Origin of the sequence: Streptomyces sp. NPDC093064 (assembly GCF_044754605.1) — a bacterium.
GTDB lineage: Bacteria > Actinomycetota > Actinomycetes > Streptomycetales > Streptomycetaceae > Streptomyces.
This window is the reverse complement of record NZ_JBIVPK010000004.1, coordinates 244,039-341,745: the sequence shown is the minus strand read 5'-3', so window position 1 is coordinate 341,745 and position 97,707 is coordinate 244,039. Positions and strand designations below refer to the sequence as shown.

Annotated in this window: 88 protein-coding genes and 7 tRNA genes; 18 read left to right on the top strand and 77 right to left on the bottom strand. The window is 71.6% G+C overall.

The window, feature by feature from the left end; all coding sequences use genetic code 11:
- Positions 1-324: 324 nt before the first annotated feature.
- From ACIQFZ_RS08055 to fmt, 8 genes are all read right to left on the bottom strand, one after another.
- Positions 325-777, bottom strand: a complete 453-nt coding sequence (locus ACIQFZ_RS08055; RefSeq protein WP_141362818.1) for an Lrp/AsnC family transcriptional regulator — start codon at positions 775-777, stop codon at positions 325-327.
- A gap of 32 nt (positions 778-809) precedes the next feature.
- Complete coding sequence (locus ACIQFZ_RS08050; protein WP_365775554.1) at positions 810-2,252, bottom strand: GuaB1 family IMP dehydrogenase-related protein; 1,443 nt, start codon at positions 2,250-2,252, stop codon at positions 810-812.
- Positions 2,253-2,384: 132 nt separating this feature from the next.
- Entirely contained in the window at positions 2,385-2,714 is a 330-nt protein-coding gene (locus tag ACIQFZ_RS08045; RefSeq protein WP_365435173.1) for a barstar family protein, read from the bottom strand.
- Positions 2,711-3,112: a ribonuclease domain-containing protein gene (locus tag ACIQFZ_RS08040; protein WP_361417068.1), complete on the bottom strand. Its 402-nt coding sequence runs from the start codon at positions 3,110-3,112 to the stop codon at positions 2,711-2,713. Before ACIQFZ_RS08040 ends, ACIQFZ_RS08045 begins: the two co-directional genes overlap by 4 nt.
- 37 nt (positions 3,113-3,149) lie before the next feature.
- The gene (locus ACIQFZ_RS08035) at positions 3,150-4,193 is read right to left on the bottom strand and encodes a sugar-binding domain-containing protein (RefSeq protein WP_365435169.1); all 1,044 of its coding nucleotides are present in this window, start codon (positions 4,191-4,193) and stop codon (positions 3,150-3,152) included.
- A 79-nt stretch (positions 4,194-4,272) separates the two neighbouring features.
- Positions 4,273-4,959 carry a ribulose-phosphate 3-epimerase gene (rpe, locus tag ACIQFZ_RS08030; protein ID WP_365775555.1) on the bottom strand — a complete coding sequence of 229 codons (687 nt, stop codon included), beginning with the start codon at positions 4,957-4,959 and terminating at the stop codon, positions 4,273-4,275.
- A 181-nt stretch (positions 4,960-5,140) separates the two neighbouring features.
- The gene (locus ACIQFZ_RS08025) at positions 5,141-6,556 is read right to left on the bottom strand and encodes a transcription antitermination factor NusB (protein ID WP_365428298.1); all 1,416 of its coding nucleotides are present in this window, start codon (positions 6,554-6,556) and stop codon (positions 5,141-5,143) included.
- A gap of 82 nt (positions 6,557-6,638) precedes the next feature.
- The gene (fmt, locus tag ACIQFZ_RS08020) at positions 6,639-7,571 is read right to left on the bottom strand and encodes a methionyl-tRNA formyltransferase (protein ID WP_383059332.1); all 933 of its coding nucleotides are present in this window, start codon (positions 7,569-7,571) and stop codon (positions 6,639-6,641) included.
- Between the two features lie 494 nt (positions 7,572-8,065).
- Between fmt and ACIQFZ_RS08015 the strand changes: the two genes are divergently transcribed.
- A complete protein-coding gene (locus tag ACIQFZ_RS08015) occupies positions 8,066-8,599 on the top strand; it encodes a hypothetical protein (protein ID WP_365428292.1) in 534 nt (177 codons plus the stop codon).
- 428 nt (positions 8,600-9,027) lie between these two features.
- Here ACIQFZ_RS08015 and ACIQFZ_RS08010 read toward each other — a convergent pair whose 3' ends face one another.
- The 14 genes from ACIQFZ_RS08010 to pyrR all read right to left on the bottom strand — a co-directional run bounded on the left by ACIQFZ_RS08010 (position 9,028) and on the right by pyrR (position 25,751).
- On the bottom strand, positions 9,028-11,175 hold the full coding sequence (locus tag ACIQFZ_RS08010) for a primosomal protein N' (RefSeq protein ID WP_402690835.1): 2,148 nt from the start codon (positions 11,173-11,175) through the stop codon (positions 9,028-9,030).
- A gap of 113 nt (positions 11,176-11,288) precedes the next feature.
- Positions 11,289-12,512 carry a methionine adenosyltransferase gene (gene metK, locus ACIQFZ_RS08005; protein WP_376398834.1) on the bottom strand — a complete coding sequence of 408 codons (1,224 nt, stop codon included), beginning with the start codon at positions 12,510-12,512 and terminating at the stop codon, positions 11,289-11,291.
- Between the two features lie 239 nt (positions 12,513-12,751).
- Positions 12,752-13,954, bottom strand: coding sequence for a bifunctional phosphopantothenoylcysteine decarboxylase/phosphopantothenate--cysteine ligase CoaBC (coaBC, locus tag ACIQFZ_RS08000; protein WP_402690834.1), 1,203 nt, complete (start codon positions 13,952-13,954; stop codon positions 12,752-12,754).
- A 175-nt stretch (positions 13,955-14,129) separates the two neighbouring features.
- Positions 14,130-14,402: a DNA-directed RNA polymerase subunit omega gene (gene rpoZ, locus ACIQFZ_RS07995; RefSeq protein ID WP_009187588.1), complete on the bottom strand. Its 273-nt coding sequence runs from the start codon at positions 14,400-14,402 to the stop codon at positions 14,130-14,132.
- 50 nt (positions 14,403-14,452) lie between these two features.
- Complete coding sequence (gene gmk / locus ACIQFZ_RS07990) at positions 14,453-15,046, bottom strand: guanylate kinase (protein ID WP_376652319.1); 594 nt, start codon at positions 15,044-15,046, stop codon at positions 14,453-14,455.
- A gap of 58 nt (positions 15,047-15,104) precedes the next feature.
- Positions 15,105-15,428, bottom strand: coding sequence for an integration host factor (locus ACIQFZ_RS07985; RefSeq protein ID WP_003977346.1), 324 nt, complete (start codon positions 15,426-15,428; stop codon positions 15,105-15,107).
- Positions 15,429-15,716: 288 nt separating this feature from the next.
- Positions 15,717-16,562: an orotidine-5'-phosphate decarboxylase gene (gene pyrF, locus ACIQFZ_RS07980; protein WP_402690833.1), complete on the bottom strand. Its 846-nt coding sequence runs from the start codon at positions 16,560-16,562 to the stop codon at positions 15,717-15,719.
- Positions 16,559-17,674, bottom strand: a complete 1,116-nt coding sequence (locus ACIQFZ_RS07975) for a quinone-dependent dihydroorotate dehydrogenase (RefSeq protein ID WP_402690832.1) — start codon at positions 17,672-17,674, stop codon at positions 16,559-16,561. Before ACIQFZ_RS07975 ends, pyrF begins: the two co-directional genes overlap by 4 nt.
- A gap of 92 nt (positions 17,675-17,766) precedes the next feature.
- On the bottom strand, positions 17,767-21,075 hold the full coding sequence (gene carB / locus ACIQFZ_RS07970; protein WP_402690831.1) for a carbamoyl-phosphate synthase large subunit: 3,309 nt from the start codon (positions 21,073-21,075) through the stop codon (positions 17,767-17,769).
- Positions 21,068-22,210 carry a glutamine-hydrolyzing carbamoyl-phosphate synthase small subunit gene (carA, locus tag ACIQFZ_RS07965; RefSeq protein ID WP_376652322.1) on the bottom strand — a complete coding sequence of 381 codons (1,143 nt, stop codon included), beginning with the start codon at positions 22,208-22,210 and terminating at the stop codon, positions 21,068-21,070. Before carA ends, carB begins: the two co-directional genes overlap by 8 nt.
- Positions 22,207-22,800: a hypothetical protein gene (locus ACIQFZ_RS07960; RefSeq protein WP_402690830.1), complete on the bottom strand. Its 594-nt coding sequence runs from the start codon at positions 22,798-22,800 to the stop codon at positions 22,207-22,209. The genes carA and ACIQFZ_RS07960 overlap by 4 nt, the downstream gene beginning before the upstream one ends.
- The gene (locus ACIQFZ_RS07955) at positions 22,797-24,083 is read right to left on the bottom strand and encodes a dihydroorotase (RefSeq protein WP_402690829.1); all 1,287 of its coding nucleotides are present in this window, start codon (positions 24,081-24,083) and stop codon (positions 22,797-22,799) included. The genes ACIQFZ_RS07960 and ACIQFZ_RS07955 overlap by 4 nt, the downstream gene beginning before the upstream one ends.
- Positions 24,084-24,088: 5 nt before the next feature.
- Positions 24,089-25,066: an aspartate carbamoyltransferase catalytic subunit gene (locus ACIQFZ_RS07950; RefSeq protein ID WP_365428897.1), complete on the bottom strand. Its 978-nt coding sequence runs from the start codon at positions 25,064-25,066 to the stop codon at positions 24,089-24,091.
- Between the two features lie 100 nt (positions 25,067-25,166).
- Positions 25,167-25,751, bottom strand: a complete 585-nt coding sequence (pyrR, locus tag ACIQFZ_RS07945) for a bifunctional pyr operon transcriptional regulator/uracil phosphoribosyltransferase PyrR (protein WP_383059321.1) — start codon at positions 25,749-25,751, stop codon at positions 25,167-25,169.
- Positions 25,752-26,005: 254 nt separating this feature from the next.
- On the opposite strand from pyrR, the gene bldD reads away from it, so the two are divergent.
- Positions 26,006-26,509, top strand: coding sequence for a transcriptional regulator BldD (gene bldD, locus ACIQFZ_RS07940; RefSeq protein WP_004990661.1), 504 nt, complete (start codon positions 26,006-26,008; stop codon positions 26,507-26,509).
- Between the two features lie 231 nt (positions 26,510-26,740).
- Here bldD and nusB read toward each other — a convergent pair whose 3' ends face one another.
- The 16 genes from nusB to ACIQFZ_RS07860 form a co-directional block, all read right to left on the bottom strand.
- Complete coding sequence (nusB, locus tag ACIQFZ_RS07935) at positions 26,741-27,175, bottom strand: transcription antitermination factor NusB (protein ID WP_383059319.1); 435 nt, start codon at positions 27,173-27,175, stop codon at positions 26,741-26,743.
- 2 nt (positions 27,176-27,177) lie between these two features.
- Positions 27,178-27,744 carry an elongation factor P gene (efp, locus tag ACIQFZ_RS07930; protein ID WP_365428905.1) on the bottom strand — a complete coding sequence of 189 codons (567 nt, stop codon included), beginning with the start codon at positions 27,742-27,744 and terminating at the stop codon, positions 27,178-27,180.
- 55 nt (positions 27,745-27,799) lie between these two features.
- Positions 27,800-28,909 carry an aminopeptidase P family protein gene (locus tag ACIQFZ_RS07925; RefSeq protein WP_383059318.1) on the bottom strand — a complete coding sequence of 370 codons (1,110 nt, stop codon included), beginning with the start codon at positions 28,907-28,909 and terminating at the stop codon, positions 27,800-27,802.
- Positions 28,910-29,047: 138 nt separating this feature from the next.
- Positions 29,048-29,938 carry an AAA family ATPase gene (locus ACIQFZ_RS07920; RefSeq protein WP_402690842.1) on the bottom strand — a complete coding sequence of 297 codons (891 nt, stop codon included), beginning with the start codon at positions 29,936-29,938 and terminating at the stop codon, positions 29,048-29,050.
- A gap of 444 nt (positions 29,939-30,382) precedes the next feature.
- Positions 30,383-31,474, bottom strand: a complete 1,092-nt coding sequence (gene aroB, locus ACIQFZ_RS07915) for a 3-dehydroquinate synthase (protein ID WP_365426436.1) — start codon at positions 31,472-31,474, stop codon at positions 30,383-30,385.
- Positions 31,471-31,989, bottom strand: a complete 519-nt coding sequence (locus ACIQFZ_RS07910) for a shikimate kinase (protein ID WP_141362772.1) — start codon at positions 31,987-31,989, stop codon at positions 31,471-31,473. Before ACIQFZ_RS07910 ends, aroB begins: the two co-directional genes overlap by 4 nt.
- Positions 31,986-33,170, bottom strand: a complete 1,185-nt coding sequence (aroC, locus tag ACIQFZ_RS07905; protein ID WP_365775558.1) for a chorismate synthase — start codon at positions 33,168-33,170, stop codon at positions 31,986-31,988. The genes ACIQFZ_RS07910 and aroC overlap by 4 nt, the downstream gene beginning before the upstream one ends.
- A 253-nt stretch (positions 33,171-33,423) precedes the next feature.
- Complete coding sequence (locus tag ACIQFZ_RS07900) at positions 33,424-34,263, bottom strand: shikimate dehydrogenase (RefSeq protein ID WP_402690828.1); 840 nt, start codon at positions 34,261-34,263, stop codon at positions 33,424-33,426.
- A complete protein-coding gene (mltG, locus tag ACIQFZ_RS07895; protein ID WP_402690827.1) occupies positions 34,244-35,989 on the bottom strand; it encodes an endolytic transglycosylase MltG in 1,746 nt (581 codons plus the stop codon). The genes ACIQFZ_RS07900 and mltG overlap by 20 nt, the downstream gene beginning before the upstream one ends.
- 122 nt (positions 35,990-36,111) lie before the next feature.
- Positions 36,112-36,576, bottom strand: a complete 465-nt coding sequence (gene ruvX, locus ACIQFZ_RS07890) for a Holliday junction resolvase RuvX (protein ID WP_365426449.1) — start codon at positions 36,574-36,576, stop codon at positions 36,112-36,114.
- A gap of 13 nt (positions 36,577-36,589) precedes the next feature.
- Positions 36,590-39,262, bottom strand: a complete 2,673-nt coding sequence (gene alaS, locus ACIQFZ_RS07885; protein ID WP_402690826.1) for an alanine--tRNA ligase — start codon at positions 39,260-39,262, stop codon at positions 36,590-36,592.
- Positions 39,262-39,636, bottom strand: a complete 375-nt coding sequence (locus tag ACIQFZ_RS07880; protein ID WP_376398886.1) for a hypothetical protein — start codon at positions 39,634-39,636, stop codon at positions 39,262-39,264. The genes alaS and ACIQFZ_RS07880 overlap by 1 nt, the downstream gene beginning before the upstream one ends.
- A gap of 9 nt (positions 39,637-39,645) precedes the next feature.
- The gene (locus tag ACIQFZ_RS07875; protein WP_376547976.1) at positions 39,646-40,095 is read right to left on the bottom strand and encodes a DUF948 domain-containing protein; all 450 of its coding nucleotides are present in this window, start codon (positions 40,093-40,095) and stop codon (positions 39,646-39,648) included.
- 186 nt (positions 40,096-40,281) lie between these two features.
- Positions 40,282-40,896 carry a 30S ribosomal protein S4 gene (rpsD, locus tag ACIQFZ_RS07870; RefSeq protein ID WP_365426458.1) on the bottom strand — a complete coding sequence of 205 codons (615 nt, stop codon included), beginning with the start codon at positions 40,894-40,896 and terminating at the stop codon, positions 40,282-40,284.
- Positions 40,897-41,241: 345 nt separating this feature from the next.
- Positions 41,242-42,597, bottom strand: coding sequence for a replication-associated recombination protein A (locus ACIQFZ_RS07865; protein WP_365426461.1), 1,356 nt, complete (start codon positions 42,595-42,597; stop codon positions 41,242-41,244).
- Positions 42,598-42,657: 60 nt separating this feature from the next.
- Positions 42,658-43,314: a vitamin K epoxide reductase family protein gene (locus ACIQFZ_RS07860; protein ID WP_402690825.1), complete on the bottom strand. Its 657-nt coding sequence runs from the start codon at positions 43,312-43,314 to the stop codon at positions 42,658-42,660.
- A gap of 143 nt (positions 43,315-43,457) precedes the next feature.
- Here ACIQFZ_RS07860 and ACIQFZ_RS07855 point away from each other — a divergent pair, with 143 nt between their 5' ends.
- Together ACIQFZ_RS07855 and ACIQFZ_RS07850 are read left to right on the top strand one after the other, a co-directional pair.
- Positions 43,458-44,315: an ABC transporter ATP-binding protein gene (locus ACIQFZ_RS07855; protein ID WP_402690824.1), complete on the top strand. Its 858-nt coding sequence runs from the start codon at positions 43,458-43,460 to the stop codon at positions 44,313-44,315.
- The gene (locus tag ACIQFZ_RS07850; protein ID WP_365424980.1) at positions 44,315-45,160 is read left to right on the top strand and encodes an ABC transporter permease; all 846 of its coding nucleotides are present in this window, start codon (positions 44,315-44,317) and stop codon (positions 45,158-45,160) included. The genes ACIQFZ_RS07855 and ACIQFZ_RS07850 overlap by 1 nt, the downstream gene beginning before the upstream one ends.
- A gap of 73 nt (positions 45,161-45,233) precedes the next feature.
- Here ACIQFZ_RS07850 and hisS read toward each other — a convergent pair whose 3' ends face one another.
- Both hisS and ACIQFZ_RS07840 read right to left on the bottom strand, forming a co-directional pair.
- Positions 45,234-46,496, bottom strand: a complete 1,263-nt coding sequence (gene hisS, locus ACIQFZ_RS07845; RefSeq protein WP_383059312.1) for a histidine--tRNA ligase — start codon at positions 46,494-46,496, stop codon at positions 45,234-45,236.
- Positions 46,497-46,509: 13 nt separating this feature from the next.
- Positions 46,510-47,223: an MBL fold metallo-hydrolase gene (locus ACIQFZ_RS07840; RefSeq protein WP_383059311.1), complete on the bottom strand. Its 714-nt coding sequence runs from the start codon at positions 47,221-47,223 to the stop codon at positions 46,510-46,512.
- A 166-nt stretch (positions 47,224-47,389) separates the two neighbouring features.
- Here ACIQFZ_RS07840 and ACIQFZ_RS07835 point away from each other — a divergent pair, with 166 nt between their 5' ends.
- Together ACIQFZ_RS07835 and ACIQFZ_RS07830 are read left to right on the top strand one after the other, a co-directional pair.
- Positions 47,390-48,223 carry a peptidylprolyl isomerase gene (locus ACIQFZ_RS07835; RefSeq protein WP_365424976.1) on the top strand — a complete coding sequence of 278 codons (834 nt, stop codon included), beginning with the start codon at positions 47,390-47,392 and terminating at the stop codon, positions 48,221-48,223.
- Between the two features lie 146 nt (positions 48,224-48,369).
- Positions 48,370-49,599: a DUF349 domain-containing protein gene (locus tag ACIQFZ_RS07830; RefSeq protein ID WP_365424974.1), complete on the top strand. Its 1,230-nt coding sequence runs from the start codon at positions 48,370-48,372 to the stop codon at positions 49,597-49,599.
- A 133-nt stretch (positions 49,600-49,732) separates the two neighbouring features.
- Here the strand turns inward: ACIQFZ_RS07830 and relA are convergent, their stop codons facing one another.
- The 15 genes from relA to pgsA form a co-directional block, all read right to left on the bottom strand.
- Positions 49,733-52,270, bottom strand: coding sequence for a GTP pyrophosphokinase (relA, locus tag ACIQFZ_RS07825; RefSeq protein WP_383059309.1), 2,538 nt, complete (start codon positions 52,268-52,270; stop codon positions 49,733-49,735).
- A gap of 610 nt (positions 52,271-52,880) precedes the next feature.
- Complete coding sequence (locus ACIQFZ_RS07820; RefSeq protein ID WP_141362739.1) at positions 52,881-53,420, bottom strand: adenine phosphoribosyltransferase; 540 nt, start codon at positions 53,418-53,420, stop codon at positions 52,881-52,883.
- Complete coding sequence (gene secF / locus ACIQFZ_RS07815) at positions 53,417-54,547, bottom strand: protein translocase subunit SecF (protein WP_365421868.1); 1,131 nt, start codon at positions 54,545-54,547, stop codon at positions 53,417-53,419. The genes ACIQFZ_RS07820 and secF overlap by 4 nt, the downstream gene beginning before the upstream one ends.
- Position 54,548: 1 nt before the next feature.
- The gene (secD, locus tag ACIQFZ_RS07810) at positions 54,549-56,318 is read right to left on the bottom strand and encodes a protein translocase subunit SecD (RefSeq protein WP_402690823.1); all 1,770 of its coding nucleotides are present in this window, start codon (positions 56,316-56,318) and stop codon (positions 54,549-54,551) included.
- Positions 56,319-56,452: 134 nt separating this feature from the next.
- Entirely contained in the window at positions 56,453-56,944 is a 492-nt protein-coding gene (gene yajC / locus ACIQFZ_RS07805; protein WP_365421872.1) for a preprotein translocase subunit YajC, read from the bottom strand.
- A gap of 164 nt (positions 56,945-57,108) precedes the next feature.
- A complete protein-coding gene (gene ruvB, locus ACIQFZ_RS07800) occupies positions 57,109-58,203 on the bottom strand; it encodes a Holliday junction branch migration DNA helicase RuvB (protein ID WP_365421875.1) in 1,095 nt (364 codons plus the stop codon).
- Between the two features lie 15 nt (positions 58,204-58,218).
- Positions 58,219-58,824, bottom strand: a complete 606-nt coding sequence (gene ruvA / locus ACIQFZ_RS07795; protein ID WP_361412749.1) for a Holliday junction branch migration protein RuvA — start codon at positions 58,822-58,824, stop codon at positions 58,219-58,221.
- On the bottom strand, positions 58,821-59,369 hold the full coding sequence (gene ruvC, locus ACIQFZ_RS07790) for a crossover junction endodeoxyribonuclease RuvC (protein WP_365421878.1): 549 nt from the start codon (positions 59,367-59,369) through the stop codon (positions 58,821-58,823). The genes ruvA and ruvC overlap by 4 nt, the downstream gene beginning before the upstream one ends.
- Positions 59,370-59,515: 146 nt before the next feature.
- Positions 59,516-60,268: a YebC/PmpR family DNA-binding transcriptional regulator gene (locus ACIQFZ_RS07785; RefSeq protein WP_365421881.1), complete on the bottom strand. Its 753-nt coding sequence runs from the start codon at positions 60,266-60,268 to the stop codon at positions 59,516-59,518.
- A gap of 47 nt (positions 60,269-60,315) precedes the next feature.
- A complete protein-coding gene (gene pdxT, locus ACIQFZ_RS07780; protein ID WP_361412752.1) occupies positions 60,316-60,924 on the bottom strand; it encodes a pyridoxal 5'-phosphate synthase glutaminase subunit PdxT in 609 nt (202 codons plus the stop codon).
- A gap of 41 nt (positions 60,925-60,965) precedes the next feature.
- A complete protein-coding gene (gene pdxS / locus ACIQFZ_RS07775) occupies positions 60,966-61,880 on the bottom strand; it encodes a pyridoxal 5'-phosphate synthase lyase subunit PdxS (RefSeq protein WP_402690822.1) in 915 nt (304 codons plus the stop codon).
- Between the two features lie 138 nt (positions 61,881-62,018).
- Positions 62,019-62,570: a hypothetical protein gene (locus ACIQFZ_RS07770; RefSeq protein ID WP_402690821.1), complete on the bottom strand. Its 552-nt coding sequence runs from the start codon at positions 62,568-62,570 to the stop codon at positions 62,019-62,021.
- A 60-nt stretch (positions 62,571-62,630) separates the two neighbouring features.
- A complete protein-coding gene (locus ACIQFZ_RS07765; protein ID WP_365421891.1) occupies positions 62,631-63,794 on the bottom strand; it encodes a glycosyltransferase family 4 protein in 1,164 nt (387 codons plus the stop codon).
- Entirely contained in the window at positions 63,791-64,720 is a 930-nt protein-coding gene (locus tag ACIQFZ_RS07760) for a phosphatidylinositol mannoside acyltransferase (protein WP_365421893.1), read from the bottom strand. The genes ACIQFZ_RS07765 and ACIQFZ_RS07760 overlap by 4 nt, the downstream gene beginning before the upstream one ends.
- Complete coding sequence (gene pgsA, locus ACIQFZ_RS07755; protein ID WP_361412882.1) at positions 64,717-65,445, bottom strand: phosphatidylinositol phosphate synthase; 729 nt, start codon at positions 65,443-65,445, stop codon at positions 64,717-64,719. Before pgsA ends, ACIQFZ_RS07760 begins: the two co-directional genes overlap by 4 nt.
- Positions 65,446-65,672: 227 nt before the next feature.
- On the opposite strand from pgsA, the gene ACIQFZ_RS07750 reads away from it, so the two are divergent.
- Both ACIQFZ_RS07750 and ACIQFZ_RS07745 read left to right on the top strand, forming a co-directional pair.
- Positions 65,673-67,871 carry an elongation factor G-like protein EF-G2 gene (locus tag ACIQFZ_RS07750; protein ID WP_376652325.1) on the top strand — a complete coding sequence of 733 codons (2,199 nt, stop codon included), beginning with the start codon at positions 65,673-65,675 and terminating at the stop codon, positions 67,869-67,871.
- Positions 67,872-68,038: 167 nt separating this feature from the next.
- Positions 68,039-69,706 carry a hypothetical protein gene (locus ACIQFZ_RS07745; RefSeq protein WP_365421904.1) on the top strand — a complete coding sequence of 556 codons (1,668 nt, stop codon included), beginning with the start codon at positions 68,039-68,041 and terminating at the stop codon, positions 69,704-69,706.
- 21 nt (positions 69,707-69,727) lie between these two features.
- On the opposite strand, the gene ACIQFZ_RS07740 is transcribed toward ACIQFZ_RS07745, so the two are convergent.
- The 4 genes from ACIQFZ_RS07740 to ACIQFZ_RS07725 all read right to left on the bottom strand — a co-directional run bounded on the left by ACIQFZ_RS07740 (position 69,728) and on the right by ACIQFZ_RS07725 (position 74,270).
- Positions 69,728-70,273 (bottom strand): HIT domain-containing protein, encoded by a 546-nt coding sequence (locus ACIQFZ_RS07740; RefSeq protein ID WP_365421907.1) that lies wholly within the window; start codon positions 70,271-70,273, stop codon positions 69,728-69,730.
- Positions 70,274-70,363: 90 nt separating this feature from the next.
- Positions 70,364-72,340 carry a threonine--tRNA ligase gene (gene thrS, locus ACIQFZ_RS07735; protein WP_365421909.1) on the bottom strand — a complete coding sequence of 659 codons (1,977 nt, stop codon included), beginning with the start codon at positions 72,338-72,340 and terminating at the stop codon, positions 70,364-70,366.
- 131 nt (positions 72,341-72,471) lie between these two features.
- Positions 72,472-73,707 (bottom strand): hypothetical protein, encoded by a 1,236-nt coding sequence (locus ACIQFZ_RS07730; protein WP_402690820.1) that lies wholly within the window; start codon positions 73,705-73,707, stop codon positions 72,472-72,474.
- Complete coding sequence (locus ACIQFZ_RS07725) at positions 73,704-74,270, bottom strand: DUF4365 domain-containing protein (protein WP_365421915.1); 567 nt, start codon at positions 74,268-74,270, stop codon at positions 73,704-73,706. The genes ACIQFZ_RS07730 and ACIQFZ_RS07725 overlap by 4 nt, the downstream gene beginning before the upstream one ends.
- Before the next feature lie 181 nt (positions 74,271-74,451).
- On the opposite strand from ACIQFZ_RS07725, the gene ACIQFZ_RS07720 reads away from it, so the two are divergent.
- The gene (locus ACIQFZ_RS07720) at positions 74,452-75,180 is read left to right on the top strand and encodes a 3'-5' exonuclease (protein ID WP_365421918.1); all 729 of its coding nucleotides are present in this window, start codon (positions 74,452-74,454) and stop codon (positions 75,178-75,180) included.
- A gap of 45 nt (positions 75,181-75,225) precedes the next feature.
- Here ACIQFZ_RS07720 and ACIQFZ_RS07715 read toward each other — a convergent pair.
- The 4 genes from ACIQFZ_RS07715 to ACIQFZ_RS07700 all read right to left on the bottom strand — a co-directional run bounded on the left by ACIQFZ_RS07715 (position 75,226) and on the right by ACIQFZ_RS07700 (position 76,727).
- Positions 75,226-75,297 (bottom strand) — tRNA-Val (locus ACIQFZ_RS07715).
- 39 nt (positions 75,298-75,336) lie between these two features.
- Positions 75,337-75,783 carry an SRPBCC family protein gene (locus tag ACIQFZ_RS07710; protein ID WP_365421919.1) on the bottom strand — a complete coding sequence of 149 codons (447 nt, stop codon included), beginning with the start codon at positions 75,781-75,783 and terminating at the stop codon, positions 75,337-75,339.
- 326 nt (positions 75,784-76,109) lie between these two features.
- A tRNA-Val gene (locus tag ACIQFZ_RS07705) sits at positions 76,110-76,181 on the bottom strand.
- Positions 76,182-76,262: 81 nt separating this feature from the next.
- Complete coding sequence (locus tag ACIQFZ_RS07700) at positions 76,263-76,727, bottom strand: TIGR02611 family protein (protein ID WP_402690819.1); 465 nt, start codon at positions 76,725-76,727, stop codon at positions 76,263-76,265.
- A 192-nt stretch (positions 76,728-76,919) separates the two neighbouring features.
- On the opposite strand from ACIQFZ_RS07700, the gene ACIQFZ_RS07695 reads away from it, so the two are divergent.
- Together ACIQFZ_RS07695 and ACIQFZ_RS07690 are read left to right on the top strand one after the other, a co-directional pair.
- The gene (locus tag ACIQFZ_RS07695; protein ID WP_004002642.1) at positions 76,920-77,333 is read left to right on the top strand and encodes an SsgA family sporulation/cell division regulator; all 414 of its coding nucleotides are present in this window, start codon (positions 76,920-76,922) and stop codon (positions 77,331-77,333) included.
- Positions 77,334-77,568: 235 nt separating this feature from the next.
- Positions 77,569-78,129 carry a CGNR zinc finger domain-containing protein gene (locus ACIQFZ_RS07690; protein ID WP_365425752.1) on the top strand — a complete coding sequence of 187 codons (561 nt, stop codon included), beginning with the start codon at positions 77,569-77,571 and terminating at the stop codon, positions 78,127-78,129.
- 103 nt (positions 78,130-78,232) lie between these two features.
- Here the strand turns inward: ACIQFZ_RS07690 and ACIQFZ_RS07685 are convergent, their stop codons facing one another.
- Positions 78,233-78,385 carry a hypothetical protein gene (locus tag ACIQFZ_RS07685; RefSeq protein ID WP_361412767.1) on the bottom strand — a complete coding sequence of 51 codons (153 nt, stop codon included), beginning with the start codon at positions 78,383-78,385 and terminating at the stop codon, positions 78,233-78,235.
- A gap of 138 nt (positions 78,386-78,523) precedes the next feature.
- Complete coding sequence (locus tag ACIQFZ_RS07680) at positions 78,524-78,970, bottom strand: hypothetical protein (RefSeq protein ID WP_365774324.1); 447 nt, start codon at positions 78,968-78,970, stop codon at positions 78,524-78,526.
- Between the two features lie 191 nt (positions 78,971-79,161).
- Here ACIQFZ_RS07680 and ACIQFZ_RS07675 point away from each other — a divergent pair, with 191 nt between their 5' ends.
- Positions 79,162-79,692, top strand: coding sequence for a DsbA family protein (locus ACIQFZ_RS07675; protein ID WP_365425748.1), 531 nt, complete (start codon positions 79,162-79,164; stop codon positions 79,690-79,692).
- Between the two features lie 52 nt (positions 79,693-79,744).
- On the opposite strand, the gene ACIQFZ_RS07670 is transcribed toward ACIQFZ_RS07675, so the two are convergent.
- From ACIQFZ_RS07670 to ACIQFZ_RS07660, 3 genes are all read right to left on the bottom strand, one after another.
- Positions 79,745-80,569 carry a GNAT family N-acetyltransferase gene (locus ACIQFZ_RS07670; protein ID WP_365425746.1) on the bottom strand — a complete coding sequence of 275 codons (825 nt, stop codon included), beginning with the start codon at positions 80,567-80,569 and terminating at the stop codon, positions 79,745-79,747.
- 75 nt (positions 80,570-80,644) lie between these two features.
- A complete protein-coding gene (locus ACIQFZ_RS07665; protein ID WP_402690818.1) occupies positions 80,645-81,466 on the bottom strand; it encodes an aminotransferase class IV in 822 nt (273 codons plus the stop codon).
- Positions 81,463-82,515, bottom strand: a complete 1,053-nt coding sequence (locus ACIQFZ_RS07660; RefSeq protein ID WP_402690841.1) for a chorismate-binding protein — start codon at positions 82,513-82,515, stop codon at positions 81,463-81,465. Before ACIQFZ_RS07660 ends, ACIQFZ_RS07665 begins: the two co-directional genes overlap by 4 nt.
- Before the next feature lie 178 nt (positions 82,516-82,693).
- Here ACIQFZ_RS07660 and ACIQFZ_RS07655 point away from each other — a divergent pair.
- From ACIQFZ_RS07655 to ACIQFZ_RS07635, 5 genes are all read left to right on the top strand, one after another.
- Positions 82,694-82,766, top strand: a tRNA-Gly gene (locus tag ACIQFZ_RS07655).
- Positions 82,767-82,804: 38 nt separating this feature from the next.
- Positions 82,805-82,878 (top strand) — tRNA-Cys (locus ACIQFZ_RS07650).
- 1 nt (position 82,879) lies between these two features.
- Positions 82,880-82,951: transfer RNA gene (locus tag ACIQFZ_RS07645), tRNA-Val, on the top strand.
- Between the two features lie 25 nt (positions 82,952-82,976).
- Positions 82,977-83,048 (top strand) — tRNA-Val (locus tag ACIQFZ_RS07640).
- Positions 83,049-83,085: 37 nt separating this feature from the next.
- Positions 83,086-83,157, top strand: a tRNA-Val gene (locus tag ACIQFZ_RS07635).
- Positions 83,158-83,362: 205 nt separating this feature from the next.
- Here ACIQFZ_RS07635 and ACIQFZ_RS07630 read toward each other — a convergent pair.
- A complete protein-coding gene (locus tag ACIQFZ_RS07630) occupies positions 83,363-83,557 on the bottom strand; it encodes a hypothetical protein (protein ID WP_365425742.1) in 195 nt (64 codons plus the stop codon).
- A gap of 570 nt (positions 83,558-84,127) precedes the next feature.
- Between ACIQFZ_RS07630 and ACIQFZ_RS07625 the strand changes: the two genes are divergently transcribed.
- Positions 84,128-85,480, top strand: coding sequence for a serine/threonine-protein kinase (locus ACIQFZ_RS07625; RefSeq protein WP_365425740.1), 1,353 nt, complete (start codon positions 84,128-84,130; stop codon positions 85,478-85,480).
- A gap of 514 nt (positions 85,481-85,994) precedes the next feature.
- On the opposite strand, the gene ACIQFZ_RS07620 is transcribed toward ACIQFZ_RS07625, so the two are convergent.
- The 8 genes from ACIQFZ_RS07620 to ACIQFZ_RS07585 form a co-directional block, all read right to left on the bottom strand.
- Positions 85,995-86,813, bottom strand: coding sequence for an RNA methyltransferase (locus tag ACIQFZ_RS07620; RefSeq protein WP_365425738.1), 819 nt, complete (start codon positions 86,811-86,813; stop codon positions 85,995-85,997).
- A gap of 53 nt (positions 86,814-86,866) precedes the next feature.
- Entirely contained in the window at positions 86,867-88,099 is a 1,233-nt protein-coding gene (cobA, locus tag ACIQFZ_RS07615; RefSeq protein ID WP_402690817.1) for a uroporphyrinogen-III C-methyltransferase, read from the bottom strand.
- Positions 88,100-88,307: 208 nt separating this feature from the next.
- Positions 88,308-92,225, bottom strand: a complete 3,918-nt coding sequence (gene cobT, locus ACIQFZ_RS07610) for a nicotinate-nucleotide--dimethylbenzimidazole phosphoribosyltransferase (RefSeq protein ID WP_402690816.1) — start codon at positions 92,223-92,225, stop codon at positions 88,308-88,310.
- A gap of 346 nt (positions 92,226-92,571) precedes the next feature.
- Complete coding sequence (gene cbiE, locus ACIQFZ_RS07605; protein ID WP_402690815.1) at positions 92,572-93,780, bottom strand: precorrin-6y C5,15-methyltransferase (decarboxylating) subunit CbiE; 1,209 nt, start codon at positions 93,778-93,780, stop codon at positions 92,572-92,574.
- Between the two features lie 130 nt (positions 93,781-93,910).
- Positions 93,911-94,549: a GNAT family N-acetyltransferase gene (locus tag ACIQFZ_RS07600; RefSeq protein ID WP_365425172.1), complete on the bottom strand. Its 639-nt coding sequence runs from the start codon at positions 94,547-94,549 to the stop codon at positions 93,911-93,913.
- A gap of 175 nt (positions 94,550-94,724) precedes the next feature.
- A complete protein-coding gene (locus tag ACIQFZ_RS07595) occupies positions 94,725-95,561 on the bottom strand; it encodes a MetQ/NlpA family ABC transporter substrate-binding protein (protein ID WP_225076199.1) in 837 nt (278 codons plus the stop codon).
- 60 nt (positions 95,562-95,621) lie between these two features.
- A complete protein-coding gene (locus ACIQFZ_RS07590; protein WP_365425175.1) occupies positions 95,622-96,368 on the bottom strand; it encodes a methionine ABC transporter permease in 747 nt (248 codons plus the stop codon).
- On the bottom strand, positions 96,365-97,411 hold the full coding sequence (locus tag ACIQFZ_RS07585; RefSeq protein WP_402690814.1) for a methionine ABC transporter ATP-binding protein: 1,047 nt from the start codon (positions 97,409-97,411) through the stop codon (positions 96,365-96,367). Before ACIQFZ_RS07585 ends, ACIQFZ_RS07590 begins: the two co-directional genes overlap by 4 nt.
- Between the last annotated feature and the right edge of the window lie 296 nt (positions 97,412-97,707).

Below are 97,707 nucleotides of genomic sequence, written 5' to 3'. Positions count from 1 at the left end.
ACCGAACTCTCAGCCTGGCAGAACGCCACCAACACCGACCAACGTCAGGTGGACTGGCAGTTCACCACCCACGATGCACGCATCAAACTGCGCCACCTCTACCCCAAACATTAGCCGCGACAGTCTACTAGTGCTGTGACCGGAAAGGTTTGCCGGAAAGCTCGCGGCGTCCGGTGCTGGGGGTACCTCCCACGCCCTTCAGGCAGTGGGGGAGCATCGCAAGGCGGAGCATCACCCGCGTACTGGATGTACTCGGGTGATGCGACAACGCGGCGAGGTGGCATGCCGGGCGTCGCGAGCTGGTGAACCTTTCCGGTCGCAGCACTAGCCCGGCGCGCCGGAGGAGAAGCGGCGCAGCAGGGGCGAGAGCACCAGCACGGACTTCGTCCGTTCCACGAACGGCTCACCGGCGATCCGCTCCAGGACCCGCTCGAAGTGCCGCATGTCGGCGGCGAAGACCTGGACGATCGCGTCCGCCTCACCGGTGACGGTGGAGGCGGACACGACCTCCTGGTAGCGCTCCAGGCCCCGCTGGATGGTCTCCGGCGAGGTGTGGCGCCGGCAGTAGATCTCGACGAACCCCTCGGTCTCCCAGCCGAGCGCGGCCGGATCCACCCGCACGGTGAAACCGGTGATGGCCCCGGTGGCGCGCAGCCGGTCCACGCGCCGCTTCACTGCGGGCGCGGACAGGCCGACCAGTTGCCCGATGTCCGCGTAGGAGCGGCGGGCGTCCTCGGCGAGGGCGTGCACGATGCGTTCGTCGAGATCGTTCAGCACTGTGGGTGGATCATTTCTCGGGACTCGGCGGCTCAGTTCCAGCTGGCGTGCAGCGGCTTGCCCTCGGCGTAGCCTGCCGCGCTCTGGATGCCGACGATGGCCTTGTCCGCGAACTCCTCCAGGGAGCCGGCCCCGGCGTAGGTGCACGAGGAGCGGACGCCCGCGATGATCGAGTCGATCAGGTCCTCGACACCCGGCATGGCCGGGTCGAGGAACATCCGGGAGGTGGAGATGCCCTCCTCGAACAGCGCCTTGCGGGCACGGTCGTACGCCGACTCCTCGGAGGTGCGGTTGCGCACCGCGCGCGCGGAGGCCATGCCGAACGACTCCTTGTAGGGGCGGCCGTTGGCGTCGTGCTGGAGGTCGCCGGGCGACTCGTAGGTGCCGGCGAACCAGGAGCCGACCATCACGTTGGACGCACCGGCCGCGAGCGCCATCGCCACGTCGCGCGGGTGGCGGACACCGCCGTCGGCCCACACGTGCTTGCCGTACTTCCTCGCCTCGGCCGCGCACTCCAGGACCGCGGAGAACTGCGGGCGGCCCACGCCGGTCATCATGCGGGTGGTGCACATGGCGCCCGGACCCACACCGACCTTGACGATGTCGGCACCCGCCTCGATCAGGTCCCTGACGCCCTCGGCGGAGACGATGTTGCCGGCGACGACCGGCACCCGCGGGTCGAGGTCGCGCACCAGCTTGACGGCGCTGATCATCGACTCCTGGTGGCCGTGCGCGGTGTCGATGACGAGGGTGTCGACGCCCGCGTCGAGCAGCTGCTCGGCCTTGCCGGCCACGTCGCCGTTGATGCCCACGGCGGCGGCGATGCGCAGCTTGCCCCTGGCGTCGGTGGCCGGGGTGTACAGCGTGGCGCGCAGGGCGCCCTTGCGGGTGAGGATGCCGGCGAGCCTGCCGTCCTCGTCCACGGCGGGCGCGTAGCGGCGGTTGGCCCCGTCCAGGGTGTTGAAGGCCTCGCGCGGGTCGATGTCCGCGTCCAGCAGGAGCAGGTCCTTGCTCATGACCACTTCGAGCTGGGTGAAGCGGTCGACGCCGGTCAGGTCCCGGTCGGTGACCACGCCGACCGGCCGGTGCTGCTCGTCGACGACCACGCCGGCGTTGTGCGCGCGCTTGGGCAGCAGGGCCAGGGCGTCGGCGACGGTCTGGTGCGGGGCCAGCACGATCGGGGTGTCCAGGACCAGGTGGCGGCTCTTGACCCAGGAGATCACGTCGGTGACGACGTCGATCGGGATGTCCTGCGGGATGACCACCAGTCCGCCGCGGCGGGCCACGGTCTCGGCCATGCGGCGCCCGGCGATCGCGGTCATGTTGGCGACGACGAGCGGGATGGTGGTGCCCGTGCCGTCCGGGGAGCTGAGGTCCACACCCTGACGTGAACCGACCGCGCTGCGGCTCGGCACCATGAAGACGTCGTCGTACGTCAGGTCGTACGCGGGCTGGATGTCATTGAGGAAACGCACGTGCCGCACATCCCAGTCGATCAGAGGTGACCCCCGGACAGGTCCGTCAGGGGGAAAGAGCACGTACTTCATTCTCCCATGGCCCGGGCCGTGCCATGCCCGGACGGAACGTCCAGCCCGGCCGCCCGCCCCCTAGGAGGAACCTCCAAGCGCGAGGGCGACGTCCAGGGCCGGCCGCCCGCCCGCCGAGGCGGCGAAGACCTCCTCGGCGATCTCCCACTCCTCCGGCCTGGCCTGCGCGTACGCCTGCCAGCCCCGTACCACGATCAGCATCCCGCGCTCCACGGCCTCCGCGGGCCAGAGGGTCTCGTCGCCGAGGCTGTCGGCCAGCGCGTCCCAGTTCCGTCCGAACCAGCCGGGCAGTGCGAGGGCACGGGCGGCGCGGTCCATCAGTCCCGCCTTGTCGGTGACACCGTCGAGGTCCAGTGTGACCACGACCCGGCCCGCCAGGTCTTCGCTCATCTCAGCACCGCCCGGAACGTGTTGTAGTGATCATCGGTGTAGTAGAACTCCCCGCCCTGGCCGGTGACGATGCGCCTGGCCCCGCGGTCGCGCGACCCCGGGGTCCGCACCGTGTACTCGTGGTAGTAGCCGCGCGGCTCCTTGGGCAGCCGCCCCTCGAAGTTGCCGAACACGGTGTTGTCCTGCCGGTACGGGTAGGGGCCGCCCTTGTCGACGAGGTCCAGGGTCTGCCGGGCCTCGGCCGGCAGCCGGGACTGGCTGATCGTGGCCATTCCGCGGGCCCACGACGGGGCGGAGGGGTCGGAGCCGGTCTGCCCGGAGGGCGAGCAGCCCGTCAGAAGGACGGCGAGCGTGACGAGGAGCCCCGCGAGTACACGGGGGACGAACCGCAGCAGCATGCCGTCGATGCTCCCACGGCCGTCCCGCGCTCACTCGTCAGGGGCCGTCCGGGTCAGCCCTGTTGAGAGCGGGCCTGGGGGTGGGCCCCGCCGTCATCAGGTAGTCCGCGGCCGAGGTGTCCGTGACCAGGCTGGTGACCAGGCCGGACCGCAGCACCGCGTCGATCGCCGCCGCCTTGCGCTGCCCGCCCGCGATCGCGACGACCTCGGGGATACGGCGCAACTGGTCGGCCTTGACCGTGATGCACCGCTCCCCCAGGTCCCGTCCGATCCGGCGGCCCTCGGCGTCGAAGAGGTGCGCGGCCATCTCGGCGGAGACACCGAGCGAGGCGTAGTGGGCCCGCTCCTCGTCGCTGAGCATGTCGTGCACCGTCGAGATGCCCGGCTCCCAGGAACCGATGGACACACAGGCGACCGTGACCTTGTCGAAGTACTCGAAGGCGCGCGCGATCCCGGTCTGGTGCCGCAGCGCCGCCGCGGTGGCCGCGTCCGGCAGCAGCATCGGCGCGTAGATGGGGTGGGCGTCGCCGCCCGAGACCTGGGCTGCGCGGCGCACGGCCTCCACCGAGCCGCGCTCGGAGGTCCCGGCGTCGTACACCCCCGTCAGCTGCACCACCGTGCAAGGCGCCAGCCGGTTCAGCGCCGCCGCCATGTGGATGGTGGAACGGCCCCAGGCCAGACCCAGCACGTCTCCCTCGTCGACGAGCTCGCCGAGCAGATCGGCGGCTACTTCGCCGAGGTTCTCGGGGTCGGGCGTCTCCTCTGCCTCGGCCGGGGACTCGACCACGACGGCGTGCCTGAGGCCGTAGCGGGCGCGGAGCGCGTCGGAGCGCTCGGCGTCCAGCTCGGCCGGCACGCGGATCTCGATGCGCACGAGATCCCGTTCGAGAGCGGTTTCCAGGACCCGGGCCACCTTGAAGCGGCTGACGCCGAACTCCTCGGCGATCTGGATCTTCGATTTGCCCTCGAGGTAGAAACGGCGGGCCATGGCCGCCGCCTGCACCAGCTCAGCGGGTCCCATCCGCATGGCTGACCGGCCCGCCGACATACCCGACACGGCGATCTCCTCACTGCTGTTCACATTCTGGATTCACCGTTCATCCTTGCAGATCCGGCGCGCTTGATCAGCCCTGATAAGGAGCCGTTCACACAGCCGTTGTTCAGTGGCCGCACGCCCAGGACGCCTTGGTGGTGGCCGATTCCGCCTGACCGCGCAGGGCGCGCACCGCTTCGGCGGGGTCTTCCGCACCGTAGACCGCCGAGCCGGCGACGAACACGTCCGCGCCCGCCTCCGCGCACCGCTCGATCGTCGAGGCCGACACCCCGCCGTCGACCTGGAGCCACAGCTGGAGGCCGTGCTTGCCGATCAGCTCCCGGGTGCGGCGGATCTTGGGCAGCATGATGTCCAGGAAGGCCTGGCCGCCGAAGCCCGGCTCCACCGTCATGATCAGGAGCATGTCGAGCTCGGGAAGCAGGTCCTCGTACGGCTCGATGGGGGTGGCGGGCTTGAGGGCCATCGAGGCCCGGGCCCCCTTGGCACGGATCTCGCGGGCCAGCCGGACGGGGGCGGCGGCGGCCTCGACGTGGAAGGTCACGGAGGAGGCACCCGCCTCGACGTACTGCGGCGCCCAGCGGTCGGGCTGCTCGATCATCAGGTGGCAGTCCAGCGGGGTCTCCGTCGCCCGGGCCAGGGACTCCACGACGGGCACGCCGAGCGTGAGGTTCGGGACGAAGTGGTTGTCCATGACGTCGACGTGGAGCCAGTCGGCCCCTTCGACCGCCTTCGCCTCCTCGGCGAGGCGCGCGAAGTCGGCGGACAGGATGCTGGGGTTGATCTGCACGGCCATGACCCAAGCGTGCCATGCCCGGGCCCGCCGGCTCCCCCCGGTACCCGGCCGGCGGCCGGGAGGCGGCGGTCATGAGGCGCGGGCGGGGCCGCCGTAGGCGGGTGCGGCCGGGGGCGCACCCGCCGGCCCACTCCACGGACGCTTCGCGAAGTGGCGCGGGCCTGACCCGCGAAGGGGCCGGTCAGCCGGTGCGGCGGATCAGGGCCAGGTACATCGCGTCGGTCCCGTGCAGATGCGGCCACAGCTGTACGTCGGGACCGTCGCCGAGGGCCCCGACGCCCGGCAGCAGCGGGCGGGCGTCGATCAGCTCGGCCTCGGGGAACTGCTTGAGCACGTCGGTGACCACGGCGCGGGTCTCGGCGAGGTGCGGGGAGCAGGTCGCGTAGCCGACCACGCCGCCGACGCGCACCGACTCCAGGGCCGTGCGCAGCAGGCCGCGCTGGAGCGGGGCGAAGCCGTCCAGGTCCTCCGGGCGGCGCCGCCACCGCGCCTCGGGGCGCCTGCGCAGGGCGCCGAGTCCGGTGCAGGGGACGTCGACGAGGACACGGTCGAAGCTGGCCGGACGCCAGGCGGGGCGCGTGCCGTCGGCGGCGATCACCTGGTACGGGCCGGGATTGCCGGCCAGCGCCTTGGCCACCAGACCGGCCCGGTGGGGCTGCTTCTCGGAGGCGAGCAGGACGGCTCCGCGCTCGGCGGCGAGCGCGGCCAGCAGGGCCGCCTTGCCGCCGGGGCCCGCGCATCCGTCGAGCCACTTCCCGTCGGGGCCGTCGAGGGGCGCGTTCGCCAGGGCGAGCGCGACGAGCTGGCTGCCCTCGTCCTGCACGCCGGCCCGGCCCTCCCGTACGGCGTCCACGGCGCCCGGTTCGCCGCCCTCGGTCAGCCGCACGGCGTACGGCGACCAGCGGCCCGGCACCGCGGCCTCCTCGCGCAGCAGCTCCTCGGTGCCGGCCCGTCCGGGCCGGGCGACCAGGGTCACCTCCGGCCGCTCGTTGTCGGCCTCCAGCAGGTCCTCGATCCCGGCGCGTGGGCCGCCGAGGGAGTCCCACAGGGCGGAGACGACCCAGCGGGGGTGGGAGTGGACGACGGCGAGGTGGTCCTCGGGGTCCTCGTCGTAGGGCGGGGCGACCTTCTCCAGCCATCCGTCGAGGTCGTGCTGCGCGACCTTGCGCAGCACGGCGTTGACGAACTTCGCCCGCCCGTCGCCGAGGACGACCCGGGCGAGCTCGACGGTGGCGGACACGGCGGCGTGACTCGGGATACGCGTCCCGAGAAGCTGGTGGGCGCCGAGGGTCAGCACGTCCAGGACGGGCGGGTCGACCTCCCGGAGCGGGCGGTCGACGCAGTCCGCGATGATCGCGTCGTACGTTCCCTGGCGGCGCAGCGTGCCGTACACCAGCTCCGTGGCCAGCGCGGCGTCCCGGCCGTCGAAGTCGCCCTTCTCGCGTGCCTTGCGCAGCAGCGGGGGCAGGACCAGGTTGGCGTAGGCGTCCCGCTCGTCCACGGCGCGCAGCGCCTCGAAGGCGAGGATGCGGACGGGGTCCTTCTGGGGTCGGCGGTAGGGCTTGGCGGGCCTGCGGGGCCGACGGGTGTCGCTCACGGAAAAGGTGCTCCGGTTGTCTGGGTGCGCCGCGCTCGGACACGCGGTGCACCCAGCCTACGTCCCGGTTCACGCCGCCCGGTCAGCCGCCGAGCGTCTCGCCCTCGGCGATGCGCACCCCGCGCGCCCAGTCCGCCGCCCGCATCGGCTTCTTGCCCTGCGCCTGCACCCACAGCAGCGCGACGGCGTACGAACCGGTGCCGACGTGGACGTCGTTCTTGCCGACGGCGAGCGCGCCCGGGGCGAGGTCGGTGCGCTGCGGCGCCGGGGCGGCCTGGATCAGCTTGAGCCGCTCGCCGCGAAACGTGGTCCAGGCGCCGGGCGCCGGTGTGCAGCCGCGTACCACGCGGTCCACGCGCAGGGCGGGCGCCGTCCAGTCGACCCGGGCGTCCTCGACGGTGATCTTGGGGGCGAGGGTGACACCCTCGGCCGGCTGCGGCACGGCCTCGAGGGTGCCGTCCTCGATGCCGTCCATCGTCGCGGCGAGCAGTCCGGCCCCGGCGAGGGCGAGCCGGGTGAGCAGGTCGCCGCTGGTGTCGGTGGGCCGGATCCGCTCGGTGACGGTGCCGTAGACCGGGCCGGAGTCGAGTCCTTCCTCGATGAGGAACGTGGACGCGCCGGTGATCTCGTCCCCGGCCATGAGGGCGTGCTGCGCGGGGGCGGCGCCGCGCCAGGCGGGCAGCAGGGAGAAGTGCAGGTTGACCCAGCCGTGGGCGGGGATGTCGAGGGCCGCCCTGGGCAACAGGGCACCGTAGGCGACGACCGGGCAGCAGTCCGGGGCGATCTCCTTCAGCCGCTCCAGGAACTCCGGGTCCCGCGGCTTGAGGGGCTTGAGCACCTCGATCCCGGCCTCCTCCGCCCGCTCGGCGACCGGGCTCGCGACCAGCCTGCGCCCGCGCCCGGCCGGCGCGTCGGGCCGGGTGACGACGGCGGCCACCTCGTGCCGCCCGGAGGCGAGCAGGGCGTCCAGAGCGGGAACGGCGACCTCGGGGGTACCGGCGAAGACGAGCTTCATGGGGTGGCTTGGGCCTCTCGGGCGGGTTGGACGGCGGGCAGCGCACCAGTCTATGACCACGGACGGAAGGCCGCGGCTGACGGGCGGGGCGGGGCGGGGTGGCGGGTGGCGGGTGGGGCGGCAGATGACGGGGCCGAGCGGCGGGCGGCGGGCGGCGGAGCGGGCAGCAGACGACCGGGCCGGACAGCGGACGACAGACCAGGCTCCGGACCACAGAGCCGAGCCGCAGACGACCGGGCCAGGCAGCGCACGACAGGTCGAACGGGCGACCACGGAGCCGGGCAGCAGGTGACGGGGCCGGGCGGCAGATGACGGGGGGAGGCCGTCGGCCGGCAGTGCGGCGCGCGTCCGGCGCACCGGGGGCGTACGCATGTTTCCCTACGCCCCCATACCGTGACCCGCGGAGGGCAAGCGCGTTGGTCAAGGAAGAGTTGACCACAGCGGGCCGCCTGCTCGGCCCGATTCCTTTCAACGCCGGTTCGAGAGGCTTGTTCATGGCCGACCACGCAACCCACGACGCCCAGGCCCGGGCGAGCCTGCACTTGCTGGTGCGGGACATCGAGCGGGTCCGCCGGCAGGTGGACGCGCTGCGCACGCTCACCGCCCAGCTGGGCAACGTCTACCGCCCACGCCACTCCGGCCCCTCCACGGGCTTCGTCGTCTACGGACGCGCCCCCGCCCCGACCGTCCGTCTCGCGCAGGAGCTGCGGGACAGCGTCGAGACCCTGGTCACGGCCGCCGTGGACTTCGACCGCTCCCTCGGCTTCTCGTGGGACGCCGTCGGCTCGGCCCTCGGCGTCACCAAACAGGCGGTCCACCGGCGTTACGGCGCCCGCCGCGCGGCGGCCCAGGCGGCCCCCGAGACCGAGCGCACCCCGGAGCCGACGGGCAGCCGTACGGTCAATGTCGGCACCGGCATCGCCACGGTCCCCGCGGCCCGCTCCATGCCGACCCAGCCGATGTCCGGCAGCCCGGTCCTGCGCGACGAGCCCCGCCCCACCGCCTTCCCCAGCCCCCGCAACGGCTGACGACCCCATCCCGTGTCCCCTCCCGGCGGGCATCCGGGAGGGTTCTGACACTCCCGCCGACCGGGCATCGACGACGCCCGTCGGCCCCCCTCTCACACGGTCCCGGGCGCAGCAGGACACCATGCGGCCCGCTCACCGCCCCGGCCCGACGGCCGCCGGGCACCCCGGCGAGACCCGTGCCCGTACGACGCGGAACGGCCTCGGCCGCCGCGCCGAGCCCTCGGGGCACACCTCCAGGAACACCGGCCCCACAGCCCCAACCACCCGACCTGACCGGCGATCCGCCCACCGCGGGGCACCAACCAGCCCGCGCCGCACGGAGACTCGGACCTCTGCGCGCCCGCGGCCCGGCCGGGACACACGCCTTCGGCGAACGGCAGTACAGGCAGCCGGAGTTCGCACCCCCTCACCACGCCGGCGTCGCCGAGTCAGCCGATGTCCGGTGGGTCGACGCGTACCCACACCGGGTCGTGGTTTCCGCGGGCCATACGGGCCGCCTGGGCGGACTTCAGGGCGGAGGCCAACGCGGCCCCGCTGCCGGGCGGGACGCGGATCAGGGCCCGGGTCCAGTGCTCGCCGGGCGGGGGCGCACCAGAGCGGCGGGGGCGGCCCGGAGGCGTGACCGGCAGCGGAACAGGGCCCAACACCTCTGCCTCCCGCGGCAGTTCGACGGCGGGCAGGAAGTCCGACACCGCCTCCTCCGGACCCGACACGGCCGCCATGCGGGACACCGGCGGAAACCCGAGTTCAGCGCGTTCGGACAGCTCCCGCAGAGCGTGACCGACGGGGTCCCAGCGCACCAGCGCCTGCACCGGCCGCAGGGTCGGCTCGGCGACGACGACCACGGTGCCGCCCGCCGGCTGCGGCCGGACGAGCGCCGCCGCGGCGATCCAGCGCCGCAGCGCGTCCTCACCGGCGCGCAGATCGGGACGCCCGAGCATGGCCCAGCCATCCAGGAGCAGGGCCGCCGCGTACCCGCCCTCGGCGACCGGCTCCGCGCCCGGGGTGCTCACCACCAGCGCGGGTGTCCCCGGCACCGTGTCCAGCACGTGCTCGCGTCCCGAGGTCCGCACGGGTACGGACGGGAACGCCCGGCCCAGTTCCTCGGCGGTCCGCCGGGCCCCGACGACCTGGGCCCGCAGCCGGAACGAGCCGCACTCCGGGCAGTGCCAGGCGGACTCCTCCCGACCGCACCAGCCGCAGGCGAGCGCCCCCGCGTCCTGTCCCTGGAGGGGTCCCGAGCAGTGCCGGCACCGCGCGGGCGCCCGGCACTGTGCGCAGGCCATCCGCGGTACGTAGCCCCGGCGGGGCACCTGCACCAGCACGGGCCCGTGCCGCAGTCCCTCCCTGGCCGCCTGCCAGGCCAGCGAGGGCAGCCGGGCCGCCCGCGCGGCCTCGTCCCGGGCGAGCTCGGCGTCGCCCACCGTGCGCACGAGCGGAGCCGCCCGCCGCACCTGCTCCCTCGCGGCGACGAGCGGCCGGGCCCAGCCGCTCTCGACGAGCTGTGCCGCCTCCACCGTGCAGCTCCAACCACCCAGCAGGAAACCGCACTTGTCCTGCGCGGCGCGCAGCAGCAGCACCTCGCGGGCGTGCGGCTGCGGCGCGTGCTGCTCGCTGTGGCTGTCGTCCCCGTCGTCCCACAGCGCGACCAGCCCGAGATCCCGCACCGGCGCGAACATGGCGGCCCGGGTGCCGACGACGGCCCGTACGGATCCCCGGCGCACGGCGAGCCACTGCCGGTACCGCTTCTCGGGCCCCGCGTCGGCGGTGAGCAGCGCGTGTCGTCCCTCGCCGAGGAGGGCCGTCAGCGCGGCGTCCACCCGGGCGGCGGCCCGCCCGTCCGATACGACGACGAGTGCACCGCGTCCCGAGGCGAGGGCGGCTGCGACGGCGAGGGCCAGTTCCTCGCTCCACTCGGGCCCGGGCAGCGCGTTCCACACGGCACGCGGCGAGCCGCCAGCGGCCAGGGCCTGCACGAACGCGGCCCCCCGCTCGTAGCGGGCCCAGGAGCCCGCGTCGGGTGCGGGCGGCGGCGGCAGGGGTGCGGGCGAGGGCCGTTCCTCGGCGCGTGCCCTGCGCGGCGGCACGGCGAGTTGGAGTACGTCGGCGAGGCTGCCCGCGTACCGGTCGGCGACGGCCCGTGCCAGGCCGAGCAGTTCCTCGCTGAGCACGGGCTCGGGCGACACGACCTGGGCGAGCGCGGCGAGCGGTCCCGCGTAGTCGGACTCGGCCCGGCGCTCTATCAGGTACCCGTCGATGAGCCCGCCGCCCTCGCGCCGTCCCTCGCGCACCCGGTGCCGTCCGGCTCCGAAACGCACGCGCACCCGCACCCCGGGCCGCGCGTCGGCGTCCAGTTCGGCGGGCACGGCGTAGTCGAAGTAACGGTCGAGGTGCAGTGCGCCCTTGTCGACCAGTACGCGCGCCACGGGCAGTTCCCCGGCGAGCGCGGCACCGCGCCAGGTGCGTGGCTTGGCCCGCGGCTCCTTCGCCTTGCGCACGCTCTCCCGGATGAGCGCAAGCTGTTCCGGCGGCGCCCCCTCGGCCCCGCCGTCCCCCGTCCCGTTCTCGCTGCTCACGCTTGCATTCTTACCAAACGGGACCGACAACCGACGGCGGGCGAGGCCCGGACCCTCCTGGGGTCCGGGCCTCGCTCGGGTCTCGCGGCGGACGGGGTCGTGCGGCCCCGGTCCTACAGCCCCGCCGCCTCGCGCAGCGCGTCGACGCGGTCGGTGCGCTCCCAGGTGAAGTCGGGCAGCTCGCGGCCGAAGTGGCCGTAGGCGGCGGTCTGGGCGTAGATCGGGCGGAGCAGGTCGAGGTCGCGGATGATGGCGGCCGGACGCAGGTCGAAGACCTGGTCGATCGCCTTCTCGATCTTCTCGGGCTCCACCTTGTGGGTGCCGAAGGTCTCCACGAACAGGCCCACCGGCTCGGCCTTGCCGATCGCGTAGGCGACCTGGACCTCGCAGCGGGAGGCCAGGCCCGCCGCCACCACGTTCTTGGCGACCCAGCGCATCGCGTACGCGGCCGAGCGGTCCACCTTGGACGGGTCCTTGCCGGAGAAGGCGCCGCCGCCGTGGCGGGCCATGCCGCCGTAGGTGTCGATGATGATCTTGCGACCGGTCAGTCCGGCGTCGCCCATCGGGCCGCCGATCTCGAACCGGCCGGTGGGGTTGACCAGCAGCCGGTAGCCCTCGGTGTCCAGCTTGATGCCGTCGTCCAGCAGCGCCTTCAGCTCCGGCTCGACGACGAACTCGCGGATGTCGGGCGCCAGCAGCGAGTCCAGGTCGATGTCGGAGGCGTGCTGCGAGGAGACGACCACGGTGTCCAGGCGGACCGCCTTGTCGCCGTCGTACTCGATGGTGACCTGGGTCTTGCCGTCCGGGCGCAGGTAGGGGATCGTGCCGTTCTTGCGCACGTCCGACAGGCGCTTGGACAGCCGGTGCGCCAGGAAGATCGGCAGCGGCATCAGCGTCGGGGTCTCGTCGGAGGCGTAGCCGAACATCAGGCCCTGGTCGCCCGCGCCCTGTCGGTCCAGCTCGTCGAAGTCGTCGCCCTCGGCGCCGCCCTCGACCCGCGACTCGTACGCCGTGTCCACGCCCTGTGCGATGTCCGGGGACTGCGCGCCGATCGAGACGGACACGCCGCAGGAGGCGCCGTCGAAGCCCTTCTTGGAGGAGTCGTAGCCGATCTCGAGGATCTTGTCTCGGACCAGGGTCGCGATGTCCGCGTAGGTCTTGGTCGTGACCTCGCCGGCCACGTGCACCAGGCCTGTGGTGATCAGTGTCTCCACGGCGACCCGGGACGTCGGGTCCTCGCGCAGAAGCGCGTCGAGAATGGTGTCGCTGATCTGGTCAGCGATCTTGTCGGGGTGACCCTCGGTCACGGACTCCGAGGTGAAGAGGCGACGGGACACAACGCTCCCTGGGGTTGCAGCGGCTGCTGGCTGATCATTGGCGGACGGGCACGGGGCTGCGCCCGGCGTCGTCCGAGAACAGTTTATCGGTCGCGCTCGGCCACCGGCCCACCTGTCTCGCCTCTCGGGAGCGCTGTGACCTGCGGCACGGGCATTCTGCCCAAGCCCGGCGACCTTGACCAGAGTCGCCACGCGCCGGGCTTCGACGTTCGAGGGGGCCGGGCGAGGGCAGGGGGCGCTCAGCCCAGCCGGGCGGCCACCAGGTCCCACACGGTGTCGGCCAGCGCCTCCTTCGGACCGTGCGGCACGGGGGTCTCGCCGCCGTCGGCGGCCAGCACCACGGCCTCGTTCTCCTCCGCGCCGAAGGTCCTGCGCTCCCCCACCTCGTTGACCACGAGCAGGTCGCAGCCCTTGCGCGCGAGCTTCTTGCGCCCGTTGGCGAGGACGTCGTCGGTCTCAGCCGCGAAGCCCACGATCACCTGTCCGGGCCGCGCCCGTTCGGCTGATATCTCCGCGAGGATGTCCGGATTGCGTACCAGCGCGATGGGCGCGGGGTCCTCGCCGTCCTTCTTCTTGATCTTGCCGGCCGCGTAGGTCGCGGGGCGGAAGTCGGCGACGGCGGCGGCCATGACCACCGCATCGGCGTCCGCGGCGGCCTTCAGCACCGCCTCCCGCAACTGCACGGCCGTGCCGACCCGGACCAGGTCCACGCCCGCCGGTTCCGGCAGGACGGTGTTGGCGGCGACGAGCGTGACCCGGGCCCCGCGGGCCGCCGCCGTCCGCGCGAGGGCGTAGCCCTGCTTGCCGGAGGAGCGGTTGCCGAGGAAGCGGACGGGGTCGAGGGGCTCGCGGGTGCCGCCGGCGCTGACGACGACGTGCCGCCCGGCGAGGTCGGGCTCGGTCGCGCCCCGGGCGAGCACTCGGCGGCAGACCTCGAAGATCTCCGCCGGGTCGGGCAGCCGGCCCTTTCCGGTGTCGACGCCGGTCAGCCGGCCGACCGCCGGTTCGATGACGACGGCGCCGCGGCGGCGCAGCGTCGCCACGTTGTCCTGGGTGGCCGGGTGCTCCCACATCTCGGTGTGCATCGCGGGGGCGAAGACCACCGGGCAGCGGGCGGTGAGCAGGGTGTTGGTCAGCAGGTCGTCGGCGAGGCCGTGGGCGGCCCTGGCGAGCATGTCGGCGGTGGCGGGGGCGACGACCACCAGGTCGGCCTGCTGCCCGATGCGGACGTGCGGGACCTCGTGGACGTCGTCCCAGACCTCGGTGGAGACGGGGTGGCCGGACAGGGCGGACCAGGTCGCGGCGCCGACGAAGTGCAGCGCGGAGGCGGTCGGCACCACACGCACGTCGTGACCCGACTCGGTCAGCCTGCGCAGCAGCTCGCACGCCTTGTAGGCGGCGATGCCGCCACCGACCCCCAGAACGACCTTGGGCTTGCTCACCGGGCCTCCCCGCACTCGACAACAGGCACGCCGCGGCTCGTCGGCGTACGCGTCCATGCTGCATCATCGCGGGATCGACTCCCGCACCCCCCGAGCACACCACAGGCCCGGCAGTCGCGCTGCCGGGCCTGTGGAAAAACCTACTGCGATCTGCAGATATGAAGAACCGCAGAAATTACTGAACCGGGCCCTCGATGGCCTCGGACGTCAGCAGACCCGCGTTGATCTCGCGCAGGGCGATGGAGAGCGGCTTCTCGTGGACGTGGGTGTCGACGAGCGGACCGACGTACTCGAGGAGGCCCTCGCCGAGCTGCGAGTAGTACGCGTTGATCTGGCGGGCCCGCTTGGCCGCGTAGATCACGAGGCTGTACTTCGAGTCGGTGGCCTCGAGGAGCTCGTCGATCGGCGGGTTGATGATGCCCTCGGGCGCGGAGATGGAAGAGGACACGCTCTACCTTCCGATGGATGGGAAAGAATCAGTCGGTGCGACCGTCACGATCACACAACGTCCATCAAGGCTAGCAGCTCGCGAGCCACGTCCTCGACGGAGGTGTTGACCAGGGTCTCGTGGAACTCCGGCTCGGCCGCGAGTTCGACCTTCGCCGCCTCCAGCCGCCGTTCGATGACCTCGGGCGGCTCGGTCCCCCGCCCGGTGAGCCTGCGCACGAGCTCCTCCCAGGAGGGAGGAGCCAGGAACACCAGCCGGCCCTCGGGCATGGACTCGCGGACCTGCCGGGCGCCCTGGAGGTCGATCTCCAGCAGCACCGGCACACCCGACTCCAGGTGCTCCAGCACGGCGGCGCGCGGCGTGCCGTAGCGGTTGCCCGCGAACTCGGCCCACTCCAGCAGCTCGCCGTTGGCGATCATCTTGTCCATCTCCTCGTCGGTGACGAAGAAGTAGTGGACGCCGTGCTGCTCACCGGGGCGGGGCTTGCGGGTCGTCGCGGACACCGACAGCCAGACCTCGGGGTGTTCCTTGCGCATATGGGCGACGACCGTGCTCTTGCCGACCCCTGAGGGGCCGGAGAGCACGGTCAGCCGCGGACGTGCGTCCGGGGGTACGGGGGTCGCGCCCCGGGGTGTTACAGCCATGCGCCGATTATTCCAGCAATCGCACGGTGCCCGGGACTCCAACCCCAAGCCCCCGGATTCAGGAGCCGGTGCTGCCGAACTCGCGCTCCAGGGAGGCGATCTGGTTGGACCCGAGGCCGCGCACGCGACGGCTCTCGGAGATGCCGAGCCGCTCCATGATCTGCTTGGCGCGGACCTTGCCCACGCCCGGCAGGGACTCAAGAAGGGCGGAGACCTTCATCTTGCCGATGACGTCGTTCTCCTGGCCCTGCTTGATGACCTCGTGCAGGGAGGCGCCGGAGTGCTTGAGTCGATTCTTGACCTCGGCCCGCTCCCGGCGAGCCGCGGCGGCCTTTTCGAGCGCGGCTGCGCGCTGTTCAGGGGTTAGGGGCGGAAGAGCCACGCCTACGTCACCTCGGATGTCGAACTGTCGGATACGGACCGGTGAGGAACCTAGTCGCCCCACACCTGGGGAGCTACGAGCAACACGCTTGCCCGTTCTCCCCCACTGCCTGGAGGGCGTGGGAGGCGCCCCCACTCGACGGAGACTAGCGGTCCCGTCCGCCAGAGTCAGCGAGAACAGCGGAAAAGTCCTGGTCAGCCTCCGTCAGGCCGGGCATTTAGGACATAATGCCCTGGATTTGAGGATGTATCCAGACTCAGGCGGGCCCCGGGCCGCCCGCCCGATGACTCAGCCGCCGGTCACCGCGGTCCTGATCTCCTCCGCGAAGCGTTCCGCGGCGCCGCGCAGCGCCCCCACCTCGGGACCGTGACGCAGAACACCCCGGCTGACGCTCGGGACCACGTTGCGCACCGCGGAGCCGAACACCCGCGGAAGATCGGCCGGCGTCGCTCCCTGCGCGCCGATCCCCGGCGCGAGCAGCGGCCCGCCCATGTCCAGGTCGTACGACGACAGGTCGCCCAGCGTGGCCCCCACCACCGCGCCGAAGGAGCCCAGCGGGGCCTGCGCCGCGTTCTCCTCGGCGAGGTGCGCGAGCACGGTCGCGGCGACGGAGCGGCCGTCGGGCCGCACGGCGTGCTGGACCTCGGCGCCCTCCGGGTTGGAGGTCAGGGCCAGCACGAACAGACCCGCGCCGCTCTCCCGCGCCAGGTCGACCGCGGGCCTCAGCGATCCGTAGCCGAGGTACGGCGAGACGGTGAGCGCGTCCGAGAACAGCGGCGCGTCCTTGCGCAGGAACGACTCGGCGTAGGCGGCCATGGTCGAGCCGATGTCGCCGCGCTTGGCGTCCATGACGACCAGCGCCCCGGCCGCCCGGGCCTCCTCGACCGACTTCTCCAGGACGGCGAGGCCGCGCGAGCCGAAACGCTCGTAGAAGGCGCTCTGCGGCTTCAGGGCGGCCACCCGGCCGGCCAGCGCCTCCACCACGGTGCGGCTGAACCGCTCCAGACCGGCCACGTCGTCGTTCAGGCCCCACTCGGCGAGCAGCGAGGCGTGCGGATCGATGCCGACGCACAGCGGGCCGCGCTCGTCCATGGCACGGCGCAGACGCGCGCCAAAGGGTTCAATCGGGCTCATGCCGTCTCCCCTGCCTTCCTTACGTCGGCGCCGACCGCGTCGGCGAGGGTGGCGTACGGGCTGGTCCGCAGGCGTGCGGCGAGCCCCTTGTGGATCGCGCGGCTCCAGAAGGGCCCCTGGTACACGAAGGCGCTGTAGCCCTGGACCAGGGTGGCGCCGGCCAGGATGCGCCGCCAGGCGTCCTCGGCGTTCTCGATGCCGCCGACGCCGACCAGGGTGATGCGGTCGCCCACGCGCGCGTAGAGGCGGCGCAGCACCTCCAGGGAGCGCGCCTTCAGCGGCGCGCCCGAGAGCCCGCCGGTCTCCTTCACCAGCGAGGACGCGGACGTCAGCCCGAGTCCCTCGCGCGCGATGGTGGTGTTGGTGGCGATGATCCCGTCCAGGCCCAGTTCCACGGCGAGGTCGGCGACGGCGTCGACGTCCTCGTCGGCGAGGTCCGGCGCGATCTTCACCAGCAGCGGCACCCGGCGCCCCGGCACGACCCGGCCGGCGGCCTCGCGCACGGCGACGAGGAGCGGGCGCAGCGCCTCGGTGGCCTGGAGGTCGCGCAGTCCGGGTGTGTTCGGCGACGAGACGTTGACGACCAGGTAGTCGGCGTACGGGGCCAGCCGCTCGGCGGACTTCACGTAGTCGCCGACGGCCTCCTCCTCCGGGACGACCTTGGTCTTGCCGATGTTGACGCCCACGACGGTCCTGAACACGGGCGTGCGCGAGGCCAGGCGCGCGGCGACGGCGAGCGAGCCCTCGTTGTTGAAGCCCATGCGGTTGATCAGCGCGCGGTCCACGACCAGCCGGAAGAGCCGCTTCCTGGGGTTGCCGGGCTGCGGCTCCCCCGTGACCGTGCCGATCTCGACGTGGTCGAAGCCGAGCATCGACATCCCGTCGATCGCCACGGCGTTCTTGTCGAAGCCGGCGGCGAGCCCGAAGGGGCCGTGCATCCGCAGCCCGAGGGCCTCGGTGCGCAGTTCCTTGTGGCGGGGGGCGAGCACGGCGGCCGCGAAGGTGCGCAGCACCGGGACGCGGGCGGCGAGCCGGATCCAGCGGAAGGCCAGGTGGTGTGCCTGTTCCGGGTCCATCCGCTGGAAGAACAGACGGAAGAAGAGCTTGTACATCACTGAGTCCTCGGGTGTCCTCGGGGCCTCATGGGTCCCCATGGGTCCTCGTGCGAAGGGGGACACCGTTTCCGGTGTCCCCCTCGGGGCCGCTAGTCGCGGATCGCGGTCAGGAATCCCGCGTGTTCCTGGAGGGAGCGGACACCCACCTCGCCGCGGTGGAGGGCGTCGATGCCCTGGACCGCCGCGGCAAGTGCCTGGACCGTCGTCAGGCACGGCACGGAGCGCGCCACGGCCGCGGTACGGATCTCGTAGCCGTCCAGGCGGCCGCCGGTGCCGTACGGGGTGTTGACGATGAGGTCGACCTCGCCGTCGTGGATGAGCTGGACGATGGTCCGCTCGCCGTTCGGCCCGGCGCCCTGGGACTGCTTGCGCACGACCGTGGCGTTGATGCCGTTGCGCTTGAGCACCTCGGCCGTGCCGGAGGTGGCGAGCAGTTCGAAGCCGTGGGCGACCAGCTCACGGGCCGGGAAGATCATCGACCGCTTGTCCCGGTTGGCGACCGAGATGAAGGCGCGGCCCTTGGTCGGCAGCGGGCCGTAGGCCGCCGACTGCGACTTGGCGTACGCGGTGCCGAAGACGGAGTCGATGCCCATGACCTCGCCGGTGGAGCGCATCTCGGGGCCGAGGACCGTGTCCACGCCGCGTCCGGAGGTGTCCCGGAAGCGGCTCCAGGGCAGCACGGCCTCCTTGACGGAGATCGGCGCGTCCAGCGGCAGCGTGCCGCCGTCGCCGTTCTTCGGCAGCAGCCCCTCCTCGCGCAGTTCGGCGATGGTCGCGCCCAGCGAGATCCGGGCGGCGGCCTTGGCGAGCGGCACGGCGGTCGCCTTGGAGGTGAAGGGGACCGTACGGGAGGCGCGCGGGTTGGCCTCGAGGACGTAGAGGATGTCGCCGGACAGCGCGAACTGGATGTTGATCAGGCCGCGCACCCCGACACCGCGCGCGATGGCCTCGGTGGAGGCCCGCAGCCGCTTGATGTCGTACCCGCCGAGCGTGATCGGCGGCAGCGCGCACGCCGAGTCGCCGGAGTGGATGCCGGCCTCCTCGATGTGCTCCATGACACCGCCGAGGTACAGCTCCCCGCCGTCGTAGAGGGCGTCGACGTCGATCTCTATGGCGTCGTCGAGGAACCGGTCGACGAGCACCGGGCGGGAGGGGCTGATCTCGGTCGACTCGGCGATGTACGCCTCCAGGCGCGCCTCGTCGTACACGATCTCCATGCCGCGGCCGCCCAGGACGTAGGACGGGCGGACCAGGACCGGGTAGCCGATCTCGTCGGCGATGGTCTTGGCCTGGGCGAAGGTGGTCGCGGTGCCGTGCTTGGGGGCCGGCAGGCCCGCCTCGGCCAGCACCTGCCCGAAGGCGCCCCGGTCCTCGGCCGCGTGGATCGCCTCGGGCGGGGTGCCGACGATCGGCACGCCGTTGTCCTTCAGGGCCTGTGCCAGGCCCAGCGGGGTCTGGCCGCCGAGCTGGACGACGACACCGGCGATGGGGCCGGCCTGCCGCTCCGCGTGGACGATCTCGAGGACGTCCTCCAGGGTCAGCGGCTCGAAGTACAGCCGGTCGGAGGTGTCGTAGTCGGTGGAGACGGTCTCCGGGTTGCAGTTGACCATCACGGTCTCGTACCCGGCGTCGTGCAGCGCGAAGGAGGCGTGCACGCAGGAGTAGTCGAACTCGATGCCCTGGCCGATGCGGTTGGGGCCGGAGCCCAGGATGATCACCGCGGGCCTCTCGCGCGGGGCGACCTCGTTCTCCTCGTCGTAGGAGGAGTAGAAGTACGGCGTCCTCGCGGCGAACTCGGCGGCGCAGGTGTCGACCGTCTTGTAGACCGGGCGGATGCCGAGCGCGTGCCGCACCTCGCGGACCACGTCCTCGCGCAGGCCCCGGATCTCGCCGATCTGCTGGTCGGAGAAGCCGTGTCGCTTGGCCTCGGCGAGGAGTTCGGCAGTGAGCTCGGGCGCGTCGGCCAGCTCGTCGGCGATCTCCTTGATCAGGAACAGCTGGTCGACGAACCACGGGTCGATCTTCGTGGCGTCGAAGACCTCCTCGGCCGTGGCGCCCGCGCGGATGGCCTGCATCACCGCGTTGATCCGGCCGTCGGTCGGGCGGACGGCCTCGCGCAGCCGTTCGTGCCGGTCGCCGGGGTCGCCGACGAACGTGAACCGGCTGCCCTTCTTCTCCAGCGAGCGCAGGGCCTTCTGGAGGGCCTCGGTGAAGTTGCGGCCGATGGCCATGGCCTCGCCGACCGACTTCATGGTGGTGGTCAGCGTGGAGTCGGCCTGCGGGAACTTCTCGAAGGCGAACCGGGGCGCCTTGACGACCACGTAGTCGAGGGTCGGCTCGAAGGAGGCCGGGGTCTCCCGCGTGATGTCGTTGGGGATCTCGTCGAGGGTGTAGCCGACGGCAAGCTTGGCGGCGATCTTGGCGATGGGGAAGCCGGTCGCCTTGGAGGCGAGCGCGGAGGAGCGCGACACGCGCGGGTTCATCTCGATGACGATGACCCGGCCGTCCTCGGGGTTCACCGCGAACTGGATGTTGCAGCCGCCGGTGTCGACGCCGACCTCGCGGATGACGGCGATGCCGATGTCCCGCAGGATCTGGTACTCGCGGTCGGTGAGCGTCATCGCCGGGGCGACGGTGATGGAGTCGCCGGTGTGCACGCCCATCGGGTCGAAGTTCTCGATGGAGCAGACGACCACGACGTTGTCGTGCTTGTCGCGCATCAGCTCCAGCTCGTACTCCTTCCAGCCGAGGATGGACTCCTCCAGGAGCACCTCGGTGGTCGGCGAGAGAGTCAGGCCCTGTCCGGCAATGCGGCGCAGTTCCTCCTCGTCGTGCGCGAAGCCGGAGCCGGCGCCGCCCATGGTGAAGGAGGGGCGGACCACGACCGGGTAGCCGCCGAGCTCGTCGACGCCGGCCAGGACCTCGTCCATGGTGTGGCAGATCACGGAGCGGGCGGACTCGCCGTGCCCGGTCTCGCGCCGGACGGCCTCCACGACCGCCTTGAACTGGTCGCGGTCCTCGCCCTTGTGGATGGCCTCGACGTTGGCGCCGATCAGCTCGACGCCGAACTTCTCCAGGACGCCGTTCTGGTGCAGCGAGATGGCGGTGTTGAGCGCGGTCTGGCCACCCAGGGTGGGCAGGAGGGCGTCGGGGCGCTCCTTGGCGATGATCTTCTCGACGAATTCCGGGGTGATCGGCTCGACGTAGGTGGCGTCGGCGATCTCCGGATCGGTCATGATCGTCGCGGGGTTGGAGTTGACGAGGACGACCCTGAGGCCCTCGGCCTTCAGGACGCGGCACGCCTGGGTGCCGGAGTAGTCGAACTCGGCGGCCTGGCCGATGACGATCGGGCCGGAGCCGATGACCAGGACGGACTGGATATCGGTGCGCTTAGGCACGCTGGCCCTCCATCAGGGAGACGAAGCGGTCGAACAGGTAGGCGGCGTCGTGGGGTCCCGCGGCCGCTTCGGGGTGGTACTGGACGCTGAAGGCCGGCTTGTCGAGCAGCTGGAGGCCTTCCACCACGTTGTCATTGAGGCAGACGTGGGAGACCTCGACACGGCCGAAGGGGGTGTCGGAGACCGCGTCGGTGGGGGCGTCGACGGCGAAGCCGTGGTTGTGCGCGGTGACCTCGACCTTGCCGGTCGTACGGTCCTGCACCGGCTGGTTGATGCCGCGGTGGCCGTACTTCAGCTTGTAGGTGCCGAAGCCCAGAGCGCGGCCGAGGATCTGGTTGCCGAAGCAGATGCCGAACAGCGGCGTGCCGCGCTCCAGGACGCCTTGCATGACGGACACGGCGTGGTCGGCGGTGGCCGGGTCGCCGGGGCCGTTGGAGAAGAACACGCCGTCGGGCTCGACCGCGTACACGTCCTCGACGGTGGCGGTGGCGGGCAGCACGTGCACCTCGATGCCGCGTTCGGCCATGCGGTGCGGGGTCATGCCCTTGATGCCGAGGTCGACCGCGGCGACGGTGAACTTCTTGTCGCCGATCGCGGGGACCACGTACGCCTCCTCGGTGGCCACCTCGGCGGACAGGTCCGCGCCCTCCATCCGGGGCGACTCGAGGACCCGGGCCAGCAGCGCGGCGTCGTCCTGGACGGCCGGGCCGCTGAAGACGCCGACGCGCATGGCTCCGCGCTCGCGCAGGTGGCGGGTGAGCGCGCGGGTGTCGATGCCGCTGATGCCGACGACGCCCTGCGCGGCGAGCTCCTCGTCCAGGGTGCGCTGGGCACGCCAGTTGGAGGGCCGGCGCGCGGGGTCGCGCACGACGTAGCCGGAGACCCAGATCCGCTTCGACTCGGGGTCCTCGTCGTTGACGCCGGTGTTGCCGACGTGCGGGGCGGTCATGACGACGACCTGGCGGTGGTACGACGGGTCGGTGAGCGTCTCCTGGTAGCCGGTCATCCCGGTGGAGAACACGGCCTCGCCGAACGTCTCCCCCACGGCCCCGTAGGCACGGCCGCGGAAGATCCGGCCGTCCTCCAGGACGAGTACGGCGGGAACCCTCGAGGTTCCCCTGGTGGAGGTGGTCATCGTTCGGCGCCTTCCGTGCTGTTCTTCTCGATCATGGAGTTGAGGGCCTCGACCCATTCGGTGTGCTCGGCCGCCCGGTCGGAGCGGAACCCGGAGTCGATCAGGCGATCGCCGTGCTCCCAGGTCACGACGAGCAGCCCGCCCTCGGTGAGCACCTTGCCGGCGATGCCCTTGTCGAGCCGGGCCCCGCGCAGCCGCTCGGCCGGGACGAAGAAGTCGCTCGCTCCGGAGCGCACCACGTCCAGGCCCGCGCCGGTCAGGGTCAGCTCGGCCCGGCTGCGGGTGCCCAGGCCGCGCGCCACGATGCGGTCCAGCCACTGTCCGGCGGTGGTGGAGCCGTGGTAGCGGCCGGTCATCGTCAGCTTCGCCGGACCGGGCTCCTCGGGCGTGCTCGGCAGCTCGGGCAGATCGCCCTGGAGGGTGGCGCGCCACTTCCAGCCCTCGCGCATCAGCCAGTAGACGAGGGCGATGAACAGGACGAGGCCGATCAGCCAGCCGATACGGGCGGCCCAGTCGGTGACCTCGGCCGATTTCCCTTCCGTGGCGATTTCGGTCGCGAGCCCGGCTGCGAGCAGAGGTGCAGGTGTCACGTGAGCTTCCCGTCGACGAGCGTGGCCTTGCCCCGGAGCCACGTGTGGGTGACACGGCCCGGCAGCTCACGTCCCTCGTACGGGGTGTTCCTGCTGCGCGAGGCGAAGCCCGCGGGGTCCACCTGCCCACGGTATGCCGTGTCGACCAGCGTGAGGTTGGCGGGCTCACCTGCCGAGACGGGGCGGCCGTGGCCGGCGGCCCGCCCGATCCCGGCCGGCGCGAAGGACATGCGGTCCGCGATGCCCGCCCAGTCCAGCAGGCCGGTGTCGACCATGGTCTCCTGGAGCACCGACAGCGCGGTCTCCAGGCCGACCATGCCCATGGCGGCCGCGGCCCACTCGCAGTCCTTGTCCTCGTGCGGGTGCGGGGCGTGGTCGGTGGCGACGATGTCGATCGTGCCGTCGGCGAGCGCCTCGCGCAGGGCGTGCACGTCCCGCTCGGTGCGCAGCGGCGGGTTGACCTTGTAGACCGGGTTGTAGGTGCGCACCAACTCGTCGGTGAGGAGCAGGTGGTGCGGGGTGACCTCGGCGGTGACCTGGATGCCGCGGGACTTGGCCCAGCGGACGATCTCGACGCTGCCCGCGGTCGACAGGTGGCAGATGTGGACGCGGGAGCCGACGTGCTCGGCGAGCAGCACGTCGCGGGCGATGACCGACTCCTCGGCGACGGCCGGCCAGCCGCCCAGGCCCAGTTCGGCGGAGACGACGCCCTCGTTCATCTGGGCGCCCTCGGTCAGCCGCGGTTCCTGGGCGTGCTGGGCGACGACACCGCCGAAGGCCTTCACGTACTCCAGCGCCCGGCGCATGATCACCGCGTCGTCTACGCACTTGCCGTCGTCGGAGAAGACGGTGACCCCGGCGGCCGACTCGTGCATGGCGCCGAGTTCGGCGAGCTTCCTGCCCTCCAGGCCGACCGTGACGGCGCCGATGGGCTGCACGTCGCAGTAGCCGTGCTCCCGGCCCAGACGCCAGACCTGCTCGACGACGCCGGCGGTGTCGGCCACGGGGAACGTGTTGGCCATGGCGAACACGGCGGTGTAGCCGCCGGAGGCGGCCGCGCGGGTGCCGGTCAGGACGGTCTCGGAGTCCTCCCGGCCCGGCTCGCGCAGATGGGTGTGCAGGTCGACCAGGCCCGGCAGCAGCACCTTGCCGTCGGCCTCGACGATCTCCGCGCCCTCGGCGGACAGCCCGGTGCCGACCGCCTCGACGGCCTCGCCGTCGATCAGGACGTCCTGCGGCGCGCCGCCGAGCACCTTGGCACCACGGATCAGGATCTTGCTCATGTCTCTTACTTCTCCTCGGTGGTGCGGGCTTGGGAAGCGGGTTCCATGCCGCCGAGCAGCAGGTACAGCACGGCCATGCGGATGGAGACGCCGTTGGTGACCTGCTCGACGGCGGTGCAGCGGTCGGAGTCGGCGACCTCGGCGGTGATCTCCATGCCGCGGACCATCGGACCGGGGTGCATCACTATGGCGTGCTCGGGCATCCTCGCCATCCGCTCGCCGTCCAGCCCGTAGCGCCGCGAGTACTCGCGCTCGGTCGGGAAGAAGGCGGCGTGCATCCGCTCGCGCTGCACGCGGAGCATCATCACCGCGTCGGACTTGGGCAGCGTGGCGTCGAGGTCGTAGGAGACCTCGCAGGGCCAGGACTCGACGCCGACCGGCAGCAGGGTCGGCGGGGCGACCAGGGTGACGTCGGCGCCGAGGGTGTGCAGCAGGTCGATGTTGGACCGGGCCACCCGGCTGTGCAGCACGTCGCCGACGAGGGTGACGCGCCTGCCGGACAGGTCCTGGCCGAGGCCCGCGTCCCTGCCGACCAGCCGGCGGCGCAGGGTGAAGGCGTCGAGCAGGGCCTGGGTGGGGTGCTGGTGGGTGCCGTCGCCGGCGTTGATGACGGCGGCGTCGATCCAGCCGGAGTTGGCCAGCCGGTACGGGGCCCCGGAGGCGCCGTGCCGGATGACCACGGCGTCGACGCCCATGGCCTCCAGGGTCTGGGCGGTGTCCTTCAGGGACTCGCCCTTGGACACCGACGATCCCTTGGCGGTGAAGTTGATGACGTCCGCGGACAGCCGCTTCTCCGCGGCCTCGAAGGAGATCCGGGTGCGGGTGGAGTCCTCGAAGAAGAGGTTGACGACGGTGCGGCCGCGCAGGGTCGGCAGTTTCTTGATCGGCCGGTCGGCGACCCGGGCCATCTCCTCGGCGGTGTCGAGGATCAGGACGGCGTCGTCGCGGGTGAGGTCGGCGGCCGAGATGAGATGACGCTGCATCTGTCAGGCTCCGTAAGGCGGTTCATTCGGGAGAATTGGGGCAGACGGGCGCGTGCGAGGGCACACGCGCCGGGCGTACGGCGATGCGTACGCGCGCGTGTTACGGCTGGTCGCCCTGGGCGGCCGGCTTGGCGCCGAGCAGCACGGTGTCGCGACCGTCCTCCTCGGTGAGCAGGACCTTGACCGTCTCCCGCAGCGACGTGGGGAGGTTCTTGCCGACGTAGTCGGCGCGGATCGGCAGTTCGCGGTGGCCGCGGTCGACGAGGACGGCGAGCTGCACCGCGCGCGGGCGCCCGATGTCGTTCAGGGCGTCGAGGGCGGCGCGGATGGTGCGGCCGGAGAAAAGCACGTCGTCGACGAGGACGACCAGGCGGCCGTCGATGCCGTCACCGGGGATCTCGGTGCGGGCCAGCGCACGCGGGGGCTGCATGCGCAGGTCGTCGCGGTACATGGTGATGTCGAGCGAGCCGCAGGAGACCTTGCGCTCGGTGATCTGCTCGAGTTTGACGGCGAGCCGCTGGGCGAGGAAGACGCCCCGGGTCGGAATGCCGAGGAGCACCACGTCGTCGGCGCCCTTGGCGCGCTCGACGATCTCGTGGGCGATGCGGGTCAGCACCCGCTCGATGTCGGGGCCCTCGAGAACGGGCCGGGCATCGGAGGCTTGCGCGGTTTCGTGCGAGTCCATAAGAAACGGACCTCCTTCTCCGCCTCACGGGACGGACCTTAAAGGACGTCGGAATTGCGCCATACACGCTACCAGGTGCCGGAGGCCTCCCCGATCACCCCTTTGGCGCAACGGGCCGCGGTTACCACGGAAGCGGCGCTGCGGACCATTCGGCTTGACGCGGCAGAGTAACGCTGCGTAACCTCACAGTGAGTTACCAGCCGCGCGGCGTGGCACCCGAGCCAGTCGCGTCGACACAGTGTCCGGGGAGCCATATGTCCAGCGAATACGCCAAACAGCTCGGGGCCAAGCTCCGGGCGATCCGCACCCAGCAGGGCCTTTCCCTCCACGGTGTCGAGGAGAAGAGCCAGGGACGCTGGAAGGCGGTCGTGGTCGGTTCGTACGAGCGCGGCGACCGTGCCGTGACCGTGCAGCGCCTCGCCGAGCTGGCGGACTTCTACGGGGTCCCCGTGCAGGAGCTGCTGCCGGGCACCACCCCTGGCGGCGCCGCCGAGCCCCCGCCGAAGCTGGTCCTGGACCTGGAGCGGCTGGCCACGGTGCCGGCCGAGAAGGCGGGCCCGCTCCAGCGGTACGCGGCGACGATCCAGTCCCAGCGCGGTGACTACAACGGCAAGGTGCTCTCCATCCGCCAGGACGACCTGCGCACACTCGCCGTCATCTACGACCAGTCGCCCTCGGTCCTCACCGAGCAGCTGATCAGCTGGGGCGTGCTGGACGCGGACGCGCGCCGCGCGGTGGCGTCCCACGAGGAGAGCTGACCGCTCGGCAGACCTAGCAGAAACGTGCCGCCGGGGTGGCCGGAACCGTTTGGTTTTGGCCACCCCGGCGGCTTTTTTGCGCGGCCCTGAAGGGGCGGACGCGGCCCTGGCGGGGTGGGCGTGGTCCGGTGGGCCCGGGGGCGCGTGAACGGACGCCGAGGGGCCCGCAGCAGTCGTGCTGCGGGCCCCTGCGAGTCCGTGCGGGCACCGGCTGCAGGCCGGGCCCCTCTCTCACACCTGGTCGCGGCGGAGGGAGGGCTTGAGCTCCTTCAGACGGCCCAGCAGGCCGTTGACGAACGAGGGCGACTCGTCCGTCGAGAACTCCTTCGCCAGCTGCACCATCTCGTCCAGCACGACGGCGTCCGGGGTCTGGTCGACCCAGATCAGCTCGTACGCGCCGAGCCGCAGGATGTTGCGGTCGACGACCGGCATGCGGTCGAGCGTCCAGCCGACCGCGTACTGCGCGATCAGTTCGTCGATCCGGGTCGCGTGCTCCGCGTAGCCCTCGACGAGCTGCATCGTGTACTCGCTCACCGGCGGCTGCCGGGTGTCGGTCCGGGAGAGCCGGATCCAGTCAGCGAGGACCGTCAGGACGTCGACGCCGCGCTGGTCACCCTCGAAGAGGATCTGGAAGGCACGCTTGCGGGCCGTATTGCGGGCGGCCACGGTTAGCTGTTCACCCGGCCGAGGTAGTCGCTCGTACGGGTGTCGACCTTGATCTTCTCACCGGTGGTGATGAAGAGCGGGACCTGGATCTGGTGGCCGGTCTCCAGGGTGGCGGGCTTGGTGCCACCGGTGGAGCGGTCGCCCTGGACGCCCGGCTCGGTCTCGGCGACGGTCAGCTCGACGGCGGCCGGCAGCTCGACGAAGAGCACCTCGCCCTCGTGCTGGGCGACGGTGGCCTCGAAGCCCTCGATCAGGAAGTTGGCGGTGTCGCCGACGACCTTGCGCTCGATGTGCAGCTGGTCGTAGGTCTCCATGTCCATGAAGACGAAGTAGTCGCCGTCCATGTAGGAGAACTGCATGTCACGCTTGTCGACGGTGGCCGTTTCGACCTTGACGCCGGCGTTGAACGTCTTGTCGACGGTCTTCCCGGAGAGCACGTTCTTGAGCTTGGTGCGCACAAAGGCCGGGCCCTTGCCGGGCTTGACGTGCTGGAACTCGACGACGGACCACAGCTGGCCGCCGTCGAGCTTGAGCACCATGCCGTTCTTGAGGTCGTTCGTGGAAGCCACGGTTGCGGAATCTCCTGGACTGACGTACGACCGGGGGCAGGCGCACAGCGCGAGGCTAGAGCGCGAGGAGCTCCTTGGTCGTGATGGTGAGTAGCTCGGGTCCGCCGTCCGCCTCGGGGCGCACGACGAGCGTGTCATCGATCCGGACACCGCCCCGGCCCGGGAGGTGGACCCCCGGTTCGACGGTGACCGGCACGCAAGCGTCCAGTTTACCCATGGACGAAGGGGCCAGCTGCGGGTCCTCGTCGATTTCGAGTCCGACCCCGTGCCCGGTGAGGGGTTGCAGGCCCTCGGCGAACCCGGCCGAGTCCAGTACCTGGCGTGCGGCGCGGTCCACGTCGCGGTAGGCGGCGCCGGGGGCCAGGGCCTCCCGTCCGGCGCGCTGGGCTGCGAAAACCAGGTCGTAGAGCTGGATCTGCCAGTCCGCCGGAGACGTGCCGATCACGAAGGTCCGGCCGATCTCGCAGCGGTAGCCGCGGTAGGCGGCGCCCAGGCACACCGTGAGGAAGTCGCCCTCCTCGACCCGTCGGTCGGTGGGCCGGTGGCCGCGGCGGCCGGAGTTCGGGCCGGTGGCCACGGAGGTCGGGAAGGCGGGTCCGTCGGCGCCGTGGTCGACGAGCCGCCGCTCCAGCTCCAGGGCGAGATGGCGCTCGGTGCGGCCGACCAGGATGGACTCCAGCAGCTCGCCCAGGGCCTGGTCGGCGATCTCGGCGCCGATTCTCAGACAGGAGATCTCCTCCTCGTCCTTGACGACGCGGAGCTGCTCGACCGCGCCGCCCAGGTCGGCCAGGCGCAGCCGGGGCGCCACCGAGCCGAGGGCGCGGTAGCGGGCCACCGTGAGGTGGTGCTCCTCCACGGCGAGCGAGTCGGCGCCCTGGGTCCGGGCGTGGTCGGCGGCGGCGACGGCCGCGTCGCCGCCGGGGGGTTGGGGCAGGACCTGTACCAGCAGCGCCTCGTCGGGGCGGCCCTCGCAGGGCCTGTCGTCCGGCGGGCTCTGGCACACCAGCAGGTCCTCGTGCCTTCCGAGAAGCAGGACGGCACCCTGCGGGGCCGCCCCCGCGAGGTACCGCACATTGGCGGGACGAGTCACCAGCGCCGCCGCGCTGCCGCCCGCGTTGCAGCGCTCCCTCAGCCGGGTCCGGCGGGCCGCGTACACCTCTGACATGAACCGAGCGTAAGAGTCATGGCTCAATATCGCCGTTCGAGAGGTCCGAGTGGGTCTGCCGGGTCCCGGCTTCGGGGCGCCGGGGGCCGTGTCCGGCGGTCGGGCCGCCTGCCCGGGACTGCCGGGCGCGGCCGCGTCCTACCAGTTCGGGGGGCTGGCGATGGCGCGGGACAGGACCTCGTCCAGGACTCTGGCCGTGGCCGGGACGTCGAGCTGGGAGTTGTCGATGATGGGGAGGCCGGATCCGTACCAGCCGGCCATGCGGCCGTGGATGCGGGCGACCTCCTCGTCGGTCAGCCGGCGGTTTCCGGAGCGCTCGGCGTTGCGCTCCAGGACGATGTCCAGGCCGGGCAGCAGCACGACCGGGAGCAGGCCGGGGCCGACGTGGCGCTTCCAGCCGCCGAGCCCGACGACCGGGCGGTCGGGGAAGACGGCGTCGTCGAGGATGCACGAGATGCCGTTGGCGAGGAAGTTGCGGGCGGCGAAGCCGCAGGTGCGGCGGGCGAGGCGGTACTGCGCCTCGGAGTGGTCGTTCCAGCCCGACTGCGGGTCGGCGAAGCCGGAGCGGACCCACTCGCGGACGTCGTCGAGGCTGATGTGCGCGGTGGGCACGCGGCGGTGGTCGGCCCAGTACTTGGCGACGCTCGTCTTGCCCGCGCCCGCCGGACCGATCAGCAGCACCGCCAGCGTGGTGGTCGTCGGGTCGGGCGCGGTCTGGGCCGGCGGCACGCTGGGCATCCCGACCGGACCGCCCGGCGGCAGCCGGACATGGCCAGTGGCATCCGGCGCGGGCGGCGCGGCGGGCGGGGGGATCGCGGGGGCCGACTGATGGGGGCTCTGGGGGTGCGGGTTCTGGGGGTGGGGCGCGGATGGAGGCGGCCCTTGAGGATGCGGACTCCGGGGATGCGGCGCCGACGGAGGCGGACCTTGAGGACGCGGGCTCTGAGGGTGCGGCGCGGACGGGGGCGAGCCCTGAGAATGTGGTGCTGACGGACGCGGGCCCGGCGGTTGCGGCGCCGACGGGGACAGACCCTGAGGACGCGGGCTCTGAGGGTGGGGCGCCGACGGAGGCGGACCCTGAGGACGCGGAGTCTGGGGATGTGGCGCCGACGGAGGCGGGCCCGGCGGTTGCGGTGTCGGGGCGCCGGGATAGCCGGATGCCGGAGGCGGCGGGGGCACGGGCGCGGGGCCCTGGGGCGCACCCGGGTGCCGCGGCCCCGGGTGATGTGCGGCCGGCGCCCAGCCGGCGGCCGGTCCGTGCCCCGGCTGGCGGGGCGGCGGCAGCGGTGAACCCACTGCGTGCTGCATCCGGTGCGACTCCGTCTCGTACGGGGCAATTGGCGCCGGCAGCGGGTCCGAGCCCCGCCGCCTACCGAACGGTACCGTCCCCGGCCGCCATATGGTGAACGGCCGGGCGCGGTCCGAAGTGCCCGTCGCGGCAGGCAGAACGGGGCGGATGCCGCTCGGTGGGACTTACTGCCCGACCTCGCCGTACGCGGCGATCAGCACGGCCGGGTCGGGGCCCTCCAGGACGGTGGGCTTGGCGAGGCCGTCCAGGACGATGAAGCGCAACAGGTCGCCGCGGGACTTCTTGTCGACCTTCATCGTCTCCAGCAGCTTGGGCCACTGGTCGTAGCGGTAGTGCAGCGGCAGGCCCACCGATTCGAGGATCGTACGGTGGCGGTCGGCCGTGGCGTCGTCCAACCGGCCTGCCAGACGGCCGAGTTCGGCGGCGAAGTGCATGCCGACGGCGACCGCGGCGCCGTGCCGCCACTTGTACCGCTCGTTCTTCTCGATCGCGTGGCCCAGCGTGTGGCCGTAGTTGAGGATCTCCCGCAGGCCCGACTCCTTCAGGTCGGCGGAGACGACGTCCGCCTTGACCCTGATGGACCGCTCGACGAGCTCGGCAGTGTGCGGGCCGGCCGGGGTGCGGGCGGCCTCGGGGTCGGACTCGATCAGGTCGAGGATCACCGGGTCGGCGATGAAGCCGGCCTTGATGACCTCTGCGAGCCCGGAGACGTAGTCGTTGACCGGGAGGGAGTCCAGCGCGGCCAGGTCGCACAGCACGCCCGCGGGCGGGTGGAAGGCGCCCACGAGGTTCTTGCCCTCGGCGGTGTTGATGCCGGTCTTGCCGCCGACGGCCGCGTCCACCATGGCCAGCACGGTGGTCGGGACGGCGATCCAGCGCACCCCGCGCAGCCAGGTCGCGGCCACGAATCCGGCCAGGTCGGTGGTGGCGCCGCCGCCCACGCCCACGATGACGTCGGTGCGGGTGAACCCGCACTGGCCGAGCGCCTTCCAGCAGTAGGCGGCGACCTCCGCGGTCTTGGCCTCCTCCGCGTTCGGCACCTGGATGGCGACGGCCTCGTAGCCCTGCTCGGCCAGGTCGGCGCGGAGCGCGTCCCCGGTCTCGGCGAGCGCCTCGGGGTGGATCACGGCGACCCGTTTGGCCTTCTCGCCGACCAGGCCGGTGAGTTCACCGAGGAGCCGGCGGCCCACCAGGACGTCGTACGCCTCGGTGCCGGCCGTGCCGGCGATGTGGATCCGCGTGACCGACTCGCTCATACTTCCTTCAACTCCAGTGCGTCCAGGGCGGCTTGGGTGACCTCTTCGGGGGTGCGCCCGTCGGTCGGCACGACCGCGGTGGCGACCTCCTCGTACAGGTGCCGCCGGGCCTCCATCAACTCGCGCCACTGCTTGCGCGGGTTCACGGCGAGCAGCGGGCGGGCCACGTTCAGGCCGGTGCGCCTGACGGCCTCCTCGACGTCCATCGACAGGTACAGGACCGGCAGTCGGGCGATCAGCGCCCGTGTGTCCGGGTCCAGGATCGCGCCGCCGCCGAGGGCCAGTACGCCGTCGTGCCCGGCGAGCGCCCGGCGCACCGCCTCCTTCTCGACGGCGCGGAAGAACGGCTCGCCCTCGTCGACGAAGATCTCGGCGATGGTGCGGCCCTGCTCCGCGACGATGTCGTCGTCGACGTCCCGGTAGGCGATCCCGAGGCGGTCGGCCAGCATCCGCCCGACGGTGGACTTGCCGACGCCCATGGGTCCGACCAGGACGACGACCGGCTCGGCGCTCACCGGATCGCCAGGTTCTCGAGGTAGGACCGCACGTTGCGGCGGGTCTCGGGCACGCTGTCGCCGCCGAACTTCTCCGCGACGGCGTCGGCGAGGACGAGGGCCACCATGGCCTCGGCCACGATGCCGGCGGCCGGCACCGCGCACACGTCGGAGCGCTGGTGGTGGGCCTGCGCGGACTCGCCGGTGGAGACGTCCACGGTCCGCAGGGCGCGCGGTACGGTCGCGATCGGCTTCATCGCGGCGCGCACCCGCAGCAGCTCGCCCGTGGTCAGCCCGCCCTCGGTGCCGCCGGAGCGGCCCGTGGCGCGCCGGATGCCCTCGTCGGTGGTGACGATCTCGTCGTGGGCCTGGGAGCCGGGCACCCGCGCCAGGTCGAAGCCGTCGCCGACCTCGACGCCCTTGATCGCCTGGATGCCCATGAGCGCGGCCGCGAGCCGGGCGTCGAGCCGCCGGTCCCAGTGCACGTGGGAGCCCAGTCCCACCGGCACGCCGTACGCCAGCACCTCCACCACGCCGCCGAGCGTGTCGCCGTCCTTGTGGGCCTGGTCGATCTCCGCGACCATCGCCTTGGAGGCGTCCGCGTCCAGGCAGCGCACCGGGTCCGCGTCCAGCTTCTCCACGTCCGCCGGGGTCGGGTACACGCCGTAGGGCGCCTTGGCCGCGGCCAGCTCGACGACGTGGCTGACGATCTCGATGCCGGCGGTCTCCTTCAGGTACGACCGGGCCACGGCGCCCAGCGCGACACGGGCCGCGGTCTCGCGCGCGGAGGCCCGCTCCAGCACCGGCCGGGCCTCGTCGAAGCCGTACTTCTGCATGCCCGCCAGATCGGCGTGCCCGGGCCGGGGCCGGGTCAGCGGCGCGTTGCGCGCGAGCTCGGCCAGTTCCGCCGGGTCGACCGGGTCGGCGGCCATGACCTTCTCCCACTTGGGCCACTCGGTGTTGCCCACCATGATCGCCACGGGGGAGCCGATGGTGAGGCCGTGCCGGACGCCGCCGAGGAAGGTGACCTCGTCCCGCTCGAACTTCATCCGGGCACCGCGTCCATAGCCCAGGCGCCGCCGTGCGAGGTGGTCCGCCACCATCTCCGTGGTGATGGGCACGCCGGCGGGAAGGCCCTCCAGCGTGGCGACGAGTGCGGGGCCGTGGGACTCCCCCGCGGTCAGCCAGCGCAACCTGCTCAACGGTGCTCCTCATGCTCGCGCCTGGAACTGCGACGGCGCGACCGGGTGCGCGGCCCTGGCCCGCCACCTCCGATCCTCCCACGTCCGGACACCGGCCCCGGTCGCCGGTCCAGCAGTCGGACGCCCGGCGCACAGGCCCGCCCCGCGGCACCGGCATGTCACGCACTCCCGTCGGCCCGTCACGGGCAGACGGCGAGTGAGCCATCCGGGCCGCGAGGGCCGGCGCTCCTGCGCCGGAGCGGATGCTCCCTGGTCAGCGGGCCGCGAGGGCCTTCTCGCCCGCTGCGCGCATGGCGTGCAGGGGGGCCGGGCTGTGGCCCGTCATCTGTTCGACCTGGAGGACCGCCTGGTGCACGAGCAGGTCGAGGCCGCCGACGACGGCGCCGCCGGCCATGGACCAGCGGGCCGCCAGCGGCGTGGGCCACGGGTCGTAGAGGACGTCGAAGAGGGTGGTGGGCCGTCCGGGTACGGCGTCGGCGAGCGCGTCCGTCGTTCCGGCCGGGGTGGTGGCGATCACCAGCGGTGCCTCCAGGGCCCGCGCGGCGTCCGCCCAGTCCGCCGTGCGGACCTCGACGTCCAGCCGCTCACCCCACTCCCGCATCTCGGCCGCGCGGGCGCCGCTGCGGACGTAGGCGACGACCTCGCCGGTGCAGACACGGGCGAGCGCGGCCAGCGCGGAGGAGGCGGTGGCGCCGGCGCCGAGGATCGCCGCCGAGCCGACCTGCTCGATGCCGTGCTCGCGCAGGGCCGCGACCATGCCCGGCACGTCGGTGTTGTCCCCGACCCGGCGGCCGTCCGCGGTGAACACGACCGTGTTGACCGCCTCGACGGAGGCGGCGGTGTCGCTGATCTCGTCGAGCAGCGGGATGACCGTCCGCTTCAGCGGCATGGTCAGCGACAGCCCGGCCCACTCGGGTCCCAGACCCTCGAAGAACGAGGGCAGGCCTGCCTCGTCGATCTCGAACCGTTCGTACGACCAGTTCGCGAGCCCCAGCTCCGCGTACGCCGCCCGGTGCAGCACCGGGGAAAGCGAGTGGGCGATCGGCGAACCGAGCACAGCCGCCCGACGGGCGTCAGTGGCCCTTGGTGGCATCGAACTTGTCCTTGAGCTTGAGGAATTCGGCATACGTCTTGGCGAACTCGGTCTTGTGCATGCCGTCGGTCGCCACGAAATAGATCCAGCCGTCCCCGGTCGGATTCAATGCCGCCTTCAGTGCGTCGTCGCCGGGGTTTCCGATCGGACCGGGCGGAAGGCCCTTGTGGGTGTACGTGTTGTACGGGTCCTGATTGCTGTTGATCTCTTTTTCGCTGATGTGGATGTTGCTCTGGCCCTTCAGGTAATTGAAGGTCGAGTCGAACTGGAGCAACTGGTTCGTCTCGGTGTTGGTCGACTTCAGGCGGTTGTAGATCACTTCCGCCATCTTGCGGAAGTCGTCGTGCGTCTTGCCCTCGGCCTGGACCAGGCTCGCGACCGTGACGAGCTGGAACGGGTCGTCCAGGTTCAGTTCCTTCGCCTTGTCGGCGAGCTTGTACCGGATGTAGGCCTCGTCGGCCTGCTTGACCATTTCCTTCAGGACCGCCTCGGGCTTCATGCCCTTGGCCGCGGCATACGTGCCCGGGTAGAGGAAGCCCTCCAGCGGATCCATGATCTGGCTGTTGTTCTGGGCCCACTTGGGCAGGCCGAGGTCCTTGTACTGCTTCGCGGCGATCTTCTGCGTGGTACCGGCGGCCAGTGCCAGCCGCTTGTCGATGTCCTCGTAGACCAGGGCATTGCGTTCGCCCGGTTTGACCAGGACATTACTCTGGCTCTTGGGGTCGAGCATCATGGTGACTGCGCTCGCCGCGGACATCTGCTTCTTCAGCAGATAGGCGCCCGCCTGGATCTGCCCCCCATTGGGAACCTGCGACTGCGCCGCCACGAAGGCGTCGACGCTCTTGACCACGCCCGCCGCCTTCAGCGCCCGGCCGATGTCGTAGCCGCCCGCGCCCTTGGGGATTTCGACGGTCACCATCTCGTTGATTCCGTCGCCCGCGTAGTCCGGGGCTGCGCCGAAACGATCCTGGTAGAACTGGTAGCCGTAGTAGACGACTCCGGCCGTACCTCCGCCGAACACCAGGGCGACCACCAGGCAGGCACAGCCGCTGCGGCGCTTCTTGTCCTTGCCCTTGCCGCCGCGGCCCTTGCGGTCGCCCCGCCCCCGGCCCTCGTTCGGATCGTCGCCGTCTTCGTCGTCCTCGCCGTCACCCGCGAAGAACGCGTGGTCTTCCTGGACGGCCTCGGGATCCGGGTCCCAGTCCGGCCGCGGCTCCGGCTCGGCGCGCCGGCGGCTCGGCGGCTCCGGCGGCGGGTAGGCCTCGGGGGTGCCGTACGGATCGGGCTGCTGCGCGCCGTAGGCCGCGGCCTGCTGGCCGTACGGGTCGGCCGGGTCTCCGGGGTAGGCCGGCTGCTGCTGCCCGCCGGCGCCGTCCCATCCGCCCTGGCCGTAGCCCTGCTGCTGGGGGTGTGCCCCGTACCGAGGGTCGTACTGCTGCTGACCCTGCTGACCGTGGTGCTGCTGACCCTGCGGGTCGTAGTGCTGCCGACCCTGCGGGTCGTAGTGCTGCTGACCCTGGTTGCCGTAGGGCTGCTGCTGGTACTGCCCGTCGTAGCCGGGCTGCTGCTGACCCCACTGCGGCTGCTGCGGATGGTGCTGCGGCCCACCCCCGTAGGGGGACTGCGGGCCGCCGTGGGCCTGCTGTCCTCCCCATCCGCCGTCCCCGTACAACGGGTCCTCCGGATGCCACGGTTCGGGGCCTGGACCCCGGCCATACTCAGTCATCGATCCCCTAGAGCCGCGAGGCGGCGGTCACACGGCTGTGTGCCCCGGCTTCCGTTCCGCCTCTTTCTGTGCGTCGTCTGTTCGAACGCAGGCGCATCGCGCGGAACGTTACCGTATCGCGATCAGATGACCACTTCGACGCCCTCGCCGGGTACTTTCCCTGACGCTCGTTCGGATTCGAGGGCTTGCTGGAGGATGATGACGGCCGCGGCCTGGTCGATCACGGAGCGTCCCTTCTTGGATTTCACCCCGGAGGCGCGCAGTCCCTGACTGGCCGTCACCGTGGTCATCCGCTCGTCCACCAGGCGGACCGGCACCGGGGCGATGCCCTTGGCCAGCTCGCCGGCGAAGGCGCGGACCTTGACCGCGGCCGGGCCCTCGCCCCCCTTGAGGGAGCGCGGGAGGCCGACGACGACCTCGATCGGCTCGTACTCCGCGACGAGTTGCCTGAGCCGGCGGTGTGCCGCGGGGACGTCCCGGCCGGGGACCGTCTCCACCGGGGTGGCGAGGATCCCGTCGGGGTCGCACGAGGCGACCCCGATCCGGGCGTCCCCGACGTCGATCGCGAGCCGACGTCCTCTGCGCATCGCTTCGGCCGCCCTACTTCGCCGTCTCGGCCACGAGCCGCTCCACGGCGTCCACGGCCTCGCCGACGGCGGCCGGGTTCTGTCCGCCGCCCTGGGCGACGTCCGGCTTGCCGCCACCGCCGCCGCCGAGGGTCTTGGCGGCCGTGCGGACCAGGTCGCCGGCCTTCAGGCCGCGCTCGCGGGCGGCCTCGTTGGTGGCGATCACCGTGAGCGGCTTGCCGTTGTTCACCGTGAACAGGGCGACCACGGCGGCCCGGCCGCCCTGGATCCGGCCGCGCACGTCGAGCACCAGCTTGCGCAGGTCGTCCGGCGTGGTGCCGTCGGGGACCCGGCCGGTGACGACGGCCACACCGCGGACGTCCTTGGCGGACTCGGCGAGACCGGCGGCGGCCTGGAGCACCTTCTCGGCGCGGAACTTCTCGATCTCCTTCTCGGCGTCCTTCAGCTTGCCGAGCATGGCGGAGACCTTCTCCGGCAGCTCCTCGGGACGGCCCTTGATCAGCTCCTGGAGCTGGGCGACGACCGTGTGCTCACGGGCGAGGAAGTTGTAGGCGTCCACACCGACCAGGGCCTCGATACGGCGCACACCGGAGCCGATCGACGACTCGCCGAGCAGCTTCACCAGGCCCAGCTGGGCGGTGTTGTGCACGTGGGTGCCGCCACACAGCTCCTTGGAGAAGTCACCGATGGTCACCACGCGCACGCGCTCGCCGTACTTCTCGCCGAACTCGGCGATGGCGCCCTGCTTCTTGGCCTCGTCGATGCCCATGACCTCGGCGTGCACGTCCAGATCGCGGGCGAGCACCTCGTTGATCTTCTGCTCGACGTCGGTCATCACGGCCGTCGGGACGGCGGACGGGGAGCCGAAGTCGAAGCGGAAGCGGCCGGGCTGGTTCTCGGAGCCGGCCTGGGCGGCCGTCGGACCGAGGGCGTCGCGCAGGGCCTGGTGGGTCAGGTGCGTGGCGGAGTGGGCGCGGGCGATGGCCTTGCGGCGGCGGAAGTCGATCGACGCGTGGGCCTTGGCGCCGACGGTGACCTCGCCGACCTGGACGACGCCCTTGTGGACGTACACGCCCGGGACCGGCTTCTGGCAGTCGCGGACCTCGATGACGGCGCCGGAGTCGACCTTGATACGGCCGGTGTCGCCGATCTGACCGCCGCCCTCGGCGTAGAAGGGGGTGCGGTCGAGGACGATCTCGACCTCGTCGCCCTCGGTGGCGGCCGGGGAGGAGGCGCCGTCGACGAGGATGCCGACGATCGTGGACTCGCCCTCGGTGTCGGTGTAGCCGATGAAGTCGGTCTCGCCGGCGGAGTCGGCGATCTCACGGTAGGCACCGAGGTCGGCGTGGCCGGTCTTCTTGGCCTGGGCGTCGGCCTTGGCCCGCTCCCGCTGCTCCTTCATCAGGCGGCGGAAGCCGTCCTCGTCCACGGACAGGCCCTGCTCGGCGGCCATCTCCAGGGTGAGGTCGATCGGGAAGCCCCAGGTGTCGTGGAGCAGGAAGGCCTTGTCGCCGGAGAGGACCGTGCCACCGGTCTGCTTGGTCTCGGTGACGGCGGTGTCGAGGATGTTGGTGCCGGCCTTCAGCGTCTTGAGGAAGGCGACCTCCTCGGCGAGGGCGACCTTCTCGATCCGCTCGCGGTCGGTGATCAGCTCGGGGTACTGCTGCCCCATCGTGCCGATCACCACGTCGACCAGGTCCTTGACGACCGGACCGGTGGCGCCCAGCAGGCGCATGTTGCGGATGGCGCGGCGCATGATGCGGCGCAGGACGTAGCCACGGCCCTCGTTGCCGGGGGTGACGCCGTCGCCGATGAGCATGGTGGCGGTGCGCATGTGGTCGGTGACCACACGCAGCGACACGTCCGAGTCGTGGGCGGCGCCGTAGGCGACACCGGTGAGCTCGGTGGCCTTGTCGATGACGGCCAGGGAGGTGTCGATCTCGTACATGTTCTGCACGCCCTGCAGAATCATGGCGAGCCGCTCCAGGCCGAGCCCGGTGTCGATGTTCTGGCTCGGCAGGTCGCCGAGGATCTCGAAGTTGTCCTTGCCGGTGCCCTCGCCGCGCTCGTACTGCATGAAGACGAGGTTCCAGATCTCCACGTACCGCTCGTCGTTGACGGCGGGGCCGCCCGCGGCGCCGAACTCGGGGCCGCGGTCGTAGTTGATCTCGGAGCAGGGGCCGCACGGGCCGGGAACGCCCATGGACCAGAAGTTGTCCTTCTTGCCCAGCCGCTGGATGCGCTCCTTGGGCACGCCGACGACCTCGTGCCAGATCCGCTCGGCCTCGTCGTCGTCCTGGTAGACGGTGATCCAGAGCTTCTCCGGCTCCAGGCCGTAACCGCCCTTGTCCTGGGGCGTGGTGAGCAGCTCCCAGGCGAGCTTGACGGCGCCTTCCTTGAAGTAGTCGCCGAAGGAGAAGTTGCCGCACATCTGGAAGAAGGTGCCGTGCCGGGTGGTCTTGCCGACCTCTTCGATGTCGGGCGTGCGCACGCACTTCTGCACGCTGGTGGCGCGCGGGAAGGGCGGCTTGACCTCACCCAGGAAGTAGGGCTTGAAGGGCACCATGCCGGCCGGGACGAGGAGCAGAGTCGGGTCGTCCGCGATGAGCGACGCCGAAGGGACGACGGTGTGCCCGCGCTCCTCGAAGAAGCTCAGCCAGCGGCGGCGGATCTCAGCCGACTCCATCAGTGGTCCTCATTCCGGTTGTACGAGTACGTCGTGTAGGGGTGTTCCGAGGACGCCGGGCCCTCGACGTACTTCGGGTGATTGCGGTTCTCGATGGCGGTGTACCGCCTGGACGGGGGCAGTTCCGGGTCGACCGGGGCGTTCAGTCCCAGTGCCTCGCCGAGTTCGGCCTCCCGCTGGTCCATGTTGTCGCGGACGTCGAGCGCGAAGCCGAGGGCGCGGTCCTTGAGCCGGTGACCCGCCTCAATCGCCTTGGTCGCCGCCGTCGCGGCGAGGCTCTCGGGGGTCAGCTGCCTGAGTTTGCGGTTGACCTTGGTGGTGGCCCACACCCCGGCGGCAACACCGGTGGTGAACCAGAACGTACGGCGGAACATCGCTAGTCCTTACTTCTCCCGGTTGTTCCGCTTCCCCCGCCGTGCGGCCGGGACGGTGCGGCCCACGATCACGGTACGCCTCGACGTCTTGCCGGGCGCGTCCTCCTTGCGGCCGCCGAGCGCCCGGCGCACGCCGTAGCCGAAGGCCGCGACCTTGACCAGCGGACCGCCGAAGGTGGAGGCGACGGTGGTCGACAGCGCGGAGGCGTTGGACGTGACCTCCTGGACGTCGGAGGCGATCGCGTCGACGCGGTCGATCTGGCTCTGCGCGGAACGCACCGCCTGGGAGGCATCGGCCAGCAGCGGAACGGCCTGGTCGGTCACGTCCGCCACGAGCCGGGTGGTCGCCTTGAGCGTCTGGGCCAGCCTCACCAGTGCGACGGCGAGGAAGGAGACCAGGATCGCCCAGAAGACGGCCACCAGGATCCCGGCCACCTCTCCACCGGACACTGTGCGCACCCGCTCCCTGAAACATGCCTGTACATCGAGAAAGTCGTGCACCGAGCCTATCGCGCCGAGGGTGGGGCTCCGTACCGGATTTGGCGCGCGCGCCGGTGACATGAGCGAGCCCGCCGTCCCGCCCGCCCGGAAGGGCGGGGAGACGGCGGGCCGGGGTGGTGCAGTGGTGCTACGGCCTGCCGGTGATCAGCGGGCGTAGTACTCGACGACGAGCTGCTCGTCGCAGATCACCGGGATCTCCTTGCGGTTCGGCTCACGGTCCAGGCGGAACGCCAGGGCCTTGAGGTTCACCTGGAGGTAGCGCGGGGTCTCGCCGTCGGGGGCGAAGCCACCCTCGCGGGCGACCTGGAAGAGGGTCTTCTCGCGGCTGCGCTCGCGGACCTGGACCACGTCGTCGGGACGGACCTGGAAGGACGGCTTGTCGACCTTCTTGCCGTTGACCTGGACGTGGCCGTGGACGACCATCTGGCGGGCCTGGTAGATCGTGCGGGCGATGCCCGAACGCAGCACCAGGGCGTCAAGACGCTTCTCGAGGTCGATGACGAGGGCTTCACCGGTCTTCATCGACGTCTTGGCGGCACGCTCGTAGGCGCGGACGAGCTGGCGCTCGCTGATGTCGTACTGAGCGCGCAGACGCTGCTTCTCCAGCAGACGGACCTTGTAGTCCGAGTTCTGCTTGCGGCCACGGCCGTGCTCACCCGGCGGGTAGGGGCGCGCCTCGAAGTACTTGACGGCCTTCGGGGTCAGCGCGATGCCGAGGGCACGCGACTTCTTGACCTTGGGGCGGGACTGGTTCGCCATGAACCAAACACCTCGTTTTTTTCTGTGCGAATACGGCTTCACCAGGGTTAGGGGAGGTCGCATCCGCAGCCGGGGAAACCCCTCGGATCCCTGTCGGGCCCGATGGGCAGCCGCTCCCCTGGTCTGGGCACATACGTGCAGCACGCGAGTGGCCCACCGACCGTTCCCGGAGCTCCGGGTGGTGGTGGGCTGCCCGCGACACCGTTCGACGGTGCGCGACGCTCCTGGATCCCCGCCGTCCTGGAACGGCGGAGTTCCGGCTGAATGTCCCGCTCTGGTGGCGCCGGTTCCCCTTTCGGGGTTCCGGACACGGAACTCAGCGCTTCCAGGCAGTCTACAGGGCGGTCAGGGCCGCTTCCGACCGAGGTGCTTGCGGGTCCACTCCACCGCGTCCGCGTACCGCGCCTCGGCGCCGTGCCGGCCCGGGGTGTAGTACTCGCGGTCCTTCAGGGCGTCCGGCGCGTACTGCTGGGCGGCGATGCCCTCGGGCAGGTCGTGCGGGTAGACGTACCCCTGCGCGTGGCCGAGCTTGGCCGCGCCCTTGTAGTGCCCGTCCCGCAGATGGGGCGGGACCGGTCCGGCCTGTCCCTTGCGCACGTCGTCCAGGGCGGCGCCGATCGCCGTGGTCGCCGAGTTGGACTTGGGGGCGAGGGCCAGGGCGATGGTGGCGTGGCTGAGGGTCAGGGCGGCCTCGGGGAAGCCGATCATGGCGACGGCCTGGGCGGCGGCGACCGCCGTAGGCAGCGCGTGCGGGTCGGCCAGACCGATGTCCTCACTGGCGGAGATCATCAGGCGGCGGGCGATGAACCGGGGGTCCTCGCCGGCCTCGATCATCCGGGCCAGGTAGTGCAGGGCGGCGTCGACGTCGGAGCCGCGGATGGACTTGATCAGGGCGCTGGCGACGTCGTAGTGCTGGTCGCCGTCGCGGTCGTACTTCACCGCGGCCCGGTCGACGGTCTCCTCGAGGGTGGTCAGGCCGATCTCGCTCTCGCCCTTGTCGAGGGCGGCCCCGGCGGCGGCCTCCAGGGCGGTCAGGGCGCGGCGGGCGTCGCCTCCGGCGATGCGCAGCAGATGGCTCTCGGTGTCCTCGGGGAGGCCGACGGCCGATCTCAGGCCGCGCTCGTCGGTGAGCGCGCGGCGGAGCAGACCGCGCACGTCGTCGTCGGTGAGCGGTTCGAGGGTGAGCAGGAGCGAGCGGGAGAGCAGCGGGGAGATCACCGAGAAGTACGGGTTCTCCGTGGTGGCCGCGATCAGGGTCACCCAGCGGTTCTCGACCGCCGGGAGCAGGGAGTCCTGCTGGGCCTTGCTGAAACGGTGGATCTCGTCCAGGAAGAGGACGGTCTCCTGGCCGTACCCGCCGGAGGCGCGGCGGGCGCCGTCGATGACCGCGCGGACCTCCTTGACGCCCGCGGTGATCGCCGACAGCTCCACGAAGCGCTTGTTGGTGGCCTTGGAGACCACGTAGGCCAGGGTGGTCTTGCCGGTGCCGGGCGGGCCCCACAGGATCACCGAGGAGGGTCCCGCAGGGCCGCCCGCGCCCTCGCCGACCAGCCGGCGCAGCGGGGAGCCGGGCTTGAGCAGGTGCTGCTGGCCCACCACCTCGTCGAGGGTGCGCGGGCGCATCCGGACCGCCAGGGGACTCGCGGCCGGGTCCTTCTCCTGGCGTTCTTCACTTGCGGCGGTGAACAGGTCGGGCTCCACGCTGAAACCCTATGGCACACCGCCGACAACGTGGCCGGACGGTGGATCACCGGCTCCGGCTCAGGCCCAGAGGCTGGTGCCCCAGCGGGTCAGGATCAGCATGACGATGACACCGCAGTGCGTGACCGGCAGCACCCAGGTGAACTCGGTGAGGAAGTTCTTCACCGGGCGCGGGGCGAGCAGGAAGTCGTTGCGGATGTTGAAGGAGGTCACGTACCAGAACATGACGATCGTGGCCACCCAGGCCAGCGAGCACCACAGGCACAGTGCGTTGATGCGGTACAGCGACTGGAACTGGAGCCAGGTGACGAAGCAGACGCCGAAGAGCGTGCCGAAGTTGAACGTCAGCCAGTACCAGCGCGGGAAGGTGGTGCGGGCGAGCAGGCTCATGCCGACGCAGATGACGATGCCGTAGGCGACCAGACCCAGGAGCGGGTTGGGGAACCCGAAGACGGTGGCCTGCTTGCTCTCCATGACGCTGCCGCAGGACACGATCGGGTTGAGGCTGCAGCTCGGGGTGAAGGTCTTGCCGCTGAGCTTGCCCTCGAGGATCTTCTGCTTGTCGATCGTGATGATCCACGCGGCGAGCAGACCGGCCGCTCCGGTGATCACCAGCAGCAGTGCGAAGGCGCGGCTGCCGCCCACCGTCCGCGGCGCGGTCACCGCGCGCTCCGGCTCGGGCTCCGCGGAGACGCGTTTGACTGTCGTCTTGCTCATCACGCCGATTCCGTCACTTGTGAGTTGAACCTTCTTCGGGCAGGGCCATTGTGCCGCACGTGCGTGTGTGAACACCGTCAGGTGGCGACACGGAGGTGTGCACGGCCGTACCCGAACGTTCGGTTCCGGACGATGCTCGGACCATGACGCGAAACGAACTCGCGGTGGACGTACGGGGGCTGCGCAAGCAGTACGGGGACGTCACCGCGGTCGACGGAATGGATCTGGCGATCAAGAAGGGCGAGGTCCTGGGGCTGCTCGGGCCCAACGGCGCGGGCAAGAGCACCACGGTGGAGATCATCCAGGGCCACCGCTCACGGGACGCGGGCGAGGTCTCGGTCCTGGGGGCGGACCCGGCGAGCGCCACGCGTGCGTGGCGCTCGCGCGTCGGAATCGTCTGGCAGGACGAATCGGCGCCCGCCGAGTTGACGGTCCGCGAGACCGTGCGGCACTTCGCCCGGTACTACCCCCGGCCGCGCGACCCGGAGGAGGTCATCGCCCTGGTGGGTCTGGAGGCGAAGGCGGGGAGCCGGATCAAGGCGCTGTCGGGCGGCCAGCGGCGCCGGCTGGACGTGGCCCTGGGTGTGATCGGCGGCCCCGAGCTGCTGCTCCTGGACGAGCCGACGACCGGTTTCGACCCGGCGGCCCGGCGCCGGTTCTGGGCGCTGATCCGCACGCTCGCCCAGGAGGGCACGACGATCCTGCTGACCACGCACTACCTGGAGGAGGCGGAGGCCCTCGCGGACCGGCTGGCGGTGGTCGCCCAGGGCCGGATCGTCGCCGAGGGCACCTCCCGCGAGCTGCGGGAACGGCACGCCACCGGCGCCACCGTCGAGTGGATGGACCCCGACGGCACCCCGCGCACCGAGCACACCGGGACCCCCACCAGGACCGTCGCCGACCTGATGCGCCGCTTCGACGGCGAGATACCGGGCCTGCGGGTCAGCCGCCCCACGCTGGAGGACGTCTATCTCCGGCTGACCGGACAGGAGGACGCGTGATGACCTCGACCGCCGGACGGACCCGCGCCGGGACGGCGGCCGCGCGGCTGCCCGGGGCGTGGGGCATCGGACTGCACCGGGGCGCCCTGGAGATCAGGCAGTTCTTCCGGCAGCGTGAGCAGGTGGTGTTCACCTTCGCCTTCCCGGTGGTGTTCCTGTTCCTGTTCGCGTCGATCTTCCGCGACGACGTCAGCGGCACCGGCGTCACCGCTTCGCAGCTCTACGTCCCCTCGATGCTGGCCTCGGGCATCATGTCGACCAGCTTCCAGTCCCTGGGCATATCGATCGCGGTCGAACGGGACGAGAAGGCGCTGCGCCGGCTGCGCGGGACACCGATGCCGCCGACGGCGTACTTCCTGGGGAAAATCTGGCTGGTTCTGTTCACCGGCGTGCTGGAGACGGCGATCCTGCTGCTCGTCGGCACCACGCTGTACGGCGTCCGGCTGCCCTCGGACGCGACCCGCTGGTTCCACTTCGCCTGGATCTTCGTGCTCGGCCTGACCGGGTGCGCGCTGCTCGGCATCGCGATCAGTTCGGTGCCCCGGTCGGCGAGGAGTGCCGGCTCGGTGGTCGTCCTGCCGTTCCTGGTGCTCCAGTTCATCTCGGGGGTCTACATCCTGATCGACGCCCTCCCCGGCTGGATGCTGAACGTCGGCGCCCTCTTCCCGCTGAAGTGGCTGTGCCAGGGCCTGCGCGGGGTGTTCCTGCCGGACTCGGCGCAGGTGCTGGAGCACGCGGGGAGCTGGGAGTTCGGGCGGATCGCCCTGGTGCTCGCGGCCTGGTGCGCCGGCGGACTGGTGCTGTGCCTGCTGACGTTCCGCTGGAAGGACCGGCGGGCGGGCTGAAGCGGGACCCTGGGCCGGGACGGCAAAGGGCGCCGGTGCCCGGACGAGCACCGGCGCCCTTGCGTGAGGGTCGTCAGCCGAGGCGGGATTCCAGTTCCGCGACGATCTCGTTGACGGCGATCGCCGTCTGCTCTCCGGACTCCATCTCCTTGAGCTGGACGACGCCGTCGGCGAGGTCGCGTTCGCCGGCGACGAGCGCGAAGCGGGCACCGGACCGGTTGGCCGCCTTCATGGCGGCCTTGAGGCCCTTGTGGCCGTAGGAGAAGTCGGCGGCGATGCCCACCTTGCGCAGTTCGGAGACCTTCGCGAACAGCACCCGGCGTGCCTCCTCGCCGAGCGGGACCGCGAACACGCTGGTGCTCGACGGGAGCTGGAGCTCGACTCCCTCCGCCTCCAGGGCCAGGACCGTACGGTCCACGCCCAGCGCCCAGCCCACCGACGGCAGCGCGGGGCCGCCGATCATCTCGGACAGGCCGTCGTACCGGCCGCCGCCGCCCACCGCGGACTGGGAACCGAGCCCGTCGTGCACGAACTCGAAGGTGGTGCGGGTGTAGTAGTCGAGTCCGCGGACCAGCTTGGCGTCGTCCTCGAAGGCGACCCCCTGGGCCTCCAGCAGCGCCCGCACTTCCTCGTGGTACGCCTTGCAGCCGTCGCACAGGTAGTCGCGCAGCAGCGGGACGCCCGTCAGCTGCTTCTGCACCGACTCCCGCTTGTCGTCCAGGACGCGCAGGGGGTTGATCTCGATCCGGGCGCGGGTGTCCTCGTCCAGGTCCAGGCCGCGCAGGAAGTCCTGGAGGGCGGCCCGGTAGACCGGACGGCACACCTTGTCGCCCAGGCTGTTGAGCAGGATGCGGAAGTTGCTCAGGCCCAGCGAACGGTAGGCCTGGTCGGCCAGGATGATCAGCTCGGCGTCGAGCGCCGGGTCCTCCGCCCCGATCGCCTCCGCGCCGACCTGCGAGAAGTGGCGGTAACGGCCCTTCTGGGGGCGCTCGTAGCGGTAGTAGGAACCGGAGTACCACAGCTTGACCGGCAGGTTGCCGGCCTTGTGGAGGTTGGCCTCCAGGGCGGCGCGGAGTACGGAGGCGGTGCCCTCGGGGCGCAGGGCGAGCTTGTCGCCGCCCTTGGTCTCGAAGGCGTACATCTCCTTGGTCACGATGTCGGTGGACTCGCCGACGCCGCGCGCGAACAGCTCCACGTTCTCGAAGCCGGGGGTCTCGATGTAGCCGTAGCCGGAGTTGCGCAGCGGGGCGGCGATCGCCTCGCGGACCGCCAGGTACTTCGCGGAGTCCGGCGGGATCAGGTCGTACGTGCCCTTGGGGGCCTTGAAGGTGCTCACGGAAGGTCTCTCGTCACATTCCTCGTCGGGGAGCGTCGTCCAGGCCCGCTCCCGGGCCGGCGGCCACCTGCCGCAGATAGGGATTGGTGGCGCGCTCCCGGCCGATGGTCGTCTGGGGGCCGTGGCCGGACAGCACCACGGTCGAGTCGTCGAGCGGCAGGCACACGCGGGCCAGCGAGTCGAGCATCTCGGCCGTGTCACCGCCGGGCAGGTCGGTGCGTCCGATGGAGCCGGCGAACAGCAGATCCCCGGAGAAGAAGACCGGCGGGATGTCCGCGGCCCCGGGCATCCGGAAGGTCACCGACCCCTTGGTATGGCCGGGCGCGTGCGCGACGGAGAACTCCAGGCCGGCCAGTTTCAGTTCGGCGCCGTCGGCCAGTTCCTGGACGTCGTCCGGCTCCCCCACGGTCAGCTCGCCCATCAGCGGCATGCCGATGGAACGGCCGAGCGCCTTCTCGGGGTCGCTCATCATGTACCGGTCGGCCGGGTGGATCCAGGCCGGTACGTCGTGCGCGCCGCACACCGGGACGACCGAGGCCACGTGGTCGATGTGGCCGTGGGTGAGGACGACGGCGACGGGCTTGAGCCGATGCTTCTTCAGCGTTTCCTCGACGCCTTGGGCGGCCTGGTGGCCGGGGTCGATGATCACGCACTCCTCACCGGCGGCGGGGGCGACGAGGTAGCAGTTCGTCCCCCAGGCCCCGGCGGGGAACCCGGCAATGAGCACGATCGTCCTTCGTTGTGTCGATTACGGGCGGCTAAAGCTGTTGTCAGAGCCTACCGGCGCTGCCGGATCCTCAGCTAACCCATATACGGTACGGGCACACGCGGGTGGCGCCTCGGGCGACGCACCCGTACCGGTGGACACACGAGACGCATGAGGAGAGAACGCGGTGGTCAGCCAGGATCAGCGGCGGCGTCAGCTCGCCCGGGAGAAGTTCTTGCGGCAGCAGCAGCGGCGCACCGCCGCACGGCGCAAGGCACGCGTACGCACCTCCGTGATCGCGTCGGTGCTGGGCGTGGTCCTGATCGGCAGTGTCGCGCTGTACACGACCGGGGTGCTGAAGAACGGAAACGACAACAAGGCCAACGCGAGCGCCGAGGTCACCCCCAGCGCCTCGGCCACCAGCAAGGCGCCGGACCCGTGCGCGAAGCCGGCGGCGGGCTCGGTGAAGAAGCTGAGCTGGGCCAAGGAACCGGCGATGGCGATCGACAAGTCGGCGAAGTACACGATGAAGCTCGACACCACGTGCGGCGAGATTGACCTGGACCTGAAGGCCTCCGCGGCGCCGCACACCGTGAACTCCTTCGACTTCCTGGTCGGCAAGGGCTACCTCGACCACACCAAGTGCCACCGGCTTACCGCGGAGGGCATCTACGTCCTGCAGTGCGGCGACCCTGAGGGTACGGGCCGGGGCGGTCCCGGGTACACGATTCCCGACGAGAACCTCAAGGACAAAAGCCTGAAGGGCGACGTCTATCCGGCGGGCACCGTGGCGATGGCGAACACGTCGCAGCCGAACAGCGGCGGCAGCCAGTTCTTCCTGGTGTACCAGGACAGCCCTCTTCCGCCCAGCTACACCCCGTTCGGCACCATCTCCGCATCGGGTATGAAGGTGCTGAAGAAGATCGCGGACGCCGGCGCCCAGCCCGCCGATCCGCAGACGGGCAACACCGCCCCGAACGCGACCGTGGTGATCAACAAGGCGACGGTGACGAAGTCCTGACGGCAGCGGCGACCGGCTGGGAAATTTCGGTCGCGCTGGATGCGGACAGGTCACCCGCCGGTCGCCTATGTTGGCGGTGACGAAACTGTGGACGATGCCCGGGGGAGCTTCGAGGCCCTCCGCAGGCATCATGTGGAGGAGGCGCTGTGAGCAGCGACCCGTGGGGCCGCGTCGACGAGACGGGGACCGTGTACGTGCGTACGGCCGATGGCGAGCAGGTCGTCGGTTCCTGGCAGGCCGGCTCCCCTGAGGAGGCGCTGGCCTACTTCGAGCGCAAGTACGAGGGCCTGGTTGTCGAGATCGGCCTCCTCGAGAAGCGAGTGCAGACCACCGACCTGTCGGCGAAGGACGCCCAGGCCGCCGTCGGCCATCTGCGGGAGCAGGTCGACGCGCACCATGCGGTGGGCGACCTGGCCGCGCTGCGTGTCCGCCTGGACAAGCTGGTCGAGACGGTCGAGGCACGCCGTGAGGAGCGCAAGGCGCAGCGCGCCCGGCAGGCGGACGATGCCCGGCACGCCAAGGAGGCGCTGGTCACGGAGGCCGAGGAGCTGGCCCGTTCCGATCAGTGGCGGGCGGCCGGGGAGCGGCTGCGCGCGCTGGTGGACACCTGGAAGGGGCTGCCGCGCCTGGACCGCAAGTCCGACGACGAGTTGTGGCACCGCTTCTCGCACGCCCGGTCGGCGTTCTCCAAGCGGCGCAAGGCGCACTTCGCGCAGCTGGACGCGCAGCGCGAGGACGCACGCAAGGCCAAGGAGCGGCTGGTCGCCGAGGCGGAGGCGCTGTCGGGCTCGACGGACTGGGGCCTCACCTCGGCCCGCTACCGCGAGCTGATGACGGAGTGGAAGGCCGCCGGCCGTGCCCAGCGCGAGCACGAGGACGATCTCTGGAACCGCTTCCGCGGTGCCCAGGACGTCTTCTTCGCCGCCCGCAGCTCGGTGTTCGCCGAGCGGGACGCCGAGCAGGCGGAGAACCTGAAGCTGAAGGAGGAGCTGGCCGGCGAGGCCGAGAAGCTCCTGCCGATCACGGACCTGAAGGCCGCTCGCGCCGCCTTCCGCTCGATCAACGAGCGCTGGGAGACCATCGGCCATGTGCCGCGCGACGCCCGTCCGCGGGTGGAGGGCCGGATGCACACGGTCGACCGGGCCATCCAGGAGGCCGAGGAGGCCGAGTGGCGCCGGACGAACCCGGAGGCGCGGGCCCGTGCCGAGGGTCTGACCGGTCAGCTCCAGGCCGCCGTGGACAAGCTGAGGGGGCAGATCGAGCAGGCCCGCGCCCAGGGCAACACGTCCAGGGCCGACAAGCTCGAGAAGGAGCTGGAGGGCCGCCAGGCACTCCTGGACCAGGCCCTGAAGGGCCTCCAGGAGTTCGGCGGCTGAATCCAGGTCCGCCTGGTCCGCCTGGATCCGGACGCTTCCACTGACGGCTGAGGGCCCCCGTAGCGCCTACGGGGGCCCTCAGCCGTTGTCTGGACTTGTCTTTCCCTGTACGTGTCCGGGTGTCCGGCGGCGGCTACGCCCGGCTGCGCGCCGACGTGACCCGGTAGACGTCGTAGACGCCCTCCACGCCCCGTACGGCCTTCAGGACATGCCCCAGGTGCTTGGGGTCGCCCATCTCGAAGGTGAAGCGGGAGGTGGCGACGCGGTCGCGAGAGGTCTGGACGGCCGCGGAGAGGATGTTGACGTGCTGGTCGGACAGGACGCGTGTGACGTCCGAGAGCAGACGGGAGCGGTCCAGTGCCTCGACCTGGATGGCGACCAGGAAGACCGAGGACTGGGTGGGCGCCCACTCGACGTCGAGGATCCGCTCCGGCTCACGCGACAGCGAGTCCACGTTGACGCAGTCACTGCGGTGAACCGATACACCACTGCCCCGCGTGACGAAGCCGATGATCGGGTCGCCGGGGACCGGAGTGCAGCAGCGGGCCAGCTTGACCCACACGTCGTCGACGCCCTTGACGACGACACCGGGGTCGGCGCTGGAGCGACGCTTGCGGGAGCGCCCGCGCGAGGGCGGCACGCTCTCGTCGATCTCCTCGGTGGCCGCCTCCTCGCCGCCGAGCGCCTGCACCAGTTTCTGCACGATGTTCGGCGCGGAGACGTGCCCCTCGCCGATCGCCGCGTACAGCGCGGAGATGTCCGAGTAGCGCATCTCGTGCGCGAGGGTGACCAGTGAGTCGCCGGTCAGGATGCGCTGGATCGGCAGGTTCTGCTTGCGCATCGCGCGGACGATGGCGTCCTTGCCCTGCTCGATCGCCTCGTCCCGGCGCTCCTTGGAGAACCAGGCCCGGATCTTGTTGCGCGCCCGCGGGGACTTGACGAAGCCGAGCCAGTCGCGGGAGGGGCCGGCGCCGGCCGCCTTGGACGTGAAGACCTCCACCAGGTCGCCGTTGTCCAGGGTCGACTCCAACGGGACGAGCCGGCCGTTGACGCGTGCCCCAATGGTGCGGTGGCCGACCTCGGTGTGGACGGCGTACGCGAAGTCCACCGGGGTGGCGCCGGCCGGGAGCGCTATGACGTCGCCCTTGGGCGTGAAGACGAAGACCTCGTTGCGGGACAGGTCGAAGCGCAGCGACTCCAGGAACTCGCCGGGGTCCTCGGTCTCCTTCTGCCAGTCCAGCAACTGCCGCAGCCACGCCATGTCGTTGATGGCGCCCGCGTCCTTGCCGGCCTTGCCGGCGGGCTTCGGCGCGTCGGTACGGACCTTGGAGGCGCCGGCGACGGCCTCCTGCTTGTACTTCCAGTGGGCGGCGATGCCGTACTCGGCGCGGCGGTGCATGTCGAAGGTGCGGATCTGCAGCTCGACCGGCTTGCCGTTGGGGCCGATGACCGTCGTGTGCAGCGACTGGTACATGTTGAACTTGGGCATCGCGATGTAGTCCTTGAACCGGCCGGGGACCGGGTTCCATCGCGCGTGCACGGTGCCGAGGGCGGCGTAGCAGTCGCGGACCGTGTCGACCAGGACACGGATGCCCACCAGGTCGTAGATCTCCGCGAAGTCACGGCCGCGGACGATCATCTTCTGGTAGACGCTGTAGTAGTGCTTGGGCCGGCCGGTGACGGTGGCCTTGATGCGCGCGGCGCGCAGGTCGGCCTGGACCTCGTCGGTCACGATGGCCAGGTACTCGTCGCGCTTGGGGGCACGCTCGGCGACGAGGCGGACGATCTCGTCGTACATCTTGGGGTAGAGGATCGCGAAGGCGAGGTCCTCCAGCTCCCACTTGATGGTGTTCATGCCCAGCCGGTGGGCGAGCGGGGCGTAGATCTCGAGCGTCTCGCGGGCCTTCTTCTCCTGCTTCTCGCGCTTGAGGTAGCGCATCGTGCGCATGTTGTGCAGGCGGTCGGCGAGCTTGATGACCAGGACGCGGGGGTCCTTGGCCATGGCCACGACCATCTTGCGCACGGTCTCCGCCTGCGCGGCCTCGCCGAACTTGACCTTGTCCAGCTTGGTGACGCCGTCGACGAGCAGGGCGACGGTGTCGCCGAAGTCGCGGCGCAACTGGTCCAGGCCGTACTCGGTGTCCTCGACGGTGTCGTGCAGCAGCCCCGCCATCAGTGTGGCCGGGTCCATGCCGAGTTCGGCGAGGATGGTGGTCACGGCGAGCGGGTGCGTGATGTACGGGTCGCCGCTCTTGCGCTTCTGGCCGCGGTGCCAGCGCTCGGCGACCTGGTAGGCGCGCTCGATCTGGCGCAGGGTCGAGTTCTCGATCTTCGGATCGTTGCTGCGCACTATCCGCAGCAGCGGCTCCAGCACCGGGTTGTACGGGTTGGCGCGCTGCACGCCGAGACGGGCGAGGCGGGCTCGGACGCGGTTGGAGGAGCCGGAACGGCCGGGCTGGGCGACGGAGGGGCGCACGACGGGGGGCGGCGCGGGACGCTCGGACGGCGCCGGCTTGGGACGCGCGGCCTCGGTCGACTTGCCGACGGGGGCCGACTGGGCGTGCTCTGCCGTCCCACGCGTGTCGCTCTTCGCGTGCGGCGCGGGCTTCGCCGCGGACGCCGAGGCGGACTCGGGCTTTGCGGCGGTCAGTGGCTGGGCCTCGTCTGGCAAGAGGACTCCTCGTGCGCGATCCGGGTCCCCCGGTCAGGCTCCGGAGCCCCCATGGTAGCGATCCAGAGCTCCAGGATCCCCTCCAGCCCGATCGAAGGACCGTTTACGGGACGAACACACAAGACGGACACGAGATTCCGGTACCCACATTTCAAGCCCCCGCACAGCGGGGCGCCACCCGTGCACGGCGGGCGCAAAACCCCCGCCGGTGTCTGGGCAGAGGCCCGAACGGGGCCTCGGCGCAGGGGCGGAGCCCCACCCACCGAGACGGGCCGGTGTAGCCCGAAGGGCGCAGGGTGCGGAGACAGGCGATCGGCCGGGAAACCGGGGGCGTGGGGGCAAAGCCTCTGCCGGGGCCGGGGCGGAGCCCAGGACGCCCCTCCCCCACCGAGACGGGCAGGCGACCGGTAATCCGAAGGGCACAGGGTGCCGCGACGGCTGGTCGGCGGGAAACCCGGGGGTGCAGGGGGCAGAGCCCCCGCTGGGGTCTGGGGCGAAGCCCCAGGGACGGGACCCTCCTCACCCACCGAGACGGGTGGGCGGGGAGGCGCAGCCGGGGCGCAGCCCCGAAAAAAGGGGGCCTGGGGCAGCTGCCCCAGGCCCACCTTGGTCAGAGGCGGAGGAGCGCCTCCAGCGGCGCCCCCGACAGCGCCGGCTCCAACCGCGTCCGCCCACCGAGAAACCCGAGTTCCATCAGTACCGCCACACCGGCGACCTCGGCCCCCGCCCGCCGGATGAGCTGGATGGACGCCTCCGCGGTACCACCCGTCGCGAGCACGTCGTCGACGACCAGAACACGGTCCCCCGCGCTCAGATCCTCCGCGTGGACCTCGATCTCCGCCGAGCCGTACTCCAGGTCGTACGCCTGGCTCAGCGTTGCTCCGGGAAGCTTGCCCGCCTTGCGCACGGGGATGAAGCCGAGGCCCGCGCGGAGCGCGACCGGGGCGCCGAGGATGAAGCCGCGGGCCTCCAGGCCGACGACCTTCGTCGCCCCCTCCCGGGTGCCGACCTCCGCCAGCGCGTCCGTGAGGACGGTGAACGCCGCCGGATCCGCCAGGAGCGGGGTGATGTCCTTGAACATCACCCCCGGCGACGGATAGTCGGCCACATCACGGATGCGGCTGAGCAGCAGCTCCTGGACGTCGGTCATCGTCGCTTCCCCGAGGGTCGGCCGCGGCCCCGGCCGCGGGAGGCGGGCTGGTCGCGCGGGCCCACCACGGCTGGTGTGGCGTCCTCCAGGTCCTCCGGCTCGTCACCGGCGGTGACCCCGGCGGACTCCGCCTCCAGGGGCTCGCCCTGCGCCGCCGACTGCGCCCGCTTGGCGAGCACGCGCTTCTTGAGGGCCTTCATCTGCGGCTCGAGCTCCTTGAGATCGGCGACGAGCGGCGTGGCGATGAAGATCGAGGAGTACGCACCGGCCGCGAGGCCGACGAACAGCGACAGCGAGATGTCGTTCAGCATGCCCGCGCCGAGCACACCGCCGCCGATGAACAGCAGGCCCGCCACTGGCAGCAGCGCCACCACGGTGGTGTTGATGGAACGGATCAGCGTGCCGTTGATCGAGCGGTTCGCGATCTCGCTGTACGTCCAGCGGGTCTGCCGGGTGATGTCCTTCGTCTGCTCCTTGAGGCTGTCGAAGACGACGACCGTGTCGTAGAGCGAGTAACCGAGGATCGTCAGCAGACCGATCACCGTGCCCGGCGTGACCTCGAAGCCGACGAGGGCGTAGACGCCGGTGGTGATCGTCAGGTCGTGGATCAGCGCGACGAGCGCGGCCAGCGCCATACGCCACTCGAACGCGATCGCCAGGTAGATCACGACCAGGACCATGAAGATCCCCAGGCCCTGCCAGGCCTTGTTGGCGATCTGCTCACCCCAGCTGGGACCGACCAGGTCGGCGTTGATGTGCTCCGGATTGACCTTCAGGTCCTTGGCCAGAGCTTCCTTGATCTGGTCGGACTTGCCGGTCTCGATGCCGGCGATCTGGATGCGCAGGGTGCCGTCACCGAGCTTCTGCACGATCGACTCCGCGCCGGAGGAGGCGTCGTGGGCGTAGCTCTCCGCCTGGGCCACCGACGCGCTCATGTGCTTCGGCGTGGTGAAGACCGCTCCGCCCTGGAACTCGATGCCCATGTTCAGGCCACGCACCGCCAGGCCCAGGATGGCCGTGATGGTGATCAGGATGGAGATGCCGTACCAGATCTTGCGGTTCTTGATGAAGTCGTAGCCGACCTCGCCGTGGTGCAGTCGGGCGCCGAGGTTGCCGAGTTTGGACACCTCACGCCTCCTTCGTCTCGATGGGGGCGGAGGGACGGCGGGTGCGGCGCAGCGGAGGCTTGGCGCCCAGGCGCTTGGGATCCAGTCCCGACCAGCTGTGGCCACTCGCGAAGAACTTCCGACGGGCGAGAATCGTCATCAGCGGCTTGGTGAACAGGAAGATGACCACGACGTCGAGCAGGGTGGTCAGGCCGAGCGTGAAAGCGAAGCCCTGGACCTTGCCGACGGTGACGATGAAGAGCACCGCGGCGGCCAGGAACGACACGAAGTCGGAGACCAGGACGGTGCGTCGGGCCCGCGGCCAGCCGCGCTCGACGGCGGGGCGCAGCGAGCGGCCCTCTCGGATCTCGTCCCTTATGCGTTCGAAGAACACGATGAACGAGTCCGCTGTGATGCCGATGGCGACGATCGCGCCGCACACGGCCGGCAGGTTCAGCGCGAAGCCGATGGTCGGGCCGAGCAGCGACATGAGGGTGTACGTCAGCATCGCGGAGACCAACAGCGAAGTGATGGCGATCATCGCCAGACCGCGGTAGTACACCACCAGGTAGATCACGACCAGGGCCAGGCCGATGGCGCCCGCGATCAGACCGGCGTGCAACTGCTCGCCGCCGAGCGCGGCGGTCACGGTGGTGACGCTGTCCTCCTTGAAGGTCAGCGGCAGAGAGCCGTAGGACAGCATGTTGGCGAGGCTCTGAGCGGACTGCTGGTCGAAACTGCCCGAGATCTGGGCGTTGCCACCGGTGATGGCGCTGCGCACGTACGGGTCCGAGACCACGTCGCCGTCCAGGACGATGGCGAACTGGTTCTGCGGGGACTGGTTCTGAGCCAGCCTGCCGGTGATGTCCGCAAACTTCTTGCCGCCCTTGCTCGTGAAGTCGAGCTGGACGATCCAGCCGGAGGCACCCTGTGTGTCGAAGACCGCCTGCGCTTTGTCGACGTCGGTGCCGTCCACCTGGGCGGGGCCGAGCAGGTACTTCTGCCACTGGCCCTGCGAGTTCTGACCGCAGGCGACGGTCGACTCGGTGGGCAGCACGCCCTTGCCGGCGGTGGCGCGCACGTCCTGCTTGCTGCAGTCCAGGGCGGCGTACTGGGCCTGGAGCTTGCTGTTCGCGTCACCGGAGCCGCCGCTCGGGGACGGGGCGGCACTGGCGGGGGCCGACGGGCTCGCCGAGGCGTTCGGGCTGGCCGGTGAGCTGCTCGCGGACGGGGTGGCGTCCGCCTTGAGGGCGTCGGTGACCGGGCGGCCCTGCTTGGTCTCGCTCGCCGAGGGAGTCGTGGAGCCGGAGGGGGTCGCCTTGCCGGTGGACTTGTCGCTCGCCTTGTGGGAGGTGCTGGGCGACGGCTCGGCCGGGGCGGCGCCGCTGACGTCGGTGGCGAGGACCGGACGGAAGTACAGCTTCGCGGTGGTGCCGACCTGGTCCCGGGCCTGCTTGGAGTTGGTGCCCTTGGGGATGTTGACAATGATGTTGTCATTCCCCTGGGTCTGGACCTCGGCCTCCGACACACCGAGACCATTGACACGGCGTTCCATGATGTTGACGGCCGTGTCCATGTTGGCCTTGTTGATCGCGGATTCCTGACCGCGCTCCGGTACCGCCCGCAACGTGATGCTCGTACCGCCGGCCAGGTCGATGCCCAGACGCGGAGCGGTGTTGCCGGTGACGAACATGCCTCCGGTGAGCGCCACGATGGCGAACAGGATGAGGGCCAGCGAGCGCCCCGGCTTGCTCTGGGCGCTCGCACTGCGTCCCTTTTTGGATACAGCCACCTTTTAGCTACTCCCTCTCGGGCCGTCCCGCGCCGGGTGAGCTCGGCGACGGCCATCACATGGTGTCGGAATCCCGCGCGAAGTGAACGCATCCCAGGGCGCGCGCAGGTCGTGCCGCGCGCCCTGGGTGGTGACTACTTCGCCTCGGAGTCGCCGTCGGTCTTCTTCGGCTCGTCCTCCGCCTTCGCCTCGGCCGCGTCGGCCGGCTCCTCGGCCGCGTCCTTCTTGCCGAGGTCGATGGGCTTGTCGTCGGAGGCGCCGTCGGTGTCGGCGGACTCGTCGGTACCGGTGAGGGAGGAGGCGTCGTCGGGGACGAGGTCGGCGTCGGACTTCAGGTCGTGCTCGACGCCGTGGACGATGCGGTTGTACTCGTCGTCGCTCAGGACGGTCGCGATCGCGTTCTTGGCGAACAGCAGCTCAACGCCCGGGCCCGCGTCGAGGAGGACCGTGTCGTCGTTGACCTCCTTGACCGTGGCGTACATGCCCCCGATGGTGCGGACACCACTACCGGGCTGCATCTGGTCGCGCATGTCCGCGGCCTGCTGCTGCTTCTTCTTGGCCGACCGGGTCATCAGGAACATGGCCCCGATGAGCACGATGAACGGGAGGAGGGTCACGAGACTCACGGGTCGGAACTTCCTTCACACGACCGCGCTGGGGAGCGGCCTGATTGGTTGGGGGTATGTGTACTGCCTACAAGGCAGCATCGGCGGAGTCTAGGCGAGTCCGCATGCAAGGAACAACGCTCAGCATGACACCTGGGTTCCTCCCCGGGCCAATACCCCAGCCGTCACGCCCCGAACAGGCCCTGTTGTCCGTTTCCCGCAGCTGACGAGCCGGGCGGGGTGAGGCCGAGGTGCGCCCAGGCGGCGGGGGTGGCGACACGGCCGCGCGGAGTCCGGGCGAGCAGGCCCTCGCGGACGAGGAACGGCTCGGCGACCTCCTCGACGGTCTCGCGCTCCTCCCCCACGGCGACCGCGAGCGTCGACAGGCCGACCGGACCGCCGCCGAAGAGCTTCAGCAGAGCCTCGAGGACCGCCCGGTCGAGCCGGTCGAGGCCGCGGGCGTCGACCTCGTAGACCGCCAGGGCCGCGGCGGCGATCTCGCGCGTGATGGTCCCGTCGGCCTTGACCTGCGCGTAGTCGCGGACGCGGCGCAGCAGGCGGTTGGCGATGCGCGGGGTGCCCCGGGAGCGGCCGGCGATCTCGGCGGCCCCGTCGGTGTCGATCCGGACGTCGAGGAGGCTCGCCGAGCGGTGGACGACGCGCTCCAGCTCAGCGGGCCCGTAGAACTCCATGTGCGCGGTGAAGCCGAAGCGGTCGCGCAGCGGAGGCGGCAGCAGGCCCGCGCGTGTCGTGGCGCCCACGAGGGTGAACGGGGGCAGTTCGAGCGGGATGGCGGTGGCGCCGGGGCCCTTGCCGACGATCACGTCGACCCGGAAGTCCTCCATCGCCATGTAGAGCATCTCCTCGGCGGGCCTCGACATGCGGTGGATCTCGTCGAGGAAGAGCACCTCGCCCTCCTGGAGGGAGGACAGGATGGCCGCGAGGTCGCCGGCGTGCTGGATGGCGGGACCCGAGGTGATGCGGATGGGGGCGCCCATCTCGGCCGCGATGATCATGGACAGGGTGGTCTTGCCCAGTCCGGGAGCGCCGGACAGCAGCACGTGGTCGGCGGTGGCGCCGCGCGCCCGGGCGGCGCGCAGCACGAGGTCGAGCTGTTCGCGGACCTTCTCCTGGCCGATGAACTCATCCAGGTCCTTGGGGCGCAGGGCGGCCTCGACGGCCTGGTCCTCACCGTCGGCGGCGGAACCCACCAGCCGGTCCGCCCCGGGGCCGACGCGCTCCTCGGCGGCGGGCGTGTCGGTCGTGTCGTCCCAGTTCACTCACGTACTCCTGGCTCAGCGGGCTCGGTTCAGGGTCTGCAGGGCCGCCTTGAGCAACCGGCCCACCTGGGGCGTGCCCCCGGCGGCCTCGGCCTGGGGTGCCACGGCGGTCACCGCCTCGTCGGCCTCGCGGGTGGCGTATCCGAGGCCGATCAGTGCCGCGTGCAGCTGGTCGCGCCAGCCCTGGGTGACCGGCGCGCCGACCACGGGTGCGCCGACAGGCTCGCCGAGCCGGTCCTTGAGCTCCAGCAGAAGCTTCTGGGCACCCTTCTTGCCGATGCCCGGGACGGCGGTGAGGGCCTTCTCGTCTCCGGTGGCGACGGCCCGGCGCAGGGCGTCGGGCGTGTGCACGGCCAGCATTGCCTGGGCGAGCCGCGGTCCCACCCCGCTGGCGGTCTGCAGCAGCTCGAAGACCTGGCGCTCGTCGTCGTCCGCGAAGCCGTACAGGGTCAGCGAGTCCTCCCGCACGACGAGGGAGGTGGCGAGCCTGGCCGGCCGGCCGAGGCGGAGCGTGGACAGCGTGTTCGGGGTGCACTGCACGGCCATGCCGACACCGCCGACCTCGACCACCGCGGCGTCGGGGGCGAGGGCTGCGACCGTGCCGCTGACGAAGGCGATCATGCCGTACGGCCTTTCGTTGTCGAGGGTTGTCCGGCCGCGTGCGCGGCGACGGCCTGCTGAAGCCGGTTCTGGGCGGGGGCTCGCCAGATGTGGCAGATGGCCAGGGCGAGAGCGTCGGCGGCGTCGGCCGGCTTGGGGGGCGCGGCGAGCCGCAGCAGCCGGGTGACCATGGCGCCGACCTGCGCCTTGTCGGCGCGGCCGCTGCCGGTGACGGCGGCCTTGACCTCGCTGGGGGTGTGCAGGGCGACCGGGATGCCGCGGCGGGCCGCGCAGAGCATCGCCACGGCGCTGGCCTGGGCAGTGCCCATCACCGTGCGCACGTTGTGCTGGCTGAACACGCGTTCCACCGCCACGTATTCGGGGCGGTGCTCGTCCAGCCACCGCTCTATCCCCTGCTCGACGGCGACCAGACGGTGGCTCAGGTCGGCGTCCGCGGGGGTGCGGACGACGCCGACGCCGAGCATGGTCAGCGGCCGGCCCGCGACTCCCTCGACGACACCGACGCCGCAGCGGGTGAGGCCGGGGTCGACTCCCAGTACGCGCACGCGCGCCCCCTCCCCTCGTGACATGGTCGCGGTCCGTGGTGGTGATCTTTGCCTGACGCCAGGCTATCCGCTGCCACCGACAACGACGGCGGGCCGGCGGGAATGTCCCACCGGCCCGTACAAGCCCAGGCGATCCGCGGCGGCGGTTACGCCTCGACCTTCTCCATGATCTCGTCGCTGACGTCGAAGTTGGCGAAGACGTTCTGCACGTCGTCGCTGTCCTCGAGCGCGTCGATCAGCTTGAAGATCTTCTTGGCGCCCTCCTCGTCCAGCTCCACCTGCATGGTGGGGACGAAGTTGGCCTCGGCGGAGTCGTAGTCGATGCCGGCCTCCTGGAGGGCGGTGCGGACCGCCACCAGGTCGGTGGCCTCGCTGAGCACCTCGAAGGACTCGCCGAGGTCGTTGACCTCCTCGGCGCCCGCGTCCAGGACGGCCGTCAGGACGTCGTCCTCCGACAATTCGTCCTTGGGGACGATCACGACACCCTTGCGGTGGAAGAGGTACGACACCGAGCCCGGGTCGGCCATGGAGCCGCCGTTGCGGGTCATGGCGACGCGGACGTCCGAGGCGGCGCGGTTGCGGTTGTCGGTGAGGCACTCGATGAGCACCGCGACACCGTTCGGCCCGTAACCCTCGTACATGATCGTCTCGTAGTCGGCGCCGCCGGCCTCGAGACCACCGCCGCGCTTGATGGCCGAGTCGATGTTCTTGTTCGGCACCGACTGCTTCTTGGCCTTCTGCACGGCGTCGTAGAGCGTCGGGTTGCCGTCCAGGTCGACGCCGCCCGTGCGAGCCGCGACCTCGATGTTCTTGATCAGCTTCGCGAAGAGCTTGCCGCGCTTGGCATCGATGACGGCCTTCTTGTGCTTCGTCGTGGCCCATTTAGAGTGGCCGGACATCTGCCTGTCTCCTTCGCGTAACCCGTCTGCGTACGAACGCAGGAATCCTACAAGGACTCCGGTGTCCGGTTCGCGCGCACCATGTCGACGAACAGGGCGTGCACACGGTGGTCGCCGGTCAGCTCCGGGTGGAACGACGTGGCCAGCGCGTTGCCCTGGCGGACCGCGACGATGTGGCCCTCGTGCTCGGCGAGCACCTCGGCCCCGGCGCCGACGGACTCGACCCAGGGGGCGCGGATGAAGACGCCCTCCACAGGATCTCCCAGAACGCCCTTGACGTCGACGGCGGCCTCGAAGGACTCGTTCTGCCGTCCGAAGGCGTTGCGGCGCACGATCATGTCGATGCCGCCGATGGTCTCCTGGCCCGAACGCGGGTCGAGGATCTTGTCGGCGAGCATGATCATGCCGGCGCAGGTGCCGTAGACGGGCAGGCCGTCCCGCACGCGCGCGCGGAGGGGGTCCATCACTCCGAAGAGGACGGCCAGCTTGGAGATGGTGGTGGACTCGCCGCCGGGGAGGACGAGGCCGTCGACCTCGGCGAGCTCTTCGGGGCGCCGCACCGGCCTGGCCACGGCGTCCGCCGCGGCCAGGGCGATGAGGTGCTCCCGTACGTCGCCCTGGAGGGCCAGGACGCCTATGACGGGTGAGTCGGTCATGTACGTGGGGTTCTCTCTGCGTGCGGTCCCTTGGAGCCCGCTCACCAGCCGCGGTTGGCGTAGCGCTCGGCCTCGGAAAGGGTGTCGCAGTTGATGCCGACCATGGCCTCGCCGAGGTTGCGGGACGCCTCCGCGATGATCTTCGGGTCGTCGTAGAAGGTGGTGGCCTTCACGATGGCGGCGGCGCGCTTGGCCGGGTCGCCGGACTTGAAGATGCCGGAGCCGACGAAGACACCCTCGGCGCCCAGCTGGCGCATCAGAGCGGCGTCGGCGGGGGTGGCCACACCGCCGGCGGAGAACAGCACGACCGGGAGCTTGCCCAGCTCGGCGACCTCCTTGACCAGCTCGTACGGGGCGCGCAGCTCCTTGGCGGCGGCGTACAGCTCATGATTGTCGTAGCCGCGCAGACGGGCGATCTCGTTCTTGATCTGGCGCAGGTGGCGGACGGCCTCGACGACGTTGCCGGTGCCGGCCTCGCCCTTGGAGCGGATCATCGCGGCGCCCTCGGCGATCCGGCGCAGGGCCTCGCCGAGGTTGGTGGCGCCGCAGACGAAGGGGGTGGTGAAGGCCCACTTGTCGGAGTGGTTGACCTCGTCGGCCGGGGTGAGGACCTCGGACTCGTCGATGTAGTCGACGCCGAGCGACTGAAGGACCTGGGCCTCGACGAAGTGGCCGATGCGGGACTTGGCCATGACCGGGATGGAGACGGCGTCGATGATGCCCTCGATCATGTCCGGGTCGGACATGCGGGCCACGCCGCCGTCCTTGCGGATGTCGGCGGGGACACGCTCCAGGGCCATGACCGCGACGGCGCCCGCGTCCTCGGCGATCTTCGCCTGCTCCGGCGTGACGACGTCCATGATCACGCCGCCCTTGAGCTGCTCGGCCATGCCGCGCTTCACACGGGCGGTACCGGTCTCGGGGGTCTGGGCGGAGTCGGAAATCGTGGTGGACACGGGTGACCTCACTTGGTGAGAAGAGGGTGTGGTGCGCCCCCGAGGAAACGGGATTGGACCAGTCCACGGCAAGGGCCAATGGGAACCCGGTGGATCCTTTTCGCCCGGCACCGTCCGAAAGGGCGCCACTGGTTCCGGTCAGGCGGTCCGCTCCGCCAGGGCCGTCGGCGGCTCGTCGTCCATCTCGAAGGCCATCGGGAACGGGGCGTGTCCGGCCAGCCGGAACCACCGCACCTTGCGGTGTTCGCGCAGCCGGCGGGCGGCTCCCACGGCGTCGTTGTGGAAGCGGCGGGCCATCGGCACCCTGCGCACGGCCTCGGTCAGTTCGTGCGCCGCCTCCTCTCCCCCGGGCGCCTCGCGCACCGCCTCGACCTGCTGGGCCTCGGCGAACACGGCCCGCAGAGCCTGGCTCAACTCGCTCTCCGCGACCTCCCGTTGCTCCTCCTCGGCCTGCCGCGCGGCGTGCGCGGACTCGTACAGCACGATGGAGGCGGCCGGGTCAAGCACGCCGGAGGTGGCCAGTTCCTGCGCCACCGAGGCCCGCCGCAGCAACTGCGCGTCCAGCGCGGCCCGCGCGGCGTCGATACGGGCGTGCAGCCGGTCCAGCCGCCCGGCCGTCCAGCTCAGATACAGCCCGACGGCCACGAGCGCGACGACAATCCAGATGAGCGTTACGGTCACGGGCGGCAAGGCTACCGGGACGCCCCGCCCCGTTGGCCGGGGCCTTGCGTCCCGGACGAGTCGCCGCGGTCAGTCGCGGGCCAGGCCCAGGCGGGCCCGCAGCCCCGTGGCGCGTTCGTCGGCGGCCACGGCCGCGGCGCCGGCGGTGACCGTCTCGTAGACGGAGAGGATGTCGGCGCCGACGGTCGACCAGTCGAAGCGGCGCACATGGGTGCTGCCGCGTTCGCGCAGTTCGGCTCGGCGGGACGGGTCGGCCAGCAGGCGCAGGGCGGCTTCGGCGAGGGCGTCGGCGTCCTCGTTGGCGAAGAGTTCACCGGCCTTGCCCTGGTCCAGGACCTGGGCGAAGGCGTCCAGGTCCGAGGCGAGGACCGGGGCTCCGGCCGACATGGCCTCGACCAGGATGATGCCGAAGCTCTCCCCGCCGGTGTTCGGGGCCACGTACAGGTCGACGCTGCGCAGGAGACGCGCCTTGTCCTCGTCGCTGATCATGCCGAGGAACTCCACGCGCGAGCGCAGTTCCCTCGGCAGGTCCTCCACGGCCTGTTCCTCGTCCCCGCGGCCCGCGACCAGCAGACGGGCCCCCGGGCGGGCGGCGAGGATCCCGGGCAGCGCCCTCATCAGCACGGGCAGGCCCTTGCGGGGCTCGTCGATGCGGCCGATGAAGCCGATCGTGTCCCCCTGCCACTCGGGCTTGGGCTCGGCCTGGGCGAAGAAGTCGACGTCGACGCCGTTGGGGATCACCACCGCGTCGCCGCCGAGGTGCTCGACGAGGGTGCGGCGGGCGTACTCGCTCACCGCGATCCGCGCGCTGATCTTCTCCAGGGCCGCCTGGAGGATGGCGTACGCGGCGATCATCGCCCGCGACCGGGGATTGGAGGTGTGGAACGTGGCGACGATCGGGCCCTGGGCCGCCCAGCAGGTCAGCAGGCCCAGCGACGGCGAGGTCGGCTCGTGGATGTGGATCACGTCGAACCGGCCCTCGTGCAGCCAGCGCCGCACCCGGGCCGCCGACAGGAAGCCGAAGTTGAGCCGGGCCACCGAGCCGTTGTAGGGCACCGGGACCGCCCGGCCGGCCGAGACGACGTAGGGCGGCAGCGGGGTGTCGTCGTCCGCGGGGGCGAGGACGGACACCTGGTGGCCGAGGCCGATGAAGTACTCCGCCAGGTCCCGGATGTGGAACTGCACACCACCGGGCACGTCCCACGAGTAGGGGCAGACGATGCCGATCCTCACGCCGTCGCCTTCCCGGGATGCGCGGGATCCCGTCCGGGATCCAGGTCCTCGAGCCACAAGCGCTGAAGCATGTGCCAGTCCTCCGGATGCTCGGCGATCCCCGTGGCGAAGGCGTCGGCCAGCGCCTGTGTCATGACAGACGTCCTCTCGGCCCGCGTACCTGTCCCGGGGACGTCGACCGGAGGATGCACACGGCCCCGCATGACGGGCGAGTCGTCGTACCAGAGGGTGACGGGCAGCAGCAGGGCTCCCGTCTGCTGGGCGAGGAGGGCGGGACCGGCGGGCATCCGGGCCGTCTCGCCGAAGAACGTCACCTCCACCCCGGAGGCGGACAGGTCGCGGTCGGCGACCAGGCAGACCAGGCCGCCGTCGCGCAGCCGCCGGGCCAGCGTGCCGAACGCGGAGCCGCCGCTGTGCGGCAGGACCTCCATGCCGAGGCCCTCGCGGTAGGCGACGAACCGGTCGTAGAGCGTCTCCGGCTTCAGTCGCTCGGCGACCGTCGTGAACGGCGTCTTCAGCTCGGTGGTGACCCAGGCGCCGGCCAGGTCCCAGTTGGCCAGGTGGGGCAGGGCGAGGACGACGCCCTTGCCGGCCGCCAGGCCGTCGGTCAGGTGGTGCAGGTCCTTGGGGTCGAAGCCCGCCCTGATCCGCTCGGCGCTCCAGGCCGGCAGCCGGAAGGACTCCATCCAGTAGCGCAGGTACGAGCGCATCCCCGCGCGCGACAGTTCGGCGAGGCGCTCGGGGGTCGCGTCGGGCACCACGCGCGCGTAGTTGCCCTCCAGCCGCCGCACACCCTTGCCCCGCTGGCGCCAGGCCAGGTCGGCGACCGTGCGGCCGAGCCGTGCGGCGACCGGTTCGGGGAGCTTCTTGACGGTGCCCCAGCCCAGGCCGTACAGCCCGTCGGTGAGCCGCTCCTGGACGGTCATTTCGCCGCCTCGCTCCCCTGCTCCCGCCGGGCCGCCGCGGCCTCCGCCTCGGCGGACTCCCGGCGCACCGTGACGACCCGCTGGATCAGCGTGACCAGGCTGCCCGCGGCGACGATCCACAGGGCGATCGGCAGCAGGTACTGGATGCCCGGCACCCCGAACTTGTGCAGGCCCGCGAACCCGGCCGCGACCAGCGAGATCACCAGCCGCTCGGCACGCTCGACCAGCCCGTTGACGGCGACCGGCAGGCCGATCGACTCGCCGCGGGCCTTGGTGTACGACACCACCTGACCGCTGGCCAGGCAGAAGATCGACACCGCGCACAGCACGTTGTCGTTGCCATGACCCGCGTACCACAGGGCGAAACCGCCGAAGATCGCGCCGTCGGCGACCCGGTCGAGGGTGGAGTCCAGGAAAGCGCCCCAGCGGCTGGAGCGGCCGAGCTGGCGGGCCATGTTGCCGTCGACGAGGTCGGAGAACACGAACAGCGTGATCACGACCGTGCCCCAGAAGAACTCGCCCCGCGGATAGAAGACCAGCGCACCCGCGACCACTCCGGCGGTCCCGATGAGCGTGACCGTGTCCGGGCTCACGCCCCGGCGGATGAGAAACGCGGCGAACGGTGTGAGGACACGCGTGAAGAATGCACGCGCGTACTTGTTCAGCATGGCCTTCCCGAGGGTCGGTGTCGCCGGGCGGCCCCTGCTGGCCACCGGCTGGCCCATCGTAGCCACGCACGCGCGTGCGCGGCGGCCGGGCGCCCGACCTCCGCGGGCAGCGGCGGCCGGCCGTGCGCAAGCGCTGGTGGACGGCGGGATCGGGTCCTTCGTATGGACGCAGCGTGACGGGAGTGGAAAGCTCGAAGGACCGCGGGCGTCGCAGGAGCCGCCAGTGCACGCGGTGCCGCGTGTCCGCGCCCACAGTGACCTCACCCTCAACGGGAGGCAGGATCATGGGCGACAAGACGCAGACCCACCCCGGAGCCGCCGGCAGGGCAAGGGCGGCCGACCATCCCGCATCCGTACGCAATGTGGTGCTGGTCGGCCACTCCGGATCGGGCAAGACGACCCTGGTGGAGGCTCTCGCGCTGACCGCGGGAGCGGTGAACCGCGCCGGCCGCGTGGAGGACGGCGGCAGCATCTCGGACTACGACGAGATCGAGCACCGGCAGCAGCGCTCGGTGCAGCTCTCCCTGGTGCCCGTCGAATGGGACGGCATCAAGATCAACGTACTGGACACCCCCGGCTACGCCGACTTCGTCGGGGAGCTCAGGGCCGGTCTGCGCGCCGCGGACGCGGCCCTGTTCGTCGTCTCGGCCTCCGACGGCGTGGACGGCTCGACCCGCATGGTCTGGGAGGAGTGCGCGGCCGTCGGCATGCCCCGCGCCATCGTGATCACGCATCTGGAGGCCGCCCGCGCGGACTTCGAGGAGATGACGCGGGTGTGCGCGGAGGCGTTCGGCGGGGACGACCCCGACGCCGTCCTGCCGCTCTACCTGCCGCTGCGCGGCCCGCAGGGACCCGACGGGCACGCGCCCGCGACCGGTCTGGTCGGACTGCTGACACAGAAGCTGTTCGACTACTCCTCCGGCGAGCGCAAGGAGTCCGAACCGGGCGAGGACCAACTGCCGCAGCTGGAGGAGGCCCGCAACCGGCTGATCGAGGGCATCATCGCCGAGAGCGAGGACGAGACCCTCATGGACCGCTACCTCGGCGGTGAACAGGTCGACGTCAAGACACTCATCGAGGACCTGGAACGGGCCGTCGCCCGCGGGGCGTTCTTCCCCGTCCTGGCCGCCGCGCCCGCCGCCGAGGGTGCCAAGCAGGGCATCGGCACCGTGGAGCTCCTTGAGCTGATCACCCGCGGCTTCCCCACCCCGCTGGAGCACGAGGCACCCGCGGTCACCACCATCGACGGCGGCCCCCGCGAACTGCGGCCGTGCGACCCGGACGGGCCGCTGGTCGCCGAGGTCGTCAAGACCTCCTCCGACCCGTACGTCGGCCGCGTCTCCCTGGTCCGCGTCTTCTCCGGCACCCTGCGCCCCGACGAGACCGTGCACGTCTCCGGACACGGCCTGGCCGACCGCGGACACGAGGACCACGACGTCGACGAGCGGGTCGGCGCGCTGTCCACGCCCTTCGGCAAGCAGCAGCGCCCGGTGACGCACGTCATCGCCGGCGACCTCGCGTGCGTGGCGAAGCTGGGCCGCGCCGAGACCGGCGACACGCTCTCCGCCAAGGACGACCCGCTGCTGATGGAGCCGTGGCAGATGCCCGACCCGCTGCTGCCGCTCGCCATCCAGGCCCACAGCAAACCCGACGAGGACAAGCTCTCCCAGGGCCTGGCCCGACTGGTCGCGGAGGACCCGACGATGCGCCTGGAGCAGAACCAGGACACCCACCAGGTGGTGCTGTGGTGCCTGGGCGAGGCCCACGCCGACGTCGCCCTGGAGCGGCTGCGCAGCCGCTACGGCGTCCAGGTCGACGTCGTACCGCACCGGGTCTCGCTGCGCGAGACGTTCGCGGACCGGTCCGCGGGACGCGGACGGCACGTCAAGCAGTCCGGCGGCCACGGCCAGTACGCCATCTGCGAGATCGAGGTGGAGCCGCTGCCGGGCGGCTCGGGCATCGAGTTCGTGGACAAGGTCGTCGGCGGAGCCGTGCCTCGGCAGTTCATCCCCTCGGTGGAGAAGGGCGTACGGACCCAGGCCGCCAGGGGCGTCGCCGCCGGCCACCCGCTGATCGACGTACGGGTCACCCTGCTGGACGGCAAGGCCCACTCGGTGGACTCCTCCGACGCGGCCTTCCAGACCGCGGGCGCGCTCGCACTGCGGGAAGCCGCGGCCGACGCGCGGATCCACCTCCTGGAACCGGTGGCCGAGGTGACCGTGCTGGTCGGCGACGACTACGTGGGCCCCGTGATGAGCGACCTGTCCGGACGGCGCGGCCGGGTACTGGGCACCGAACAGGTGGGCAGCGGCCGCACCCTGATACGCGCCGAGGTGCCCGAGATCGAGATCGGCCGGTACGCGATCGACCTGCGCTCCCTGTCGCACGGCACGGCCCGCTTCGACCGCAGGTACGTACGGCACGAGCCGATGCCGCCCCAGGTGGCCGAACGGATACGCCAACAGGAGCGCGAAGCTTCATAGTCGGCGCGCCCGGCGCACAACCTGAGCGCTGGAACGCATCGTTGTACAGGTGGACGGCTCCGGCCGTCCGCCTGTCCGCGCGCTCGGCTGCCGATACCCTGATGACCTGATCAACAGGTGTGCGGGGCAGGGAAGTCGGGAAGGCCGCAGATGCAGGAGCGGCGGCAATGGGGGCGGAAGTGACGGACGGATTCGATTTCAGTCCCGGGGCTCAGGTGCCCCTGTCCGGCTCGGCGGGGCAGACGGCGGCGACCAACTCGCTCGCCGCGGCCGCCTACCGGGACGACGAAGTGACCAAGATCCTGGCCGCGGACAACGAATGGCACCAGTCCAAGGTCAGCCTGCCGCGCCCCTGGGCGAAGATCTTCCGCCCCAGGTTCGGCGAGGCCTTCTCCCGCGCGGTGATCGACCGCATGCTCGGCGCCGGGCGCAAACCGCTCATCCAGTCCTTCGGCCTCGAACCCCAGGTCGTCGTGGAGCACTGCCTGGCCGCCCACCGCATCCGCCGCGACCGCGACAACTGGCTGACGGCGGTGACCGTACTGTGCGGGGTGCTCTTTCTGCCCGGCCTCCTCGTGTGGCTGCTCGTGTTCACCCTGCGCGCCACCATCGGCAAACGTGAGGACAAACGGGCCGGCGCCCTCGCCAACACCCTGCTGGTGGCCATGGCCGCACTCGCCGTGCTCTTCCTGATCAAGATGCCCTTCACCGACTTCTGGGCGTGGTACGCACGCGCGGCGGTCGTCATGCCGGTGATCGGCTGGTTCTGGGCCAAGCAGATCTGCGAACGCTCGGCGCGCGAACTGCGGGAGCGCTGGGAAGGCCTCCTGACCGGCGGTGGCGTGGGCGCCAAGATCCCCGAAGCCGTACCGGGCAACCCCGGCGACGCGGCCGAACAAGTACGCAAGGAACTCGCCCGGCTCAGCGCCGAGCAGCGCTCCAACTCCGTCTTCTACGCCGGCCCCAAGGGCATACTCGGCATGGGCACGCGCTGGGGCAGCTGGCAGCTGGCCGAGGAACTGGTCTCCGCCGAACCGGGCAAGGAGTTCCACCCCTTCCGCAGCTGGGACGTCATCACCGCGATCCAGGGCGGCCTGGCCATGCTCGAACGCACCTCCATCAACACCGGCGGCTTCCCCAAGCCGACCGTCACCCACTGGGTCGTCACACCGATCGGGGAGAACGCCAAGGAGGTCTCCCGGCCGAGCGGCGCCGACGTCGAGACGTACACGGTCAGGACGCACGCCATGCAGGACATCTGCAACAAGCAGCAGTTCGGCAGCGGCGACCGCCACTACCTCGGCGTGCAGTGGACCCTCTGGGACGGCCATCTGGTGATCACCATGCTGGTCACCGTGACGGTGCTGCACGACACCCTGCGCATCGAGGTCACCGGCCACGCCCTGGGACCGGTCAACCCCTTGTTCAACGAGAAACCGGCGGCCAAGGAGAAGACGGTCCAGAAGGCGCTCCGCTTCTGGGAGACCCGCAAGGTGAAACTGCCCCTGATCGACGCCGACGAGGTGGTACGGCTCGCCGCCCGCGCCCCCCTGTCCTGGTACCCGCCCCTGCTGAACTGGCTCGGCGGCAGCCTCACCCTGCCTGAGCCGTTCGGCCTGCGGCACGCCTGGGCCGACCAGCCCTGGCGCCACCGCTTCATGGCCGACGACGCGCTGCGCGCCGCCACCCCCGTGCTGCGGGTGGTGCACGCCGCGGCGCTCAAGGTCCTCAAGGAGAACGGCGTGAACGTCGAGAAGTTCGGCACCCGCTCCGCGGTCCTCAGCGGCGCCGTCCAGGACGTGTCACCGAGGAAGGCCGACTCCTACGACGCGTGAGGCGTACGCCCGCCGAGCGGGCTACGCCTGCCAGGCCTCCGCGAGCATCGTGCGGGTGTCGGCGAGGAGCTGCGGCAGGACCTTCGTGTGGCCGACCACCGGCATGAAGTTCGTGTCACCGCCCCAGCGGGGCACGATGTGCTGGTGCAGATGGGCGGCGATACCGGCGCCGGCGACCGTGCCCTGGTTCATGCCGATGTTGAAGCCATGGGCGCCGGAGGCGGCGCGCAGCGCGCGCATCGCCTGCTTGGTCAGCTCCGCCAGCTCCGCGGTCTCCGCCTCGGTCAGGTCCGTGTAGTCGGCGACGTGGCGGTAGGGCACGGTCATCAGGTGGCCGCCGTTGTAGGGGTACAGATTGAGCACCGCGTACACCAGCTCGCCGCGCCGGACGATCAGCCCGTCCTCGTCGGACTTGGCCGGGATCGAGCAGAAGGGGCAGCCGTCGTCGGCACCGGGGCCGCTCGGCTTGTTCTCGCCCTGGATGTAGGCCATCCGATGGGGCGTCCACAGGCGCTGGAACGCGTCCTGCGTCCCCACTCCGATCTGCTGTTCCGGCTCACTCGTCATGCGTGCAGCATATGGCGTGCGACCTGCGGACAGGCAAAGGCCCCCAGGGATACCCCGGGGGCCTGAAGGCCTATGTCGGTGGCCGCCGCATCACACCTGTACGCGGCGCTCCACCACGTCGAGGAGCTTCGCCAGCGCCTCGTCACGCGGAATGCCGTTCTCCTGTGAACCGTCGCGGTAGCGGAACGACACCGTGCCCGCGTTCATGTCGTCGTCGCCGACGATGATCATGAACGGCACCTTGAGCTTCTGATGCGTCCTGATCTTCTTCTGCATACGGTCCGAGGAGGAGTCCACCTCGACGCGCAGGCCCTTCTTCTTCGCGTCCGCGGCGAACTTCTGGAGGTACTCCACGTGGGCGTCGCCGACCGGGATGCCGACCGCCTGCACGGGCGCCAGCCATGCCGGGAACGCGCCCGCGTAGTGCTCGAGCAGCACCGCGAAGAACCGCTCGATGCTGCCGAACAGCGCGCGGTGGATCATGACCGGGCGCTGCTTGGAGCCGTCCGCGGCCGTGTACTCCAGGTCGAAGCGCTCGGGCAGGTTGAAGTCGAGCTGGACCGTCGACATCTGCCAGGTGCGGCCGATGGCGTCCTTGACCTGGACGGAGATCTTCGGGCCGTAGAAGGCCGCGCCGCCCGGGTCCGGGACCAGCTGCAGGCCCTGCTTCTCGCCGACCTGGCGCAGGGTCTCGGTGGCCTCTTCCCAGACCTCGTCGGAGCCGACGTACTTCTCCGGGTCCTTGGTGGACAGCTCCAGGTAGAAGTCGGTCAGGCCGTAGTCGCGCAGCAGGTTCAGCACGAAGGTGAGCGTCTTGTCGAGCTCGTCGGCCATCTGCTCGCGGGTGCAGTAGATGTGCGCGTCGTCCTGGGTGAAGCCGCGGGCACGGGTCAGGCCGTGTACGACGCCCGACTTCTCGTAGCGGTAGACCGTGCCGAACTCGAAGAGCCGCAGGGGCAGTTCCCGGTACGACCGCCCGCGCGCGTCGAAGATCAGGTTGTGCATCGGGCAGTTCATGGGCTTGAGGTAGTAGTCCACGCCCTCGTCGAGCTGCATGGGCGGGTACATGCCCTCGGCGTACCAGTCCAGATGGCCCGAGGTCTCGAAGAGCTTCCCCTTGGTCGCGTGCGGGGTGTAGACGAACTCGTAGCCCTCCTCCTCGTGGCGGCGGCGCGAGTAGTCCTCCATCACGCGGCGGATGATGCCGCCCTTGGGGTGGAAGACCGCCAGACCGGAGCCGATCTGCTCGGGGATGGAGAACAGGTCCAGCTCGTTGCCCAGCTTGCGGTGGTCGCGCTTCTCGGCCTCGGCGAGGAAGTCGAGGTACGCCTTCAGCTCGTCCTTGGACGGCCAGGCGGTGCCGTAGATGCGCTGGAGCTGCTTGTTCTTCTCGTTGCCGCGCCAGTAGGCCGAGGCGTTGCGCATCAGCTTGAACGCCGGGATCAGCCGGGTGGAGGGCAGGTGGGGACCGCGGCAGAGGTCCTTCCAGCACAGCTCGCCGGTCTTGGCGTCCAGGTTGTCGTAGATCGTCAGCTCGCCGGCGCCGACCTCGACGTCCGCTCCGTCGTCGTGCGACGCGGAACCCTTGAGACCGATCAGCTCCAGCTTGTACGGCTCGTCGGCCAGCTCCTCGCGGGCGGCCTCGTCGCTGACGGCGCGGCGGGAGAAGCGCTGGCCCCGCTTCTGGATCTCCTGCATCTTCTTCTCGATGGCCTTGAGATCCTCGGGCGTGAACGGCTTCTCGACGTCGAAGTCGTAGTAGAAGCCGTCCCTGACCGGCGGGCCGATGCCCAGCTTGGCCTCGGGGAAGATCTCCTGCACGGCCTGCGCCATGACGTGCGCGGTGGAGTGGCGCAGGATGTTGAGGCCGTCCTCGGAGGAGATCTCGACGCCCTCGACGGTCTCGCCGTCCTCGACCTCGTAGGCGAGGTCCTTGAGTTCGCCGCCGACACGCGCGGCGACGATCGAGCGCTCGCCGGCGAAGAGGTCGGCGGCCGTGGTGCCCGTCGTCACCGTGCGCTCTTCCCGCTCGGAATCGCGTTGGATGATCACACGGACGTCTGACACCGGTCTCTCCTGACTGCAGGTGGGGTGCGGCGCCATACCTGGAGCGCGCGCATGACTGGGATCGTACCGACCCCGGGCCCGTGACCGCGAAACGATTACGCACGGTCCACGGTCGGTCGCAGTCGTTCGCGTCAGTCGTGGTCGTCCCCGCCGCACGCCTCCTCGAAGTAGTCCGTGTCCTTGGCGTTCTCCTGCAACGACTTCATCAGCCGGTCCCGCTCCTCGTCGTCCACCTCAACGGGTACGACGCCGGAGGCGCCCGTGAGCCGGCGGAAGCCACCGCGGCTCTCCAGCCGTCCGAGCACGCGTACGGGCAGTCCGACGAGGTGGGCGTGCCCGGCGATGCGGTAGTCCTCCTCGTCCAGGGTCGCGCGCACGTACGGCACTTCGGCGCCCGCGAGCACCCGCAGCCGTACGGTGCCCTCGCCGCGCGGCTGCGCTCTGCGCATCCGCACCACGGTGCCGGTGATCCGCGCGGGCACCGACGGTTCGGCGCGCAGATAGCGGGCGCCGGCCTCGCGCAGCACGGGCAGGTCGCCCGGCGAGAACTCGACGGCCTCGGCGGCGGCCGCGCAGGCCTCGGGGACGCCTGCGGCGGGCGCCCACTCGACGGCGACGCGCGCGCCCTCGGTGCCGCGGACGAGGGCGACGACGGCCTCGGTGAGTTCACGGCTGGCGCCCGCGCGGACGGCACCGTCGAAGGCTTCCATGGCGCCGGTGGCCCGGCGGTAGTCGACGGCCTCGCGGACGGCGTACAGGGCCTGGTGGAGGCATACGGCGAGGGGGCGTCCGGGGTCGACGGGGACGAAGGCGGTCAAGCCGCGGCCGTCGGCGGCGGAGCCGACGAGGACCTGGTCCAGGCACGCGGCGGCCGAGCGCCGGTGGCGGGCGCCGTGGTAGCCGGCACGCGCGCGTGTGGCGAGCGCGGCGGCGAGCAGCATCTGCCGGGCGGCGCCGCGCAGCCGTTCCTCGACGGTCCAGCCGGCGGCGTCGGCCGGTCCTTCCGGCACATCCCGCCACCAGCGGATCTCGTCGCTGGGCCGGGTGAGCGCGACCAGTACCTCACGCGCGGAGGGCGTGCCGCTGCGGGCGAGGGCATCCAGTGCCTCGCCGAGCAGGTCGTCGCTGTCGGGGAAGGCGCGGCTCTCTGGCACCAGCAGGCTGGTGCCGGCACCGCCGGGGCCGGACGGGGTCCAGCGGCCGTAGCGGCCGGCGGCGCCGCCGCGCCGCTGCCAGCCGTGCCGGCGCAGCAGGGCCCCGAGGACGGCGGGGTCGACGTCGGAGGGCGCGGGGAGGCGCTTGCGGTGGGCGTCGACGGGGTGCGGCCGCACCGCTCGCAGCGGCTCGTCGAGGGGGCGGTGTGTCATGGTCTGCCTCCCGTCCCGACCCGCGTCATGATCTCGCACAGGGCCCGGTCGTCGAAGATGCGCGAGGTCGGGATCCGCACGGTGGTGCGGTGCCGTCCGGTGAGGGGGTGGCCGGCGAGGTTGACCCAGTAGCAGCAGTGCCTGAGGTCGAGCCGGTCGTGGCCGGCGCGCAGCCACTGGTCCTGCGACCGGGGCACGATCATCACGACGAGGATCTTGTGCACCGAGACCGGGGTGCGGGCGAGTTTCGCCAGGTGGGCGTTGTCCAGCGTGAAGGAGAAGAACCGGCCCGGGGGGTTGGGCGGTACCTGGTAGGTGCACTTCAGCTGCACCTTGATGGTCACCTCGTCGTCGACGGTGTGTCCGGGGGCGCTGTGGCTGACGTGCCAGTCGATGCCGTTGTCGGGGAAGGGCTGCGACAGCGAGCAGCCGGCCGCCGCGGCGACCGCGTGCAGATAGCCCACCTGAAGTGTCTCCATGCAGGCGGTGGTGGCGAGTGAGCCCCGTGGGGCGCTCGCGCGCTCGGGCAGCAGCCCGCCCCGCTCGGGCTGCGCGATCACCATGACCAACAGCCTTCCATGATTGGTGAATCCCCGCTGCGGGCGCGTGAACTGCAAAGACCCGCACTCCTGTTGTGTCCTTCCGGCGTACGGCGCAAACAGCCCGGGTATCACCAAACGGGCAGAAGGCGAACGCAGGAGACGTCGCGTCAGCTGTCCAGATGGACGGAGGAGTTGTGGGCGTATGACGTGCTGGTACGAGGGGCCTCTGGCCGCGTTCGACACGGAGACGACGGGCGTCGACGTCGAGACCGACCGCATCGTGTCGGCCGCCGTCGTCGTCCAGGACGCCCCGGGCTTCCGGCCACGGGTTCACCGCTGGCTGGTGAATCCCGGCGTGCCGGTTCCGGAGGCGGCGACGGCGGTGCACGGGCTGACCGATGAGCATCTCCAGCGCAACGGGCGCTGGCCGGCGCCGGTGATGCACGAGCTGGCCGAGGAGCTGGCGGAGCAGGCCGCTCTGGGGCGGCCGCTGGTGGTGATGAACGCGCCGTTCGATCTGACGCTGCTGGACCGGGAGTTGCGTCGCCATCGGGCCTCGTCGCTGGACGGCTGGTTCGAGGCGTCGCCGCTGCGGGTGCTGGATCCGCGGGTGCTGGACAAGCATCTCGACCGCTACCGCAAGGGCAGGCGCACCCTCACCGATCTGTGCGCGCACTACGGCGTGGCCCTGCAGGACGCGCACGACGCGGGGGCGGACGCCCTGGCCGCGCTGGAAGTGGTCCGCGCGCTCGGCCGCCGCTTCGCGGCCCGACTGGAGCGGCTGACCCCGGCGGAACTGCACACGCTGCAGACGGGATGGCACGCGGCGCAGGCCCGCGGTCTTCAGGCGTGGTTCGCGCGCAGCGGGACCGAGGAGACGGTGGACCCGTCGTGGCCGCTGCGTCCGGACCTGCCGGCGGCGGCCGCGTAGGCATGAGAAAAGACCGGTCCGCCTGTGCGGACCGGCCTTACCCGGTGGGCGATACTGGGTTCGAACCAGTGACCTCTTCGGTGTGAACGAAGCGCTCTCCCACTGAGCTAATCGCCCGGGAACGCACTGAACCATACAGGTCTGCGGGGCGTTCGTTCAAACCGCTTCCAGGTGTGCGGCCAGTCCGCGTCGTCCGGCTCGCATCATCAGCCGGTGGTTCGCGCGAAAGAGGGGCCGGCCGGGCACGGCGAACCGCCTGAGCAGCGGTTTGTTCACGTCGACGACCTGGTCGTAGCGGGCGAGGGTGCCGGTGCCGTGCGCGGTGAGCGTCCAGCGCGCCCAGCCGTCGACGTCCCCGGTGAGCTCGGCCTCCAGGACTCCGGCGGCCGGGTCGCGGCGTACCTCGCGCGCGGTGAAGGTCAGGTCGTAGGGCAGGAGGGAGCGGATCCGGATGACGCCGGTCGCCGCGTCGGTCCGGGTCACCTCGCGCACCTGCCGCCACCAGCGGGGGTAGTCCTCGACCCGTTCCAGTGCCCGGTAGACCGCGTCGGGCGGTGCGGGCAGCGTCCACCGCGTGCGGAAGCGGTAGTGGGTCCAGTCCATGGGACGAGTCTGGACCGGGCGCAGGCCGGTTCGGGATCTCTCCTTCCGTACCCGCGAAGAAAGGTGACGGAGTTTTGGAAAAGGTCCGGCCATTTCCTCCGGCGGCAACGTCCGGAACTTCTCCCGGAATAGGACATAGTCCCGGAAGTCGGCCTTCTCCTTGATCCTCAAATACTTCTTCGGGAAGAACGGGACGGGTGGTCGACTTCTCGGCGCGTTCGCCGGCGCCGCACTCAGAAGTAACGGATCGTCACCGCGCTCTCTGGCACCCCGCACATACGCCGGCGGCCCGTCCGCGTGATCGCAGACGGGCCGCCGGTTCCGGGTGGGCGATACTGGGTTCGAACCAGTGACCTCTTCGGTGTGAACGAAGCGCTCTCCCACTGAGCTAATCGCCCGGGCACAGAGAGAACATTACCGCATGTCAGCAGATGCCCGGGACCACAGCCCGGCGAGCGCCGGGCCGCCACCGGCCGCGCTCAGCGGCCGCCGGCGTCCCAGGGCGGCACCAGGCCGAACCTCCAGACGTACACCCCGGCCAGCGCTGCGACGATCACCAGGCCGGTCAGGGTAAGCGCGATGTTGCGGCGGCGCACCTCGGGATCGAGGGCCTGCTGGGCCGCCTCCGTGACCTTGCGCTTGGTCCAGCGCAGCACGAGCTGGGCCCAGACGAACTCGGTGGCCCAGATCGCCATGCCGCCGAAGATCACCACCCAGCCCGGTCCGGGCAGCGCGAGCATGACGACGCCGGCGATCACGACCAGGAGTCCGGCGAGGAAGATCCCCGCCTGCCAGCCCAGGTGCAGCACGCGGCGTGACCGGACGAACGCCGGAGCCCGCGACCCCAGCCCGCGCCGGTCCCGCGTCTCGCCCGCCTCCGCCTCGGCCTTCGCTCGTCCCGGCACCTCGGCCGACCCCTCCGGTTCGTCACTCACCGTATTCATACGGTTCAACCGTACCGGACGAGAATCCGGTCACCGGAATGGGCGTACCGTACGAACACACCCTCCGCCGGAAGAGTTACGTAAAGCCAAGCAAAACACTCAGAGGGGTTTACAACGGCACCGTAGGTGGCATGTCGATTTCGCCGACGTGCGAATCCCCGAGCGCACACTGAGCGAAAGGCCCTGGCGCTTATGAACACCACGGTCAGCTGCGAGCTGCACCTGCGCCTCGTTGTATCGAGCGAGTCCTCTCTGCCTGTCCCCGCAGGCCTGCGGTACGACACGGCCGATCCTTACGCCGTGCACGCCACCTTCCACACCGGAGCCGAGGAGACCGTCGAGTGGGTGTTCGCCCGCGACCTCCTCGCCGAGGGGCTTCACCGACCCACGGGTACCGGAGACGTCCGTGTCTGGCCCTCGCGTAGCCATGGCCAGGGCGTCGTGTGCATCGCCCTGAGCTCTCCGGAGGGCGAAGCCCTGCTGGAGGCCCCGGCGCGGGCCCTGGAGTCCTTCCTGAAGCGAACGGACGCGGCCGTGCCCCCCGGCACGGAACACCGGCACTTCGATCTGGATCAGGAGTTGTCGCACATCCTCGCGGAAAGTTAGGGGCAGACCCGTCGAAACCCTTCAAGCAGCCCGTTGCCGTCCACTCGGGGAGACGGCTCGGGCCAGGACAACCGCATACGCGAACACACCGGCACCGGTCTCCCGTGGGGGCTGGTGCCGGTGTGCTCGCGTGGCCGCGGCAGCGGCGCCGTGAGCTGCTCGGGGGCGCGTGGAGCCACTACCATCGGCCTGCATCGGCGGGCGTGTGCCCGATCCCCAGGCCAGGGAGCGAAACGTGCTGATCACCCACGACACCCGGTGCGCGCTGGACTCCGTGGTGGATCTGGTGAACACCGCACCGGAGGACGACGGGGCACCGGACGGGCTGGCGGACGTCGCGGCGCTCGCGGATTTCGTGGCGAACCACAAGATGAGCGATGTGGGTGTGCTGTCGGAGTTCGATCTCTCCGCGGTGCGCAGGATCCGCGGCCGGTTCGCGGGGATCTTCGCGGCCCCGGACTGCCGGACGGCCGCGGGCATGATCAACGAGCTGGTGGCCGCCGCGGGCACCACGCCCCGGCTGACGGACCACGACGGGTACGACTGGCATGTCCACTACTTCGCGCCCGGTGCCTCTGTGGCCGATCATCTGGCCGCCGACTGCGGGATGGCACTCGCGTTCTTCGTGGTGGCCGGGGAGCGGGAGCGGCTGCGGCGCTGCGAGGCTCCCGACTGCCGGCGTGCTTTCGTCGATCTGTCCCGCAACCGCTCGCGGCGGTACTGCGACAGCCGTACGTGCGGCAACCGTCTGCATGTGGCCGCCTACCGGGCGCGCCGCAAGGAGGCGGCCGGCTGAGCGGAGGGTCGGGTGACGGACCTGTCCGGGGCCGGCGTCCCGGCGCCGTGTCGATGGTTGTCGTGGTCCCCGGCGGGTGACGCCGAGGACCCACGGATACGGCTCACAGCAACAGCAGGTCGTGCAACGAAGCCATGAGCAGCAGACACCCGATCACCGCAAGGAAGATCATCAGCGGCGGCTGGGAAAGGGCGAAGAGACATCCGCGCGGCTCGTCCTGAGGCGGCGCGGACTCGCTCTGTGTCGTGTCCACCATCTCGGGGCGATGATGACGCAGCCACCGCGGCTGACGCGATCAACACACCAGGATTGTGCGGGAGTCAACAGGATTCCGTGATCTTCGGTCCGCTTCGGCGCGGACCGTGATCACTTACGGGCACACCCATGATCACCGTCAGATGCCGTGCTTCTTCAGGATCGCCTCGATGTCGCTGAAGTCGTCCTCGCTCCCGGACGCCGCCGGCTTCGCGGCGGGCCGGCCGGAGGTACGGGCGGCCGGTCCCAGGGACGGCGCCGACGCCGCCGGAGCCACCGCTCCCCGCTCCGCCGTCCGGGTCGTCTCCTTGCGCTCCTTGCGCGTGCCGCCGCGGCGGCGCTCCACCGCCCGGGTCGTCGCGAAGAGCAGCCAGGCTGCGCCGAGCAGGCCGAACCCCGCCCAGGCGGTCGGGCTGAAGGCGGTGTCGGCCAGCCAGCCGACGATCCCGGTCATCGCCAGGCCGACCGGGACCAGGGAGTAGGCGGCGATACGGGCCGCGGCGAGGAAGCGCCGCCGGTAGGCGGTGACGGCGGCGATGCCCAGGCCGGCCGCGGAAACGGCGGAACATACGGTCTCGGCGATCATCCGGTCCTCCAGGCAGGCTCACCGGTCGGGGTGGTTCGTCCCTTCCATCCTGCACCGCCGACCGCCGGGGAGGCCATGTTCCGGGCGGACTTCAGGGAGATCTCCGGGTCGTCTCCTCCGCAGGTCCCGGTGGGGCCTACGACGTGTGATCCCGGTTGGGGCACCCGCGGCGGGCCTGGGAGACTGTCCCCATGAGCGACTCCTCCCCCGCGCACGCCCCCGTCCCGGTCCTCGACGTCTGGTGCGAGCTCCAGTGCCCCGACTGCCGTACCGCGCTCGACGACCTGCGTGCCCTGCGCGCCCGGTACGGCGACCGGCTGGAGCTGCGGCTGCGGCACTTCCCGCTGGAGAAGCACCAGCACTCCTTCACCGCCGCGCAGGCCGCGGAGGAGGCCGCCGAGCAGGGGCAGGGGTGGCCGTACGTGGAGGCGGTGCTGGGCCGGGTCGAGCGGCTGGCCCGCGAGGGAGAGCCCGTCCTGATCGAGGTGGCCCGTGAACTGGGCCTGGACGCCGAGGAGTTCGACACCGCGCTGATCGACGGCCGGCACATCCTGATCGTCGACGCCGACCAGGCCGAGGGCAAGGCGATCGGCGTGACCGGCACGCCGACGTACGTGGTCGGGGGCGAGCGCCTGGACGGCGGCAAGAGCCAGGAGGGGCTGCGCGAGCGCATCGAGGAGATCGTGGACCGGCTGCTGGCCGAGGCCGGGCAGGGGAACTGACCGGCCCGGCCCGTCCGTCGCCGCTGTTCTCACGGAGCGCCGAAGCCGTTCCTCAGAGCAGTTCCTTGTAGACGGCGCGCAGCACGGGCCGGTAGCCGAGGGACTCGTACAGCCGCTCGGCCGGGGTGTTGCCCGCGAAGACGTTGAGGCCCAGGACGCGTCTGCCCGCGGCCAGCGCCTGGATCTCGGCCAGCAGCATCAGGGAGCGGCCGTGGCCCCGGCCGCGGAAGCGCTCGTCGGCCTCGACGTCGTAGACGAAGGCCCGTTCCTCGGTGACCGCCACCCACAGGGTGCCGACCGGGGTGCCCTCGTGCTCCAGCACGCTGAGCACCATGCCGGGGGTGTCGGGGCCCTGGGGCAGCAGCCGGGCGTGGTCGTCCTCCGACTTGGCCCGTGCCTCGTCGGCGGGCACGCCGCGGTCGATCCAGCTCTGCGCGTAGCCGAGCTTGCCGTGTTCGAGCCATGGTCCGTACTCGGCCGGGGTCATGGGCCTGCCCCGGCTACCGGCGGGCAGTTCGGGCGCGCCGGCGTCCAGCCGCTTCTCCATGGCGCGGTTGCGTTCGACGTAGCCGAGCGCCGTGACCAGCCGGACCGCGGCCTCGGCGTCGGCGGGTACGGCGGCTTCGATCCGCTTGCAGCCCCAGCCGCGCGCCACCTCCTCGGCGGCGAGCGCGGCCACCGTGCCGCGGCCCCGGCGGCGGTCCGGTTCGTCGATGTGCAGGTCGAGGACCCTGGCGACGGAGGGCCCGAAGACGGGGTGCGTGGCGAGGTGTATCCCGCCGACCGGGCGGCTGTTCACGCACACCTGGTAGCGGCGTGAACGGGTTCCGTCGGCGTTCTGCTGCAGCGGCTCGGTCGGCCGCAGGGTCGTGGTCATCAGGGATGTTCTACCCCTTGCGACAGGGTGCGGCAGCCGATTATGTCCCGCCTGAGCGGATCAGGACCGCCGGGTCTAGGGGTCCAGTCGGTGTGCCGAGCGTTCGTCGAAGATCCGCATGGCCTTGGCGCTCACCGGGCCCGGGGCGTCCGGCAGTTCGCGGTCGTCGACACGGTGCACGGCCTGGATGTCGCGCAGGGTGGAGGTGAGGAAGACCTCCTCGGCCCGGCTCAGGACGTCCTGCGGCAGGTCGGTCTCCCTCGCGCCCGTCCACTCGATCACGAGGGCGCGCGTGATCCCGGCGAGGCAGCCGGAGGCGAGCGGCGGGGTATGGAGTTGCCCGTCGAGGACGACGAAGACGTTGGAGCCGGTGCCCTCGCAGAGCCGTCCGACGGTGTTGCCGAACAGGGCCTCGGTGGCGCCGTGTTGATGGGCGCGGGCGAGCGCGACGACGTTCTCGGCGTACGAGGTGGTCTTCAGGCCGGTGAGCGCGCCGCGTTCGTTGCGGGTCCAGGGCACCGTGACGACGGCGGTGGAGTCGGGGCGGCGGGTGGTCTCGCCGAGGGCGACCAGCAGCGTCGGGCCCTGGTCCCCGCGGTCAGAGCCGAGGGGCCCGTGACCGCCGGTGTAGGTGATGCGCAGCCGGCCCAGCGGCATCGGGTTGGCCTCGAGCACGGCGACGCAGGCGCGGCGCACCTCGTCGTGGTCGGGGTCGGGCAGGCCCAGGCCGCGGGCGGACCGGGTGAGCCGGTCCAGGTGGCGGGTCAGCGCGAACGGCTTTCCGTCGAGCGCCTTCACCGTCTCGAAGATGCCGTCGCCCACGGTCAGCCCGTGGTCGAACGCGGAGACACGGGCGGACTCGATGTCCCGCAGCGCGCCGTCGAGCCAGATCTTCACCGTTGCAGTCCCTCTCCGCTTTCCTCGTACGTGCCCGACGCTACCGCGAGCAGCCGGGCCGCCTTCAGCTCGGTCTCCCGCCACTCGCCCTCGGGGTCCGAGTCCCAGGTGATCCCGGCGCCGGCGCCGAAACGCAGAACGGGTGTGTCGGCGGCGCGGTCGATCCAGAAGGTGCGTATGCCGACGGCCAGCTCGCCCGTCCCGCGGTCGGCGTCGACCCAGCCGATGCCGCCGCAGTAGGGGCCGCGGGGCGCGGTCTCCAGGGCGTCGATGATCCGCAGGGCGCTCGACTTGGGGGCTCCGGTGATCGAGCCGGCCGGGAAGGCGGCGTCGAGCAGCTCGGGCCAGCCGGCGCCCTCGCACAGCTCGCCGCGGACCGTGGAGACAAGGTGGACCAGTCCGGGGTGCTTCTCGACGACGCACAGGTCGGGGACCGTGACACTGCCGGTGGCGCACACGCGCCCGATGTCGTTGCGGACCAGGTCCACGATCATCACGTTCTCGGCGTAGTCCTTCGCCAGGAGCTCCGCCTCGGTGCGGGCGGTGCCCTTGATCGGGCCGGACTCGACGGTCCGGCCGTCGCGGCGCAGGAAGAGCTCGGGGGACGCGGTGGCGATCTCCACCCCGTGCCCGGGCAGGCGAATCGTTCCCGCATACGGCGCCGGGTTGCCGCGGGCCAGTACGGCGGTCAGGGCGTCCACGTCGGCGTCGGGAGCGACCGGCGCGCCGAGCACGCGGCAGAGGTTCACCTGGTAGACCTCGCCGGTCGCGATGTGCTCGCGGATGCGTCGTACGCCGGCGGTGTACGCGGCGTGGTCGAGGGAAGAGGTCCAGTCACCGGCCGCCGGGCCGCGCCACCGGCCCGGGACGGGAGCGGGGACGGGTTCCTCCCGCACGTCACGGAAGCGGGCGCAGGTCAGCCGGCCCTCGTAGTCCGCGGCGACGGCCCAGAAACCGCTGGAGTCCAGGGCTGCGGGATCGCTGGTGACATCGGTCAGGCCGGTGGCGACACGGTCGCCGAAACGGGCAAGAGGAGGCAGGTCGAGCACGCCGTCGAGTCTATGGCGGGCGCCGTCCCGGGCGGTCCGGGCGTGTCGTTCCGGGCCCCCGGCCGGGTCGCCGAGCGGACGCAGGGCAGCACGCTGCACAAACGCGTTTTTGTACTGGCCCGGGAATCCGCTAGAGTTCAACACGTCGCCGGGCCGCGCAAGCGGACCGAAACGACAGGCGGACGTAGCTCAGTTGGTAGAGCGCAACCTTGCCAAGGTTGAGGTCGCGAGTTCGAGCCTCGTCGTCCGCTCGTAGGAAGAGGGGATCTCCCGGGTCCCCTGTACTCCTGGTGGAGTGGCCGAGAGGCGAGGCAACGGCCTGCAAAGCCGTCTACACGGGTTCAAATCCCGTCTCCACCTCCAAGGACGATTAGCTCAGCGGGAGAGCGCTTCCCTGACACGGAAGAGGTCACTGGTTCAATCCCAGTATCGTCCACTGGATCTGCCGAAGATCCTTACCCGCGCGATTAGCTCAGCGGGAGAGCGCTTCCCTGACACGGAAGAGGTCACTGGTTCAATCCCAGTATCGCGCACAGGGATCGTGATCCTTACCCGTGATCATGATCTTGAGGACGATTAGCTCAGCGGGAGAGCGCTTCCCTGACACGGAAGAGGTCACTGGTTCAATCCCAGTATCGTCCACACAGCAGGAAGCCCCCGGCCGTCGCGTACGGCCGGGGGCTTCGTCGTTCCACGCGACGGCGGCCGGGCCGCCGGGGCACAGAACAATGCCGGCGCAGCTCCCCAGCTGCGCCGGCATTCTGCCGTCCGCCGCACCCCCGTCCCCACGGGGTTTCATGGGTGGATGTCCCCGCCCGGACCGCTCTTCCGGGCCTGGGGTCGCCGCTCAGCGCCCCAGCACCACACCCACGGACGACGCCTGTGTGGCCACTGTGTTCCAGCCGTCGAAGACGAGCAGGAGCAGGGCCGCCAGGGGAAGGGCCATCAGCGTCGCCACCAGGGGGTGGCGGCGGCCCGTTCGGCGGGAGCGCGCGAACCGCGCCTGGGTGCGGAGCAGCGTCCGCGGTGCCGTCAGGGCCATGGTCCCTCTCCTGACCGTCTCGGTTGTCGTTGGCAGCGGCGGGTGCCTGACCTCGGGGGACGAGTGCCGCACCCGCCGCTTGACCTCAAATCTAGGCGCGCGGCGTATCCAGGGCGTCATGCCCTCGTACCGATTGGAGGGCCTCCCGGAGGATGAGCCGTGAGCTGGGGACTACTCCCCTGGGTGGAGACATGGCTCCGGGCCTCGGGGTCTTCCCGGAGGGGACGCCCGCGGCGCCGCCGCCCTCACCGGCCCACCGGATGAGCCGCCCCCGCTGTGCGTGACTTCTCTCACCTAGGCCGCACCCCGGCACGGGCCCTGCTCCCCCCGGCGGCCGGGCCGGTCCGCCCCCTGCCCCCACAGCCGCCCGGCACTGGTCCAACCTCCTTCCCCCAGCGGGCGGTTGGGATCTTGAAACTCCCCAAGGCGGGCTCGCCCCAAGCACGTTGACCGCGTGTCAAATCCGCGGTCTCGCGCGGACAATCGATGGGGTCGAGAGGGCGCGGCCTCTGCGCGCAGGCGGTCCCGGATACGTAAGCTGTGGCTCGTCACAGGGACCGGGCAGCGGGGATGAACATGGCGATGATGCGCCTGAGGCGCGAGGACCCGCGCGTCGTCGGCTCGTTCAGGCTTCACCGACGGCTCGGCGCGGGCGGGATGGGCGTGGTCTACCTGGGCTCCGACCGCAAGGGCCAGCGCGTGGCGCTGAAGGTCATCCGGCCGGATCTGGCGGAGGACCAGGAGTTCCGCTCGCGGTTCGCGCGCGAGGTCTCGGCGGCGCGGCGGATCCGGGGCGGGTGCACGGCGCGGCTGGTGGCCGCGGACCTGGAGGCGGACCGGCCGTGGTTCGCCACGCAGTACGTGCCCGGGCCCTCCCTGCACGACAAGGTGGCCGAAGAGGGCGCCCTGTACGCGGCGGAGACGGCGGCGATCGGGGCCGCGCTGTCCGAGGGGCTGGTCGCGGTGCACGAGGCCGGGGTGGTGCACCGGGATCTCAAGCCCTCCAACATCCTGCTGTCCCCCAAGGGGCCGCGGATCATCGACTTCGGCATCGCGTGGGCGACCGGTGCCTCCACGCTCACGCACGTCGGCACGGCGGTCGGCTCTCCGGGCTTCCTCGCCCCGGAGCAGGTGCGCGGCGCCGCGGTCACTCCGGCCACCGACGTGTTCTCGCTGGGGGCGACCCTGGCCTACGCGTCGACGGGCGACTCGCCGTTCGGGCAAGGCAGTTCCGAGGTGATGCTGTACCGCGTGGTGCACGAGGAGCCGCAGCTGCACGGCGTGCCCGACGCACTCGCTCCGCTGGTCCGGGCGTGCCTGGCGAAGGACCCCGAGGAACGGCCCACCACGCTGCAGTTGTCGCTGCGGCTGAAGGAGATCGCCGCGCGCGAGGCGCAGGACCTGGGCGAGGCACAGGCGCCGGCGCCCCGTGCCGCGGAGGCGGACCGTTCGAGCGGTCCGCTGGTCGACAGTTACCCGGGACACCAGCGACCCGGTCAGACCGAGCAGCCGCGGGGCCGGCGGCGTCCGCCGGGCACCCCCGCCCCACAGGGCTCGGTCCCTCCGTCGCGGGGCGGCTCGTCGTCCCGGGGCGGTCCGTCCCGTACGGGCGGTTCGCGCCCGGCACCGGCGTCCCGGGGCGGTTCGCGCTCGGGCAGCGGCGGCCGTCCGGTGCGGCGCGACGGCGCCGGGCGGACGGGGCCGCGCGGCACGTCGAGCGGCCTGCGGCCCGCCAACCCGAGGCTGCTGCGACAGCGTTTGACCGTGTTCGTGGTGGTGACGCTGCTGGTCGCGCTCGGCATCGCGGCGGCACAGGGCTGCCAGGGGCCCGCGCGGGGGCTGGGCGACGACGGCCACGGCGTACGGGAGCAGCGGCACGCGCACGCGCAGGCGGTGGAAACACCGTCGCCACGGCGGACGTAGGGGCCGGCGGGAGCCGCCGGGGACGCTCTCGGGCTTCCGGTGTCGGGCGGAGCCCAGGACTGAGGGCGGCCCGTCGATACCGAGTAGAAGTCGACCCCAGCCGCGACGGACGTGAGGGCCGACGGGAGCCACGGGGGGACGAACTCGGGTGTCGGACGTCGGGCGGGTCCAACGCTTGTCGGGCCCGTCGGGCGGCGGGCTCTACTGCTCGTTGGGCGGGGCGCTGGCCCGTTGGGCGGGCCTGCGGCTGAGGCCAACCCGTCGCCACCGCGCAAAAGGCGACCGCAGCCGTGGCGGACGTAAAGGCCCGGCGGGAGCCGCCACGGACGATCCCGAGCGCCCAGTGGTCCCACGGCTCGTCGGGCGGACGCCGCCTCGTCGGGCAAGGCCTACGGCTGAAGGCGACCCCTCGCCGCATGAAGGGCGATCGCAACCGCAGCGGCCGTAGGGGTCGGCCGCAGCCGCCACGGACGATCTCGGGCACCCGGCGGTCCCATGGCTCGTTGGGCGGGGCCTACGACTGAGGGCGGCCCGTCGTGACCGCGTAGAAGGCGACCGCGGCTGCGGCGCCCACGTTGAGGGAGTCGACGCCGTGTGACATGGGAATACGGACCCACTCGTCGGCGGCCGCCAGGGCGCGGGTGGACAGGCCGGCGCCCTCGGCGCCGAGCATCAGCGCGACCCGGTCCATCCGGTGCGGGGCGGCCTCGTCCAGGGTTTTGGCCTTCTCGTCAGGGGTGAGGGCGAGCAGCGTGAAACCGGCCTCGCGGACCGCCTCCAGGTCCCCCGGCCAGATGTCGAGGCGGGCGTACGGCACGGAGAAGACCGCGCCCATGGAGACCTTCACGCTGCGGCGGTAGAGCGGGTCGGCGCAGTCCGGGGAGAGCAGGACCGCGTCCATGCCGAGCGCGGCGGCGGACCGGAAGATGGCGCCGATGTTGGTGTGGTCGTTGACGGACTCCATGACCGCGACCCGGCGGGCCGTCCGCAGCACCTCGGCCGCGGTGGGCAGCGGCTTGCGCTGCATGGAGGCGAGGGCGCCGCGGTGGACGTGGTAGCCGGTGACCCGTTCGGCGAGTTCCGGGCTCACCACGTGGACAGGCGCGGTGAGTTCGTCGATGACGTCGCGCATCGCGTCGACCCACTTCGCGGACAGCAGCATCGAGCGCATCTCGTACCCGGCGTCCCTGGCCCGGCGGATGACCTTCTCGCCCTCGGCGATGAACAGGCCCTCGGCGGGTTCGCGCCTGCGGCGCAGTTCCACGTCGGTCAGGTCCGTGTAGTCGTGCAGGCGCGGGTCGTCGGGGTCCTCGACGGTGATGAGTTCGGCCACGGGTGATACTGCCTTGTCCTGGTGATGGTGCGGGCGGCTCGGGTGGGCGGGGGTCACGCTTCGGTGCGCGGGCCCACCGCGACGACCTCGCCGATGACGATGACGGCCGGCGGCCTCACGTCCTGCGCGCGTACGGTCTCGGCGACCGTCGCGAGGGTCGCGTCGACCCGGCGCTGGGCGGCCGTCGTGCCCTCCTGAACCAGGGCGACCGGGGTATCCGGGGACTTGCCGTGGGCCACGAGCGTCTCGGCGATCCTGCCGATCTTGTCGACGCCCATCAGGACGACGAGCGTGCCGGTGAGCCTGGCCAGGGACGGCCAGTCGACCAGGGAACGCTCGTCGTCGGGCGCCACGTGCCCGCTGACCACGGTGAACTCGTGGGCGACCCCGCGGTGGGTGACCGGGATGCCGGCCGCGCCCGGGACCGAGATCGAGCTGGAGATACCGGGGACGACCGTGCAGGGAACCCCGGCTTCGGCGAGTGCCTGGACCTCCTCCATGCCCCGGCCGAAGACGTACGGGTCGCCGCCCTTGAGCCGGACCACCGACTTGCCCTGCTTGGCGTGCTCGACGAGGGCGTGGTTGATCGCCTCCTGGGCCATGAAGCGGCCGTAGGGGATCTTCGCCGCGTCGATCACCTCGACGTGCGGCGGGAGTTCGGCGAGCAGATCGCGCGGGCCGAGCCGGTCGGCTATGACGACGTCGGCCTCGGCGAGCAGCCGGCGGCCGCGGACCGTGATCAGGTCCGGGTCGCCGGGGCCGCCGCCGACCAGGGCGACGCCGGGGGTGCGGGTGCGGTGGTGCGGGGCGACCAGCGTGCCGTCGCGCAGGCCCTCCACGACCGCGTCGCGGATGGCCGCGGTGTGCCGCGGGTCGCGGCCGCGCGCGCTGGTGGTGAGCACGGCGACCGTGACGCCCTCGCTGTGGCCGGTGGCCGGGGTCCAGGCGGTCGCGGCGTCGGCGTCGTCGGCGCGGACGCACCACACGCGCAGGCGCTCGGCCTCGGCCGAGGCGCGCGTGTTGGCGTCGTGGTCGCTGGTGGCGATCAGGGCGTACCAGGCGTCGGCGAGGTCGCCGTCCTCGTAGGGCCGCCGCTTCCAGGTGATCTCGCCCGCGTCCGCCATCGCCTCCACGGAGGGGGTGGCCTCGGGCGACACGAGGACGACGTCCGCGCCCGCCGCGACGAGCGCCGGGAGGCGGCGCTGGGCCACCTGCCCACCACCGAGGACGACCACACGGCGGCCGGTCAGGCGGAGGCCTACGGGGTAGGCGGGGTGTTCGGCCATGAGGCGAGCTCCTCTTGCGGCGGCGGTGCGATAGCCCTGACGTGCGGATTTTACGCGGTCGGGGGGTGCGGCGGCCTGGGCGTCCGGTGGCTGGGCGGCGTGGCCGGATCCCGGCCGTGGGCACCGCCGTGGCAGGCGGGGGACGGACCGTGGGTCCGGTCCGTCCCCAAGCGCGGCCGGCGGCCGGGGAATCGGGGATTCCGCGCGGCTACTTCTCCGCCACTCCCGCCGAGTCGAACGTGGCCACCTCGTGCATCGCCCGGGCCGTGCTCTGCACCAGCGGCAGGGCGAGCAGCGCGCCCGTGCCCTCGCCGAGGCGCAGGTCGAGGTCGACCAGGGGGCGCAGGCCGAGCTTGTTGAGGGCGGCGACGTGGCCCGGTTCGGCGCTGCGGTGGCCGGCGATGCAGGCCGCCAGCACCTCGGGGGCGATGGCGCGGGCGACCAGGGCGGCGGCGCCGGCGCTGACGCCGTCCAGGATGACCGGTGTGCGCAGGGAGGCGCCGCCCAGCAGCAGGCCGACGATGGCCGCGTGCTCGAAGCCGCCGATCGCGGCGAGCACGCCGATGGGGTCGGCCGGGTCCGGCTGGTGCAGTTCCAGGGCGCGCCGGACCACGTCGGTCTTGCGGGCCAGGGTCTCGTCGTTGATGCCCGTGCCCCGGCCGGTGACCTCGGCGGGTTCGACGCCGGTGAAGACGGAGATGAGGGCCGCGGACGCCGTGGTGTTGGCGATGCCCATCTCACCGGTGAGCAGCGCCTTGTTCCCGGCCGCCACCAGGTCGCGGGCGGTCTCGATGCCGACCTCGATGGCCTGCTTGGCCTCCTCGCGGGTCATCGCGGGACCGGCGGTCATGTCGGAGGTGCCCGCGCGGACCTTGCGGGGCAGCAGACCGGGCGTGGCCGGGAGGTCGGCGGCGACGCCCACGTCGACGACGCAGACCTCGGCGCCCACCTGGGCGGCGAAGGCGTTGCAGACCGCTCCCCCGCCGAGGAAGTTGGCCACCATCTGGGCGGTGACCTCCTGCGGCCAGGGGGTGACGCCCTGGGCGTGCACCCCGTGGTCGCCGGCGAAGACCGCGACGGCCGCGGGCTCGGGGATCGGCGGCGGGCACTGGCGGGACAGGCCGCACAGCTGCGCGGAGATGATCTCCAGCATGCCGAGCGCGCCGGCCGGCTTGGTCATCCGCTTCTGCCGCTCCCAGGCCTCGCCCAGCGCCTTGGCGTCCAGCGGGCGGATCTGCGCGACGGTCTCGGCGAGCAGGTCGTGCGGGTCCTCGCCGGGCAGGGCGCGACGGCCGTACGTCTCCTCGTGCACGACCCAGGACAGCGGGCGGCGCTTGGACCACCCGGCCTGCATCAGCTCGGGCTCGTCCGGGAACTCGTCGACGTAGCCCACGCACAGGTAGGCGACGATCTCCAGGTGCTCGGGCAGGCCGAGGGCGCGGACCATCTCGCGCTCGTCGAAGAAGCTCACCCAGCCGACGCCGAGGCCCTCGGCGCGGGCCGCGAGCCAGAGGTTCTCGACCGCGAGCGCGGAGGAGTACGGCGCCATCTGCGGCTGGGTGTGGCGGCCCAGGGTGTGCCGGCCGCCGCGGGTCGGGTCGGCGGTGACGACGATGTTCACCGGGGTGTCGAGGATGGCCTCGACCTTCAGTTCCTTGAACTGCTTCGCCCGGCCCTTGGGCAGCGACTTGGCGTACGCCTCGCGCTGACGCATGGCCAGCTCGTGCATCGCCTGCCTGGTTTCGGCGGAGCGGATGACGACGAAGTCCCAGGGCTGAGAGTGGCCCACGGACGGTGCCGTGTGAGCGGCCTCCAGGACGCGCAGCAGCACCTCGTGCGGGATGGGGTCGCCGCGGAAGCCGTTGCGGATGTCGCGGCGCTCGCGCATCACCTTGAGCACGGCCTCGCGCTCGGCGTCGTCGTAGCCGGGCGCGGCCGGACCGGTGGGCCGCGGTGCCTCCGCCTCCGCGGCCGCGTTCTCCTCCCGGGCCTCTTCCGCGTCGGCGCCGTGGGTGTCCAGGTCGTCCGCGTGCTGGACGGCCTCGGGCGCGGGCTTCTCGCTCGACGCGGCGGCGGCCTCGCCGTCGCGGGGTGCGGGGACCGTGGCGGCGGGCTCCCCGGCGGCGGCGAGGTGGTCCGCCGGGACGACGATGGGGTGCGGCGGGGTCGGGGCCAGGTGCGGGGTGGTGGGCACCGAGCCCTCGACGGGCACGAACTCTCCGAGGGTCTGGCCGGGCTGAGGCTGAAGGGGGACGCCGGGGCGGAGGGGCGCGCCGTGGGCGTGCCCGCCGGGGGTCCGGTCCGCGGGCAGCGTCGCCGCGTCCGGCTGGGCGGGCTGGGGCCCGGCCGTTTCGGGGGTCGCTGGGGCGGCTTCGGCGGCCTGGGACCCGTCCGCATTCTGGACGGCGGGGTCCGCGATGTGAGCCGCGGCAGGTGCGGCGGCATCGGCCGCGTCCTGCGGGCCTGGCTCCACGGCCGTGGGCGCCTCCGGCGAAGTCGGCTGTTCCACGAGGCGAATGGGCGTCACGGTGGCATCGGCGGGGGCCGCAGGGGCGGGCGTGGCCTCGGCGGCGTCGGTGGCCTGAGCCTGCGGCTGCGTGGCCTCGGTCGGCTCATCTGCCGCGACGATGGCCTCGGCGGTGTCGCCGGCCTCCGGGGCGTGAGCGGCTGCCGGAACCTGCGCGGCCTCGGCCTGAACGGTCTGCGGGGCGGACCCTTCCGGGCTCTGGCCCGCCTCAGGGGTGTTGACGGCGACGGGCGCGGGCCCGGCCTGCACTCCCCCAGGGCCGGTTCCGGTTGCGCTCGTCGTCTCGGCGGCGGCCACGGCGGCGGGGACACCCGCCTGCAAGACCTCGGCCGCACCTTCGGCAGCGTCACCGGCCTGGAGCACCTGCACGCCATCCGTCACCTGCGCGGCGTCCGGGGCATGCGCGGGCTCGGCAGGACCGCCGAGCGCGACGCCGGCCGCGGGCACAGGGGCACCGGGAACGACGCCGGCACCCTCCGACTGCGGGACGGCCTCGGGCACCTGCTCGCCATCCGGCACCTGGACCGCGTCCGGGGCGGCGGCACCCTCCGGCCGGGTCCCGGCCTCCGGCTCCTGGCCACCGGCCGGAACCTGACCTGCGTCCGGGGCAACGCCGGCGACAGTGCCCTCCGACCGGGACTCGGCCCCGGCCGCACCACCGGGCTCAACTCCGGCCCCCGGCACGGGCGCACCGGGAGCGACACCGGCACCCTCCAACTCCGGACCGGCCTCGGGCACCTGACCCGCACCCGGGACGATCCCGGCCACAGCGTTCCCGGACTGGGATGACGCACCATCAGCCGCACCACCGGGCTCGATCCCGGCCCCCGGCACGGCAACACCGGCGCCCTCCGACCGCGGCCCCGCCTCCGGCGTCCGGCCACCGGTCGGGACCTGGCCGAGCACCGGGCCCCGGCCGTCCGTCGGCAGGTGGCTCGTGTCAGGGCCGTACGGGACGGCGCCGGACAGGGCCGCGTCGGGGGCGACGGCGGCCTGGGCCACGCCGACCGGCTCCGGGACCGGAACCGGAACGACCGTCTCCGCGGTCCCCGCCCCGGCGAACACCGGAGGGGCCGCCACCGTGGGCTGGGCACCCCAGGGCGCGGCGCCCTGCGGGGCCATCTCGGGCAACTGCGGGACGTCGAAGTACTCGGGGCCGGTCGTGGGCGGTCCCGGCCGGCGGACCGGCGCGTCCGCGGGACCGCGGTCGGCCAGGGAGCGGACCGGGCTCGCGGAGGCGTCGGGGATCGGCGGACCGAGGTGCAGCGGCCGGCGCGGGGGCACCGCCGCGGCGATCCCGGCCGGCGGCGTGGCCGCCGGGTCGTGGTGCCACGCAGCGCCGAGGTCGACGGAGCCGGTGTCGCGACCGGCCGTCTCGTGCGGATCCTGCTCGTGGACGGCCTCGAGGACCGGCTCAGGGGCGGGCGGGGCCACCTCGTTGCCCCACGCTCCGTGGGAGCCCGGCAGGAGGAGGTCTTCGTCCTCGGCGGGAGACTCGGAGAGGTAGGCGTACGCACCGTGCGCGGGGACGCCCGGCTGCTCCACCATGCCTGCGCTCTCCGGCAGTCCCTCGCCCGGGACCTGGCCGGTGTCGGTCATGCGTACCCCTCGCCCATCGGTTTAGTGCTCCTACGACCAGCTCACCCGGAACGGCGCACCGACCGCCCCCAGTGAAGAACGAGCGTCCGCGCCGTGCGGCACGAACAACCCGCCCGGAAAAGACGACAAAGCCATTGAGTGGCATTCTCGCGGTCGTCCGGCCGCCGCGACAGCGTGATCCGCGACGGCCCGCTGTGGACTGCGCCACGTTGCGTGTTCTCCGGGTCTGCCGTACCACACCCGCCCTGAATCGGGTGGGTTTTCCGGACATTGACGAACGAACTTCCGGACCGCCCGGTGCGGTGCAACGATCGGCCAGCCTACCGCGCGCGGTACGACAACCCGATCACGGGGCACGCTCGGGCAGCACGGCACTGAGCAGGAACACGACGCTGCGCTCGGTCTCCGTCCAGGCGCGCGTGTCGAGCGCGACGGACTGGAGCAGGGCGCACTCGACTTGGTATCCGTGCTCGGTGAGGTCGCGGCCGACGAGTTCGGCCGCGTCCCGGGTGGCGGCATGGGCGACGATCCGCTGCGGACGCCGGTCGGCGACCGCGGAGACCACGGCCACTCCCCCGCCGCCGACGCGGACGACGTCCGGTTCGGGCAGGTTCTCCAGAATGTGCGGGGCGGTGCCGTGCACCACCTGCATGCGGACGTCGAAGCGGTGCGCGGCCGACTCGGTGCGGTCGCAGGCCCGCGCGTCCCGGTCGACGGCGATGACGGCGGCGCCGCCGCGCGCGGCCTCGGTGGCGAAGGCGCCGCTGCCGCAGCCGATGTCCCACACGAGGTCGCCGACGCGCGGTCCGAGGCGGGCGAGTTGGGCGGCCCGGAGCAGATCGGTCTCCCCCTCGCCGAGCCCGCCGCCGTAGACCTCGGCGGGCTGGGTCCAGCCGCGCGGCCCGTGGGCGGGGCCGTTCCCGGCGATCCAGCCGCCGCCCTCGCCGCCGCTCCGGCCGCCGATGACGATGACGACGTTGGGGTCGCGCCAGGTGTGGTCGGCGGCCTTGTCGGAGGTGACGACACTGACCTGCTCGCGTTCGGTGCCGAGTTCCTCGCAGATGACGAAGGTGCGGTGCACTCCGTCCAGGAGCAGGCCGAGTTCGGCGGGTCCGGCGCCGGGGGCGGTGAGCACGGCGACCTTGGCGTGGGCGCGGCACACGTTCACCGCGCGTCGCAGGGTGCGTTTGTGTGCGACGACTACTTGGGCGTCATCCCAGGGCATTCCGGCGCGGGCGAAGGCGGCGGCCACGGACGAGACGGCGGGGACGACCTCGACCTCCAGGCCGAACTCCGGTGCGCGCAGGGTCCGTACGACCCCGAAGAAGCCCGGGTCGCCGTCGGCGAGCACCACCGCGGTGCCGCGGTGGCCGGCGATGCGGCGGGCGGCGAGGGCGACACTGCCGAGGCGGATGCGTTCGGCGGTGCGCGGTACCTCGGGCAGCGCCAGGTGGTGGGCCGCGCCGGCCACGAGGGTGGCGGCGCCCAGGGCGCCGCGCGCCGCGTCGGTCAGCGGCGAACCGTCCCAGCCGATCACCGTGACCCGGTCGGCCATCGTCGTCAGTCTCCAGGATTGCGCAGGTCGTCGGGGTACGGACGCCCGAGGGCGTGTTCCGCGAGCGTACCGGGTGGAGCTGTCGGGTGCGCGGCGGGGCGGGGCGGGTGTGCCCGCGGGTCCCGGCGCCTCAGTTCCATTCCGGGAAGGACATGTAGCCGCCGGACTCGGCGAGCTGCTCGCCCGCACCCTCCAGGTCCTCCGGCAGCAGGCTCCACACGATGAAGTCGGTGCGCATGTCGGTCCATGTGCCGTCCTCGGTGCGGAAGTGGGCTATGCAGGCGTTGCGCAGCACGCCCTCGCTGATGCAGCCGATCTTCTGGGCGACCTGCTGAGAGGCGGTGTTGTCGGCGGCCGTGCGCAGCTCGATGCGTTCGAACTTCTGGTCCCCGAAGAGCCATTGCGCGGTGGCGAGCGCGGCCTCGGCGGCGTATCCCTCACCGCGTGCCCAGGGTGCGACGATGTACGACAGCTCGGCGGACCGCACGTGCCAGTCGGCCTTGGTCAGCTGGACGATGCCGACCAGCCGCTGGGTGAGGAACTCGGTGACCGCGAGGTCCAGGCCGCGGCCGGCGGTGCGTTCGGCGGGGGCGTACCCGGTGATCCAGGTGCGGGCCCCGTCCTCGGTGAAGGGCTGGGGGACGTCGGTCCAGGCCGCGACCTGTTCGTCGTTCATCATCTCGGCCAGGGCGGGTACGTCGTCCTCCTCGAGGGGACGCAGCACCAACCGCTCCGTGCTGATGGAGATGTTGGGGAAGGTGCTGTTCATGCGCCGCTCCGTAACCTTCGGAAGAACCGTCAGGGCCTGCTGAACTGCCCAGCATGCAGCATGAAAGCAGTGAACCGCACCACGGGGTCCTCCCCCACTGCCTGAACGGCGTGGGGGTACCCCCACTCGGTGAGGGCGCGGACCCCGTGCGTCGTGCGGATGGCGGTCGTGCGGATCAGAACGCCGGGACGACCGCGCCGTCGTACTTGTCCTCGATGAACTTCTTCACCTCGGGCGAGGTGAGGAGCTGGGCGAGCTTCTTGACCCGCGGGTCGTTCTCGTTGCCCTTCTTCACGGCGAGGAAGTTGGCGTACGGGTTGTCCTTCGCGGCCTCGGCGGCGATGGCGTCCTTGGCCGGGCTGAGCTTGGCCTCCAGCGCGTAGTTGCCGTTGATCACCGCGGCGTCGACGTCACCGAGGGAGCGCGGCAGCTGGGCCGCCTCCAGCTCCTTGAACTGCAGGTTCCTGGGGTTGGAGGTGACGTCCTTGGGAGTCGCGTCGTACCCGGCGCCGGCCTTCAGCTTGATGACGCCGTTGGCCTCCAGCAGCTTCAGGGCGCGGGCCTCGTTGGTGGTGTCGTTGGGCAGCGCGACGGTGGCGCCCTTCTTCAGATCGGCCAGCTTCTTGACGCTCTTGGAGTACACGCCGAGCGGCTCCAGGTGCACCGTGCCACCGGGGACCGGCACGATGTCGGTGCCGTTCTTCTTGTTGAAGTCGTCGAGGTACGGCTTGTGCTGGAAGTAGTTGGCGTCGACCTGGCCCTGCTGGACGGCCGTGTTCGGGGTCACGTAGTCGGTGAACTCCTTGACCTCCAGCTTGAGGCCGGCCTTCTTCGCCAGGTTGTCCTTGACGTAGGCGAGGATCTCGCCCTGCGGGGTGGGGGTGGCGGCGACCGTCAGCGGGGCGTTCGCGTCGGCCTTGCCGGAGCCGGATTCCGAGCCGCAGGCGGTGAGCCCGAGGGTGAGGGCTCCGGCGGCGAGGACGGCGGCGGTGATCTTGGTGGTGTTACGCACGAAAAGTGCCTTTCCTTGGGTGGTGCGACCCCGGGTACGGGGAGATTTGGGAGGAGGTCTTCAGGCGGCCTTGCCGACGCCGGTGGCCGCGGGCTCCCCGGCCTTCAGCAGCCGCAGCTTCGGCGCGGGGCCGGAGCGGCCGGAGCGGCGGTGCAGGGAGCGGGCCGCGAGGTCACCGGCGAACTGGATGGCCGAGATGACCACGGCGAGGATGGCCACGGTGATCCACATGAGTTGGGTGTCGAAGCGCTGGTAGCCGTAGCGGATGGCGATGTCGCCGAGGCCGCCGGCGCCGACGGTGCCGGCCATCGCGGAGTAGCCGATGAGGGCGACGATCGTGGTGGTGGTGCCGGCGATCAGCGAGGGCAGGGACTCGGGGACGAGGACCTTGCGGACGATGGTCCAGGTGTTGCCGCCCATCGCCTGGACGGCCTCGACCAGTCCGCCGTCCACTTCGCGGACGGACGTCTCGACGAGCCGGGCGAAGAAGGGGATGGCGCCGATGGCCAGCGGCACGATGGCGGCCTCGCGACCGATCGTCGTGCCGGTGACGAAGCGGGTGAAGCTCATCAGGGCCACCATCAGGATGATGAACGGCATCGAGCGGGTGATGTTCACGACCTGCCCGATCACCTTGTTGGCGACGACGTTCTGGAGCAGCCCGCCCCGGTCGGTGAGGACCAGCAGGACACCGAGGGGCAGCCCGCCGACGACGGCGATGAGCGTCGACCAGCCGACCATGTAGAGGGTGTCCCAACTGGCCTGGGACAGCAGGGGCTGCATCGTCGAGAAATCAGTCCAGGTCACTTGGCACCTTCCTTCGCCAGTTCCGGCCGCGGGGCCGGGGCGTGGTCGACGACGTCGATCTGCAGGCCCTGCTCGCGCAGGAAGCCGATGGGCACCACGTTGTCCTCGTAGCGACCGGGCAGTTCGATGCGCATCCGGCCGACCTGGAGGCCGCCGATGGTGTCGATGGCCGCGCCGAGGATCGAGATGTCGATGTTGTAGGTGCGGGACAGCTGCGAGATGACGGGCTGGGTGGCGCTCTCGCCGTGGAAGGTGACGTCGATGACGGTCCGGTCGTCGGCGGAGGCCTCCCCGCCGACCGGGAAGAGCGCGGCGGCCAGTTCGGAGCCCGGGGTGGCGAGGAGTTCGCTCACCGTGCCGGACTCGACGATGCGGCCGTCCTCCATGAGCGCTGCCGAGTCGCAGACGGACTTCACGACGTCCATCTCGTGCGTGATGAGCAGGACGGTCAGACCGAGCTGGCGGTTCAGGTCGCGCAGCAGTTGGAGGACGGAGCGGGTGGTCTCCGGGTCGAGGGCGCTGGTGGCCTCGTCGGACAGCAGCACCTTGGGGTCGCCGGCGAGGGCGCGGGCGATGCCGACGCGCTGCTTCTGGCCACCGGAGAGCTGGGCGGGGTAGGCCCGGGCCTTGTCGGCGAGACCGACGAGGTCGAGCAGTTCGAGCGCCCTACGTGAACGTTCCTTCCCGGACGTAGCGAGGATCTCCAGCGGCAGCTCGACATTGTCCTGGACGGTGCGCGAGGACAGCAGGTTGAAGTGCTGGAAGACCATGCCGATCCGGCTGCGCGCCCGCCGCAGGTCCTTGCCCGCCCGGTGGCCGCGGCCGGCCAGGGCGGTGAGGTCCTGTCCGGCGACGGTGACCGTGCCGGAGGTGGGCCGCTCCAGCAGGTTGACGCAGCGGATGAGCGAGGACTTGCCGGCGCCGGACTGACCGATGACGCCGTACACCTCGCCTTCGCGGACGTGCAGGTCGACGCCGTCGAGCGCGGTGATCTCGCGACCGCGCGAACTGTAGACCTTCGTGAGGCCCGATGTGGTGATCACGTGGGTTTCCGTCACTGTCGAGTGCGCGGCGCGTCGTGGGCGCCGGGCACGGCATTCATGGTCGGGGAGCGCCAGAACGCGGCACGACTCTCGCAGTGGTGCTCAAACCGGGAGAAACGTGTGCGCGGGGGCGTGGCTCGGCCACGGGCGCCCGGACGGACCGGACGCGGGCGCGGACATGAGCGGGCTCTCGCTTCGGGGCGCGAGGCTCAGCTGGTGCAGGGGCCCTCTAGAAGGCGCACATTCGACGTACAGGACACATACAACGAGCACCGGGCGGCACAGTCGCCTCGGTC

What these genes read in the sequence shown, in the direction of transcription:
- rpsD (WP_365426458.1), bottom strand. Translation starts at nt 40,896, where the DNA reads ATGGCGAACCAGTCCCGCCCCAAGGTCAAGAAGTCGCGTGCCCTCGGC.
- ACIQFZ_RS07745 (WP_365421904.1), top strand. Translation starts at nt 68,039, where the DNA reads ATGGGGGCGGAAGTGACGGACGGATTCGATTTCAGTCCCGGGGCTCAG.
- cbiE (WP_402690815.1), bottom strand. Translation starts at nt 93,780, where the DNA reads ATGGCCGACCGGGTCACGGTGATCGGCTGGGACGGTTCGCCGCTGACC.
- alaS (WP_402690826.1), bottom strand. Translation starts at nt 39,262, where the DNA reads ATGGAGTCGGCTGAGATCCGCCGCCGCTGGCTGAGCTTCTTCGAGGAG.
- ACIQFZ_RS07630 (WP_365425742.1), bottom strand. Translation starts at nt 83,557, where the DNA reads ATGGCCCTGACGGCACCGCGGACGCTGCTCCGCACCCAGGCGCGGTTC.
- aroB (WP_365426436.1), bottom strand. Translation starts at nt 31,474, where the DNA reads ATGAGCGAGTCGGTCACGCGGATCCACATCGCCGGCACGGCCGGCACC.
- ACIQFZ_RS07710 (WP_365421919.1), bottom strand. Translation starts at nt 75,783, where the DNA reads ATGGACTGGACCCACTACCGCTTCCGCACGCGGTGGACGCTGCCCGCA.
- bldD (WP_004990661.1), top strand. Translation starts at nt 26,006, where the DNA reads ATGTCCAGCGAATACGCCAAACAGCTCGGGGCCAAGCTCCGGGCGATC.
- ACIQFZ_RS07600 (WP_365425172.1), bottom strand. Translation starts at nt 94,549, where the DNA reads ATGAACAGCACCTTCCCCAACATCTCCATCAGCACGGAGCGGTTGGTG.
- ruvX (WP_365426449.1), bottom strand. Translation starts at nt 36,576, where the DNA reads ATGCGCAGAGGACGTCGGCTCGCGATCGACGTCGGGGACGCCCGGATC.
- ACIQFZ_RS07700 (WP_402690819.1), bottom strand. Translation starts at nt 76,727, where the DNA reads ATGAATACGGTGAGTGACGAACCGGAGGGGTCGGCCGAGGTGCCGGGA.
- ACIQFZ_RS07820 (WP_141362739.1), bottom strand. Translation starts at nt 53,420, where the DNA reads ATGACCGACGTCCAGGAGCTGCTGCTCAGCCGCATCCGTGATGTGGCC.
- ACIQFZ_RS07740 (WP_365421907.1), bottom strand. Translation starts at nt 70,273, where the DNA reads ATGACGAGTGAGCCGGAACAGCAGATCGGAGTGGGGACGCAGGACGCG.
- ACIQFZ_RS08040 (WP_361417068.1), bottom strand. Translation starts at nt 3,112, where the DNA reads ATGCTGCTGCGGTTCGTCCCCCGTGTACTCGCGGGGCTCCTCGTCACG.
- pyrF (WP_402690833.1), bottom strand. Translation starts at nt 16,562, where the DNA reads ATGAGCCCGATTGAACCCTTTGGCGCGCGTCTGCGCCGTGCCATGGAC.
- ACIQFZ_RS07730 (WP_402690820.1), bottom strand. Translation starts at nt 73,707, where the DNA reads ATGACACACCGCCCCCTCGACGAGCCGCTGCGAGCGGTGCGGCCGCAC.
- ACIQFZ_RS08045 (WP_365435173.1), bottom strand. Translation starts at nt 2,714, where the DNA reads ATGAGCGAAGACCTGGCGGGCCGGGTCGTGGTCACACTGGACCTCGAC.
- ACIQFZ_RS07975 (WP_402690832.1), bottom strand. Translation starts at nt 17,674, where the DNA reads ATGTACAAGCTCTTCTTCCGTCTGTTCTTCCAGCGGATGGACCCGGAA.
- ACIQFZ_RS07760 (WP_365421893.1), bottom strand. Translation starts at nt 64,720, where the DNA reads ATGACCGTCCAGGAGCGGCTCACCGACGGGCTGTACGGCCTGGGCTGG.
- ACIQFZ_RS07850 (WP_365424980.1), top strand. Translation starts at nt 44,315, where the DNA reads ATGACCTCGACCGCCGGACGGACCCGCGCCGGGACGGCGGCCGCGCGG.
- mltG (WP_402690827.1), bottom strand. Translation starts at nt 35,989, where the DNA reads ATGACTGAGTATGGCCGGGGTCCAGGCCCCGAACCGTGGCATCCGGAG.
- ACIQFZ_RS07675 (WP_365425748.1), top strand. Translation starts at nt 79,162, where the DNA reads ATGAGCGACTCCTCCCCCGCGCACGCCCCCGTCCCGGTCCTCGACGTC.
- ACIQFZ_RS07860 (WP_402690825.1), bottom strand. Translation starts at nt 43,314, where the DNA reads ATGAGCAAGACGACAGTCAAACGCGTCTCCGCGGAGCCCGAGCCGGAG.
- carA (WP_376652322.1), bottom strand. Translation starts at nt 22,210, where the DNA reads ATGACCACCTCCACCAGGGGAACCTCGAGGGTTCCCGCCGTACTCGTC.
- ACIQFZ_RS07900 (WP_402690828.1), bottom strand. Translation starts at nt 34,263, where the DNA reads ATGCCACCAAGGGCCACTGACGCCCGTCGGGCGGCTGTGCTCGGTTCG.
- gmk (WP_376652319.1), bottom strand. Translation starts at nt 15,046, where the DNA reads ATGGCTGTAACACCCCGGGGCGCGACCCCCGTACCCCCGGACGCACGT.
- ACIQFZ_RS07855 (WP_402690824.1), top strand. Translation starts at nt 43,458, where the DNA reads ATGACGCGAAACGAACTCGCGGTGGACGTACGGGGGCTGCGCAAGCAG.
- ACIQFZ_RS08015 (WP_365428292.1), top strand. Translation starts at nt 8,066, where the DNA reads ATGGCCGACCACGCAACCCACGACGCCCAGGCCCGGGCGAGCCTGCAC.
- rpe (WP_365775555.1), bottom strand. Translation starts at nt 4,959, where the DNA reads ATGGCCGTGCAGATCAACCCCAGCATCCTGTCCGCCGACTTCGCGCGC.
- ACIQFZ_RS07955 (WP_402690829.1), bottom strand. Translation starts at nt 24,083, where the DNA reads ATGAGCAAGATCCTGATCCGTGGTGCCAAGGTGCTCGGCGGCGCGCCG.
- ruvA (WP_361412749.1), bottom strand. Translation starts at nt 58,824, where the DNA reads ATGATCGCCTTCGTCAGCGGCACGGTCGCAGCCCTCGCCCCCGACGCC.
- ACIQFZ_RS07925 (WP_383059318.1), bottom strand. Translation starts at nt 28,909, where the DNA reads ATGTCAGAGGTGTACGCGGCCCGCCGGACCCGGCTGAGGGAGCGCTGC.
- ACIQFZ_RS07685 (WP_361412767.1), bottom strand. Translation starts at nt 78,385, where the DNA reads ATGGTGGACACGACACAGAGCGAGTCCGCGCCGCCTCAGGACGAGCCG.
- ACIQFZ_RS07950 (WP_365428897.1), bottom strand. Translation starts at nt 25,066, where the DNA reads ATGCAGCGTCATCTCATCTCGGCCGCCGACCTCACCCGCGACGACGCC.
- ACIQFZ_RS07670 (WP_365425746.1), bottom strand. Translation starts at nt 80,569, where the DNA reads ATGACCACGACCCTGCGGCCGACCGAGCCGCTGCAGCAGAACGCCGAC.
- ACIQFZ_RS07680 (WP_365774324.1), bottom strand. Translation starts at nt 78,970, where the DNA reads ATGATCGCCGAGACCGTATGTTCCGCCGTTTCCGCGGCCGGCCTGGGC.
- ACIQFZ_RS07785 (WP_365421881.1), bottom strand. Translation starts at nt 60,268, where the DNA reads ATGTCCGGCCACTCTAAATGGGCCACGACGAAGCACAAGAAGGCCGTC.
- ACIQFZ_RS07720 (WP_365421918.1), top strand. Translation starts at nt 74,452, where the DNA reads ATGACGTGCTGGTACGAGGGGCCTCTGGCCGCGTTCGACACGGAGACG.
- cobA (WP_402690817.1), bottom strand. Translation starts at nt 88,099, where the DNA reads ATGGCCGAACACCCCGCCTACCCCGTAGGCCTCCGCCTGACCGGCCGC.
- ACIQFZ_RS07695 (WP_004002642.1), top strand. Translation starts at nt 76,920, where the DNA reads ATGAACACCACGGTCAGCTGCGAGCTGCACCTGCGCCTCGTTGTATCG.
- cobT (WP_402690816.1), bottom strand. Translation starts at nt 92,225, where the DNA reads ATGACCGACACCGGCCAGGTCCCGGGCGAGGGACTGCCGGAGAGCGCA.
- fmt (WP_383059332.1), bottom strand. Translation starts at nt 7,571, where the DNA reads ATGAAGCTCGTCTTCGCCGGTACCCCCGAGGTCGCCGTTCCCGCTCTG.
- pgsA (WP_361412882.1), bottom strand. Translation starts at nt 65,445, where the DNA reads ATGGGCCAGCCGGTGGCCAGCAGGGGCCGCCCGGCGACACCGACCCTC.
- ACIQFZ_RS07625 (WP_365425740.1), top strand. Translation starts at nt 84,128, where the DNA reads ATGAACATGGCGATGATGCGCCTGAGGCGCGAGGACCCGCGCGTCGTC.
- ACIQFZ_RS07880 (WP_376398886.1), bottom strand. Translation starts at nt 39,636, where the DNA reads ATGTTCCGCCGTACGTTCTGGTTCACCACCGGTGTTGCCGCCGGGGTG.
- pdxT (WP_361412752.1), bottom strand. Translation starts at nt 60,924, where the DNA reads ATGACCGACTCACCCGTCATAGGCGTCCTGGCCCTCCAGGGCGACGTA.
- ACIQFZ_RS07750 (WP_376652325.1), top strand. Translation starts at nt 65,673, where the DNA reads ATGGGCGACAAGACGCAGACCCACCCCGGAGCCGCCGGCAGGGCAAGG.
- pyrR (WP_383059321.1), bottom strand. Translation starts at nt 25,751, where the DNA reads ATGGACTCGCACGAAACCGCGCAAGCCTCCGATGCCCGGCCCGTTCTC.
- ACIQFZ_RS07725 (WP_365421915.1), bottom strand. Translation starts at nt 74,270, where the DNA reads ATGGTGATCGCGCAGCCCGAGCGGGGCGGGCTGCTGCCCGAGCGCGCG.